The sequence below is a fragment of the Exiguobacterium sp. s101 genome (assembly GCF_018617835.1).
GTDB lineage: Bacteria > Bacillota > Bacilli > Exiguobacteriales > Exiguobacteriaceae > Exiguobacterium > Exiguobacterium marinum.
This window is the reverse complement of the sequence record NZ_JACSKX010000012.1, coordinates 1-100,791: the sequence shown is the minus strand read 5'-3', so window position 1 is coordinate 100,791 and position 100,791 is coordinate 1. Positions and strand designations below refer to the sequence as shown.

Sequence of the window (100,791 nt, the reverse complement as noted above, 5' to 3'; positions counted from 1 at the left end):
GTTCCCATGCCGAACACGGAAGTTAAGCGTCTCAGCGCCGAAAGTAGTTGGGGGATCTCCCCCTGTGAGGATAGGACGTTGCCAGGCAACAACGCAGAGGACGACCGAGCATACGCTCGGTCGTTTTTTTGTTTCTTTGAAACTTTGTCCCTTCTTTTTCGTACTAAGTAAGAGAAAGAGGGGATGTTTATAAATCATGAATCTCCTCAGATTGACTCATTCGATAAACAAAATGAGAGGGGAAACATCATGCAGAATCTTCAGGAGACTCAATTAGATTTACAACAGCGTATCGCCGAGCGAGATCGACTTGTTCGTAAGCAAGAGATACTAAACAAACAGCTGAAAGAGCATGAGACGGTGCGGAAAACACTACTCAATACATTCACGAAAGAACAACGGGATGTGTATGACCTTGAAAGCTTCTCGCTCGTCAACACATGGCGAAAGTTACGAGGAACGTTTGATGAACAACGGACGATTGAAATGGAAGAGGCTGCTCGCGCTGAACTGAAATTACGGGAACACGAGGCGATGATTGACGAATTGACGCTCGAACATCGAGATTTACAAGAACAGCTCGAGAGATACGAAGGAATCGACGCTGAGTGGGAGACCTTCTTAGAAACAAAAGAATCTCATCTGGTGAAAGACCCAGCTGTTCGCCGGGACTTACACCATCTCACGAATCAACAAGCCGAAACGAATGAACTTCTCATCGAGTATCGGGAAGCCGTCGTTGCCGGTAAAGCGGCACGGTCGACGATTACAAAAACACTCAAACATCTAGATAGTGCGAAGGGGTGGTCGACGTATGACACGTTCTTCGGGGGTGGCTTGATTGCCACAGCAATGAAACATGAGGCGCTAGATGCTTCCGAACAGACGATGCATGAATTACAATCTGCGTTGGAGCGCTTCTCCCGTGAATTAGCGGACGTGCAAGGGATTGTTCAGGAGTTGCATGTCGATCGAGGTTCACTCATTCAGTTCGCTGATTACTTTTTGGATGATATTTTTTCGGAATGGACGATGCATGGTCGAATCAATGATTCCTTAAATCAAGTGAACGGATTGGATCAGGAAATCAGTCAACTGATTGCTCGTATGACGAGACAAGTGGAACGGTTAGAACAGAAGCTTGACGAGACTGAAGAAAAAAGAAGACAGCTCATCTTGACACGATGAGCTGTTTGTTCATTACAATAGTTTCAGCCGTTTGACCTAAATGAGAACTTTACTCGTGACGAAGAATGGCGTGCAGATGAGCCTGTGAGATGAGAAGATGGATAAGTGGACATGAGATGGTTACATTTCCTTTGTACATCAAGTGTACCGAAGTTGGAGAATCATGGAACAACTGATTGAGGATATTGTACAAAGTGTGAAATCGAATCAACGGACACTGATTGCCATCTCCGGACATGGGGCGGCCGGAAAATCGACGTTGGCAGAAAAATTACGGAAACGACTCGGTGATATCAACCTGCTTCACACAGACCCGTATATTACAGATTCACAGTTGCGGAAACAAACGATTCTCACGTATCAACACGATGGAATGACCCATCAGTATAAGATGACGGCGTGTCATCCGGCCGCGCATCATCTGCTGTCACTCGAGCGAGATGTCCGTATGATTCGGGAAGGGATTGGGTTTTATACGATTGATGTCCCCTATCTAGAGCGGACATGGATTGATCCGGAGAAGCCAATCACGATTATTGAAGGAATGAGTGTCGCATTCCTGGATCTTTCGTCTTTTGACCAATCGATATATCTTTATACGGATGGGGAGACGGAGTTCAAGCGACGTTCGCATCGTGATATTCAGGAACGAGGGATGGAGCTGGACTATTTACACGCTTCACATGTAGAGCGACGTCTGCAATATGAATTGTTCATGCATCCGTATCGCCATCACTTCCAAACCATCGTCAATACGAGTAAGGATGAAATTCAAATTGAAAAAACCGCTCACGAGGAGCGGTGACTGCTTAACGTTTCTTGAATTCCGAGACCGAGCTGTTCTTGTTCGCGCTCGAGTTGCTCCCAAGTGAGGGAGCGATGACGCAATTCGACGTCGGTCGCCATCGATTCGAGCGTCCGTTGGGTCTCGATATTGTCGAGCCAGTAGTAAAGGTCAATCCCGTCTTCATGTAGGCGCCAAAACGATTTGACGACCTCGAACTCATCGGCCCATTCTCCGACCGGCTTGAATCCATACTTTTCAACGAACGGATAAGGGCGTTCTTCCCCGAGCGGGTCGATCACATTTCGGACGAACATCGGCTCAAGACCAGCATGAGCGGTCGCTTCGAGTAAGCGTGTTAACTCAGGCATCGGTTCGATTTCGATGTGTTCCATCACGTCAAACCAGACACGTTTCATATCTTTATCCCATAACGTTGCTTCCACACTATAGGGAGCCCCGGCAGACGAGGGAGCATACATCGTCAACTCGAACGAAAAAGGAATATCCTCTTTATCTCCGGGTCCCAACACGACAGACAGTGGGATTGGTATCTCTTGAATGTCAGATTCTCGATTGAACTCGTTTCCTTCTATAGTGATGTCTTTGAACGTCGTCAAAAAGTTTAGGGTCAATTCTTGCAGTCGGACGACATTGGTCGTCGGGTTAGATACGTGCAAGGTTCCGGTCACTACCTGCTTCGGAATGAGTGCCGCAGGGTCAAACGTGATATCAGCTTCAATCTCCGAAAAGAACCATTTTTTGAATCGGTTTCCCCATTTGGACATGGCGGTCGCGCCCCTTTTCTCTAAATTATATGCTGTTATATCTGTTCCCGATTCCTTTTTTCAAAAAACATGGAGAAAAAGGTTGCTTTTTATAACTGTCTCACTTATTATAGAGGATGTCGAAACAATTCAAACCATCGCGGGGTGGAGCAGTCTGGTAGCTCGTCGGGCTCATAACCCGAAGGTCGTCGGTTCAAATCCGGCCCCCGCAACCAATTTTTATTTAATTTCATATGTCGTCGCGGGGTGGAGCAGTCTGGTAGCTCGTCGGGCTCATAACCCGAAGGTCGTTGGTTCAAATCCAGCCCCCGCAACCAATTTTTAAATGAGATAGCGAAACGATAGCGTTTCGTGTTTTTTTTTGCTTAAAATGAAGTGTACAATGAGTACATAATGAGAAGTGATAAAAGGAGAACCATTCATGTATACATTGATTACGCATTCTGCGGCGGAGACGCAGGCAGTGGCAGAACGTTTGGCCACACTCGTCGAAGCAGGAACGGTCATCACGTTAAACGGTGACCTCGGTGCCGGCAAAACGACGTTCACACAAGGGTTCGCAAAAGGACTCGGAGTCACGCGGAACGTCAACAGTCCCACCTTCACGATTATGAAACAATACAAAGGGCGATTGCCGCTCTATCATATGGATGTCTATCGTCTCGAGAATACGGGGGATGACATCGGGCTTGAGGAATATATCAACGGTGACGGTGTCGCCATCGTGGAGTGGTCGAACTTAATCGAGTCCTCGCTTCCGGAAGAACACTTGGCCATCGCGATTGAACGGGTCAGCGACGAAGAACGGAAACTGACACTCGCTCCGATGGGTGAGCGTTACGTTCAAATCGCCAAGGAGGTGCTCGCATGAAGCAATTGATGATTGATACCGCGACGACACGTTTATCTGTCGCGTTAAGTGAGGCTGGAGAGATTCAAGCCGAAGCGACGGTCATGGTCTCAAAAAATCATGCGGTCACCCTCATGCCGATGATCGAACAGCTTATGGCAGCAGTCAAATGGACACCGAACATGCTTGAGCGCATCGTTGTCACGACAGGACCTGGGTCGTACACGGGAATTCGGATTGGAGTGACGACGGCGAAAACACTCGCTTATACGCTCAATCTTCCGCTCATCGGGGTATCTGCCCTAAAGCTTATGGCAGCGGCCCCAAATACGGACTTGCCGGTCGTCTCGTTGATTGACGCACGCCGTGGCAACGCGTATATCGGATACTATCAGCACAACAAGGCACTGACAGACGATCAGCACGCCTCGGTCGCGGACTGGTTACGATTGAATAGCCAAGGGCGTTTCCTTATCGTCGGAGACGTGGAGCCGTTCCGTGACGTGTTAAGCGAATACGACTATATCGAAGCACCGGCTGCCCATCGATACGGGCGCGCGAGTGATTTGGTCGTATTCAGCGATGAGACGAGCGACGTCCATGCGTTTGAACCAGAGTATTTGCGTCTCGCCGAAGCAGAAGCGAAATGGTTAGAGGGTCAAAACAATGGCTGACGTGAAAATTCGTCGGATGACGTGGCTCGATGTCGAAGAAGTGACAAAAGTCGAGAAAGCGTCGTTCTCTATTCCATGGACAAAAGAAGCGTTCATGAATGAAATGCTCCGAAATGAACAAGCGATTTATTTTGTCGCGGTCCATGACAAACGGGTCGTCGGTTTTGTCGGGGTATGGCAAATCGTCGATGAAGGACATATCACGAACATTGCCGTCTTACCTGAATTTCGGGGGCAAGGGATTGGCAATCAACTGTTAGCGGAACTCGTCACATTCGCCAAGTCGAAAGGACTTGTCGGATTGACGTTAGAAGTCCGTGTGTCAAACGTCGGCGCGCAAAAACTGTATGAACAGTTCGGTTTTATGCAAGCTGGACGGAGAAGGCGCTACTATCAGGATAATAATGAAGACGCCTATATTTATTGGGCGAAGTTAGGAAGTGAATCAGAATGAACACATCACTGATCCTCTCAATCGAGTCGAGCTGTGACGAGACGTCCGTTGCGCTCGTCAAAGACGGAAAGACGTTATTGTCAAACGTCGTCTCTTCTCAAATCGAGAGTCATAAACGATTTGGTGGCGTCGTCCCTGAAGTGGCGTCCCGTCATCATGTCGAGCGTATCACGTATGTCATTGACGACGCGTTAAGCGAAGCAGGCGTGAAGATGGAAGATGTGGACGCGGTCGCAGTCACACAAGGACCGGGTCTCGTCGGTGCCCTTCTCGTCGGCATCAGTGCAGCCAAAGCATTGGCGTTCGCCCATCAAAAACCGCTCATCGGCGTCCATCATATCGCGGGACATATTTACGCGAATGAACTCGTCGAAGAGATGCAATTCCCGCTCGTCTGTCTCGTCGTCTCAGGAGGCCACACGGAACTCGTCTATATGCCAGAACATGGTGTCTTCGAAGTCATCGGTGAGACACGTGATGACGCGGCGGGTGAGGCATACGATAAGGTCGCGCGCACGCTCAGTCTCCCCTATCCGGGTGGACCTGCGATTGACCGCTTGGCTGCGCTCGGGGAAGACACGTATAACTTCCCACGCGTTCGTCTCGAACCAGGTAGCTTTGACTTCAGTTTCAGTGGCTTGAAGTCATCGGTCATCAACGCCGTACACAATGCGGAGCAACGTGGAGAGACGGTCATCCCAGAAAATTTGGCGGCGAGCTTCCAAGCGAGTGTCGTCGAAGTACTCGTCGAGAAAGCGATTCGTGCCGTGAAGGAAAAAGGGGCGAAGCAATTGCTCGTCGCAGGTGGTGTCGCGGCGAACCGTGGCCTCCGCGCAGCACTTCAAGACACAACTGCTGCCGAAGGGATTCAACTCGTCATTCCACCACTTGACCTATGTGGGGACAACGCCGGCATGATTGGGGTTGCGGCACATCACGCGTATGTGCGCGGTAAGCGCGATACACTAGCGATGAATGCGGTTCCTGGGTTATCCTTAGAAGAGAGCATGACAGTCTAGGGGGAAATAGAGACATGACGAAACGCATCATCATCGGAGGACTCATCGTACTACTCGTCGTTGCGACGTTCTTACAAGTACGTGAGATCATCCGCGCTTACAATATCGCCTATCAAGAAGAAATTGTTCCAGAAGAGACACGAGTGAAGTCATTGACTGGAGAAGACACATTGGAGGGCATCGGTCGCGTGACCGGAGAGAATACGCTCATCGAGTCACTATATGGCTACACAAGTGTCGTCGACCAAGAGCCAGAGCGTGTGATCGTCGTCGATCGCAATCTCGGGGTACAGCCAAAAGCGAGCGATGCTTATTATGAAATCGAGCGGGGTCGCGAGGCAACGGAAGAAGAAGCGGCGAAGTTTGATGATTTGATCGAGGAGCTCGACGAACAGCAGCTGTTCGCGCAAGTCATCTCGACACACGAGGCACGCTATGTGACGAATGGCGAAAAGCTGATGACGTTCTATAAGGTGTTCACACGTGACGTCGATACGAACGAGGCTGTCTTCTTTATCGCTGAGGACGGGACGAAGCTCGACTTCCATACGGTAGGATTCCAGCCGTTACGATATTTCTAATATAAAGAGAGGCCGGCGTATGACAACGCTGACCTCTCTTTTTACTGTTTACGCTTTTGGTTGTCGATAATTCTCTCGATGCCATGTGTTGATACGACTCATGATGAACACGAGAAGGGCGAGAATCCACATGAAGAGTGTCTCTTCGTAGAAGTGGGCCCATACCGAGCCTGGCGCATAGAACGTATGAACGGTCACGTCGACCGGCCAGACGACGATGCGAATGAAGAGCGTGCTCATGAGCAATCCACTGAAGAGACTGAGCAAGATCCCTGGCCACGTCTGAATGATGAAGCCGATGACGACAGGCAAAAAGTAAAAGAGAATAGACGGGACGATCGTCGGCTCACCGCGGATGAGTTCAGATACGAACTCGGTCCCGGTCGGCACGATGTAGGCGAGTCCCGTGAGGAACGCTTGAATGAACTCGATTCGCATGGCACGGGTACGCATCATGTATGGAGTTCCTCCCATTCCGCATAAAGTGCGGTGATCGATTCTTTCGCTGCGTCCGATTCGGTCGATAGTTCTTGGGCACGGGCGAAGTCGTTGAAGACGTCCGGCTCACACAGCAACTGTTCGATCTCGTCGAGACGCTTCTCATGTTGCTCGATCGCCAGCTCGATCTCTTCGATGCGCTGTTTGATCCGGCGCTCTTCCCGTTGCTGTTCCTTGTCGGCGCGTTGTTTTTTCACGACGATCTGCTTCGTCTCCTCACGGGCGAGTCGTGCGAGTTCTTCGAGCTCTTCTTTCTTCTCGACGTAGTACGAATAGTCTCCGAGATACTCATCGATGCCGTTCGGCGTGATCTCTAATACACGTGTCGCGAGACGGTCGATGAAGTAGCGGTCATGCGAGACGAAAAGGATCGTGCCCGGATAGTCGAGGAGGGCATTCTCTAAAATCATCTTCGAGTCGAGATCCAAGTGGTTCGTCGGCTCGTCTAAGATGAGGAGGTTCGGTTGCTCGAGCTTCAGCTTGGCCAACGTAAGACGTGCCCGTTCACCACCCGATAGTTCGAGGACACGTTTCGTGACGTCATCGCCGCTGAAGAGGAACTGACCGAGAAGACTCCGCACTTCTTGCTCACGCATGAGCGGCCAGTCGTTCCAAATCTCATCGATGACACGGTTTGTGTCAGACAAGTTTTGTTGCTCCTGATCGTAGTAGCCGATCTCGACGCCGGTCCCGTAACGGATCTCACCCGTGAGGACGGCTTGTTGTTTCGTCAACACTTTGAGTAATGTCGACTTCCCGACCCCGTTCGGACCGACGAGCGCGACGGATTCACCGCGCTGCAGCTGGAAGCGGAGATTTTTGGCGATTGCTTCCTCATACCCGATGGCGAGGTCACTCGCGCTCAATACATCGTTCCCACTCTGGCGTTTGATAGAGAACGAGAGGACAGCACTGCGTTCGTCACCGTCCGGAGCATCGAGACGGTCGACTTTCTCGAGACGCTTCCGTACGCTTTGCGCCCGTTTCGTCGTCGTCGCCCGGGCGATGTTTCGCTGGATGAAGTCCTGCATCTTGGCAATCTCTTCTTGCTGCGACTCGAACTGCTTCTTCTCTTGTTCGTAAAGGGCAGCCTTCTGCTCGAGATACTTCGTATAGTTCCCGACGAAGCGACGGCTCCGATGACGTGACAGCTCATAGACGACCGAAACGACACGGTCGAGGAAGTACCGGTCGTGGGAGACGATGAGGACAGCTCCTTTATAGCCGCCCAAGTACTTCTCGAGCCAGGCGAGCGTCTCGATGTCCAAATGGTTCGTCGGCTCATCCAAGATGAGCAGGTCAGGACTTTGAAGGAGCATCTTCGCCAAGGCGAGACGTGTCCGTTGTCCCCCGGATAGCGTGTCGATGCGACGTTCGAAGTCATCCGGATAGAAGCGCATCCCATGGAGGACCGAGCGGATGGTCGCTTCATACTGGTAACCGCCACGCTCTTTGAACGTATGCTGCTCTTCATCGTAAGAAGAGAGGAGACGTTCGTACGCAGCGGCGTCATTTAGGATTCGTTCGGATCCCATGTCGGCTTCCATGCGACGGAGCGTCTTCTCCTGCTCGATCAAGTCCGTGAAGACGGTGAGCATCTCGTTCCAGATCGTCTCGTCGGATTCGAGCCCTGAGTCTTGGGCGAGATAGCCGATGGTGACGTCTTTTGGCTTCATGATGTCCCCGGAATCATAGTTGTATTCACCAGCGATGACTTTCAAAAGTGTGGACTTACCGGCACCGTTCCGACCGACGAGGGCGACACGTTCACCTTCCTGGATTTCGAGTTTTACGTTTTCTAAAATCGGCTCGACGCCGAAGGATTTGGATAAGTTGTTGACTTGCAGTAGGATCAAGTGAAAAAACCCCTTTCTCTCTATTTAGTATACTGTATTTTTCAGCGATTTTAGGTATATTCGTTGAGTGGTCATGTGAATTCGTTTACAATCAAGGTGTATGAAATTCAGATTCGTTTGTAACGTGTCGTAAAAAGGAGGCTCTTTCCGTTGAGTCAAAACGAACCAAAGATTCCACAAGCGACAGCCAAACGGTTGCCACTATACTATCGATTTATTCAAAGCCTGCATGCGTCAGGGAAACAACGTGTCTCTTCAGCAGAACTGAGTGAGGCGGTCAAGGTCGATTCGGCTACGATTCGCCGTGATTTCTCGTACTTCGGTGCGCTCGGTAAAAAGGGATATGGCTATAACGTGCAGTATCTGTTAGACTTTTTCCGAAAGACACTGAATCAAGACGAGATTACGAATGTCGCCTTGGTCGGGGTCGGTCACCTTGGGACGGCATTCGTCAACTATAACTTCCTTAAAAACAATAACACACATATCGTCGTCGGGTTCGACGCAGACGAGACAAAAGTCGGCACGACGATGTCAGGCGTCCCAATTCATCACGTCGATGAGATGGAACAGATTATGAAGCAAAACAAGATCGACGTCGCCATTTTGACGGTACCTTCTGCCTATGCGCAGCCCGTCGCAGACGACTTGGTGCGATTCGGCATCAAGGGTATCTTGAACTTCACACCGGCACGACTCACTGTACCGGACACCGTTCGCGTCCATCACATCGATTTGTCGATTGAGCTGCAGTCACTCATTTACTTTATGCAACACTATCCAACCGCTGAGGGGGTCCATCAATAATGGAATTACTAGCATCATCACTCGTCGTCGGGATGCCAGGTGGGGTGAGTCTATTTGTCATCGCCATCATCGCACTCATTCTCTTCGGACCGAAGAAATTACCGGAGTTTGGTCGCGCGGCCGGGCAGACGCTTCGTGAGTTCAAAAATGCAACGAACGGCATGATGAACGAGCACGACGAGAACGACAAGAACGACAAGAAAGCTATCGAAAAGAAAGAGCAGTAAGCCATGAATCATCAACCTGATCAAGAGCGGGAACTCACCGATCACTTGACAGAGCTGCGGAGACGACTGATGCTATCTGCATTTGTCGTCTTTGCCTTCTTTTTGATGGCTTTGCCGAGTGTCAAATATGTACTCGCATACTTGCAAGAAGATCTCATCGAACGTGGGCTCGAACTGAACGCCTTTGGGGTCGCGGACCCACTCATGATTTACTTGAACTTGGCGCTCGTCATCGGCCTGATTGCGGCGAGCCCATTCCTACTGTATCAAGTGTGGGCGTTTGTCGCACCCGGTCTGCATCCGAATGAGCGGAAAGGCACGCTTGCCTATATCCCGATCATCTTCGGATTGTTCTTGATTGGTCTTGCGTTCGCCTACTATTGGTTGTTCCCGCTCGTCCTCGATATCTCGACGGACCTCGGGCAAGACCTCGGACTCGAACAACTCATCGGGGCCAATAATTACTTCACGTTCTTGTTGCAGCTGACAATTCCGTTCGGTCTATTATTCCAATTACCGGTCGTGACGATGTTCCTCACCCGGATCGGTGTCGTGACCCCGTACTTCTTATCGAAGATTCGAAAGTACGCGTACTTTGCGCTATTCGTGGTCGCGGCGTTCATCACACCACCGGACTTGACGTCGCACCTCATGGTGTCACTACCGCTCTTCTTCCTATACGAGATCAGCTTATCGATTTCACGTATCACCTATAAAGGGGTGCTGCGCCGGGAGAAAGAAGCGATGGTGCAAGAACAGATGGATTTAATGAAACAGATGAATGAGAAATGAGCATCGTTCCGTAAATGGGATGGTGCTTTTTTGTGTATTACACTCTAGCTCAACAGGACTTTCATGCTGTTCAAACTTTAGACACTTTTAAGTGAAATAGTGAGCATAGTCGTTGAACCTTATATTGTGAAATAGTACACTAAGATCAAGGATTAAGTGTGATGTTTATCACAATGTAAAACGAAACGTATTGTCTAACATAAAAGGAGAGACGACTCATATGAAAATCGCAGTCATCGGATGTACACACGCAGGAACAGCAGCTGTCAAAGGATTACTCGCCAAGCATGACAATCTCGACATCACCGTTTACGAGCGGAACGATAATGTCAGCTTCCTTTCGTGTGGGATCGCGCTCCACGTCGGTGGGGTCGTCCAACGTGCGGAAGAGTTGTTCTACTCCTCTCCACGTGAACTTAAAGAACTCGGTGCGACGATGCGCATGAAACATGACGTCTTGTCGATCGACTCCGAAGCGAAGACGGTCCACGCCAAAAATCTTGAGACCGGGGAAGACGTGCATGACACGTATGACCGCTTGATTGTCACGACAGGTTCATGGCCAATCGTCCCAACGCTTCCGGGGATCGAGATGAACGGAATCGAGCTCTGTAAAAACTACGCGCATGCCCAACGCATCATCGAACGCGCGACAGATGCGACGAAGATTGCCGTCATCGGGGCGGGCTATATCGGAGTCGAACTCGTCGAAGCGTTCGAAGCATACGGAAAACATGTCACATTTATCGATAGTGCCGACCGCATCTTGAATAAATATCTCGACAAGTCGTTCACGGATCAATTAGAAGCGGACATGACAAATCGCGGAATCGATCTTGAACTCGGCCAGACGGTCGATGCGTTCCGTGGAACAGATGGGAACGTCACACATGTCGTGACAGACAAAGGTGAATTCGAAGCGGATCTCGTCATCTTGTGCGTCGGATTCCGTCCGAATACAGGACTCCTAGAAGGACAGGTCGACATGCTCGGGAACGGCGCCATCATCGTCGATGACTACATGCGCACGAGCAACCCGGACATCTTTGCGGCGGGGGACAGCTGTGCCGTCTACTACAACCCGGCACGCACACACGCTTATATCCCACTTGCGACGAACGCTGTCCGCATGGGAACACTCGTCGCGGAGAACTTGATGCAACCACGAGTCCGCTACCAAGGAACACAAGGAACGTCAGGACTTCGACTCTATGACTGGAATATCGCGTCGTCTGGATTAACGGAAGAAGCGGCAGCACTCTTTGGGCTCGAAGTCGAAAGTGTCGTCATCGAAGACGCGTATCGTCCGGAGTTTATGCCGACCGCAGAGAAAGTCGAATTCAAACTCGTCTATGAAAAAGGAACACACCGTATTGTCGGTGGACAAGTGTTATCGAAAGCGGATTTGACGCAAGCGGTCAACACACTCTCGCTAGCCATCCAAAACGAGATGACAATCGAAGAGCTCGCCTATGTCGACTTCTTCTTCCAACCGCACTACAACAAACCATGGCACTTCCTGAACAGCGGAGCGCTTGAAGCGATGAAAGACAAAGTGAATGCCTAACGAAAAACGCGGAAGCTAAAAGCTTTCGCGTTTTCTTATAGATAGCGTGGCGCATCTTTCATCAAGTTGGCAAGAAGGATGTAGATGAGAAAGTTAGCCGGCAAAAAAACGAATAGTAGCCGAATACCGAGTGAAGAGATGTTCACGTATTCAGCGATCCCACCGCATACACCGGCAATCGAGCGGTCGGTCGCCGACTTACGAAGTGTACGTTGCATAGCAAAACTCCTTATGAGTTGATATGTAAATTTTACCATAATAAGTGCATAAAACATCCTCGTCGATTGATTTGTTAATGTAGATTATTTACAAGTTACTCGGGGAGCGATTCGAACAGACCGGTTATGAGGTGGTGTATGGAGCACACACAGAGCGGGAAGGGGTGTTGACGTTACAGGAGGTCGCCTCGACGAGTGATGTTTTATTGCTATGTACACCGTTTGCGGAAGCGGTCGACCTGTTACCAACACTCGCTGGATTGGATGGGGAAAGTATTGATTGATGTGACGAATCCGATTACGATTGAGTTTTTCGAAGTGGAGCGGCCGGACGGAGTGTCAGGTGCGGAGTATTTGCAACGACTCATTCCGGATAAGAAAGTTGTGAAGACGTTCAATCAGACGGGGGTCGAGAATTTAGGCAATCCGGACGGGTCCGTCATGTTCGTCGCGGGTGAAGATGAGGAAGCGGTGCGGCTTGTCGTCGAGCTATCAAACAAAATCGACTTCGCTATTTACATACAGCAACTCTTCTGTTGTCAGATTTGAAGTGGAATAACTCATCATGATTTCCTACTTTCTTAAATTGAAATTGTTATAATGAATGCAGGTTTCATTGTGATAAATAAAGTGATTCCTACGAATTACTAAAAGATATTTATAACAAAGAGGAGAATTTAGATGGTATTAGCGATTTTGACGTTCATCGTCGCATTTGTTCATGTCGTCGGTGGGGCGGTCGCGCTTCATCAATATCCACAATATAAGCGTATGGCCATCGGGGCGATTGTACTCGGGTTTGTCTACGGTGTGTTGACCGTGGCGGTGATTGGATTATGAAGTGGGGGTCGAGCGAATCACTTCGTTCGCGACTTCAAATGAAGAGCGGTTATCAATTAGGGACATACTTATTTTTAGGGCTCATCATCTTTGATTTACTCTTAGGCGACGTTCCGAGAATCTCGTTTGTGATGTATGCGTTGTTCTTTTACTTTTGGCAGCGGGAACGTGTAGAAAAAGAAGAAAAGGGATTAGCGGAGAAGATGAAGCGGAAGTCGGATGAGTGGACGATCACATTCGTCGTTTTTCTTTGTTTGGTAGGCTATGTGCTCTCCCTTGGCCTACGATATCCATCTGTTTCGTTGCTCGAACTGAGCATTTATGGCTTCTCGACAATCTTCTGCATTCGGGCGTTGACCTTGATCTATGCGATGCACCAACAACAGCTCGACTAAAAACCATCCCTTCGCTGAGAAAGGATGGGTTTGATTTAGGACGCCGCTCGTCGTAGGACGAGCTTTTCTTTTACGCTCTATAACGAGGAGCGGACCATTCCGTTCCCGGTCGAGCTGAAGGACGTCTGTGTCGACTTGTTCGGCTATTTTGATTTTGCAAAACTATGGATTCCGTCGTAAGGAGGGGTATGATGAGGAAAAAACTATTGTTGGCATTTCTTTTATTCAATCCAATCGTATTTTTGATTGGATGGTGGAATGGGGAATGGGTGATGATTACAGTGGCGGGATTCGGTGTTATCTTCCATGCACTTTATCAGGAGCAACTCGAACAGTTCGACGAAGAGAAGGTGAAGTCATTGATGCAAAATATCGATTCGAAACTCATCTCATCGATTGGTTTTCTTTCAATTTTTAGCCTTTTTGTCGTCGTCTGGTTTTTTAACGAGATGACAGTTCCGTTGCTTGATACGATGTACGTCGTGTTTGGGGTTATCATGACGCGTCGTGGTCTGTTGATTCGTAGTGCAGTACTCCATGAAAAGATTGATTTGACGAACGTCATCCATATAAAGAAAACCCCGAGCTCGTAAGACTCGGGGTTTCGTTATGCGGATTTGTCCGTGCCTTCTTTTTTGACTTTTCGAGCGAGTGCCAAGATTTGATACACTTTGAAAAAGTCGTAAGCGGCGACGGCGATGATGAAGTACGTCCAGAAGCTGAAGCCGTACTCTTGTACCGAGAAGTACGCGAGGACGGTGAACAACACACCGAACGAGAGACTGAAGAGCATCATCACTTTTAGTTGTCGCGGCATAACTGCCACCTCATTTCTACATTAAAAATAGTACGAGCATCACGAGCGCGTTGTTGAACGCGTGGATGGCGATTGGAACGATCAATCGTCTTGTCTTCGCATACGCATATGAGAACGCGAAACTCATCGCGATATAGACGAGGAACCGATTGTCTTGGTGGATGAGCGCGAATAGGATCGAACTGACCCCAAAGGCGATCCAGAACCCGAAGCGTGCATTCAAGTTCCCGAACAAGATGTGACGGAAGAGAATCTCTTCGATGATTGGTCCGAGCAAAATAACCGGCAAAATCAGGAGTGGAATGACTTCCACCATCTCGGCAATGTTTTGCGTGTTCATCGATTCGACGAGGTCACCAGAGATGGCCGTCTCAATCAAATTCGCCACGATGACGAGCCCGTATTGCATCAAAATCCCGAGCCCGATCCATTTGACCGTGTCGTTCAAGTTCGATTGGATGCCTTGCGCTTTGTATTGCTTCAAATCCGGCCAGATGAGAAGGATTGACAGAACAATCGTCACACCGAATCCGATGGCGAGCCAGAGCCCGACGAACGTTTCCGTTAACCATTCCGGTCGTACTTCAGTGAGGACGAGCGGGAATAGTTGAACGAACGCATAGAGTAAAATCGGGGTGAGGTGCCGGAGACGAATGTTAGGCGCCATCGAAAAACGGGTATTTATCGATTGGTTTGAGTTTAGTGTAGCCAATTCAACACGTCCTTAATCATAAAAATGAACTTACCTTTTTCTCATTGTAACAAATAAGTTCTCTTGACCGCGAGTAAGAGCATTTTTTAATGTATCCTACTTGATTTTTTAATCGTCGCATACTACACTTATCAATGTTAGCACTCCTTTTAACTGAGTGCTAAAACCTTACGATACACATTACATCATTCATATTCGGAGGAGGGTTTTTCCATGTTAAAACCACTAGGCGATCGTGTCATCATCGAAGTCGTGGAGAAAGAAGAAAAGACGATCGGGGGCATCGTGCTTCCTGATACGGCGAAAGAAAAGCCGCAACAAGGGAAAGTCGTCGCAGTCGGTACAGGCCGCGTGACGGACGAAGGCAAGCGCATCGATCTCGACGTGAAAGAAAATGATTTGGTCATCTACTCGAAGTACGCAGGTACCGAAGTGAAGCATGATGGAAAAGAGTACTTAATCGTTCGCGAGAGCGACATTCTCGCAATCGTAGGCTAAGCACCATTATTCAAATACTTTTTTAGGGGGAAATGAACGATGGCAAAAGATATCAAATTCTCAGAAGATGCACGTCACGCGATGCTTCGCGGCGTCGACGCACTTGCTGACGCAGTCAAAGTAACGATCGGACCGAAAGGACGTAACGTCGTCCTCGAGAAGAAATTCGGTTCACCACTCATCACGAACGATGGCGTGACAATCGCGAAAGAAATCGAACTCGAAGACCGCTTCGAAAACATGGGCGCAAAACTCGTTGCTGAAGTCGCGTCGAAGACGAACGAAGTCGCAGGGGACGGTACGACAACAGCGACAGTCCTTGCACAAGCGATGATCCGTGAAGGGCTCAAGAACGTCACAGCGGGCGCGAACCCGATGATCCTTCGTAAAGGGATCGACAAAGCGGTTCGTCGCGCACTCGAGGAATTGAAATTGATTTCAAAACCAATCGAGTCAAAAGAAGCAATCGCACAAGTTGCGGCCATCTCGGCAGCGGACGAAGAAGTCGGCGAATTGATCGCAGAAGCGATGGAACGCGTCGGTAACGACGGTGTCATCACAATCGAAGAATCACGCGGCTTCACGACAGAACTCGACGTCGTCGAAGGGATGCAGTTCGACCGTGGATACCTGTCACCTTACATGATCTCAGACTCTGACAAGATGGAAGCGTCACTCGACAACCCGTACATCTTGATCACAGACAAGAAAATCTCAAACATTCAAGAGATCATCCCAGTGCTCGAGCAAGTCGTGCAACAAGGGAAGCCGATCTTGATCGTCGCAGAAGACATCGAAGGAGATGCACTCGCGACACTCGTCTTGAACAAACTCCGTGGTACGTTCAATGCGGTAGCCGTCAAAGCACCAGGATTCGGTGATCGTCGTAAAGCGATGCTCGAAGACCTCGCGACACTCACAGGTGGTCAAGTCATCACAGAAGACCTCGGTCTCGACCTCAAATCGGCAACACTCGACATGCTTGGTCGCGCATCGAAAGTCGTCGTCACAAAAGACACAACGACTATCGTTGAAGGTGCAGGGAACGAAGAAACAATCAAAGCACGCGTTCAAACGATCCGTAACCAAATCGAAGAGACAACGTCTGACTTCGACCGTGAAAAACTCCAAGAGCGTCTTGCGAAACTCGCAGGCGGCGTAGCCGTCGTCAAAGTCGGTGCAGCTACGGAGACTGAGCTCAAAGAGCGTAAACTCCGCATCGAAGACGCACTCAACGCGACACGTGCGGCCGTTGAAGAAGGAATCGTCGCAGGTGGTGGTACGGCGTTCATCAACGTTATCCCGGCCGTTCGTGCGTTGCTTGCAGAAGTGACAGCGGATGAAGCGACTGGTGTGAAACTTGTCCTTCGTGCGCTTGAGTCACCGGTCCGTCAAATCGCGGAAAACGCGGGTGAAGAAGGTTCGGTCATCGTCGAGAAACTCAAGAACGAATCAGTCGGTGTCGGATACAATGCGGCAACTGGCGAATACGTCGACATGATCGCACACGGGATCGTCGACCCGGCGAAAGTGACGCGTTCAGCGCTCCAAAACGCAGCATCTGTCTCAGCGATGTTCCTCACAACTGAGGCCGTCATCGCAGACAAGCCTGAAAAAGACGCTCCTGCAATGCCTGATATGGGCGGCATGGGTGGAATGGGCGGCATGATGTAAGTCATACGCCTTTACAGGAACCATTCATCAGCGAAAGCTGGTGGGTGGTTTTTTTATGTTTAACACTAATTTTTAAAGCGTAACACCATTTATATGAAAGTCTAAAAAAATCCTTAGTTTATTATCACCCATCAAGCTCCACTAAGCTGAACAAAGAAGCCACCAAGTACCCATCAAGCTCCACTAAGCTGAACAAAGGAGCCACCAAGTACCCATCAAGCTCCGCTAAGCTGAACAAAGGAGCCACCAAGTACCCATCAAGCTCCGCTAAGCTGAACAAAGGAGCCATCAAGTACCCATCAAGCTCCACTAAGCTGAGCCAAGCTATCATTTACTTACTGACCTAATTGAGTTAAATAACAATCGTTTTATGTTAGAGGAAACAAGAAGATTTTAAACTTTTGCGAACCCAATGGTAAAATAATTGAAGGTATAATAGTCTTGCATCGATTGTTACGATTTGTGAAAAATAACAAAGAAACCGGTAAGGGGAGCGGAAGATGAGGAAAGAGCTAATAGAAGAAATTAGTATGGGCAATGAAAGTATTACAATCGAATTCAAAGAGGCGCATAATAAACTCCCAAAAAGTCTATACGACACAGTTTGCTCTTTTTCTAATCGACAAGGGGGAAATATTTATTTAGGAGTGTCTGATGAAGGTAATATCACTGGCGTTGATCCCAGAGCAGTTGCACAAATGAAAAAAGACTTTGTAACAACCACTCAGTCAGCTCAAAAAATTGAACCGCCTCTCTACCTTGATATACAGGAGTATCAAATCGAGGATAAAACGATTTTACATATCTTTGTACCGAGTAGTTCTCAAGTTCATCGATTGAACCGTACAAAAATTTACGATCGAAATGAAGACGCTGATATCGACATTACACATAATACGATTCAAGTACAACAAATGTATAATCGAAAACAAGCTGACTATACCGAGAGAAAAATCTTCTCTCATGTGAGCATGGATGACTTAAGAATCGATTTGATTGAGCAACTGAGAAAAACGGCATTAGCACAAGAAGATTATAGAGCTTGGACGACGTTTGATCGCCTTGAAATCCTTAAATCTTTAGGTATGTATAGTAAAGATTATACAACTGGTGAAGAAGGTTTTACCTTGGCAGCTGTCATCACATTCGGTAAAGACGAAGTTATCTCTGCTGTACTTCCATATTTTAGAATTGATGCTCTAGTGAAAAAGAAAGACGTAGAACGATATGACGATCGTGAAAACATAAGAACAAATTTGATTGAGAGTTATAGTCGATTGATGAGTTTTATTAAGAAGCATACGTCTGACAAATTCCATCTAGAGGGTGACCAGCGAATTAATATCCGGGACATTTTGTTCAGAGAACTGATAGTAAATATGCTTGTTCATCGGGAATATTCGAATGCTTTTGTATCGAAAATCACTGTGTACGAAGATCATTTAACCTTTGAGAATGCGAACAAACCGATTCACCCAGGCATCATCACTGAAGGAATGATTGCGCCATATCCAAAAAATCCGACTATCGCCAGAGTTTTTAACATTTTAGGGTTGATTGATGAGTTAGGATCGGGTGTTAACAAAATTTTTAAATACACGAAAATCATGTATGGATCATCTCCTATCATCTCGAATCAAGACATCTTTAAAGTGCAAATTGATGGTCAAGGAGATTTAGACGCGATGTTGAATCTGCTTCACTTAAGTGATTCTCAGAGAGCATTAGTGCACTATTTAGAAAACGGCGAAGCGTATACTTCAAAATATCTCATGCAAGTCGTTGGATTAAAAGATCCTGTAACTTTTAGAAAAAGTGTTTTAAATCCTTTAATTGAGCTACGACTCGTCAATCGAACGATTCCGGGAAAGCCGACGAGTCCTAACCAAAAATATAAAATCAATAAAGAATACTTTTGATAAAACAGAATTAATTTTGGGATAACCTAAAAATTCAGTTCAATGCTGAATTTTTAGGTTTTTTTAGTTGTCATTCATAGACCTAGCACAAAAATGTTTATCACCTTCCAAAAATAGGGATTTTCTATTTCCGCTCTCACGGATCTGTATTATGCTTAATGATAGATACTACTCGAGAGGAGCCACCTCATGCAACGAGACTTGCAGAAAAAAATCAAAGAAGCGACTTATTTGACGGCAGAAAAGGCATGGAGCTATCGTCCGATATTACGGTATTTCTACATACAGCATGAACGGATGCGCGAGTTTCTATATCCAGAAGAGATTTATGAACATCTTCAACAATTCGTAGAGTTTCAGGAATATACAATGGATATGCTTCACCAAGACTTAGATTCACTTACGAAGTGGGGCAACATCATTGCGACGCAAGAACACAGAAAAGCTCGAACGATTGAAGAGTATAAGAAAAAGAATTTCCGTTATCAATGCACCCCTTACACGGTCGAATTCGAACGGATGATGATTCAACTAGAGCAACTTGGGGACAGTTTCGGTGGTTCGCTTGAGAAGACTCGGTTTGAACGTCTTTATCAAGTACTTGAGAAAATTGAACAGGCGAGTGGGCAATCCAATGAAGAATGCGCGCAACTTTGGAATGATGTCATGGTATATTTCCGAGAAATTACACAGAATACTTCGGATTATATGGCCTATATCCATAGTGAAAAAGTGATTGAAAAGATGAAAACAGAGGCGTTTCTTGTCTATAAAGACCGTTTCACAACCTACTTACGGGATTTCATCATCGCCTTGCAACGAACAGCGATGCAAATTCAGGATGTATTAACCGAATTAACCACAAAACGGATGGCACCATTTCTTCAACAGGTGATGAATCATCAACATCAAGCAGGTCGTCTGGAAGAAGATCAGAAAGATGTAAGCACAGAGTTGATGGAAAAGTGGCAAAACTTAAGAGGATGGTTCCTCGGGACGACACATGGCGAAAGTGAGTTTGAACGTCTGCAGGAACGAACGAATGAAGCCATCCGTAGAATCACAAGAATGGTGCAACGAATGAGCGAACGGCAACAACAATTCCGAAGTAGGCGTCGCGATTATGAGCATTTGGCAACTTGGTTCGACGGAATCGAGACGATTGAGGAAGCCCATCGGCTGTCATCGGTCATATTCGGCGTCTTTCATACACGTCATCTTTACGGAGAACAGGTCCCGACTGATGATATGTATGTAGATATATGGGATGAGGCACCCATGCAACATGTGACACAACCTCGAACGAAACAATATAAAGAGTCAACCAAAGCGGGGGCCATCATCGATCGATCCGTTCAGATTGCAGAGATGCGACAACTCCATCTAAGGCAACTCGAAAAGGAAAGAGAATCTATTGAACGCTACATCAAGGAAGGTGTCATTTCAATCAAAACTCTTCCGGTCATTGAGCCGCATGTACGAAAACTATTGTTGTCTTGGCTCGGTAAAGCAATGGTGCGAGAAGACCGGATTGTCAAAACAGAGTACGGTGGACGCGTGCGAGTAATGGTTGAGGAAGAACGTGTCGTCTTGCGAGCGACAGACGGTTCGCTTGAGATGCCGAACGTAGAGTATCAGTTTATTGATGAAGAGGTGATGTCATGAGCGAGGAAGGAAAAGTAGATGAACGGATGCAGGATGCACTCGGAATTCTATTCGAACAATTTTGGGTATTACGAACCGAGCAACCTGTTGTTTATCAAAAGATTCGTGAACGTGAACATCAGCTGAAGCGATACGTGACAGAAAAGTTCGGTTTTGATTTGATTGTTCATCAACACTTCATCAAACTCGAGAAACTACCGGTCGACCCGAAACCATGGATGGGCATTCAGGCGTTCACTGAACCGATGGACTACGCTATTTTTTGTTGTGCGCTCGCATTTACCGAAAGTAAATCAGTTGACGAACAGTTTTTATTGTCACATATCACAGAAGATATTCAGGAGATGTATCCAGGTGACTTACCACTCGATTGGACGAATTATCGACACCGACGATCACTCGTACGTGTTCTAAAGCAATTGGATGAATTGAAATTGATTCGAGCGGTCGATGGGGATGTCGATCTGTTTGCGACAAATGAGACGGAAGAAGTGTTATACGAAGTGAGTGTCCACGCACGCTATTTTATGCGTTCCTATCCAGAAGACTTGTTTAACTATGAAACGATGGAAGACATCTTAACGAGTGAATGGAGTCGTCAAAAAGAAGACGAACGTCGCAAACGTGTATATCGTAAACTCATGTTCTCGCCTATCGTGTATCGAGAGTCAAAAGACGATCCGGATTTTGCCTATATACGAAACTTACGAAACCGATTAACAGATGAATTTGAAAAATATACACCCTTCAGATTAGAAGTGTTCAAAAATGCGGCGATGCTGGTCTTGCCTGAACAAAAACAGCGGTATACGCTATTCCCGAATCAAAAAGGAGTGACGAGTGTCGCTTTGCATGTAGCGGATCACATTCGGAAACGTAATTTGCCCGTTAACGAGATGGGGGAGATTCGAATCACGATGCTCGAATTCGAACGGATTGTCGAGGCGGTTCAGCTTGAGTGGGGATTGGGTTGGGCGAAACAATATCGGGAAGATTCCCCTAAAAAAATTGCGAACGAACTTGTCTCTCTTTTGCTTGAATGGGAGTTCGGATATGTGGAGACGGATTCAGGGATACTCGTCATTCAATCCGGATTCGGTCGAACGACAGGTTATTATCCAGAAAAATTCGTAAAGGAGATTATGAATCAATGAGAGCAAAAAATCGTTGGCAAATGAACCGAGCGGGCTTACTCAATTTTTGGTATTACACAGAAGAAACGTTTGATTTCTCAGATGGGAAGTTGTTGCTCCGGGGGAGTAACGGGTCAGGGAAATCGGTGACAATGCAGAGCTTTCTACCGGTACTACTCGATGGGAAGAAGTCACCGGACCGGCTCGATCCGTTCGGGTCAAGGGCCCGTAGAATGGAAGATTACTTACTCGGTGAGAAGGAAGTCGTCGACCGTGAAGAACGAACGGGCTATCTATTTACCGAATACAAGAAGGCCGAGACGAATCAATATGTGACGACAGGGATCGGACTCCAAGCAAAACGTGGGAAGCTACTTAAATTTTGGGGATTTGTGATCACGGATAATCGACGAATCAATATTGATATGGAGTTATATAAGCGAGACCGTCAAGGGGCGCAGACTAGTAAAATTCCATACTCGCGGGTCGAACTGGAGCGGGTCATCGGAGACGGCGGGAAGGTTGTAACTACACAAGGCGACTATATGCAACTCGTCAATAAGCATGTGTTCGGATTCGAATCAATCGATGCGTATGAAGAGTTGATTAAGTTGCTCATTCAATTGCGTAGTCCAAAGCTGTCCAAAGACTTCCGACCGACCGTCATTTACGAGATTCTCGAGGCGGCGCTTCCGCCGTTGTCAGATGAAGATTTACGTCATTTGTCCGATACGATTGAGCAGATGGATCAAACGAAGCAACAACTTGAACAGCTCGAACGTGAGCTGAAGGCGTTAAAAAAGTTGAGTCATACATACGACGTCTATAACGAGCGTCATATGGCAGACATCGCTGCTGAGTACCGGATGGCGACCGAACGAGAGACGATAGAGGCGCAAGAACTTGAGGAATTACGTGAACTCCAAGCCTCAATGACGCATGAGATTGAGACGTTAAAGCGGTCTATTCAAGAGCTTGAACAAGACAAAGCGACGGCTGAACGTCAACGTCAACGCTTGGCATCACATAAAGTTTGGAATTTAGAAAACGAGTTGAAGGATGAAAAGGAAGCGTTACAAAAGATCGAGGGCAATCATCAGCGTCAAGAAGACCGTCGATTGAAGACGGCCAATAGAATTTTCGATGCGAAACAGCAGCAAGATCAAGAACAGTCAAACTATCGTACGACGCTTCAAACGATTGATGATCTTATTGAAGATATGGCATATGATGCGGAACAGGCGGCGTTTGACCGTCATGAATTGAACGTCTCCGATTATCGGCGTCTCAAGCAACGTTTTGATTTTGCCACGTGGAAACAGGAAGTAAACGAACATACGGAACAGCTCGGTAAAATAGTCGAACAGATGCGAGCATTTGAAGAAACAAAACAGAGACTTCAAGTGGAAAATAAACAACTCGCCGACGAACAACAAGCGCGAGATCAGAAAAAACACGAACTGAATGATTGGAAGCGAACGTTCGAGCAAGATCTCGACCGTCATCTCGCAAATATTTATCAATGGATTGAAGCGCATCCTGAGTTTGATATCGAAGGGGAGACGATTGGTCGAGTCGAGCGCGCCCTGCGTAATGACTATGAACCGTCAACGTATGAGGAGGTATCCCGACTCGTTCAACCGTCCGTGGTCCATTATCAAAATCGGTTGCGTGAAAAAGCCGCAGCCAAAAAAGCATCTGAAGAGACGATTCAGAAGGACATTCAAAACGTTGAGACGATGTTATCTGAATGGAAAGAAAAAACGGATCCTGAACCCGATACTCATCCGGCGACAAAGGAATCTCGGGAACGAATGCGGGATGATGGTGTCATCTTCGCACCACTCTATGCGCTCGTTGAATTTAGAGACGGGGTAGAAGAAGACGTTCAAAAACGAATTGAGGCAGCATTGATTGACAGTGGGATGTTAGATGCCCTCATTACCAAGGTAGACGTCACGCATGATCGAGTCTTATTACCGGCACCTCAAATGATGGTGCACACGTTAGCGGATTATTTAAAACCTAGCCCAGGAGAAACAGGAATCACTTCAGACCGGATTGACGACGTACTCGGAAGCATCCTCATGGATGATGGGGAGACAGCGATTGGAGAAGACGGAACGTATCGACTCGGACAATTAAAAGGACATGCGGTACCTGTCGAGCGCGTTCGATTCCTTGGACAAGCTGCCCGACAACGTTATCGCAAAGAAAAGATCGAACAGTTGCAGTCTGAGATTGAACAACTTCAAATCGAGCGCATGACGTTGCGCGGAGAACAAGCGGAGTTGCGTCAGCACATTGAATTAGCGGGTGCGGCATGGGCGATGTTTCCGTCAGACCGCGATTTGCGGACAGGTTATCAACAGATTCAGAATGTCGAATTCGAGGTTAAGATTAAGGAGCGTCAATGCCGTCAAATCGAAGAACTGTTAAAGCAGACGAGTGAACGATTCAGCGTGTTGAAGCGTGAAGTGTATACGTTGGCCGAACCGTTCAATTTGGAAAAAAACCAAGTGGCGTTCGAACATGCGAAGCAGTCGATGATGCTTTATAAGGATGTATTGCGTGATGTGGAATTTCAACATGGAAAAGCGATGGTATCGCAAAAACAACTCGCTATGAGAGAAAAGAATATTGAAGAATTAGAAGAAGATCTCATCGAATTGATGGGTGAACTAAATGAACTCGAAGATAGGATGGAACGGATTCAAAAGAACATTGCGATAATCGAAGAACAGTTGGCGAGAGAAGGTGCTGACGATATCCGTCGCCAGATCCAGTCCGTTCAAGCAGATTTGGTGCGAATCGAAAAAGAGTTCCAAGAGTCGTTACAGCTCATCTCGACTCGAAAGGCGCAGTTCGATGCGGACGCAACTAAGTTAGATGAAAAGCAAAACCACCACATCTTGTCAGTACAGATGAGAGAAGCTTGGGAAACAGCACTAAAAGCAGAATGGAAACGAGGGATCGTTTCTTTAGAAGTGGAGAATGACGACCCGATCACGTTGGCTCGGAAGATTGAAGTGGCGTATGAGAAGCGACTCATAAGTAGTGCCTCGAAAGCGGACGAATTGTTATCGAAAGCGTTCATCGAGCAACAGAACGACTTGATGGAATATCGGATGCGAAACTTTACTGAAGAGCCAGTACTTGAAGAGTGGATGAATGACGTCGACGACCGATTCAAACGAGAGGTCGAAACGTGGCAACAAAAAACAACCCGACGTATCATTTCGCTCGACTTACGCGGTCAACAGGCGAGTCCTCAGGCAGTCAAAAGAACGGTTGAAGAAGAGTTCGAACGCCAAGAGAGCATTTTGAACGAAAGTGATCAACAGTTATACGAAGAAATCCTTTTCAAATCGGTCGGAACAAAACTCCGTTCTCGCATTCGTCGTGCGGAAGAATGGACTGGAGAAATGAATAAGTTGATGGAGAGTCGCAATACATCGTCAGGATTAACATTTTCAATCAAATGGAAACCACGCACGGCGCAGAGTGAGGAAGAGCTCGACACGAAAGACTTGGTCCATATTTTGAAACAAGATGCCAAGCTTCTGAAAGACGAAGACTTTGAGCGAATCACGCGTCACTTCCGTTCAAAATTGAATAAGGCGAAACAGATGATCAAAGAGAGTGGAGACGGACAAACACTCTTACAGGTGCTCCGAGAAGTGCTCGATTATCGGAAATGGTTCTCGTTCATCCTATACTTTGAACGAACGAATGAACCGAAGCGTGATTTATCGAACAACCACTTTTTTAAATTCAGCGGTGGAGAAAAAGCGATGGCGATGTATATCCCGCTCTTCGCTGCCTGTTATTCGCGGTATAAAGAAGCAGCGGATACGGCACCGTATATCATCTCGCTCGATGAGGCGTTTGCCGGGGTCGATGAGAATAACATCCGTGAGATGTTTGAGATTGTCGAGCAACTTGGCTTTGACTACATTATGAACTCGCAAATTTTGTGGGGGGACTATGATACGATTTCATCTCTTTCCGTTTGTGAGTTGTTGCGACCGAAGAATGCGGACTTCGTCACGGTCTTACACTACGTGTGGGATGGGGAAAAGCGGTATGCAAAAGAAGAGTCGATTCAATGAAGCGGCTAGTCGATGAAGCCGCACAGTACTTTAAAGCGTCAACAGGATTCTTTCGTTTATTCACACAATTTCGGAAGAAATACACCTCGCTCGGTAAAGTCGGCGGATCGGTCTCGATTCAAACCTTTAAAGAAGAAGAACTCGAGGCAATCGCTCGCTTTTTTGGAGAAGATGTTTCCGCCATCCGTTTAAAAAAGACGGTGACACTGCGTGCGTTTGAAAAGAAACTGCAGACGACCAAGTTTGAAGGGGTGACGTTGGTCGAGTTGCTTGAAGTCTACTTTGGAGAGTCACTCGTGACGAAACAAGAAGCACTTGCTCAAATGGAGAAAGAGCGAGCGGAACGGTTTCGAGAACTCGCATTGATATATCCGAGCCTCGCGTTTTGGTTCACTTACTTGCAACAACGTACGGCGGATACGCACTGGATCAATCGGATGCTTGAGACGGATGACTTTCATCTATTCTGTGCCCAACTGGTGAAAGCGTTAGAGGGGCTCCCGCTAGATTACGAACGCCTTCCGATGTTTGGACAACGTATCCTCGGCAATCCACATGCGTTCGATCGAACGACTGATTTAGGACGGATGTGGATTCACGTCCTCCACATCAAACGCGGACAAGGGGGACCGCCGCCGAGTGACACGGAGCGAGTGAACGAACTGTTGCTCGAGTTTAAACTGCTTCGTGATGACATTACGAATTTCGTGACGTGTGCAAATCTCGTGGCAGACCAGAATGATGCGAGGCATCCGATGTGGCGAGGGGCGATGGAGACTCACAGTGTATTGAACGTACCGATGCGGGAACTATTGCGCGTGAATCGAGTGAAACCAAGTCGAGGGCATACTGTATGGATTGTGGAGAATTCTGGGGTGTTCTCGAGTCTACTCGATGACGTCCCAGATGCACCGATCGTCTGTACGCACGGTCAATTTAAACTCGCTGCTTATCTCTTGTTGGACATGTTAGTCGCATCAGGTTGTCAATTGAAGTACGCAGGAGACTTTGACCCAGAAGGACTACAGATGGCGGCGCGGTTAAAAGAGCGTTACGGCGAGATGCTTGACTATTGGTGTATGGATTTAGAGAGCTATGTGGCGAGCAATCCGAGTGTCGACTCGTCTGTGGAACGACTCGTAAAGTTAGACCGAGTGGTGGACCCGGAACTGCAAAACGTGGTGGATGAGCTGCGGCAAGTGAAACTAGCCGGGTATCAGGAGGCTTTGGTGGAGAAGATGGTATTCAATTTGAAAGTAGAAAAGGGCGGAAACGATGATCATTTATAACGAACCGAAGTATATGTTTGTAGAGCACATCTTAGAAAAAGAAATTAGTTATATCCTTAGTAAAAACATCGAAGAAAAAATGAATCGACGCGTTAGTGCTTCCGAGATGACTTCATGGGAAAACTCACTTTCAGAAATGATGCGAGTCATTCGAGGAAATTCGATACCTGATGACGTAAATATTCTTCTTGAGTTTAATTTACCATCAACTCAAAAACGAATTGATTTTATTATTGCGGGGAAAGATACAAATGGTCAAAAAAATGCAATTATTATAGAACTAAAGCAATGGACAAAGGCTGATCTCGCTGAAGGAGATGGTATCGTCCAAACCGCATTTCACGGTAGAACCCAATCGACCGTCCACCCTTCTTATCAAGCTTTATCGTATCGCCGGTACTTAGAAAATTATCTCGAATCGGTAGATCCGATCGAGTCTGATATAACACTTGATTCATGCGCTTATTTACATAATTATATTCGGTCAAGGAAACATGAAAATGAACCTTTATTGAATGATAGATACAGCCATTATTACAAGGAAGCACCGATTTATTTCAAAATGGATGACCTTCATTTGGAAGATTATGTAACTAAACGAGTCGGTGCCGGTCAAGGGTCAGAAATCGCGTCAGAAATTGAGACAGGAAAACTGAGACCTTCCAAAAAATTAGTAGAAACATTAAACCTAATGTTTGAGGGGAACGAAGAGTTCATTTTGTTAGATGAACAGAAAGTTGCCTATGAACAGATTTTAACGATCTATACTGAGCATGTGTTACATACAGACGAGAAGCATGTTGTATTAATTAAGGGAGGACCGGGAACTGGCAAATCTGTAATCGGTTTAAATGCTCTAAAGGCACTCATGAATGAACAGGCATTAGTCGAGTATATTACGCCGAATGCAGCTTTCCGAGAAGTCTTACGAAAAAAACTGGTAAGACAAAAGAGCATGATTGAAATTCGAGATATGTTTAAAGGTTCTGGTTCTTACGTAGATACTCAAATGAATAAAATTGACGTACTAGTTTGTGATGAGGCGCACCGATTAAAGAATCATGGACATATGCAACGAAAAATTGAAGGAGAGAATCAAGCAACTCAAATTATTCGAAGTGCGAAAATGAGTGTTTTCTTCATTGACGATGAGCAAATGATTTCGAAGAAAGATATTGGGTCCTATTCGTTGATTAAAGAGGAGGCCAAAAAACAAAATGCAATTATTCACGAATTAACATTGGATTCTCAATTCCGGTGTGGTGGTTCAGGTAACTATATTGAATGGGTGAATGGAATCTTTAACAATGAAGAGATAATAGAATTAGACGGGTCATATGACATTCAAGTGCTAGACTCACCACAGGAATTAATTGATGAGGTCGTGTCGAAACGTGATGGTCGCGTTACGGCAGGCTATGCATGGAGTTGGACGAAAGAACGAATAGATGGACAGCTTGTTGCAGATGTACAGATTCCCGAGCATGATTTCGCAATGCCTTGGAATGATTCGAAACGTCTAGACTGGGCAATCCATCCAGATGGAAGAGAACAGATTGGATGTATCCATACAGTACAGGGCTTAGAAATGACATATGCAGGTGTAATCATAGGTCCTGATTTAGGTTATGATCCACAATCAAGACAATTGATTGTACGGCGGGAAGAATTCAAAGATAGTGGCGCTAGACCGGCAAAACCGAAAAAGAATGAAATGGACGCTCTTAATCGGCTCGTGAAAAATACGTATCGCACATTAATGACTCGTGGGATGAAGGGGTGTTACGTGTATTGTTGTGATCCTGAATTACAAAAATATATGAAGCAGCGTATATCTTTATAGTCCTTAAGAATAGCAAGTTGACTGGAAGTATGTTTACTTGGTTGTCATTTCTTTTAGATACGTTGTTCTGTACAGGATAGATGAGAAAGAGAAATTACAAAATCATCGTATGTAGAATTAGATAATGTGAAACTTCCCTCCCTTTTGTTCGTAATGAGTAAGAAAGGGGGGTACTTCGATGGCGCCATGTTGTACGAATTGTCGGTATAGATGGAAAGCGAGAGAGGTATGGTCACTCGGGTTTTCAAAAGACGGAAAGGCGTGTTCGAACTGTGGACACACACAATATATTTCTGGTGAAACGCAGCGTCTGTTTACATTAGGCTATTTGAGTCTTCTGTTTGTTCCATTTTTCTTCTAGTTCGAATCCGACTAAGCGATGAGAATAATCCTTTTCCATAAATCGTTTGAATATGAGACCTGCGTCACGACATCGATCGTGACGCGTTTTTTGTCTGATTTAAATCAATATATTCTAATTTGCACAAATGTTCATTTAGGTGTACATTTGTGCAAAGGGGGGGTGACTGAATGTCAGAAGAACTGAAGAGGCTTTATGAAGTAGCACACTTGTATTATGAACAGAATCAAACACAACATCAGATTGCAGAGACGCTCGATGTCAATCGGGCAACCATCAGCCGCATGTTGAAACGGATTCGGGAATTAGGAATCGTGAAGTTTCAAATCGATTATGATCGCTATCAATCGATTGACTTAGCAGCCCAACTGAAAGAGCGTTTCGGTCTAAAACATGTCATCCTTGTACCTGAAAAGTCAGGGCAACGCGAAGAGACATTACAACGTATTGGGGAAGCGTGTGCCAAATATGTCGAGACGATTGTGACCGACGATGATGTGATTGGTTTTTCATGGGGGACGGCATTAGCAGCCGTTGTTGAATCACTCGCACCGAAAGATGAATATTCAAGCATACAATGTGTCCCGCTCATCGGTGGTCCGGACGGAAAGCTCGAAAGTCGTTTCCATGCGAACACGTTAGCGTATGACGCCTCACGAAAATGGCGTGGGCGTTCTAAACTAATCGACGTTCCTGCTATTTTACCGAATGTCGCCATCAAACAAGCGCTAACCCAGTCGACGCATGCTCAAGAAGTCGTGGAGCTTTGGGGTCGGATGAACATCGCCCTCTTTGGGATCGGGTCATCCCAACTGAACCAAGAAACCAACTGGTTGGCCTTCTATGGCCAGACGTTCACCGAGGAAATGAACGACCTACAAATCGTCGGGGATATTTGTTCGAATTTTTATAATCAAAACGGGGAACTCATGACGACGTCCTTATCAGATAGAACGGTCCATATCGAGCACCAACAACTCGCAAAGGTCCCACTTAAAATCGGGGTAGCCTATGGAAGTGAGAAAGTAGATGCGATTCGAGTCGCCGCCGAGCATCGGTTGATTGATGTCATCGTGACAACTGATCGTACGGCCCAACAACTGTTACAGGGGGAATGAACAGATGGATGTAAAAGAAAAGTGTGCTGAAGCCGCGCTACCTTGGATTGAATCGGGGATGACAATCGGTCTTGGGGGTGGCAGTACGATTCAACACCTCATCAATATGATTCATGCGAATGAACTGGACGTGACAATCGTGACACCTTCATTTGTGACACGACGCGCTTGTTTGGAAAAAGGGCTTCGGGTTGTCGAGACGGGGGATGTCTCGCTGATCGACCTTGCCTTTGACGGGTGTGACCAAGTCGATACACGACATCACGCCTTGAAGAGCGGAGGCGGGATTCATACGGAAGAAAAACTCATTGCGACAATGGCGACGCGATATGTATTACTGGTGGATGACTCTAAATTTGTTGAACGATTGACGTTTGATCATCCGGTTGTCTTAGAAGTTCTTCCACAAGCATTCACCTATGTGAGCGAGAAAGTCCGAGAGCTCCCATGGGTGAAATCTCTACAAGTTCGTCAAAGTTTAAACAGTGACGGGGCCTTGGTGACCGTGAACGGGAACCGATTACTCGACGTGGTCGTCCACCCGTCTGAAGATCCGATTGAGGTGAACCACCAGTTATCTCAAGTACGTGGCGTGGTTGATACGTCCTTGTTCACAGATGTCGTCACGCACGTCATCGTTGCATCGCATCAGGATACGGTCGTCTATTCAACAGAAACGGGGGAAGTGAAATGAAGCGATGGGGAATCATTGGACCAGGTGCGATTGCGACAGAATTCGCTCAAGCACTCGCACAATCAGATGGTACTGCCTACGGAGTGTGGGGACGAGATGTAGAAAAAGCTGAGCAATTTGCGAAAAAATATGGTGTGAGACATGTATACCAAACGTTAGATGAGATGTTGTCTTCACCTGACATCGACATCGTCTACGTGGCGACACCTCATCACCTCCATTATTCGATGATGGAACAAGCCATCGCACATAGAAAGCATGTCCTTTGCGAAAAAGCCATCACACTAAACAGTGAAGAGCTCGAGAATATTCATCGTATGTCTGATGATCAAGGGGTAGTTGTGCTCGAAGCGATGACGATTTATCATATGCCACTCTTTGAAGAGTTGAGAAGGCGTGTGCAGGCAGGTGCAATCGGACGAGTCAATATGATTCATGTGACGTTTGGCAGTTATAAAGAAGATGATCCGTCCAACCGTTTCTTCAATCCGGAATTGGCTGGGGGTGCGATGCTCGATATTGGGACGTACGCCTTATCGTTCGCTCGAAATTTCTTGGACGAAGAAGTAGTGGAAGTGTTGACGACGATGAAGCCATACAAAACCGGGGTCGATGAACAATCGAGTATGATCCTTCGTACGGGTTCTGATCAAATGGTGAACATTACCCTTGCGATGCGTACGAAGTTACCGAAGCAAGGAGTAGTCGCCGGAGAAGAGGGGTACATTACCGTCAATTCGTTTCCTCGTGCGACGGAGGCGACCATCACGTACACGAAAGATGGCTCGGTTGAGACCGTTCAGCTCGGGGAGACGGAGCAGGCATTACGCTATGAAATCGACGCGATGCATCGTGTCATTTCTGGTGAATCTGACGAGACGCGACTTTATTCACGGGATGTCATGACGTGGATGGATCGGATCCGTCAACAATGGAAGGGGACTCATCATGAACAGAGGAATTGATCACATCGGAATGACGGTGCCTTCTATTGAGGAGGCAACCACTTTTTTGAAAGATGCGTTCGACGCTGAGATTTGCTATGACGTGCAACGTCCAGAAGATGAACCGATGGAAGGGAAAGAGGCGGAGCAGCAACTGGACTTACCAGACGGACAACAAATCATCCATATGCGACTGCTTCAAATCAAATCAGGACCGTCTATCGAATTGTTTCAAGTCGCGCGAGTAAATGAAACCGAACCGACAGGAATCTCATCGTACGGTTTACATCATTTCGCGATTTATGTGGATGATATGCAAGAGGCGGCTCAGCGCTTTGAACGTGCGGGTGGACAGTTGTTATCGAAACCACATCCGTTAGCCGGAGTCGAAGACAATGGAGATAACCGAGGTGTATACGGGAAGGCACCATGGGAATCACTCATCGAGCTGATTGCCTATCCGGACGGAATTGATTATCCTGCGTCGAGTGAACAGGAGCGTTGGACACCGGCGGAACATAAATGAGTGTAGATGAAAAGAATCGCCCTTTTCGCGGGCGATTCTTTTTTCAATCCGTCTGTTTCCGGTTATACATCACGACGCTACCGACGAATGCGGCAAGCGCCCACGCAGTGAGCAACCCAAGCTCTAGCCCGACAGCACCGAAGTTCGCACCGTCTTCCACTTGATGGGCGACGTCAATCAAGAGTACGTTCGGTAAATACTCTAGCAATCCGATGATGGCCAAACGATCTTGTAGTGGCAACAACATCGGTGAGAACGAGAAGAAAAAGAACGGTAACATGACAATCAATGAAGCTTCCATGACCGTCTTCGTCATCAAGCCGAACATCGTTCCGATTCCGATATAAAAGAACGTCGAGACGATGAGCGCGAGGGCGATCACAGCCAGATTTTGCGGGGCATAATCCATCAAAAAAGACGAGGCTACGATGAGGATCATCGTCGTCACGAATGTGAGAGCACTCTTTCCGAGCAAGATGTCGAGCGTGCTCGCCGGGGACAACATGAGCCCGCGAAGCGTGTTCTTCTCTTTCTCTTCGGCAATCAATGCACACTGCACAAAGATCGCGACGAGGCTGAACGTGATGTTGATGACGAAGTACGTGATATCGATGCCGCCGTCACCGATTCGCGAATAGAAGACAGCGAAGAAGAGCGGCATGATCAAGGTCGACGAGACGAACAAGTTTCGAGACAAATCTTTATAGTCTTTTTGGAAAATGGCGAGTGCGCGTTTCATTGAAAAAGTCATGATAATTTCCTCCCTGTCACTTCGATAAAGATGTCGCCGAGTGTCGGCTCATTGGAGTGGATCGACGCGATATTTTTAGCACGCATTTGTTTATGGAGCCAGTCCGCGCTTTCGTCGGTTTGTGTCACTTCATGCGTCTGACCGTTGTTCAATTCGACTCGCATCGATCCTGTCGCATATTTCCTGCGCAATACGTTCGGTGCATCGAGCAGTTGAATCGACCCTTGATGTAAGAAAGCGACACGGTCACACAGCTCTTCGGCTTCTTGCATATCGTGGGTCGTTAAAAAGATGGTCGTTCCGTTTGCCTTCAACCGTTCAATCCCTTTATAGATATGTCGAGAGTTGACGGGATCGAGAGCCGATGTCGGTTCATCTAGAAACAGGAGCTCTGGCTCATGAAGAAGGGCGCGTGCGAGCGTCACTCGTTGCAACATCCCTCTAGAGAGTTTGTCGATGCGCTTTTTCCGTTCCCCGCTAAGGCTGACCATGTTCAATACCTCATCGATCCGAGTCTTTGGTTCATCATAGAGGTCACAATATAAGCTCAAGTTCTCTTCTATAGAAAGTCGTGTATAGAGACCACTATTGTCCGTCAACACGCCGATGCGTTTACGGTACTGTTCTTGTTTCAAGTCAGCGACCGGCACGCCGAAGACGGTAGCATCCCCGGCTGTCTGTGCGAGTTGTGACGTCAAGATTTTTATCGTCGTCGTCTTTCCAGAACCACTCGGTCCCAAGAAGCCGAACACTTCTCCTTTTCCAACTGTAAACGTCACATCATGTAATGCTTCCTCGTTCCCAAACAATTTCTTCAACCCGTTCACTTGAATGATTGGTTCCATTCCCGTTCCTCCTTGTCGATGTCGTCTTGCTTGCCTCTATCGTATAAGGAATAAAAAGGGACCGCATTCAAATGGCGACAAACGGCGCTTATCAGGAGTTGAATGAAGCGAATAGAACTGTGAATGGAGACTATTTGAGCCCCATCATCGTCTTCAATTCTGTCATTTTTGTCTTGGATAACGGAATCGTCGTCTTCTCTGAATCATCCAAGACGAGACTGAAGCTATTTTTCGTATAGGTGATGACTTCACGGACACGTTGTAAGTTCACGAGATATGACCGATGGCAGCGGAAGAAACCGTACGGAGTCAAACGCGTCTCGAGCTCATTCATCGTGAAGATGCTCGGGAACTGATCCGATTGACTATGTAAAATCGACTGTCCGTCCTGACTCTCGATGAAGTCGATTTCAGGAGGATCGAGTAAAATGATTTTTTCATTCACTTTCGTCGGGATTTTCTCGAAACGGACATGGATGACCTCAGATGAGATGTCTGTTTCATCCCCTTCTTCCGGTTCCACATCTAACAGGCGCAAGTGACGATGATCGATCCGATAAACGGTCGATGTCATGAAAAGCGCACTCTCTATGTTGCTCGTTAACACGAGGACGGCTTTTTGTCTCGACGTCAATGTTTGTAACGTATCGCGTAAAAGGTGGCGTGTCTCTTGGTCCACGTCTTGGTCAGGTTCTTCAAACACATACAGGTCACGGTCTTGGAGAAGTAGCGCGGCGTACTGTGTTCGTCTGACAAGGGAACGATTGAGACGGTGGAGGCGTTGCTTGCGGTAAGTTGTGAGTTGGAGTTGCTGCATCACCGATTCGACTGATTCGGATGAATCATAAAGACGCTTGGTGAAGCGTAAATACTCCTCGATGGTGAGTCGATCATATAAACCGTCCCGGATGGAGAAGAGGGACAGCGTTGAAGCATGGTTGATGTTCCCGGTAAATGTCATGATTTCCTGACTGATGAGACCGAAGATGATTTCTCGGGAAATGACGCCACAGTGGATAGCTGCCAACTCACCTGGTTGGATCGTAAATGAAATGTTTTCGAGAATGAGTGTGTCTTGTTGGCGCACCGAGACGTTTTGGAAAGTAAGCACCGAATCCCTCCCTTTTTAGTTGGAGTATAACATTTTACAGAGAAGGGCTTAAGAGGAAGATGATTACACATGAAAGTTACATCTTTTGGTAAAATAAGATACATGACGAATTAGTGAAGGGAAGTGACTCATTTAATGGATAAGCAATTCGAAGAGATGCAGACACGTATGTTCGAGTTAGAATCTCAAGTTGAAATGCTTCAATCCCTTCTACTTCGAGTGATTGAGCAAGATTCAATACTACATAATCAGTTAAAAACTGAATTAGAATACGTCCTATTAAAGCATGATTTACCAGTCGGAAAGAGACATGATGTTTCATTTTTTCTGATTCGACTCGAGAAGGCGTATAAGTTTGAAAACAAAATACCGACGTTGATTTCATTTCATGAAGAATTGAAACAAGTACTTGAATTAGAAGACTTATCGGAAGAGGTTTCCATTCAATTGATTCAAGAGTATGTAAGACGTGGAGTTTTTACTGTGGGTAACATGATTGAATATAAAAAGTGAGGACGTGTATATATGAATGAGGTACAACGATTAATGGACGAGGTTATTAAATTCCGAGATGAGCGCGATTGGGCGTTCCATCATAATCCGAAAGACTTGGCGTTATCGTTATCGCTCGAGGCGAGCGAGCTCCTTGAGATATTCCAATGGGTGTCGAGTGAAGAAGCGCTTGAGACGAAAAAGACGGAGATGGAAGAGGAACTTGCTGACGTGTTGATTTACGCGTTAACGTTCGCACATGCTGCTGATATCGATGTGTCGAAAGCGATTGAAGACAAGCTCGTGAAAAACGCAGTGAAGTATCCGAGTCCTCAGTCGAACGCATAAAGTAAAGAAGTACAATCCATCAGGACTGTACTTCTTTTTGTAACACATCTTTCATGACCTCATTTGTCGTTTGAATCGATGCAAATTCTTCATTCAAACTAGCGAGCGACACATCATGGATGACCGCTGCGGGGATCCATGCCCCAGTGATGGATTGACGGTCGAATGTTGCCGTCGCATCGGAGACGACGATTGGATTGAATCCTAAGTTTCCCGCCATCCGTGCGGTCGTCTCGACACAATGGTTCGTGATCAATCCGGTGATGACGATTTGTGTTGCACCAAGTGATTCGAGTCGTTCCTGTAAGTCCGTTCCGATGAAGGCGCTATTCACCTGTTTCGTCAGGATGACATCTTGTTCACGAGGTTGGATGAAGTCTTGGAACAAATGACCGTCTTTTTTGAAATAGAAGAGTGAGGTTGGAACGTTCGTGACATGTTGGACGTAGATGATTGGTTGATTTTGAGCTTCCCACGCTTCAATCAACCGCGCGATATTCTCTTCACATTGTGGATTATTGCGGTTTCCCCAGCTTGGATCATGAAAGGCTTTTTGGACATCGATGATGAGTAATGGAACGACTGTTGTTTGCATGTTGATTCCCCCTTGAATTGGTTACTTCAAGTGTATGCAACGGAGGAATACAGATACATAGAGGTTTGACGGAAGTTTCAGCGAATGAATTAAGAAAAAACGGATTATGTACCGTTTCACTTTATTTTTGAAAGGTGAATGACAAATGGATGAAATAGACCGCCATATTCTTGAATTGATGCAACAACAAGCCCGGATTTCGATGACCGAATTAGGACGACAGATTGGATTGTCCACGCCTGCTGCGACCGAACGGGTGAAGCGACTTGAAGAACGCGGAGTCATCACAGGTTACCGGGCCATCGTCAATCCCGAAAAGATGGACAAACACGTGACTGCCTTTATTCTTTATGACACACATCGGTGCGAGGCGTTCCGTGAATTTTGTCGTCAACAGCCGTCTGTCATCGAGTGTCATCGCTTAGCCGGTCAGTATAGTTACCTTGTCAAAGTCGTGACGGAAAACGTGCGCACGTTGGAGACGTTCATCGACGAATCGATGGAGTATGGTCGTCCCTCGTCCCTGATTAATCTATCTTCACCTGTCTCATTTAGACCCATCATATAATATGACCTGGTTATTTTTTTGCCGTAGTGTTTCTGCGTAAATTTTATAAACTAGCAGAAGAAGAATGGTGAAAGGGTTGAAAAGTTATGGGTATCTACTATACACATCAACGAGAAGGGGCTTGGCAACAAGCTTTGAAGAAAGGGTATCTTGAAGCAAACGGCGAACACGCACTATTCATGGAAGAAGGGGTTGAAGATTTTAAAGCACCCTATGATTGGATGGTCGAACAGTATGAGAAACGAATTGGAATCTCATTGAACGGAAACTATCCGATTTGGTGTTGGGACGAGTTCCCCGACTTGGGACGAGATGGACATATTGGCAAAGGGAATCAAGGTGTGGTGTTGACCGTTGAACTACCAGACGAAGAGGTGTTGGCTTCCGAGTTTACGTATTGGCACCATGTGCTAAGTAACTTTCCATTATATGAGACGTTAGAAGAGTATGATCGAGAAGACGAACCGGATGAACTGTTCGTGCGACAATCGTGGGAACGTATATTTGACAAAGTATGGTGCGAAGCGTCCGTCGCGGACCAACCAAATGTTGAATTGGTGTATCAACACGTCGTTCACCGAATTGATTTGACCCAAGTTCGTGCTGTCATGCCATTCGTCGGTCGGGGAGACAGTTTATTGGACCGAGTAAGAGGGATGGGGTGGCGTATCGGATATAAGCTAGGCCTCATTCGTTCAAAGTCGTTTGAATGGAAAGTGTGATTAGACGAAACGCAGCTAACTTAAGTCAGCTGCGTTTTGCGTTCGAATCTAATTGTTGTTCGATGTGGTCGAGACGTTCGATCAATACTTGCATCTGCTTCGAGCGTTCACGTTCCATAAAGAGTTGCTCGTCAGCCCGTTTCTCAGAGCGTATGACGACATTACGAATCCACAACATACCGATGATCAGTACGGCGATTGGCAAAATCGTGAAGATGAGTCCGAATAATGAGACCATGATGACGTTCATATAGATATGCCTCCCTTTCTACGTCTTCATTATACTTCCAAATCCATCCAAAGCGAAAGAGTGGCACTGGCATTGTATCCTATATTCTCGGTACACTGAATAGAGAGAGTTGAAAGGAGTCGATGGAATGGCAATCTATTATACAAATCAGCACGCAGATGCATGGGAAGCCGCTAAGCGAAATGGCTTTTTATTTGGCGACCCGAACTACGGCATGTTTAAAGATGAGGATGATGCCAGTCATCGACCTGCCTATGATTGGCTGGCTGACCAATACGAGCAACGCACGAAACGATTACTGAATGGGAATGATCCCGTTTGGCTTAGTGATACCCCACCAAACGTCGCGCGTGGTGGTTTTCTAGAGGTTGGGGAACCGGGTGTCGTCTTGACCGTCGAGCTACCCGATGAGGCCGTTTTAGAACTGGAAGCAGGGTATTGGGTATTCGCCTTAAATCGATGGTTCCTTTCTTTTGAAAATCGTGAGGCAGAGAGCGAAGAAGAACTGCGTACATCGTGGGAGAAGATGTTCGACCGTGAATGGTGCGAAGCAATCGTTGAGGAATATCCCGAAACGAATACGAAATATTACTATATTGTCGACCAGATTCATCTTCACCAGGTGCTCGGTGTCCAATCGTTCGTCGAACAAGGTGTGTCATGAACAAGCCGACTCGACTTGGAACGGACGATGCTGGTTACGTCATCAACCAGACGTCCATCCGTCATATACAGCCTGAGTTTGAAACCGTCCTCTATAAAGCAATCGAATTGGTGAAAGAAGCATTCGGTGAACAGCTACATAGCATATACCTTTACGGAAGTATCGGGCGCGGGACGGCCGTTGCTGGGCAATCCGATCTCGATTTGACTGTGCTCGTGCATGAGGACATCGATGCCACAGAATTGGTGGAGCAGACGGAGCAATTACTAACGGAACATCCGGAAGTCATCAAAATCGACTACGATATCGGTCGTCTGAATGTGGCACTGGATTCAGCGAACCGTTTTGAATGGGGCTTTTGGCTAAGACATCTCTGTACGTGTGTTTACGCGGAAGATGTCTCGACTCAATTCCCGCGCATGAAGCCGGATGCTCGTGTGAGTGAGGCGTTGAACCAGGACTTGGTTTCCTCGATTGAAGCAGCCAAGTCGAAATTGCTTCGTGGACAGATGTCTCATCTAGAGAAGCGCTCCATCGTGAAGCGCGTCATCCGAGGTTGGTATTTGATAATCAACGTAAAAGACGAGAGTTTTGCGACGACTGTAGAAGCGTGCTTGGCGATTCTAAAACTCTATTTCCCGGAAGATCAGCGAGTAGAGGAAGGGGAAACACTGTTGAGACAAGATGACATCACGAATCAACAGCTTCTAGATTATCTGAATGAAATAGATTGGACTTAACGATGCCGTTCTGCAATTGGGATGTACCCGTTCGGTCGTCTTCGCTTCACATCTGTGTCAAAGAAAAAATGAGGGACATATAGAGCGCTTGATACGTACATAATGATGACAAATTCGACTGCGGTCGGTCATTGAATGAGGTCGAATAAAAATAGAGACCATACGGGATATGAAACGAGACACATCGCCACAGTCATCCGACCCTTAGTTTGAATAAAACGGTACAAAATGCGCATCAATACGATATAAGGGAAGAATAGATAATAGAACATATTTTTCAATTGATGTCGTCCTTTCTTGCATATGTAAAGCCATCTAACTCAGTATAATCGAGGAGAGACGTACGACAAAGGAGAAGTTACAATGAAATCAATTGCCATCATCGGAGCTGGTGTCAGTGGGCTTTATGCCGCGAGCGAGCTTCATCAAAAAAGATATGACGTCACGGTCTTCGAGGCACGTGACCGAGTTGGTGGACGCATCTTGACGAAGGAAGGCTTTGACCTCGGTCCGACATGGTATTGGCCGGATACGGAGAAGACGATCTCTGAACTCGTGGATACACTCGGACTCAAGTCATTCGTTCAACACACGACAGGACAAATGGTACTCGAACGTCAAACGACGACCGCACCGGAACGACATGTGCTACCAGAGGAAAGCATCGTCCAATCGAAACGTGTAGTCGGCGGGATGACGAGTTTAGTAGAAGCACTTTCTGCAAAGTTGCCCGCTGACATCATACATCTTGGACATCGTCTCACGTCCATTGATCGACAGTCAGACCGAGTCCAATTGACGTTCCAAAATGGGGCGGTGTATCACGCGGATGACGTGATTCTCGCGATTCCACCTCGTCTCGTTGCGGATGTAGCGATTGAACCGGGTCTGTCAGCACAAACGCGAAAAGCGATCAAAACGACACCGACTTGGATGGCATCCCAGGCGAAGGCACTCATTGTATACGAGACACCGTTCTGGCGAGAAGAGGGCTTGTCTGGCTTTGGGATGAGTTGGGTCGGTCCGCTTCAAGAGATTCATGACGCTTCACCGGTTGACGGTCAAGGTGCGCTGTTCGGATTCTTCCGTCTGTCACCGGGAGAACGAGAAGCGCTGGGGGGAGGACAAGTGAAGACGCGTGTCATCGAGCAACTGGAGAAGTTATATGGTCCGAAAGCGAATGATTTTCTGGCTTTTCATTATATGGATTGGTCGACAGAATCAGAGACAGCGACATCTGATGACCTCATGCCGCTCACGGCATTCCCGGCTTACCGTCCAATCGAGCTCGGGGACCGTCTCCATTTGATCGGTTCGGAGACGGATGCGCAGTTTGGGGGACATATTGAAGGGGCGTTGCGGTCGGTGAAGCGAGTTGTTCAAAACCTGTTGTAATAAAAAGACAAATCGTCTACGAATGACGATTTGTCTTTTTATCTGAATTTCTGAATCATCAACGCGAGCGAGCGGTTGATCATCTTCATCTCGTCATCTTCGAGGACGGAGAACATCTCTTCGGCGAGGCGTTCTTCAATCGCATCGATTTGTTTTGAATACGCCAGACCGTTCTGCCCGAGTTGGATAAAGCTTTCCCGAAGGTTCTCAGGATTCTTTTTCCGAACGACGAAGTCGCGTTGCTCGAGCACTTTGAGCACCTGACTGACGGCACTTTTGGAGATGGACATTCTCGTCGCGATCTCTGTCGTCGTCCATGTTTCTTGGCGCTTGAAGAGAAGTAGCATCTGTTCTTGTTGATAACTCAACTCGAATTCGTTCAGTTCCGTGAAATATTTCGTGAACAGCAAGTCGAGCTCATCGATTTGGCGATACATCGTGAGGACTTGTTGCTTTCGTGTTTCATTCAACGTGTTATTCATCCTTTCTTTACGGCGTCAGTCGGAACGTCTCGCTCCGAACATATAAGAGGACACCACACACTAAGCCGATTATACCAAACGCCAGTAAGAGCGTCTGAATCGGAACGGACAGGGCGACGAGCGCAGATAAGATGGCGAACGCAATCGGTTCAAGGCCCGAGGCGGCGAGCGACATGATACTCATGACGCGACCGATTTTGTCAGGGTCGCTCTGCTCCTGCATGATGGTGACCGTCGGCAAATAGACGAGCATAATCATGAATCCGCTCATCGAGGCCGTGACCGCGAGGAGCGGAATCGATTGAACTTGCGTGTACAGAAAGAATGCACCGAGTGTCAGGAACAGTGCTCGGAAGACGAAGCGCCCACGATGGACCGACTTCAAAAATAAAATTAGGAAGCTCGCGACAAATGTCCCGACGGCGAGTCCCCCTTCGATAATACTCAAATCGAATGCCGTGCCGTCCACCGAACCAACGAGAATCGGGATGCTCATGATGAGCGGTCCCATGACGAACAGGTTGAGTATGGCGATGGAGAACGTACCGCTTCGTAACACGGGTGTGCGCATGACGTAACGAATGCCCTCTTTCAAATCGACGAGCACGTCTTTCGTTGAAAGCGCGGCGACGTTTGGAATACGGTCTTGAATCAATCGCGGCATGATCAACAGAGCAGAGATGAAAATAAGTGTAGCCGCCATCCCGAAGCTCAGTCCGAAGCTTCCCCAAGTCAACAGAAGTCCCGCGAGGAATGGTCCGATGACGAACATCAACTCGAGTGACCCTTGGAAAAGGGAGTTCGCACGTTGCAACTGTTGAGCGGGTACGATCGATGGCATGAGTGACGAAAGTGCAGGGTAAGACATGCCATCTAAAATTCCGAATAAGATGGAGATGGCTACAATCACCGTGGCGGAATAGGCGTCTGCGAAATGAAGACCGACAACAAGGGTCATTAACACGCCTTGTCCAAGATTCGTTAAGAATAATAGTCGACTCTTTTGAAATCGATCAGCAAACACACCGCCAAAAACCATCATGATGACACGCGGTAACGAAACGGCGGTCAAAATAATCCCAAGTAGGGCGGGTTGTTCCAATACATCAATCGTCAACCAAGAGACGCTCAAAAAGAAAATCGAAAATCCGAGCGTGAGTGTCATCCCAGATAACCAAGTAAATAAAAAACGAGAATTGTTCAATAACTCCATACGAGAACCTCATACTTTCCTTATTCGCTATATAGTTAAGTTAACTAAACTATATATTAGGAAGATAGAATCGTCAAGAAACATGACTTTGGTATGAAAATGTAAAAAAACGGAACTTTTCTATGTTTATCCCGTATAGTGAATGGAGAGGTGAAATAGATGAACAAACAAGAACGAATCAATACGATTTATCGTTATCAACAGCGTTGGCTCTTTTTGAGAATGGGACTGGCAGGTCTGACTGGGATGTTTGTCTTTCTTGCACTTCAGTCTGAAGGTGCTTCAAAATATACGATTCCATTAGTGGTCACGTTGATGGGCATGTTGTTCGCGATTGGAAAAGAGCGTCGCTTCGTCAAGAAATTGACGACCGTGGAACAAGCCAAGCGCATCATCGACTGGCAATATGTATCGGAAATGGGACTATTCGTCTTATTAGCGATTCTCTTCCCGCTACTCGTCCTGAATAACTGGCCGGTCTGGTCGCTCGTCATCGTTTTCTTAAGCGGGGTCATCTGTCTGCATCTCGTGCAGAAGACGCTCGACCGACAAATTCCACAGTATGACGCGGAGCAGCCGATGCGTCGTGAAATCAAAATTCATTTCGTGAAAGATTGAAGTCATATCGTGAATAGAACAGAACGCCTTAAACGGATTGAACAGTTTGAGAAACGATTCACCCGTCTCCACATCATCGTGAGCGTAATCATGCTAGGCGTATCCATCTATTTTCTTTCGACATGGAGCCCGTATAGCATTCTCCTACCAGGTGTCGCACTTCTTTATACGACATGGCTTGAATGGAAGAAGATGATATTGCAGCAATCCTTCAACGAAGCGACACGCTATCATCGCCTGTTGCGAATCGATTTTGCTGTCATGTTGAGCAGTTTGATCTGGTTCATGATTTTGATTGGGTTCCATTTCAACGGGATCGATATCTTACCGTGGATGAGTTGGACGCTCCTGATCGGCGGACCGTGTCTCATATTGATTCCGCGTTGGATCGACCGAAAACAGTCCGCGCTTGATGAACACCACGTCACATCAAGCGAGTGGGCCCGGGAAAACCGGAAACGTTTGAAACTTACGTTAGATGATATTTCAAGGAAAGGTCGTAAAGAGTCATGACGAAACAAGAACGAATTCAATATATCGGGGCATATCGCCAAATGCATCAAAAAACGAGCGTCTGGCTTACTGCCACCTTCATTTTCTGCAACAGTTTCGTGCTCGGTTTTGACACATGGTGGATATGGGGGATCGGGTCGACGCTTGCAGCGATTGGACTCATGTATTTAACACGTCAAGAAAGTAAACAGTTGCAAACCATGACGTCAGGAAAAGCCGAGTCGCTCACAAAACGCTTGTATCGCCTCTATTCTTACTGGATTGGAGCGGTCACAGGGGTGGTTCTCTTCAGTCGTCTGCAAACGCCACTGATCGCATGGGCCATCATCGGTCTAGGCATCGTCATGTTAGCATGGATCCACTATCAGACCGTCCGGCAACTACGACAAGCCGACCCGGACCAACCGACCCGAGATGAGGTGACAAAGCACTACCGTTCGTATGAAAGGAGTACATATGCTGACGAAAGAGAAGCGAATTGAACAGTTGCTAAAACAAGACGATAGTCATTGGCGTTGGCGGTGGGGCGTCGCCATTGCGACCGTCGTGATGACATTTTTCATCGCTGCGCAGTACAGACTGTACGCCCCGCTCATCGTCTTCATCAGTTTTTTTCCGTATCTCTGTTTCGAGTGGCGGAAGACAAAACTGCTCCTCACCTTTAACGAAGAGGCGCGCTATCAACGTTTGGTGTATACAGACTTCGGGATCCAGTGGCTCTGTTTCGTGTTGACCATCTGCTTATTGGCTGCCTATTATGCCGACTCGTTGTCGCCCGTCATCGCGATTGCCGGGTTATTCGGGATTGGTGTGCTATCGATTCTGGCACCTTATGTCATCAATCGAATCTTGCATACGCTCGATGCGCATCATGTACGAGGTAAAGAATTACGTGAAGCACGTGATCAACGTCTCCGTGAGTCCAATATTTGAGTTATATTAGAGTGAAGATGGAAGGGGAGAGTAGTATGTTACAAGTGATGGATATGGGATGGGCAATCTTGAATCTAGGATTGTTGACAATGGTTGGAATCTTTTTATTCCGACTCATTCGCCGGCACTCGAATTAATCAGCGTCTGACAACTGTCAGATGCTTTTTCCTTTTTAATGGAAAAACCTCGAAAATTCGATTATAGATTGTTAAGATAAACATATTGAGTGAATTGGATGAAATTTACTTTTGGAGGTGTGCTAAATGTTGCGTGAAGAACGAATCGAATACTTATACGACAAATCGTGGACTAGAAAAGGTCCCATCCTTGTAATCATGATTGGTGTGGTGACGGCGCTTTGGTTATTGTTCAATGATTCAAGGATGAGCTTGTCCCTGTTCATCTTTTGTGCGGCGATGCTCATGCCGCTTCTGGTGGCAACATGGCATAAAATCCAGTTGTTTTTACAGTTCAATGACTCATCCACGTACCAGCGCTTCATCTATTTAAAAGGCATGATTCAGTTTATCCTCTTGATTGGTGTCATATCGACGATGGCGCTCTATGCACTGAAGTACATATCGCTTGATACGTTAAGCCTCGGCTGTGCGACGCTGATTGCGAGTTGCCTCATTCTTGAGTCGTGGATCGACTGGAAGATTTTAAGAATTGATGACGAGCACGTGGTCGAAAGTTTGTTGGGACTGATGAATCGAAATCAAAAAGGGGTGTAGCGTTGAATGATTGTCTGGACGAATGATATCGACCATACGAACAAGCTGCCAAATTTGACAGAAGAGATCTTGAGACATGTCGAGTCACAACTCGGCGTGAAATTACCGGAAAGTTATATCGACTTACTTCGAACTCAAAATGGGGGATTCATCGAGCAACGTGAATTACCCGTGACACTAAACGGGTTAGACGATACGATTGTGATTGATTCCATCATGGGCGTGAGCTTATATGAAGGGTTAGTTGAATCAAAGATTCTTCTAAAAGAGTGGGGCGTTGAGGATGAGCGCTTGATCGCGTTCGCGGGCGATGGTCACTATTTTCTCATGTTCGATTATCGAGATGAAGCAGTTCCTAAAATTGCATTGCTCGATACGACGGCAGAAAAAATTGATGTACGATTCGATTCATTCAAGCAATTCACTGAAGCGCTCCGCGTCATCGAGACCGATGCATTCGTAGGAGTGATTGAAGGGGAGACACTGTTAGATTATGCACAGAATTTACTTTACAGTGAGGCAACGAGTGAAAAGACATTTGGTGCGAACATATGGCTCAATTCATTAGACGTCCTCGATGTAAATGAATTGGTCATGACACTCCTTACGTGGATGGATGACGATACATTGCGGGAGACCGCAATCTCTACGATTCAAAGCACCATCATTTCACGCCGTTTGCGCCAAGAAGAGTTGATTGAGGCATTCTTCCGTTCATTACTTGAACGTGAGGATGCATATAGCAAGCAGTGTTATGAAGAGACGATCAATATTTTAGAGAATGGGATCGAACCGGATTGAGTTGTCATCACGGTGGATACGTAAATAAAACTAAACGAGGGGGATTCGATGGTAGACCATGCAGTCAGATTAGAACGTATGTTGCAAGAGGATGAAAAACGAAAGAGGGAATTGATTCTCCCGTTAATCGGGATTATCACCTTGCTCTTTTTCTATATATGGACGACGAACGTCTTTTGGTTATATACCATGATTTTTTTCGGACAATTTCCTACCCTATATAAATCATGGCACCGCAAAAAGTTGTTGCTTTCATTTAACGGTGGCACACGGTACCAACAACTCGTGAGGTCCGAATTTTTATTGAGCCTCTCGCAGCCGCTCCTGCTTCTCATACTGATTGCCAGTGTAGAGCTTGAGTGGATTACATTGTTCACGTTCGTTATCGTTGCATTAATCGGAATCATGGTTCTGTTGATTTTCAGTTTTCCAATCGACCGCAAGCTAAAAGAAATCGATCCGCTACACGTGACGGGTGTCGAACTCGGTCATGTTCAATTTGAGCGGAAGAAACAAAAAAGGAGGAAGGTGGATGGATAAACAAGAACGTCTCCCGCAAATGGTCGAACATGATCTCGACGCCCGAGGAATCAGCACGATATATGGCATCATGGGTCTGTTTCTCTTTTTGGTCATCTCGTTCATAAAAGGTGTCACGGTGACGACGGTCGCCTTCTCTTTCCTCGTGACCCAACTGCCGATGCTCTATCAAGCGTGGCGACGGATGAAGCTGTTACGTACATTCAACAAAGACGAGGAATACCAGCGCCTCGTTCGTCGAGAATTTCGAATCATCGTCGCCATGTTTGGGTCACTCGGTGTATTCACCTTCCTCACGTGGTTCGTGTTGGATTCGATGCAGGAACTACTCGGTGTCGTATTGGTTGGGGTGATCCCGCTTCTCATCTGGTACATGATGATGGACCGTAAATTACGTGAAGTGGACCCAGAGCATGTGACGAATCGAGAGTTACGACATGCACGTCGCGAACAGAAACTCAGCCCGTGACAGGTGTCAGAGGCTGAGTTTTTTTAAGTTCATCGCGATGAGTTGGCCGCAGACGACTATCCGAACCGGTGTCGTTCCCAAAACGAGTCATTCATCGTGTCACCGCCACATCGTCAAGCGGCGTGTCGACCATCCGAACGAACGCTTCGTCCGGGTCGGTCGTTCCGGATTCTTTGAGCCAATCCTGGAAGTCCCCTTCATATAAAACACGTCCACCATGTAGGAAGATGACATGGGCATCAAGTTGGACCAAGTCGTGTAACTGGTGTGTTGAAATGAGACACGTTTTGCCCTCATCGACGAGGCGTTGCAGCCGGCGCATAATTTGAATGCGTGACGCCGGGTCGACCCCGCTCGTCGGTTCATCGAATAAGTAAAGAGAACGTTTGATCGAAGACAAGAGTGTCACAAAGAGCCATTTTTTCTCTCCGACCGACATCTTCCCGAGTTTCATCGTCCATAGATGTTCGAACAGTTCTTGTTCTCGTGCAGTCGAAAGGTTGTTCACATAAGACTCGAGTTTCTTGAAGTCGGGGCGCTGCGACAAACGTCCGATGAAATAGGCGAAGTCTTTCCCCGTCAATTCATGATGGTTGTACATGAGTTGTGTCAAATAGAGCATGTCCGTCGTCGGGACGAGTTCGAGTGATGTCTTGTCGATTGAAAGTGCCCCGGTCATACAATCAAACAGTGTCGTCTTGCCGGCCCCGTTTTGTCCAATCAAGACGTTTAGTTTATTCGGTTGAAGTGTGAACGAGACGTCATCGAGCACAGGACGCGTCGCTTTCGGGTATCGATAAGTGAGCTGATGTACGTGCATAAGAACCTCCTAGCGTGTCATGAGTGAGACGAGACTGAAGCGTTTCAACGCAATTGCACCGATGATGAAGTAAGCGAGTACGGAAAGGAATGTCGCCCATACTCCGAATGAAAGGTCGACTTGAGTCGTCAGGTGCAGCAACCCGAGCGCGAATTCATGAAGCGAGTAAAACGGGTTGAGGAAGCTGAACCATTGGTCAGGTGACTTGATTGCCAACAAAAAGAGTGGAAACATCAAAATGTTCGCGAACGTCCCGAGACTCGATACTTTCACTGGAAGTGTCGTGACGGCGACACTGGCGACCGCGAATGGGATACTCCCGATCAATACGAGTAGAGCTGACAAGAGCAACGTGAACGAGAAGAACCCGTGAACGAGCGTGACGACTGTGGTGAATAACAGCAGGCTGATCGAGGCGAATAACAGTTGCGCCAAGATGACAGCGATGACATACGTCAGTTTGTTGCCTGAGATCATCACGTACGTTTTCATCAGCCCGTATTCACGCATGCGAGCGAGTTCGATGCCGACACCGTTCACATATGTAGCAAGAATGATATATACCCAAAAGTAAGAGAGCTGCCCGTAGTATTCCGCTGGCGTCGCCTGTTGAACACCTGACAATGGCGTCGTCAAAGCGATGACGAGTGGAATCCCGAGTGTCCAGAAGAATGGCACTTTATCCGTAACGACAACTTTGGCATACATAAAGAAATAACTTGTGATTTGATGCATCCTGTTCCTCCACTTGTATGTTTGATTGTTTGTATCGTATCACAATATACGGAAGTTTATTGGAAAAAGTTTCAAAAAACAATCCCTCATATTGAATGAGGGATTGAATAAAATCATTTCACTTTGTCGCGTTTCGCGATCTTGTCGCTCACTTGCTGACCGCTGAGCGTCACCATCGGCATGCCACCGCCCGGATTGACGGTCCCGCCGACGAAGTAGAGGTTGTGATAGAGTTCGCTCTGTTTCTTGTGCTTGAAGCCACCGTTTCGATTTTTGTCGGCAACCGTCCCGTAAATGGCACCTCGGTCCGACCCATACGTCCGCTCGATATCGTGAGGGGTCCATACGTCACGTGTCACGGTATGTTCACGCAAGCCGTCGAGCCCCATCCGTTCCAACTTGTCGAGTACTTTCTCCTCAAAGGCAGCGTACTCTTCTTCGGTGAACGGCTCATCCTGGATATACGGGATATGGGGCAAGATTTTGATGTTCTCATGTTCCGGCGGCGCTTGGGTCGCGTCAGTCTTGTTGACGTTGACGAGGTAAATCGTTGGGTCATCCGGCAATTCATGCTTCTCGAACACCTTATCCATCTGTTCACGTAAGTTTTCAGAGAAGAAGAAGTTATGATGGGCCAGCTGGGGATAGGCTTTCTTCACCCCGAGATGGAGGACGAATCCGGAGCTCGCCGGTTCGTATTTAGAAACGAGTTTGTCGACGTACTGTTCATCCGCGTCGACCATCTTCTGATAGAACGGGATGACTTCCATATTCGAGACGAAATAATCAGCGGAGCGAAGTCGTCCGTCTTCAAGTTCGATGGCGGTCATTTTCTGATTCACCGTATGGGCACGGACGACGCCCTGACCGGTATGTAGTTTCACACCGATCTCTTCGGCGAGCTTCATCAAGCCTTCCGCAAGCTTGTGGGTCCCGCCTTCGACATACCAACAGCCTTGGGCGTACTGCATGTAAATCATCATATTCAAGACGGCTGGTGCGTTATACGGAGACGACCCGACATATTTGACGTAATACGACAGCATATCACGGAGATGTGGATTGCTGATGCGCTTCTTGATGGCGCTATACATCGTTGACGTCAAATCGAATCCGAAGAGCGTCGGGAAAATACCTGTCTTCATGACCGCTTCTAAAGGTGACTCAAACCCTTCCGCCAAGTATCCCTTCTCCGTCGTCTTATAGATGCGCGCGGCATAATTCAACAGTTCACGATATTCTTGCATGTCTTTTTGAGAGAGGGAAGGGTTTGCCCGCTGCATCTGTTCGAGGTCATGGTAAAGGTCGAGGACGGTATCGTCCGGGAAGAAAGAGCGCCATTCGAGCTCAAGTCGTTTGATGGACACATAGTCTTCCATCCGTTTCCCGCTTCCGCGGAACAATTTGTCGAAGATGTGAGGCATCGTTAAAATTGAGGGTCCGAGGTCGAAACCGAATCCGTCCTGTTCGAGCCGATTCACTTTCCCGCCGATATGGTCGTTCTTTTCGTAAAGTGAGACGTCGTAACCTTTTTGAGCGAGTGAGATGGCCGCTGACAAGCCGCCGAGCCCTCCGCCTATGACGATGACCGACTTATCCACTGATGGCATATATTCGCCGCCTTTCCGAAGTGTTATTTTCAAAAAATAGAATGAGTGCTACCTCTTCTATTCCCGTTTCTAAATGAAACGAACATGCTTTTACGGATTTGCCACATCCACAAAGATGTCATCCCTGAACCGGGGAAAGTTTTGTATAGTTAGGGAACAGAGACTGAACGAAAGTAGGAATCTAAGATGATCGTAAAAACAATCACACTTCACTTTGCGAACGGGGATGAAATCACCATCCCGTTTGATGATATCGAATCGTGTCGGATGCATGATATTCAAGACGGGATGCGTGTTGCGGCGGATGGACAAGTGATCAAAGAAAAAGTGATGCACGGGCTCGACCTCGTGTTAAAAGACTCAGCGAATCAAATCGAGTGGGAAGGTGAGGATAGACCGTTTGACCGTATCTTAGGTATGTCGGATTTACAACATCTCGCCTTCGAGTTTGAAGGGATGCGAGGCAAGTCATACCGCATCGCCTGGCATGATCTAGAGGCAGTGCAAAATGCTTACCAGACGACAACTGAAGAAAATGGGAACTTGCACGTGCACGTTCGCGTCTCATAAACAAAGCCTCTCGCAAAAGTAGCGAGAGGCTTCATTCGTGTGACTTCACACCGCCGGCGACGAGCGGTCCTTCAAACGTAATCGTATAGATGATGCGGGCGATATCTTCCGCTGTTTCTTCTGCGGACGGATTGTTCAACCACTCGTAGATGACGCCCATATGTGCCGAAGAGAGGTAGGCGACGAGATATGGAGGCGGGACCATCATCTTGTCCGGATCAAATAAGGTTACCGGGGAGCGCTGAAAAAGGGCCGCCTGCATAAATTTTCGAAGCTTCGCCTGAAACGTCGGGTCTCCATTTGGTCCAAGCAGCGGCTTCATGATGACTTGATTGTCTTCGATGAAGCGGATGAACGGGACAAGGTAATGGTACGAGTTGTCGGTCCGTTCGTCTCCAAAGATGTGGGGGAGATGATGAATCAACTTCTGTTCGGCCTCTTCAAAGATTTCATTCACACATTTCTCCATCAACTCGAACTTGTCCACATAGTGACTGTAAAACGTACCCCGATTGATGCCGGCTCGTTCAGTCAATTGCTTGACGGTGACGGCTTCAAATCCCTGTTCTTCAATGAGACGAAAGAAGGCATCTTTGATCAATTTTTTCGTCCGGATGACGCGTAAGTCGGTTTGTTCCATATCTTTTTTTCCTTTTCTTCAACACATTCAGACCATCTGTTGGAAAACCGACACGATGACCGATATTGACGATTGTTGCTACTATGGACGAGGTCTATACTGAACATATAAACCAACACGGTGTCGATTATCTTGAGTATACACGATGAGGCGCCGAAAAGGAGTGACAGAAATGAACATTCAACTGCAACACGTCGACAAGTCGTTCGGCGACCAACTCGCCATCGACAATATCGACTTCACCATCCCATCTGGAGAGATTTGCTGCTTGCTCGGACCATCTGGATCGGGGAAGACGACCCTCATCCGACTCATGATCGGTGCCCTCGCACCGGACAAAGGAAGTGTCCATATCGGTGAAACGAAAATGCCGAATATGGACATGCTTCGACAAATCGGATTTATGCCACAAAACGATGGATTGTACGAAGATTTGTCGGCAGAGGCGAACCTCGCTTTCTTCGGATCAATTTATAAGCTCGGAAAAAAAGAACTCCAGACACGCATCACAGAAGTGCTCGACCTTGTCGACCTGTCGAACGATCGACAGAAGCTCGTCCGCAATTTTTCAGGTGGGATGAAAAAGCGTTTGTCACTCGCCATCGCTATCCTGCATAAGCCGGACGTGTTGTTTCTCGATGAACCGACGGTCGGAATCGATCCGATCTTACGTCGTCAAATCTGGGATCAGTTCCAAGTGATTCGGAAGGAAGGCACGACGCTTATCGTTTCGACACATGTCATGGATGAAGTGCTCGAGTGTGACCGGGCTGCGCTCGTCTACAATGGACGGTTGATCGCATATGACCATGTGCAAGATTTGCTTGACCAGACCGAGAACGGTCGCGTCGAAGAACTGTTCTTGATTGCCGGGAAAGAGGAGGTGGGTGACCATGCGTAACTTAGCGAAGCGTGTCATCTTTCAGACGTTAAATGATAAACGAAGTGTCGCCTTGATTTTGATTGCCCCACTTCTCATTTTGACACTCGTCTACTTCTTACTCGGTGACTCCGATTACGTGCCGACGGTCGTCCTTGATGACAACGCACCCGAACAGCTCGTCAATGCGTTTGAAGAGGAGACGCTCGTGGTGGAACTGGCGACGTTCGAGGACCCGAAAATATATATTGAAGACAATGAAGAAGTGGATGCCGTCTTTGAAATGAATCAAGATGGAACGACCATCACGTTACGCGAGCCGTCGACGAAGTCGTCGAAGGCCGTCCGTGAGATTCAAGATGCGTTGACGACGCTCAACCCCGCAGCCGAGATGGACACGTCATTCGTCTTTGGGGAAGAGGACCAATCTACGTTCGATTCGTTCGGATTCGTCTTTCTATCACTCTTCTCATTCTTCTTCGTATTCATCCTATCTGCGATGGCACTCGTCAAAGAACGGAGTGGAGGTACACTCGAACGACTCTTGATGACCCCAATCAAACGAGGACAGGTCATTTTAGGATATACGCTCGGCTACGGCGTGTTTGCAGTCGTCCAGTCGATTTTCATCGTACTCTATTCGATTTATGTGCTTGGACTGTCTTCGCTTGGAAATATGGCGTGGGTAATGTTGACGATGCTACTCATGGCGGGTACGGCGGTACTCTTCGGGGCGACCATCTCGGTATTTGCCCGATCGGAACTGCAGGTCGTACAGATGATCCCGTTCACGATCATCCCGCAAGTATTTTTCTCGGGCCTCATCCCACTCGATTTGATTCCGTACGGTCTCGGGAACTTGAGTTACGTGATGCCAATCTTCTACGGGGCGACAGCGATCAAGGAAGTCATGATTTACGGGAGTGGTTTCTCAGGGATTTGGATGTATTTACTCGGGCTGATTTTATATGCAGGTGTCTTGTATCTCTTAAACATGCGAGCGCTCGGGAAGTATCGGGGGCATTGAGTTAAATAAACGTTAGCGAAAGCTGTGGTACTTATAGAGTGCCATGGCTTTTTGTTTATCCACAAAAAAAGCACTCGGACGATTGTCCGAAATGCTCATTAGCGCTTGAGTAACAACATCACGCCGGTCACGAATAGTGCGATTCCGCTAGCGAGTCTGACTTGTTTGCACGTCACGTTCTTTCACCCCTACATTTCTTCATCGTTTTGCTTTAGCAACACGTTTTGGTGTTTTCGACATTTCTTGATAAATCGAAAGAATCTCGGTCCCGTAATTTCCTTTCGGCTGCATGGCCCACTTTCGATGCAGTGACGGCCAAGTCGTCGCAGAGCCCCGTTTGACGAGATAGAAGCGAGGATCGACTTGTTTCGTGTTCAATGCATCGTTTGAAGCGTATGCTTTTAGATGCTGAATTTGAGCGGATACGCCTTGGTGTGGTGAACGGAAAAAGTGTCCTTTCACGCCGTTCCCAGTCGTCCCAATCCCTGAGTAGTTATGCTGCTTTGGAAGGACATCACCGCCATAACGGAAATAACCGGTCTCTTTTAGTGCCTGCGCGAACGCAACATCGCCACGGACGCCTTCTTTTGCGCCGATGATGACGAAGAGTTTCGCCAAGTCTTCGACAGACGTTTTCGAGAGCCGGACATTACGAGGATTCTTCTTTTTTACGTAATCCGCCATTTGTTGCGGAGTCAAAGCCGATATTCCCATAATAGCGCGATTCTGCTTCTTCGGGGCCGCCTCAACGATTGATCCAGTCGAGAAGAAAGATGAAGTGATTAGAAGGAAAGCGACGATGAAACCAAACACTTTTTTCATAATATGTACCCTCCTAAACGAGATGTATCTATTGAGAAATAATACCATATTAGTATTAAATTTTAATTTTTGATTTATTTATAAAGGGAACGAGAAATTAAAAAAAGCCGCTCTGAATCCATCATTCAGAACGGCTTTTCCCAGTATTAATTTGCTTGTTTTAATTCTTCAACAGTCTCCACTTGGTCATCAAACTTACGAACGTCCACGCGCTTCACGAAAAATGCCAGTAGAAGTGCCAAGAGGTTCATACCGAGTGCAACGTAAAATGAATATTGAATCCCAGATAAGAGGGCTTGCTGAGTGATGGCACCCATCGAGCTCTCAGTGAGTGTCGCAGGATCGACTCCTGTCATCAATGATTCGGCTTCTGTGCGTGTCACCGAGTTCATGATAGTGATGAGTACTGCCGTACCGATCGCACCGGATACTTGTTGTGCTGTGTTGTTGATGGCCGTTCCGTGCGGATTGAGGCGAGTCGGCAATTGGTTCAATCCATTAGTCATGATTGGCATCATGACCATCGACATCCCAAACATACGCAACGTATATGTTAAGACGATGTATGTGTAGGTCGAGTCAAGTTGGACGTTTGCAAGCATGTACGTCGATACGGCGGTGATTGTCAATCCGGTAAGTGCCAAAAATTTTGGCCCGAATCGGTCAAACAGTTTACCTGTGATCGGCGACATGATTCCCATGATGATCGCACCAGGAAGAAGCATGAGCCCTGAATCGAGTGGGGAGATACCACGTACGCTTTGGACGTAAGCCGGCGTCAAAATCATACCGGAGAACATGGCGACCGCGTTGACCATCGCAATGACTGACGCGAGAGCAAACATCGGATGTTTGTAAGCACGCAAGTCGAGCAATGGTTTTTCCATATGGAGCTGACGGTAGATGAAGGCGATCAATGAGATGGCACCGACAATCATCGTCGTTAAGACGATTGGGTTATCCCAACCGTCCGAGCTTGCCGAACTGACACCGTACAAAATCCCACCAAATCCGAGTGTTGATAAGACGAGCGACAAGTAGTCGAGTGACTGGTCTTTGTTTTGGACCATGACGTTTTCCGCTTTCCAAAAAGCGAGCGCAAGACCGATGATGGCGAGCGGTAAAATCATTTCGAATAAGACGCGCCAATCATAGTACTCGACGATATAGCCCGAGAGTGTCGGTCCAATCGCAGGTGCTGAGATCATGACGAGTCCGAAGATTCCCATCGCCATCCCACGTTTTTCACGTGGGAAGCTGACGAGCATAACGTTCATGAGGAGCGGTCCCATTGTCGAGGCTCCGACGGCTTGAATCATCCGACCGCTCAACAACCAGCCAAAGTTTGGCGAGAAGGCCGCGATAGCCGTACCGATGGCGAAGATGCTCATCGAGGTGATGAACAAGCTGCGGTTTGAAAAGCGAGTGATCAAATAGGCGGATGCCGGGACGAGCACACCCGTCACGAGCATAAAGCCTGTCGCGAGCCATTGAACGGTCGAGTAGTCTGCAATTTCGAGATCGACCATGATTGATGGGAGCGCGACGTTCAGTAATGAGTTGTTTAAAAATGCGATGAACGCACCCGCAAAGAGGACCGCCAACATGACGAAAGGCGGTTTCTTTTGGAATTCTGGTTTCATATGGATGGCTCCTTTATTTTCTAAATAGTTATGTCTTGGTAAATGTCGATGAAATGATTTTATACCCGTTGTATAAATAAAGCAACCATTTTGTACTATTAGTCTAAAATGGTTTTCGGTGCTATAGTAAAGGTACAAATCAGACAGATCGGAGTTATGAAAGCATGAAAGAGAAAAAGCGAAAAGTCGCAGATATTGCCATGTCTCTCTTCATCGAAAACGGAGTACAGCATACATCGGTACAAGAGATCATTGACCGTGCCAACATCTCCAAAGGGACGTTTTATAACTACTTCTCATCGAAGACGGATTGTGTCGCCAGTATCCTCGAGAACTTACGATATGATGCAGGGCAGCGCCGGATTGAGATGCAGATGGGGCGGGATAAACGAGATCGTGACGTCTTTATCGAGCAAATCTCGATATTGATTCAATTGAACGAAGAACGGAACTTGCATGCGTTATTTGAATCGATCATGTCGTCAAACGAGAATGAATTGAAGAAACTCGTACTCCAACATCGCATTTATGAAATTGAGTGGATTGCGATGCGTTTGACGGAAATTATCGGAGAGGCTGTCAGACCGTATTCGATGGAATTGACGGTTCTCTTCAACGGAATGTTGCAACATATCTTGTTCACGAACCGAATCACGAATGCCGCTTACTCTCCTCAAAAAGTCGTGAGCAGTTTATATACGTATGTCGAACTGATTGCTGCACGAATGATAGAGACAGGGGAGCACGTCTTGAACCCGGTCACGGTCGAGCAAATGCGTGGGACGACAGATAAACATCTCATTACAATCGAAGAATTGAACGAGATGGCTGCTCGCATCGAAGAGCATGTCGAGATGACGGAAGAACAACGAGATTTGTTTGATGCAATCTCACATGAACTGAAACAGGAACGCCTTCGGAAAATTATCTTAGAGCAGTTGTTGAAGCCGTTCCAGCGTCTATTTAAAGGCGTGACAGGCGAGACAGAAGTACAAAAGTTTACGAATCTCGTGTGGTTGTATACGCGGACACATTAAGGACAAAAATTTCTCGATACAGTAATATAGAAGAAACAAGGAATGGAAAAAAGAATTAAAAAGTTTCCTCGAAAAAGAATTGATTCCTACAAATCCATACGCTACAATCAAATTACCGAAAGCGCTTTCGGGAAGAGGAGAATGACATGGGTACGATTTATGATTTAGCCAAAAAAACAGGATTCTCAATCACGACAGTGTCCAAAGCGTTGAACAATTACAAAGACGTGAGTGACAAGACGAGAGCAAAAATTCTTCAAGCCGCTGCTGAGATGGACTACTTGCCGAACGCACATGCCCAGTCGTTATCGACGAAAAAATCTTGGGCGATCGGGGTCATGTTCTCAGAGGCGAACGAAGTCGGGATGAAACACCCGTTCTTCAACGGAATCATCGAAAGTTTTCGTCACGCGACAGAGGAGCAAGGCTACGATTTGATTTTCGCCTCGCGGAATCTGCGCAATCGTGACATGAGTTATCTCGAACACTTCAAACACCGTGCGGTCGACGGCATCGTCGTCATCTGCTCGGACCGAATGGATGAGCAAGTTCAGGAGCTCATGCGAAGCGACATCCCGATCGTCGTCGTCGATATGGACAGCGCCAATTGTAGCGTCGTCTATTCCGATAACATCGAAGGGGCACGCCTCGCCGTGAATTACCTCCATGAACTCGGTCACCAAAAAATTGCCCACATCGCTGGGGATGAAACAATTGACGCCGGAGCGGCGCGAATCAAAGGATATGAACTTGCGATGCAAGAACTGAACCTCCCGATTCGACCAGGCTACCTCGTCAACGCTGGTTTCTTCTCCGTCGAGGAAGGGAAGCAAGCGATGGAACGATTGCTTGAACTAGACGATCGACCGACTGCAGTCTTTGTGGCCGGGGATCAAATGGCGATCGGTGTCATCGATGCGATTCACGAACATGGTCTTCACGTTCCGAATGACATCTCGGTCATCGGATACGACGATATTGAAATGATCCAATATATCACGCCGAAACTGACCACGATTCGCCAAGATACGGACGAAATCGGGGAAGCGGCAGCAGAACTCTTACTTGAACAGATGACCGTGAAAGAGCGACTTACAGAACGTCGCATCATTCCGGTACGCTTAGTCGAACGGGCGTCTTGTGCGCCAGTTAAACAGTAACCTATAGTGAATGATATTTCGAAGTCGCTCTCTTTTCTTCAGCGGATGGAGAGAGGAGCGCGATTTCGAAAGTCATTTTGAAAGAAATCGAAACCGCTTTCGATATTTTATTTTTTGGCTAAAACCGAAAGCGCTTTCGATAATTTTAAAACTCTTCTTGCAAGCGCTTTCTAACATTACTTATAAAAAAGGATGGGAACAACACATGCGTAAATTAGTCAGCTTACTTACACTCGGAGCACTTTCAGTTGGCGTCTTGAGCGGCTGCTCAGACAGTGAAGGCGGAGCTTCAGAATCAAAAGATGACGTTTTAAAAGTTTGGTCATTTACGGACGAGTTAAAAGAACCAATTAAAACATATGAAGAGAAAAACGGTGTCAAAGTTGAATTGACAATCGTTCCAATCGCAGACTATCCAACGAAGTTGAAGCCAGCTCTTGAAAGCGGCGTCGGCGCACCAGACGTCTTCACAGGGGAAATCGCCTTCCTCAAACAATGGGTCGACGCTGGATATTGGGAAAACCTTTCAGACGAGCCGTACAGTGTCGATGAGATCGCAGACAACTATGTCCCTTACGTCTTTGACCTCGGGAAAGACAAAGACGGAAACGTTCGCGCTCTCTCATGGCAAACGACACCAGGTGGCGTTTACTACAAACGTAGCCTAGCAAAAGAAGTGCTCGGTACAGATGACCCGACTGAAATCGGTGACATGATGAGCTCGATGGACGGCGTCTTCGAAGTTGCTGAGAAAATGAAACAAAAAGGATACAAGATGTTCCCGGATGAAGGTTCAATTCGTTGGTTCTCACAAGGGGCAAACCCAGAAGCGTGGGTTAACGACAAGAACGAACTCGTCTTGACGGAAGATAAGATCAACTACATGGACTATGCGAAAGAACTTCGTGAGAAGCAATACACGGCTCTCGCACCAGAATGGTCTCCATCTTGGTTCGAAGGAATGGATAAGCCGATCAAAGTGAAAGAGAACGGAAAAGAGACAGAAACACAAGTCTTCTCGTATGTCCTACCAACTTGGGGTCTCCACTCTGTATTAAAAGAGAACGCGAAGGATACTGCAGGTGACTGGGCTGTAACTAGCGGACCAAGCCCATACTTCTGGGGCGGCACGTGGCTTGGCGTTTACAAAGATTCTAAAAACAAAGAAGCAGCTTACGACTTCGTCAAACTCATGACGCAAGATGAAGAGTTCTTGACAGAGTGGGCACAAGAAACAGGCGACGTACTTGCCTTCAACCCGGTTACAGACAAAATCAAAGACGATTTCAGTGAAGAGTTCCTCGGCGGACAGAACAACTATGAGTTCTTCCTCGACGAAGCAGATGAGATTACTCCAGGAATCGTCACGAAATACGACCAACAGCTCGACACGCTATATGGCGCATCGGTCCTTCAATATGTAGAAGGTAAGAAGTCGAAAGAAGAAGCGATTGAGGAGTTCAAGAAACAAGCGAAAAACGCTTACCCAGACATCGTTGTAGACTGACGATGACCAACACGAGGGGGGGATCCCCCCTCGGTTCTTATGGAAGGAGAAATACACGTGAAAAAACTAGATCGTTACGGCTATCTGTTCATCGCCCCGTTCTGGGTCGTCTTCTTGACGTTCAGCATCTATCCGGTCCTCTTAACGCTTTACTATAGCTTTACGAACTATACGGGAAGCCCGGGTGAAGAGGTCGTCGGGTTTGCGAACTATGCACGGTTGTTGACGGATACGTACTTTATCGAGGCGTTTTTCAACACCATCAAGATTTGGGGAATCAACTTCGTCTTGCAGATCGGGGTAGCACTTCTATTAGCACTCATCTTCTCAGATCTCCGTTTGAAGTTAAAAGGACTCTCGTTCTTCCGTTCGTTCTTCTATCTTCCTAACTTGATCACGATCAGTTCGGTCGCGCTCTTGTTCGGTATTTTGCTCGACTGGCAGCACGGTTCACTCAACATGGTGTTGATGAAAATCGGCTTGATTTCAGATCCAATCAACTGGTTGGCAGAACCGGTGACGGCACAGTTATCCGTTTCACTCATCTTGACATGGATGTGGTTCGGTCACTCCTTCATCATCGTCATGGCTGGAGTATCGGGCATTTCGACAGATTACTTTGAAGCCGCTCACATCGACGGTGCGAACCGCTGGCAGATGTTCACGAAAGTGACGTTGCCACTCTTAAAGCCGATTCTTCTCTACATCATGATTACGTCACTCATCGGTGGACTTCAGTTGTTCGACCTTCCGATGTTGATTACCGATGGAATTGGTTCACCAGACGGTTCATTGAACACGATGGTACTTTATTTGTACAACCAAGCCTTCAAGTACAACAACTACGGCTACGCATCTGCGGTCGCTTACGGCCTATTCTTGATTACGCTCATCTTCTCGGCGATCGTCTTCAAAGGTATGTTCCGCAATGAACGCACAGCACAGAAGAAGGGGGCGTAAGCGATGGAACAAAATGCAGAAACACGGCGTATGCTTCCTGATAGCGAAGCGCAGCCGAAACGTAAAGAAGACCGTCCACTCAAAATGGCGCCACCTTCGAAGAAAAAAACAAACAAACGCTTTGCGCGAGGGTTGATCTATACAGCACTGATCCTCCTCGCCATCGTCTGCTTCATCCCGTTCCTCATGATGATCGTCAACGCGACACGGACGAACGGAGAAATCATGGCTGGTTTCTCACTTCTCCCGGGGACGGCGCTCGCAGAGAACTATGCGACGCTCAGCGAATACATTAACATCTGGAACGGCTTCAAGAACAGTTTGATCATCTCGGTATCGGTGACGGTGCTGTCTGGTTACTTCTCAGCCCTCACGGCGTACGGCTTCTCGTTCTACAATTTCAAAGGGAAGAATGCGATGTTCATCTTCATGCTCGTCATGATGATGGTGCCGGCACAACTTGGACTCATCGGATTTTACGAGATCTCGAAGACGCTCGGCATTTTGGATACGTTCATCCCATTGATCGTCCCGGCGATTGCGACACCATTCACCGTCTTCTTCATCCGTCAGTACACGCAAGCGACGCTTCACATCAGCTTGATTGAAGCGGCACGGATTGACGGTGCGAGCGAGCTGCGTATTTTCCACACCATCGCACTTCCGATGATGATGCCGGCGATTGCGACGATGTCGATCTTTACGTTCATCGGCTCGTGGAACAACTACTTGATGCCACTTGTCCTCTTGTTCTCTCCTGAGAAATACACGTTGCCTGTCTTGATGGGCTTCTTGAAAGGATCACAAGTCGCAGAGAACCTTGGCTCGCTTTACCTAGGCATCGCGATCTCGGTCGTCCCGATCATGATTGCCTTCTTGTTCCTCTCGAAGTACATCGTCAGCAGTATTTCGGCAGGTGCTGTCAAAGAATAAATATAGAGAAAAGAGGAAAACACTATGCATTTTAAGAAAGACTTCGTATTCGGAACAGCCACGTCCTCGTACCAAATTGAAGGCGCACACAATGAAGGAGGCCGTACTCCTTCCATCTGGGATATGTTTTGTGACATCGACGGGCGCGTGTTTGAAAAGCATAACGGCGATGTCGCATGTGACCACTACCATCGTTATGAAGAAGACATTCAGCACATCAAAAAACTAGGTGTCGATACGTATCGATTCTCCATCGCGTGGCCACGCATCTTCCCTGCCAAGGGAGAGTATAACCCAGAAGGTATGGCGTTCTACAAAAACTTGGCGCTGCGTCTCCGTGAAGAAGGAATCAAACCAGCCGTCACCATTTATCATTGGGACCTTCCGATGTGGGCTCACGAAGAAGGTGGTTGGGTCAACCGTGAATCGGTCGACTGGTTCCTCGATTATGCGAAAGTCTGTTTTGAAGAGCTCGATGACATCGTCGACTCTTGGATCACTCATAATGAGCCTTGGTGTGCCGGCTTCCTTGGCTACCACGTCGGTGTTCACGCACCGGGTCATCGTGACATGAACGAAGCGGTACGCGCCGTGCACCACATGTTGTTGTCGCACGGAAAAGCGGTCGAATTGTTGAAGCGAGAGATGAAGTCCACGACCCCGATCGGTATCACGCTCAACTTGTCACCGATGTACGCGAAGACGGATTCGGCGAATGACCGCCTTGCGATGAACAATGCCGACGGGTATTCGAATCGCTGGTTCCTCGATCCGGTCTTCAAAGGTGAGTATCCGGTCGACATGATGAACTTGTTCTCCAAATATGTGCATAACTTCGATTTCATCCAATCGGGTGATATGGAGACCATCTCGACAGCTTGTGATTTCTTCGGCATCAACTTCTATAGCCGTGGCATTGTCGAGTTCAACGCAGCAAATGATTTTTTGAAGGCAGACGCTTACTCGGACTACGAGAAGACGGGCATGGGCTGGGATATCGCCCCGAACGAATTCAAAGACCTGATCCGTCGTTTACGCGCCGAGTATACTGACCTTCCCATCTACATTACAGAGAACGGCGCCGCATTTGACGACGTGCTAGAAAATGGCGAAGTCCATGACGATAACCGGATCGACTACGTCCGCCAGCACCTCGAAGCCGTCTCTGACTTGAACGATGAAGGCATGAACATTCAAGGCTACTACCTCTGGTCGCTCATGGATAATTTCGAATGGAGCTTCGGATACGAGAAGCGCTTCGGCATCCTCTATATCGACTTTGAGACGCAAGAGCGCATCTGGAAAGACAGCGCGAAGTGGTATGCCGGTGTCATCGCCGACCATAAGGCCAAACACGCGGATAGCGTCGAGGCGTAACATGCATCCATCCCTGCCGCTACGGGGATGGATTTTTTTGTGTGCAATTTATCTGTTGCGGGAACTGTAAGAGGGGGAGGGATATTCATGAAACGTGAATTTTCGATGTATGAAGTTACAGGCTATGACGACCAAGGAAAGATCAAGTTCGTTCATTTGAGAGAAGGAGAATTCGTGTTGCCGGTTGAGATTAAAGGAGATGACTTACGAAAAATCAAGAAGATAATGGAGCTTAACCCGGGTGTGACCGTGATTGTCCATGCGGCGATTGACCAGAGACGCATGCGTTTGCTCGAAGTAGATGGGTACTCGCTTCGAAAAGAAGACACATAAAACGCCAGCACCGAAAAACGGGCTGGCGTTTGTTTATGTAATTTGTATCATGTTCCCCTAGTTAGACTTTGGAATACATAGCACACGGCTCACGATTCGCTCGTGATCATGCACAAAAGTCACCGATCATGAAACGGTTCGGTGACTTTAGTAGATTGACTGATTTTTTTAACACGTTTCAATACGTCCTGTTTCGGTAAATCCGGGTAATCATGCTGGATGCGTTCGACGCAGGACACGATCGTTTCCGTGCGTAACAAGTGGAGAATCTGCTGATCGATTGAGTCGAGTTGAAGAGGTACGTCTTCTTTCGAACTCTCCCGATTCAGCCAAAATGATGCACCAAATAAGTGTACGAATACAATCGCCATGACGGTGAACGTCGATAAATCGATAGACGGAAAGAATGTCAGTACGACGTATAGACTGATTCCGCTCACTGTTCCGTGAAGAATGGTGTCGATTAGACGCGATACGTTCGCATGACCAAACGAGCGTAACGCTCCCGTTAACCCATCAACAAACAAACTTAGCACCGTCGACAACAGATAGAAACAACCGAGCATCGCGAGCGTCGATAAGATTCGGAACGATGTGTCTTCAAGTAAATAGATGAGAATCAAATCGACGGCAAATAGTGGGGCGAGGGCGAGCGCTAGAATCGACGCGCCCCAACCGAGTCCAGTCACAGCCTTCATGAGACGTGTGCACGATATCGTCCGAGTGCGATGATTGCACAGAAGAGACAGACCGTATGGATCACGACTCCGATGAGCATGGCATACGGGACGATCGATTGGAAGCCAAGACCGAAAGCGAGGGCGGCGCTCGATAAGATCATAAAGCTCGCTGTATAATTTCGTACGGTTCTTTTCTGCTTCTTTGCATGTACCACAGAGTATCCCGCAATGAGTAAAAAGACAGGAAACAACATAATCGGGTAGACCGATTGAAGCGCAAGTCCGAGTAATCCGGTCAGCCCCGCAAGGACAGCGAATATAGAAGGGTAGTATGATTTCAAATTTCCAACTCCTTAACTCTTTTCCCTAAATATAACAGCCCTCCTCATTGCTGAGAAGGGCTGTCGTTTTTGTTTCAGGCTGATGCTTTGTGTGCTTCTTCTTGTGCTTTCAATTCTTCACCGTAAGAGACGCGGTCTTGAATGCGAACGAACGGGAGGTAAACGGCAACGGCCATAGCGATTGTTGCAATCTGTAAGAGCGCGGCACGCCATCCGCCGATCAAGAATCCAGAGATGACTGGAGGTGTCGTCCAAGGTACTTGAAGCGCGTTGAACGGCTCGACCCAACCCCAAAGGATGGCAAAGTAGACCATGAATGAAGCGATGGCTGGCACGACGACGAATGGGACGAACATGATCGGGTTGAATACGATTGGCATCCCGAAGATGACCGGCTCATTGATGTTGAAGATACTTGGTGCAAGTGACAACTTCCCGAGCTGCTTCAAGTGTGCCGAGCGTGCAACGATTAAGACGGCAATGATGAAGCCGATTGTGATTCCTGAACCACCGAGTTTCGTGAACACATCGAGGAACTGGATTGTAACGATTTTTGCGTTCTCGCCAGCGACGAGCGTACCGCCTGCATCGATAATAGCTTGGTTTTGAAGTGCGTTCGCTGTGAGAAGTGGTCCCATGATTCCCATGAGGATTGCGGCGCCGTGAATCCCACACCACCACATGACCGACATGAGCACCATGATGATGACGGCTCCAGCGAGTGTGTCTGTCAAGTTTTGAAGTGGTGCTTGAAGCACATCATAGATGACTTCTGTGAACGTACGCTCTGCAACCGCTTGGAAAATCGCGAACGTCGCAACGGCGAGCGAGATGATCGCCAAACCAGGAACAAGGGCAGAGAATGAGTTCGATACGCCTGGTGGGACACCGTCTGGCATTTTAATGCTGATTCCGCGTTTGATGAACTGCGAGTAAATAAATCCGACTGCTAGTCCGACGATGATAGCAGCGAGGACACCTTGTCCACCTGTCCATACTTTTGGAATGACGCCACCGACGAATTCACCAGACTCAGACAAGACAGAAGCTTGCGTGATGATGAGGAATGAGATAATCCCGAGAATACCGGCAGGCACTCCTTCAATCTTTTCGTTCTTGACGTATGAGTAAGCGATTCCAAAAACACCAATCAAAGCAAGAATGTCAAACGTCGCGCCGACGACTTGCGTGAGCGGGAGTGACCAGTCTGCTCCGAATAGACCTGACATGAAGTCGGCCCAACCGGGAATCGGTAACGCCAGGATGAGAAGGAACAGCGATCCGATGATGGTCATCGGCATCGTGAGGATGAACCCGTCCTTAATCGCAAGGACGGGCTTGGCATTCGCGAAGCGAACAAAAGCAGGGGTGAACTTTTCAAATACTCTTTCTAAGCGGCTCATAGGGGAACCTCCTTATAGGTCTTCAGCGCGCGTGGCGATGATCTCTTTATACCAGTGGAACGACTGTTTCTTCTTCCGTGCGAGACCGTTGTTGTGGTCGACGTAGATGAAGCCGTATTGTTTCTTATAACCGTTCAACCAACTGAGCAGGTCGATTGCAGACCAAGCATAGTAACCGGCAACGTTAATGCCTTGTTGAACAGCGTGTTTGACTGCACGAAGGTGTCCTTCGATAAATTCGATTCGTGGCGTGTCCATGATCTCACCATCGACGATCGGGTCGACATCACCGAGACCGTTCTCTGTGATGTAGATCTTGACGTCGCCGTAACGATCTTTCAACATGTGCATTCCAGCGAGGAACGCTTCCGGTGAGATTTCCCAATCCCATTTCGTGTACACTTTGTCGTCCATCTTGACCGTCTTGTAGACGCCATCGAATGACGGATTACCCGGGCGACCTGTCGAGTTCTCACGTCCACCAGCCATGACGAGCGCCGAGTCATTTTTCATGACGCGCTGCGGGCTGTAGTAGTTGAGACCGATAAAGTCGTTCATCGGAGCGGTCCGTTTCAAGACGTCGAGTTCTTCCTCCGTCATGTCAGGGAGAAGACCTTGTTCGCTTAAACCGTTCACGACGTACTCTGGGTATTCACCTTTTAAGATTGGGTCATAGAACCAATGTGTCGCGTAAGCATTCGCATGCATTTCGGCAAATTTGTTCTCTTCTGCGTCATCGATACTGAACGCCGGGTTGAACACGTGTGTGATCCCGATTTCGCCAGTGTGACCGCTTTGTTTGAAGAGCTCGACGGCACGGGCGTGGGCGACGAAGACGTTATGCGTCGTTTGGAAATATCCTTTGACATCGCCTTCGATACCTGGTGGGTGTGCGCCTGTTAAGTATCCAAGTGAGCAGAAGATGACCGCTTCGTTGAACGTGATCCAGTGATTGACACGGTCACCGAACGATTGGAAGCAAGTATCGGCGAAACGGGCGAATGCGTCAACCGTCTCTTTGTTCTTCCAGCCGCCTTTTTCCTCAAGTGCTTGTGGAAGGTCCCAATGGTAGAGCGTCACGAATGGGACGATGTCATGTTTCAAACATTCATCGATCAAGTTGTTGTAGAACTCGAGTCCTTTTTCGTTCACTTCACCCGTACCGTTCGGGAAGACACGTGGCCATGAGATCGAGAAGCGATACGATTCGAGTCCCATCTCCGCCATGAGCACGATGTCTTCTTTATAACGATGGTAATGGTCGACTGCGACGTCGCCGTTTGTGTTTTCAAATGTCTTACCAGGAATTTTCGAGAAGACGTCCCAGTTCGAGAGGCCTTTCCCGTCCTCGTTCCATGCGCCTTCGACCTGATAAGAGGCCGAAGCAGCACCGAACAAGAAATCTTTAGGCATTTTCAAAGTCATCACCTCGGTTTATTTATTTACAAGTTTTAATGAGTGGTCTAATACTTTTGCGCCGTTCATCATGCCGTAGTCGACTGTGTTGATGACGTCGATTGGAACACCTTTTGGTTCACAGATTTGCTTCCCTTTTGAAAGAAGGTATTTCACTTGTGGTCCGAGAAGTGCGACGTCGATGTTGTCGACGTAAGTTTCCATCTCTGATTCTGGGTAAGCAGCGATTTCAGCTTCGATGCCACGTTCAGAGGCAACCGCTTTCATTTTTTCTACTAACATACTTGTTGACATACCTGCCGCACAGAAGAGTCCGATTTTAATCATTGTTGATCCATTCCTTTCAATTCGTTGATTTCGTTTTGCATGTTCATCATATATCCAAGCATTTCTTTGACGAGAATCGTGTTCATCAAGTGATCTTGCGCGTGCACCATGAGGACACCGACTGTTGCCGATTTACCTTGTGCTTCGAGCGTGACGAATTTCGTTTGAATCGCATGTGCTTCTTTTAATGTCGCGTCACCAGCAACGACTGCTGCCTCGGCTTCTGCTTTTTTTCCTTCTTGCATGAGGAGCATCGCTTGATGATAGCTCGCTTTGGCGTCACCCGAGAGGGCGATGAGACCGAAAATATCTTCCGGTGAGATGTCAATTGTTTCCGAAACCATAATATCTCTCCTTTTGTATGGATAACTTAAATTCATAGGTACAAATATTTTCTACAAGATGATAGTAGCACGAAAGCGTTTTCGTGTAAACCCTTTCTTTTCGGAAAAATGCATAAAAAAACACGCGCGAGAAAAAGCATCTCTCGGGCGCGTTTAGGACTTGATGTTCGAGACTTTTAGCATTTTGACATGTTTAAAATGGTGGATGGAACGAGAAACGTCGAAGATTTGTCCGTTCGTCAAATAGACGGTATTATCGACGATCAAGGCCGGATCGTTCTCGTTCAGGTCAAGCAGGTCGGCAGATTCTGAATCTAAAAAATCTGCATAAATGACACGGTCGGCAAATCCGATGGCGAGTTTTTGATCGCTTCGTAAATACGTATAAATCGACTTTTGGACGATATTCTCATCCAAGTAGATGACGAGCTCTTTTCGGAAGTATGAATCCTCTACCGAGAACGGGTGGTCATCAACGAGACGTAGGCGCTTCACGAAGTAGACGGGTGTGCCGATTGGGCACTTCATACGTTCGGCGACTTCATCGTTCGCCACTGTCTGTTCGAAGTGTAAGACGCGTGTCTCGACTTTTCGACCGCTGAAGTCACTTGTGAGACCTTGGAGCTTTTCTAAATTGATGTAATCGCTATTGTAATGGTCACGGACGAAGACGCCGCTCCCTTGAACTTGATAGACGTATCCTTTGTTGACGAGAATCTCGATCGCTTTTCGGACCGTGTTGCGGCTGACGCCATATTTATTGGCGTACTCATCCTCGGTCAATAATTTATTCGTATGTTGATAGACATGGTTGACGATGTCCGCTTCAATCTGACTTGCAACTTGCTTGTACTTCGGAGACATACAGTTCTACACCTTTCAAAAAAATTTGTGGGAATGAATTTGGTAACAGTATAGCAGATAACCTTTGTAAGCGGATACGTTTCGTTCGTCAATTGTTGAAAAAAGTCGAACGATTCAATGCTAGAATATTCGGAAAATGTGAAACAATAGTAAGAAATTATACGTATAAGGGAGATAGATGCTTTATAGAAAGGGTGTTTGTTAAGTGAACAATCAAAATCGCTTCGTACAAGAGGATACATGGTGGAAGTCACCACTTCGAATAAAATATACCTCGTTTGCGTTCATACTCATGGCGCTTGCTGTGTCGTACTTCGAAGGTAATGTAGGGCTGACAGTTCCACTCATTGTTGGTGGAATCGCAATGATTGGGCTAGACGTTAGCAAGTATCAGAAACAACGTACGCATGTAAGCGAAAAAATCAAAGTGAAATCTCTTAAATGGGAGCTCATATATGATTTAGTGGATTCTGCAATTCTTATTGTAATAACCGTGACGCTCCTTTTTATGAAACTTGACACTTTGACAATTTTTGTTGTTCTCACCTTGTGGATGGTGTTCGGTCAAACTTTCCAAAGACAATTTGGAGAGCGCATGCCTTCGGTGGATCAATCCGCGAAACAACGGTTAAAGAGATGAATGAACGCATAACGAAAGAAAAAGCATGGAAACGTTTATTCGACCAATGGATATTCGGCTTGTTTGGCACATTTGTAGTACTGATGTTACCAATCAGTTTATTGACCGATGAGCTCACATGGGGCGCGCTGTATATCGCCTGTACACTCATTCCGCTGAACATCTTATATGTGAAGCGTTATCGAATGCGCCTGAGGTTTCAACTAGAATTGAAAGGATTGTATCGTCGTCAACTCGTTCGGGACGGGATCAACAGTGTTGCCTGTTTTCTCGCATTGAATCATCAATTATTGTTCACCTCAAACATGGCATATGTGGGCGTCACGGTTTTCATCGGCGGCGCGATGCTATTGACATGGAACGTGAAGATACAAACGGAACGAGAAGATACGGAGTATATGCATGTGGACAAGGAGGCGATATAGGTGGCGCAAGACGTAAAGTGGATGCAACGGATGCGACATTATGCCGTACCTGTCTTAATTCTGTATGTCACGGCCGTCATTGTCGCTCTCTTATTAGAGAAAATGTTGCTCATCCCCATCATGGCGTCGGTCTCCGTGATTATCGTCGTGATGGGCTATAAAGAAATGCGAATCATGTGGCGAATGACAAAACATCCGAAGGCGCATCGAATCCTCATTTTTCAATACGTGTTCGAATGGGTGGATGCCGTTTTGTTGACGGCACTCATGGTGACGCTGCTGACAGCGGAAGATTTTGGTCTCATGATTGGCCTCTTTTTTGGGATATGGGGAGTATTAAGTCCGATTCGGCAGAAGTGGTTCACAAAGCAACTTAAACAAATCGATCCGGAATTACCGACGTATGAGGAAGTGATTGAAGGGAGGGTCTCGCATGAATCGTCAAGTTGAACTTACAGTAGCGCATGCCAAACAATTTGATCGGTTCTTTGGCTGGCCGGTACTCGTCATATTCCTAATCTCGTTCATCGTGATGTTACGGACACAGGCGACATGGGTCATCCCCGTCATGTTGATCGTATCCATGGGGCTTGCTTATAAAGGATTCATGGAATATCGAGTCATTCGCCATTTTGCCGAACATCAAAACGTCGTACGGGTGTTACGATATCGACTCGTTGATTGTTGGATTAGTGCCGTCTCTTTATTTGTGCTGTTCATCCCGATGTATGTAAACGAAGATGCCTTCATCCTGACCGGTGGGATCGTCGCCCTTTGGGGGTTGACTAAATCGTATCGAGAGAATAAGTGGGAAGAGCGAATCCATGCGCATCAGTCAGGATTACCAACGTATGAAGCGATACTAGAAAGCGAGGGGGCCATATGGAACCATCACCAAAAGTAAAAGCGCAAATCGACACGATTCTAAAAGTAGACCGTTTGACTAAATGGGGTGTCGGCATCATCGGGATCGGACTCGTCGTCAGTTTTTTGATTTATGCCTCGTATTGGACACTCTCAGATGGCATCGTTACAGGGACATTATATGCGGTGCTCGCTGCAATCTTATCGGGTATTTTTATTCAATATCGGATGTGGCTACGTTTCGTGACGAATCAAACAGCGCGTAACCTCTTATCATTCAAAATGATGGCACACACGCTCGCTTTGACGGGTGTTGGGATTTACGGACTCTTTTACTTCACGAGCGAAACGACAGGCTCACAATCGTTCCGTGTGTTTCTCCTTTCTCAGCTTACGTTTTTCGGGATTGAATATTTGGCGAAGCGCTTTGACCGCGTCATTCAGTCTTATGATGAGAACTATTTGACGGATCAAGACTTAAGAGAGATTCGTGACGTCCGCGAATACGAGAAGGAGCAACGTCGTGAACAAACGTGATCAGATGAGAGAGTTGACGGCATTTGATGAATCGGGGAAATGGACTGTGAGTATGATGAGCGGTGCTCTCGCACTCATGCTTTTCTTCGCTGTGGAGAAGGGCTGGATTTCGTTAGCGGGTGTATTGTTGATTTCGGAAATCGCAGCGTTACCTGCATGGAAAAGCGCGTGGGACCGAGAATCGATTAAGAAGCGTTATTTGAAGTCGAGAGAGGCGAAACGACTCGCGCATTGGAACTCAGTCACCGGTTTGATTGGGTATCCGTTTGTCATTGTCCTTTTATATTTCACAGTTTCAGGGCAGATTTCGACGCTTGCTTTCTTTGTAACGATTGCAGTGCTCATCCCGAGTTCTATGATGTTGCATCGATTGTATGAATGTCATATGGTTCGGCTTGATGAGAACTATGTCACGGAACGAGAGTTAAAGGAAGAACAGAAATGGGGGAGCGCGTGAGCGTCTCTCCCATTTTATTTGAATAGACGAGCAATGAACGTTGCACATGCAACAAAGGGAAGGACGAGAAGGAGCCCGAGCCATTGATCTCGCCACACGACAAACCAGAAAGCGGCTTGCAGACATAGGATGCCGACTGCGGCAAACATCACGAATAAAAGTGCTTTCTTGCGGGTGGAGCGGTCATCCCACCATTCCTTGAAATAAGGGAAACTGCAGAGAAAAGCCATAGCCATAAAGAAAATCGCAGGAAACAACATGACATCCCCTAACGTGCTATTCCCTTCAAATTCGAGCCATCTGGATAAGACGGATAACAGTATGCCGATCAATAGGAAGATTCCACCCATGTGTTTCCCCTCATTTCTGTTCTCGTTACTTGTATCATGCCCGTTCTCTCCCTACTCGAAAACCTGATACATTGATGGCTTTTTAGTGAAAGTGGTGACTTTTACATGAACGGTAAAAAAGTATTTAGCGACTACTTTAACAATTTCTCTATCCAAGACGCCGTGTACTCGATAGCATGAAAGCGTATCTGGAGAAACGGCTAGATATGAAGTGAAAGCGCCAGAACTCTGCGGAGTTGACGAGGACGAAGGTGATCGAGATTTCGGCGGATGCCTTCCAGTCGCGTGTCACGACTGAGAGAGTCTTGATAAAACGTTCGGGTGACTGGTCGGACAAAACGAGACTTGATGACATCACTCAAAAAAGCCCGTTTCCTTTTTCGAGAAATCGAAGAATAGAGGAGATTTGTTTATGTGTGGAATCGTAGGGATGATCGGACAAGTTGGAACGAAAGAGATTTTATTGAAAGGGCTTGAAAAGCTCGAGTATCGCGGCTACGACTCGGCAGGGATTGCCTTAGTCGGCGAGGACGTTCGTACGTTCAAAGAAGTGGGGCGAATCCAAGCACTCCGTGACATCGTACCGGCTGACGCTGAAGGGACGATTGGAATCGGTCATACGCGTTGGGCGACACACGGGGTACCGAGCGTGCCGAACGCCCACCCGCATCAGAGCACGACAGGACGTTTCACGCTCGTGCATAACGGCGTGATCGAGAACGACGAGCAATTGAAAGCCACGCTTGACGCTCCGTTCCTTTCAGAGACGGATACGGAAGTCATCGTTCAGCTCATGGAGAAGCACTTCGTCGAGCTCGGTGACGTCGAGGCGGCGTTCCGCAAGACGCTTTCGGACCTCCACGGCTCATACGCAATCGCGATGATCGACTCAGAGGACCAGAATCGCCTCTATATCGGGAAGAACAAGTCACCACTCCTCGTCGGACTCGGTGACGGCACATTCAACGTCGTCGCATCGGACGCGATGGCGATGCTCCAGGTGACAGACCAGTACCTCGAGCTCCACGACGGTGAGATCGTCATCCTCACACGTGAGTCGGCGACGATCAAGACGCTCGACGGCGAAGTGCTCGAACGTGCGCCATACACGGCCGAGATCGATGCGTCAGACATCGAGAAGGGCACGTACGCGCACTACATGTTGAAGGAGATGGACGAGCAACCGGCCGTCATCCGCAACATCATCCAGCATTACCAGAACGAGAACGGCGAGATCGAACTCACGGAAGGCGTGCGTGAACTCGTGTCAGAAGCGGACCGGATCTATATCGTCGCATGTGGGACGAGCTATAACGCGGGACTCGTCGGAAAAGACATTTTAGAACGCATCGCCGGCATTCCGACAGAAGTGCACGTTTCTTCTGAATTCGGCTACAACATGCCGCTCTTAAGTGAACGTCCGTTGTTCGTCTTCTTATCACAATCCGGTGAGACGGCGGACAGCCGTGCCGTCCTCGTCGAAGTGAAGAAACGCGGATACAAAGCGCTCACTATGACGAATGTACCGGGATCGACGCTCTCACGCGAAGCGAACGAGACGATGCTCCTCCATGCAGGACCAGAGATTGCGGTCGCATCGACGAAAGCATACACGGCGCAGATCGCCGTCCTCGCGATTCTTGCATACGACATCGCCCGTGCGACAGGGAAAGAACTACCGTTCGACCTCATGCCGGAACTCGCCCGTGTCGCGACCATTATGGACTCGATCATGGCGCAAAAAGAGTTGTTCGAGGACCTTGCGGAGCGTTACTTGAAAACGACACCGAACACGTTCTTCATCGGTCGTGGGCTTGACGCGTCCGTCTGTCTCGAAGGGGCGCTCAAAGTAAAAGAGATTTCGTATATCCAAGCGGAAGGGTACCCAGGTGGGGAACTGAAGCACGGATCGATCGCCTTGATTGAAGACGGGACACCGGTCATCGCGCTCATCTCACAACCGAAGACGAACTTGAACATTCGCGGGAATGTCAAAGAAGTCGTCGCCCGTGGCGCGAATACCTGTATCATTTCGATGCAAGGCGTCGAACATGAGAATGATGACTTCATCTTGCCGCACGTCGAGCCACTCTTGGCACCGCTCATCAACGTCTTACCGGTTCAGTTGATGGCATATTATGCGGCGCTCGCCCGTGGTTGTGACGTCGATAAGCCACGTAACTTGGCGAAGTCGGTGACGGTGGAATAAACTGGTTATAGCGTAAGGCACCTTTCCTTGTGAGAGGTGCTTTTTACTCCTTGCCGATATCTTTGCCAACAAGCAAAATAGTAGGAGAAGTAAGCGGTTCCAACTTATGATTAGATAAAGATATGCGACGAAAGAAGGGCTGACATGAACGTATACATTGCTTGCCATAGTGGGTTTGTAACGAGTGCGATGGCAGCGAAGTTATTCGCACAGGCGAGCGAGGGACGCTTGTCTTGTACGATTACGCACGGAACGATTCAAAACATCCCGAATGAGGTGGATTTGATTCTCTATCAGGAAGGGGCGACCTCGGTCACCCATCCGACCGCACGTGTCCGGTCGGTCCAACAACTCCTGTCGCTCGAGGAATACCGACTACTTGTCGAAGAATGGATGGATGAGCATGAGACATGAGTGGACCGCGAGAGAACGGTCGATTTTACTACACTTATTGGCAACTGAGACATCGACACCGCTCGCCGAAATCGCGCAGGCGGTGAATTTGTCTGAGCGCACGGTTCAACGAGAACGACAATTACTTGAAGGCATCTTAAAAGAGTTCGAACTCGAACTCGCTTGGCAACGTGGTCATGGACTGAGCCTGGTCGGCAAGCCAGCTGCGAAACAACAGTTACGAGAAGACCTGATCTTATCTGCAGAAGCGATTCCGACGAGCGAGGACCGCTTATTTGAACTGGCTTGGCGTCTCTTGTTTGAGAACGATACACTCAAATTACAGGCAGTCGCCAAGCAGATGCACGTCTCGCCGAGTACGTTGACGCAAGACTTGGAGAAATTGGATCGATGGTTCGAAGAGTACCATTTAGAAGTTGAACGGAAAAAAGGAGTCGGGGCTAGAGTGCTCGGCTATGAGTCAGAGAAGCGTAAGCTACTCATCAACGCTCTGCTTGCCCATTGGGACACGCTCGCATTTTACCGCTTCGTCCGCGGAGAAGACGACTACATTCCTGCTTTTTTGAAGACCGTTCCATGTGAGGAGATTCTTGAAGGTCTTCGGGACGGCTATGATTATTTAAAGTCTCGCGCGTTTGAGCGAATGGATGACCGTACCATCATGCGGGTCACGTTCGCTTACGGCGTGCAACAGGAACGGTTAGCTTCTGGATTCTTTTTAGAGATGTATACGAAAGGACGGTCCGAGGACTATCTGAAAGTCGCCACCGATATGGAAGAGGCACTCGGGATCACCTACTCGATGGCGGAACGCGTCTGGTTCGCGGAAGAGGCGAACCGTCTGCGCTCAATTAAAGATCAAATGAAAGAAGACGAAGAAGAGCGGTGGATCATGCAGATTCGGGTGCATAAACTGATTCACCACGTCTCACTCATTTACGGGTTCACGTTTACGGATGACGTGGCTCTCGAACGAGGACTGCTCGCGCATATCTTGTCGAGTATGAATACGCAAGCGCTACCGGAGACGGGGACGGTCAAGCCTCATATCGACCGCGACTATCCGGGACTCCGTTCGGCCATTCAACAGGGTGCCGACATCGTCTTTGGGACAAATACGTTCTCCGAGGAAGAGACGGTATTTTGGGCGATGCACTTCGCGGCAGCACTCGTCAAACCGGTGCGGCGTCGTGAGTATCGGGCACTCGTCGTCTGCTCGGCCGGACTCGGTTCGTCGAAGATGCTCGTCAACCGCGTGCGTCAAGAGTTTCCAGAGATGCAAGACGTCGTCAACTCGTCTCTTTTCGGATTAGAGCAGCACCGACTTGAGGAATATGATGTCATCTTGTCGACGGTGCCATTACCACCACTCTCGGTACCTACATTAATCGTCAATCCGTTGTTGACGAGTGAAGAAGTACAGCGCGTCCGTCATCTCTTGTTGTCGTTACCGCAATCATTCCAAACGGTTACTTCAAAGCCGAGATCGACGATGCTCGATTTTGCCGAACTTGGCGAACTTTTAGAGACGTTCGAGCGGATGGATGATCAGTTTGATTTGGTCACACTCAACAATACGGACCGTTTAGAGGACATCTTGGTCGATATCGGAACACATCTTGAGGAACGGGATCTTGTCCAAAGCGGAATTCAGCTCTCTGCCCAACTGCTTCGTCGTCATGAGGTCGCGGGCCTTGGGGTGCCGGGTACGAAACTGGCGTTATTCCACGGACGACATGCCTCGATTGAGAAGGCGAGTGTGTTTGCGTTTGATTTAACGACCTCGATTCCGCTCCTTATGATGGATCAGTCGACCGAACCGGTGACACGTCTTCTTGTCTTGCTTGCACCGGAAGAAGCACGTGACGTCGAGCTTCACTTCCTAAGTGCGATCAGCGGGTCGCTCATTGAGAGTGAGGAGCATATGCGGCTATACAGCACGGGGACAAAAGAGGACCTCCGTTTGCTCCTGCACGAATGCATGAAGAAAATGATTCATGAGACATTGTACGAAAAATGACCGAACCATGGTCATTTTTTTGTTTGGCACAAAATGTTGCCAAAGTGTGAACTGGATTGAATTGAGAAAGCGCTTACTCCAGGCATACAATACAGGTGTAGAGCACAAACCGGTTAGCTACACTACACATTCAACCTTTCACATTTAAACGACTGGAGGTTTTATACATGGCGAATACGCAAGCAAGCTCGGGCGGGGTCCGAGTCAAAGTACAACGGTTCGGTAGTTTCCTCAGTGGGATGGTCATGCCGAACATTGGCGCCTTCATTGCCTGGGGGATTATCACAGCACTCTTCATTCCAACAGGATGGTGGCCAAACGAAAACTTAGCAGAACTCGTTGGTCCAACGATCACGTATCTCTTACCATTACTCATCGGTTTCACAGGTGGTAAATTACTTCACGATGTCCGAGGTGGTGTCGTCGGGGCACTCGCCACGATGGGGGTCATCGTCGGTACCGACATTCCGATGTTCCTCGGTGCGATGATCATGGGTCCACTCGGTGGTTATGTCATCCGCCAAGTCGACCGTGCCCTTGAAGGCAAAGTTAAAGCAGGATTTGAAATGCTCGTCAACAACTTCTCAGTTGGAATCATCGGTGGACTCCTCATGCTTGGAGGATTTGAAATCTTCGGTCCGATTATGAGCGCCCTTGATAAAGTGATGGCGGCAGGTGTTGACTGGATCGTCGGCGCGAAATTGCTTCCGGTTGCGAGTCTGTTCATCGAACCAGCAAAAGTGCTCTTCTTGAACAACGCCATCAACCACGGAATCTTGAGCCCGCTCGGTGTCGATCAAGTCGCAGACGCTGGAAAATCAGTTCTCTTCTTACTTGAAGCTAACCCAGGACCGGGTCTTGGATTACTTCTCGCCTATATGTTCTTCGCCAAAGGTGCAGCGAAACGTACGGCACCGGGGGCAGCCATCATTCACTTCCTTGGTGGGATTCACGAGATTTACTTCCCATACGTATTGATGAAGCCGGTTTTGATCCTTGCGATGATCGCAGGGGGCGCAACAGGAATCTTCACGTTCGTACTCTTTGATGTCGGTCTCGTCGCACCGGCTTCACCAGGTAGTATCTTCGCGATTCTTGCGATGGCGTCACGCGGTTCGTACGTCGGACTCGTGGCAGGGATTCTCTTATCGGCAGCGGTCACATTCGCTGTGGCGAGCGTCATCTTGAAATCGAGCGCAGCAGAGGAAGTATCACTCGAAGAAGCGACACAAAACGTGAGTGCGATGAAAGGCAAGCAATCTTACGCATCTGCTCTCGTGACAGATCGTCTTGATAAAGTCGACCATATCATCTTCGCTTGTGACGCTGGGATGGGATCAAGTGCGATGGGGGCCTCGGTTCTCCGGAACAAGGTGAACAAAGCGAACTTGCCGATCAAAGTGACGAACACATCGATCAGCAACTTGCCGAAAGATGCCCAGTTCGTCATCACATACGAAGATTTGACGGAGCGTGCGGAAGCGCAAGCACCGAATGCGATTCATCGTTCGGTCACGAACTTCTTGAACGCCGATTACTACGACCAATTGGTAGAAGAAATTAAAGCGGAACGCAGCAAAATTTCTTGAACTCAGAACAGATAGAGATACGGTTTAGCCATTAGGAGGAAATCAAAATGCCATTCATTCAAACAGAGATGATTCGACTTAACCAAACATTCGCAACGACAGAGGAAGCGGTCACAGCAGCCGGAGCCATCCTACAAGACGCCGGCTGTGTGACGCCGGAGTATGTAGAAGCGATGCATGAACGTCAAGCGATCGCGAGCGTCTATATCGGAAATCACGTCGCCATTCCACACGGTACAGAAGCAGCGAAATCAGCGGTTCAGAAGACGGGAATTTCGTTCCTGCAAGTACCGGACGGTGTCGACTTTGGAGGTCAAACGGCCAAACTCGTCATCGGAATTGCAGGTGTGAATGATGAACATTTAGAGCTCCTTTCGCAAATCGCGATTCTCTGCTCGGACGAAAGAAATGTGGAGCGTCTTGTTCAGGCGAAAACGAAAGAAGAAATCTTGGCGCTCTTTATGGAAGAGGTGGCGTAAATGAAAGCTGTTCATTTTGGGGCAGGGAACATCGGACGAGGATTTATCGGATTATTGCTCAATCAAAGTGGTTATGACGTAACGTTTGTCGACATCAATGATACGGTCATCGAAGCGCTTGAAGCAAAACGTCAATATGAGGTCGGATTCGCAGAAGATGGCGTCGAGCGTATCGTCGTCGACCGGGTTCGCGGTGTCAACAGTTTGAAAGAACCGGCTCGTGTCGCGGCTTTGATCGCAGAAGCGGATCTCGTGACGACGGCTGTCGGACCGTCACTCCTCTCAAAAGTGGCACCATTGATCAGTGAAGGACTTCGTGCTCGTGAAGTCGAGGATGCACCGGTCTATGTCATCGCATGTGAGAACATGATTGGCGGTAGTGCCATTCTCCGTCAAGAAGTAGAGGCATGTGGCGGTGTCGGGGAAGCGAATGTCTTCTTCCCGAACGCGGCTGTCGACCGCATCGTTCCCCTTCAACAGCATGAGGATCCGCTTTACGTGGAAGTGGAGACGTTCCATGAATGGGTCATCGAGACACAAGGGCTCAACGAACAACCACCGATTCAAGGTGTGACATGGGTCGAGGAAATCGGACCGTATATCGAACGGAAATTATTCACGGTCAATACGGGACACGCTATCGCCTCTTACATCGGCTCGTTGTTCGGGAAGGCAACGATTGACGAGGCGCTACAAGATCGTCGCGTCCGTCAAGTCGTTCAAGGTGCTTTGTATGAGACAGGCTGGTTATTGCTTGAGAAATACGGGTTCGAGGCGAAAGAGCATAGCCAATATATTCAAAAGATTATCAAGCGTTTTGAAAACCCGAAATTGAAGGATGAAGTGTCACGGGTGGCCCGTTCGCCGATTCGTAAACTTGGACCGAGCGATCGTCTTGTCAAGCCGGCACGTGAATTAATGGATAACGGCATCGAGCCGAACGAACTCGCTTACGGGATTGCAGCAGCCCTTCATTACTACAACCCGGAGGATTCGGAATCGTCGGAGCTGAACTTGTCGATCGAAGAACACGGCATCTCGTCAACGATTGAAAAATACCTTCATCTTCATGAAGGGGACACGTTGACCCAGTTGATTCTCGATCAATATCATTTGATTCGGGAAGAAGAAAAAGAACGCGTGTCTTAATCAAAAATCGCTTCTGTCAATTTGACAGAAGCGGTTTTTAGTGTTTGCCGAACTCGAGATAGGTGGTCGTCTCTTTTACATGAAACGGAACGTCTGTCTCAGACAACGGACGACTGAAGTAGTAGCCTTGTACATAGTCACAGGATTCCTTGAGTAACCATTCGAGTTGAGCGGATGTTTCCACACCTTCCATGAGAACTTTCATGCCAAGGTTGTGACCGAGTTGAATCATCGAGCGGACGATGGCCTCTTGATTGCGGTCGGTGAACAGGTTCACGATGAACGACCGATCGATTTTCAGCACTTGCACGGGAAGTTCCCGAAGTTGACTGAACGAAGAATAACCGGTCCCGAAATCATCGAGAGAAATGAGGATCCCGAGCTGATGCAACTGCGTCAGTTTTTCACGGGTCGAGGCCTCATATGACAGCATCGAGGACTCGGTCACTTCCAATTCGAGGTACATCGGGTCCATCCCTGTTTCTAATAGAATGGATTGTAGCGTATCAACAAAGTCTTCGCGCGCAAATTGGAGCGGGGAGACGTTAAGGGATAACGTAAAGGGACGTATTCCAGTTCGCTGCCAACGCACCCAAGTGCGACAGCTTTCTCGAATCACCCAATGGCCAATTGAATGAATTAACCCCGTGTTTTCTGCAATCGGAATGAAGTCAGATGGCGAAATCGTCCCGATTTGTGGATGTTGCCATCGGAGTAACGCTTCCACACCTTCCAATCGATTCCGCTTCAAATCAATTTTCGGTTGATACACGAGTGTTAGTTCGTCTTTAGTTAGTGCGGTGACAAGCGCTTTTTCCATCTCGATATTGCGTAAGATTTGAGGGCGCGATGATTCTTCGAATAATTTGATGTTATTCTCTCCATCTTGTCTGGATTCATCAGCGGCAAGACGAGCAAATTGAATGAGTTCTTCGGAAGAAGCACTATGCTTAGGGAAATGACTGATTCCCGCACTCATCGTCAATTCAAGTGTCGTGCCATCTACGTCAAAAGTAGATGAGATCGCCTTTATACACTTTTCTGCTTTTTGATGAGCGAGTGAGCTTCGTTGCGCGAATAGCAATATGATAAATTCGGATGGCCCGATTCGCGTCAGTACATCATCCGGGTGAATCGTATGTTTCAGACGATTGGCGACTTGAAGGATTAATTCTTCAGCTCCATGATGACCGAGAATGTCACTCAAAAAACGCCAGCGGTTGACGTCGATGTATAAGCAGGAGACCGAACGCTCTTGTAAGATACTCTCCTGAAGGAGCGAGTCGAGTTTGTAGCGATTCGGTAAATCGGTCAACGAATCATGGAACGCCATATGTTCAATCATGCGCTGTGAAGCGACCGTTTTGGTCACATCGCGTATAAACCAAAGTACTTGATTGTTCGTACCATCTTGAAGTGGGTAAGACGTCACTTCTAACGTGCGGTGATTCGTCTCAATTTGTACCGGCTGATAAAAATGTTGTTGAGCCGATAATAGAGGATGGTAATCCTGAAAAAAGGGTTCAGGGGCGCATCCTTCGAATAAGTGAGCGAACGCTTGATTTTGATAGCGGATTTCACCGTCACTCGTCGTCGTTACTACGGCATCCGTCGTCGACTCTAAAATCGTTTTTTGAAAAAGGTCACGCTTTTGAATTTGTCGGTCTAACGTATAAGCAATAAAATATGTCCCGAATAAGAGAAACACGATGCTTGTGACGAGCCACGCTAGCAAAGTGGGGTCAATCGGGATCCGACTCACAGGTGAAGCATCGGGGGTAATGATTGTTGCCCTCATCCCGGCGATATGCATACTGAAAATGGCTGTTCCCATCATGAGTGAGAACATTAGCTTCACAGAAAAGGGCGTGCGCTTTGTGGAGTATGAAGAAAAGAAACCTACCCACAGGGAGAGGTAGGAAGCGCTCCATGCAATTCCGATGGATAATAAAACCCATGAGGGATCGAGATCCAATTGAACGCCTTGTATGGCAGCCATTCCGATGTAATGCATGCTGACAATCCCGAATCCCATCAGACCGGATGACTGCAGTAGTGTCATCCATGTCTTGTTGCGGGAAACCAAGCCGAACGACAGAATGCACCCGGCAATCGCCGGAACCATCGACCCGATAATGACCCAGGTGGAATACGTGCTATCGTGTAGAGAAGCATGCCCAAGCATGGCCACAAAATGTATGGACCAGATCCCGAGACCTAAGGTAGTGCCGCCAAATAAAAGCCAAACGCGATGGGACGAGGTAGATTCTCCTGTGACTCGTTTCGCCAATTCGAGTGCCATAAAGGCAGAAACACTGGCAATAATGAAGGCGAGAAACATCAAAAAACCATTATGACTCATTGTCTGAGTGCTGATTTGTTCCATAATATCGATACCTCGTAGGATTATTTATTGTATGTTCACTTCATTATATGCGGAACAACACAGATTACATATAAAATTATTTAAATTAAATAACGGGTATTAAGTTGCTGAAGGGGGGCCGACTATGTATAAAAATAAATATATCAACTTTTTCTTGTTCATCGCATTCGGCTATTCATGGGTTATATGGACGACACTGTATTGGTGGACGGATTTACCGATTACGTTCATCGTCATCTTAGGAGCATTCGGGCCGAGTATTTCAGGCTTTCTCACGATGTATCGACTTCGTGGTGGGGCGGGGGTGAAGCATCTCCTTCGAAATAGTATCCAGTTCAAGATGAGTTGGAAAACGTATATGATTCCACTTTTATTAGTGCCGTTTTTATTTCTCGTTGCCTATTGGTGGACGGACCGAAGCGGTGCGTTAATCGTTCGCGAACCGTGGTGGATTGTCCCTTATTTTCTATATATGTTGTTTCTAGGTGGGACACTGCAGGAAGAGTATGGATGGCGCGGCTATTTGCTTGACGCGTTGCAGTCAAGGCTGTCTCCGCTTTTGGCCAGTCTGACACTAGGAGTCATTTGGACGCTTTGGCACACCCCTCTTTTCTTCATGGCTGGAACTGGGCAGATGAACTTGTCATTTTGGGCATATGGATTAGCCGTGATCGCCTACACGATTCTCATCACGTGGGTATACAATGGTTCGTCACGCAATCTGTGGTCTGCCTTTCTTATGCATACGATGTTTAACGTTATGCTCATCATGGTCGGGTTCGATGTGGAAGATGGCTATCCAATTGGATTTATTCATTTGACAATTACATTATGGACCGTTGTGATTTTAGTCATTTGGAAAACGTACGGAAAATTGAATTATGAACCGCTCGAAGAAATGATTCCAACTTACCCGAGTGTTACGCATCGGATTCGCGAGGGTAAAGAGTAGAACAAAAATAGAAAAGGAAGTGGACGTCTTGAAACTCCGCGCACTCGAACAATCAGACGTAAAGCCCTTGCAACGCTTATTGATGGATAGTTTGAGTGATTTGATGCGACGAGAGCGTTTTGAAGATGCCGATTTGCTTGATGAAGAAGTGGCGCGTCTGAATACGACCATTCAAGATCACTTTGATGACGATTTCGTGCAACTGTATGTTGTCGATCAAGATGGTGTGATTGTGGGCGTAGGAGCATTATTGCCACCCAACGATATCATTTCGGGACATCTCGAGGTCGAGCGCGATGCCATTGAACTAGGTAGTGTCTATATATCACCGCATATGCAGCGACTTGGCGTCGGGCAATTTTTGCTAGAAACGATGAAACGAGAGATCCTCGCTAGAAAGCAACACGTCTTTTATTTAGATGCGGGTTTTCCGAGCGCGCAAGCGTATTGGCAAAAACGATTAGGCGCACCCTCTCTCATTCTCGAACATTATTGGGGACCGGACGCATCACACATGATTTGGCGAGTGGACATCAAAAAGAGAACTTAGCGCTCGGGCTAAGTTCTCTTTTTAGTAGTACGAACGCATAAATTGATGAATGCCGGATGCGGTCGCTTCGGCCATCCGTTGACGATACGTCGTATTCGTCAAATAAGAACGGTCGCTTGAGTTACTGATAAATCCGTATTCCACAAGGGTAGAAGGCGAAACATTTCGTCCGACCACGTAAACGTTCTGATACTTGACTCCGCGGTTTTGGATTGTGGAGATACGCGATGCAATCTCTTTGTTGATAGAGGACCCTAGGCTACGACTCGCTGAGATGTAAGGATTGGTCGTATAACTGTCTGACGTCGGTACGAGTACTTCGTGCCCGTGGGCCGTGTTGTAAACAGAAGAATTCGCATGAAGACTGACAAAGATGTCCCCTTTATAGGACTTATTTAGTGACACACGTTGCTCCAGTGAGAGATACGTATCAGTTGAACGTGTGAATTTGACGTTGTAGTCATATGTGCTCGACAAGACGCCCGCAAGGCGTTTTGCGATATCAAGTGCAATCACTTTTTCATAAACGGATCCGTAAACGGCTCCGGGGTCATTTCCACCATGTCCTGCATCGATGACAACGGTTTTTCCGGTTCCATCTGTATCGGTTGGTGTCGTGACAGTCGTCGGTTTTAGATACTCGGATGCCACATAGCCCGTTTTACCGTTATACGTCACTTTATACCACGAGTCGTATCGACTCACGTATTTGACGACCGATCCGGCAGGAATTACGGTCAAGACATCGCTCCAAGAAGCTGCGCTAAGTCGCATATTCAAATTCACTGTTGTTTCGTAATATGAAGAGGGTGTCACCGGAGTTGTTGTCGTCGTTAAATAGTCAGAGGCAACGTATCCGGTTTTGCCATTGAACGTCACTTTATACCAAGAACCATAGCGGCTGACGTATTTGACGGTTGCGCCAGATGGGATCGTGGTAACGACGTCACTCCAAGAAGCAGCGGTGAGGCGCATGTTCAAATTAGCTGTCGTTTTATAATAGTCCGACGGCGGAATAGGAGCACTTGTAGGTGTTAAGTAAGCAGAGGCGACGTAACCGATTTTGCCATTAAACGTTACTTTATACCACGAACCGTAGCGACTGACATATTTAACGGTTGCGTCAGCCGGGATCACGGTGACGACATCGCTCCAAGAGGCAGCGGTGAGGCGCATGTTTAATCGATCTGTCGTCTTATAATAAGAAGCAGTATTGGATACCGTAACGTATTGAGAAGAAACATAACCTGTTTTGCCTCCATAACTGACTTTATACCACGAACCGTATGTACTGATGTAAGTGACACTCGAACCGGACGGAATTGTTAAAAGAACAGGGCTCCACGTTGCAGCACTTAAACGAAGATTTAAGTTGGCAGTTGTGGTGTAAGTCGAGGCGGCCTCGGCGACAGTCGATTTGATTCCAGAAGAATCGAGTTGGAATGGGGCGATGACTGCCCCGGTTAGTGCAAGTGAAGAACTTAATAATAGCTTTAAGCTCCATGATGATTTTAATCCATTCAATGTTCAAACTCCTCTATTCAATAAACTAGCGACAATGACGGCATATGAGAGTACATCTGAGTTGTCTTTGTTTATTATATAAGTAAAAAGTAAAAAATGGAGAGGAATATATAATTAATTTACCTTTTTCTTAAAATAAAAAAGACGCACGAGGCGTCTTTGAAAAATATGATTATACGATGCGTGGCATGCTCTCATTATTGATTTTTTCTGGAATTTCAACTTGAACAATGCGTGGTCTTTCCTCAGCATTAATAATAATCGGTTCTTCGATTTTAACAATGCGTGGTCTTTCTTCTGCAAATGGTTTAAAAGAACTTCCGAGTAAAATAACTGCAGTTGCGATAAAGAAAAATCCAGCTAACTTTTTCATGTTTAATTCCTCCGTTGTATAATGATTTATATAGAAAATTCTTAATACCAACGAAAATAAAATGAGTTACAAGTCATCTGAGGATTTCAAAAGCTTATAGATATCCTCAGACTGTTCTTTAACTGAATTGAATAAGTCTCCTGAATAGGTTTCAGGTAAACTTGGCTCATAGATGGTGACTTTATTAGAGTCATTCTTCGCTAAAGTAGCCAAGATCGGTACTTTCATAGTTTGACTTAATAAAGTACTACAAAGTGGAGTACAAACTTTCTGCAGTTGCTCTAATGAATTAGGTTGCCAGCACACGGATGCCTCAGGAAGAATGTACAAAATGTGACCTTCGCTCAATAGCGTTTCACATTTTTTAGATAATGAAGTTGAGTCCTGTTCAATGTTGATAAACTCGTAATCTTGAAGTTGTGCTTCATAAGCAGTCTTAGTGCTTCTTTTCAAAATTGATAAGGATAATTCCGGACCCAAAATATAAAGTTTTTTGAAAGAGCGATTTACTTTCAACGTCTTTGAAATTAATTTGGGGAGACGCTGGTAGTAGTCGATTTGAAATGCACTTACAATGAAACCCTTATTAGAAGATAATAACTCTGTCAAATTCTCTAATCCTTCGAAATGATTTAAATCTTCTTTTGAATATGAATGGTCTACGATTGTAGACGGTGTAGAAAATTTCGATTTAAAGTAGATTTTTGGTTTAATATAATCTTCAGCAAGTAAAAAGCTAAGCTTCCCCATTTGCACCATCTACCTCCTACGAAATGTTCATTGTTTTCTAAATAATAGAACTAAAGCCCAAATCATTGCTTGTTGACTAGTTAAATCTTATCATGTTTTTTTATGGTAATGGACATGTTTAAGTTGGGAAAGTTTCTTGTAAAAAGATGAATTAAAATAAGAATTATAGGCTAAATTTCCTGAAAGTATATAATTATGAAGAAATATTAAAAGAAATTCAGAAAATAGGGCAAAGGGGCTACTACTAATAATGGAATACAATTATGGGAATTTAATTAGAGTAGAGCGCTTGCGGCAAAATATGAAACAATCAGTCTTAGCCAGGGGGATTTGTTCGATTTCGTACTTAAGTAAAATTGAAAACAATCAAACATCTGCTAGTGAGGAAGTTCTTGAACTGTTGTTTGAGCGACTTGAAATTGAAGTACCCCTGTATCATGACTTTAGGTATCAAGCAGAGAAAGTAATTAAAGAAATTAGAGATATTTTGAAAGAAGCGATTTTGACGCGGAAAAATGGTGATGAGCAGGAGAAAGTTAGAAAATATATGAACCATCCAGCGGTCAAACAGTCAAAATCAGTTTACACTACGCTTATGATCACATTGGCTCGTCTTGGCGTGATGCCAGGAGGCGACCCAAAGTACCTCACAGAAGTAGGCTGGATTGAAGATCAACTATCCACTGACGATCGCATTCGGTATAACATGTTGAAAGCGCTTCAGTACTTTCAGGAGAATGAAAAAGAACTTTCATATAAATTAATAGAAGAAGTGACTGAAAAGTTACCCCATTCAGGAATTCCTGATTGGGAGACAGCGGATATTCGTTATGTAACGGGTGCTTTATATTACCGTTTCACAGACAATATACAAGCGCTTGAAAATCTTCAGTCTTCGTTAAGGTATTTTCAAGAGAATTTTTGTTTAGAAAGAATGATTGAGTGTCACATGATAATTGGATTGACTTATAAACGTCGAAAACGATATGCAGATGCACTTTCCTACAATCAAAAGGCACTAAAGGTTGCGAATGCGACTGATCTAAGAAATTATTACGGCATGCTTTATAACAACATAGGAGAAATCTATTCGTTGTTAGGTGAACAAGATAAGGCACTTACGTACTTTATGGAAAGCTTTGAATATAAAGTGGATATTAGAAGCAAATTATTCAGTGTTTTATCATTGGTAGAGGTAAATGCAAAACAGAAAAATGAAAAGGGTGTCCTTGATTGGTTAGAGACTGGACACGAATTGATGCAACAACACGAGTCGATTGAAGAGTTTAATCAGCACTTTGATATCTACTGGAACCATTTCAAAGAAAAGAATCGTCAAAGCGTGATGAAGAGTCTAAAAAGCGCAGTTATTTATTTTGAAGAGCATGATGAGTATATGTATGCTAAAAAATATGCTTTATGGTTAGCTCAAGAATTAAAAGCTTCAGGAAAATACAAACTAGCAACAGACTACTATGAAAAAGTGATTTCAATCATGTCACAAGCAGAATGACGCCCTTTTGGAGCGTCATTTTTTATGACCTTTAAGCTTCTTTAGTCAGACGTCTTATGGTGTCGTAAAATAGTGCACAGTCCAGACCTGCTCCTGAGCGAGGCGTTCGTCTTCGATATGACCGTTAAGGACTTGCTGTAATAAATGAATCAAGTGCTTCTGGAGATTTCCGTCATGTGAGCCACTATGCAAAATTTGCTCTTCGCTCGCAATGATATAAAATCCACCAATCCGCAAAGGAATATGCTTTCGAACCAAAGCCGTAGCGATTTGATACTTCGCTTGTTCGCCTGTATGAGGCACTTCGACTTCAAAACGTCCCCATTGTTTCAAATCTCCAATTTCTGAAAAAGGTGGGTCACGATGATTCAATGGCAGGACCTCCGATCCTAGCAATTTCTTTATAATCAGTATATCTTGTTTTCAGCTTAAAACGTGTAAAAATAAATGGATAGGGTATTCCACATCCACGTAAATGAATCGGTTTCTTTCCTTTCTATATTTTGTAAAAAGAATCCTTCCGAATTAGGAAAAAATGAGTCAAAAATAACACGGTTAAGAAGACCGTGTTATTGCATGATATGTTCTTTCGATGCGGGAAGTTCACAGATGAAAGTACTTCCTTCCCCATAAACTGATTCGACATGGAGTTGTCCGTCATGAGCTTTAGCAATCTCTTTACAGATAGCGAGCCCGAGCCCGGTCCCCCCGATTTTGCGTCGATCCGAGTTGTCAACGCGATAAAATTTTCCGAAGAGATGAGGAAGAGAGGCAGTCGGTATGCCCATTCCATGGTCTTTTACTTTGATCACAACCTCTTCATCTATGCGCTCGAGTGATACAAGAATATTCCCGCCGTCCGGTGAATATTTGATGGCGTTACTTAACAGGTTGCCGAACAGCTGTCGCATACTTTCTAAGTCGGCATCGATGACGAAATTTTGTTCGATATCAACGTCGATGAATAGCTCATGAAGGTCCGTTGTTTCTTGATAAAATGCGACGCTATTTGACACGAGTTCATATAGGTCGACCGGCTCCCATTCAAACGTCTGTTTTCCGGATTCCATCTTCTGCAAGTCTAAGAAATCGCTGACGAGATATGAGAGTCTCTTCGCCTCATCATGGATCGTATGCAAATACAGTTCTCGACGGCTTTCATTCAAGTCGCGCGACAACATGAGTTCGGTAAACCCATAAATCGATGAAAGGGGCGTTCTTAATTCGTGCGACACAGTCGTTACGAGTTCAGATTTCATCCGGTCAACCTCAGTCTCGGCGGTAACGTCACGTAGGACGAGCATTGTCCCACGGAGTCGACGATCACGATAAATACTTTCGGCATAGAGTTGGATAAAGCAATCACCTTGATCAATCGAAATCGTGAGCCCGTCTTCAGGTGGGTCTTGGGAGAAGACTCGCTCGAAGTACCGAACGAATTGCTCATGTTGGTCGACGCGTTTTGCTAATTGCTCGATATCGATGTTGATGGCGGACAACTCTTCGTACCCTTTATAGTCAAAGTGAAGATCATCAAACATGCGGATGAAGGCACGATTTCCGACGACAGTGTCATCTTCATAGTTTACATATAGAATAGCTTCACGCACCGAATTAATCAGTTGGGCTGTTTCTTTCCGATCCTGTTGCATCTGAAGATAGAGTTGCATCCGAAGAAGTGAGATGGCGAGCTGGCTTGCGAACGCGTTTAGTTCGGACTTTTCACTTGCATCATACTGTTCATCATACCGTGCCAAATAGAGGCAACCAATCAGACTATTCTCGGACGGGTCTATGATCGGGATAACTGATTCATAAATATAATACGGATACGTGTGTAACGCATCAACGACCTGTTTCGACGTTGCGGCGGGTAACTTTGAAATCATGACGCGTTTGAGTAAAAGTGAATCTTTTTTGAGACTTTCTTGTTGTTCTTCGGTCATTTCTTTTGGTACGACAGACGTAATTTCTCCGTCTTTGGCGAGTAGGAGCGCACCAAACTCGGATTTTGTGAGTAACACGATTTTTTCGATGACAGATGAATAATCAAATAGCGATTCTTTTGAGGCCAATACTCCGATTAATTCATTACGATATTGAAGGTTCATTTGATTTATCTTGAATTCGTTTAGTACACTCTCGAGCTTTGCTTTCTTGGTCTTCAATCTATGGTTTTGTTCAGTCATCCGTTTGATGAGCGGACGCCCGATGAGTAAGATGGCACTAATGAACATAACTAACCCGATTATCCAAATCCATCGAAGGGCTGTGAGTTCGAGAGTAGAGACATCCCCATCTCGCACAAACCAAGCGCCAATCGCGGTCAAAATGATACTAAATCCACATACGCTATATAAAATACTGAGTATTTGACGACTGTTGAGTTGTTCAATCCACTTGCTGATCATTCGTTTTACTTCCTTCCTTGAACATAAAAACGGGGGTCATCCTTTCCTTGCCCTGCATTCTACGAAACGGGAAAAGGAAAATGAAACTAATTTGCTTATGCGATGTGTCTATTGTCTATGTTGCTTTCACATACACGCATTTACCCAAAATGATTAAAAGATACACATGTCTACTTTCTCACCATTGACATCATTCACATAAACTATTATCTTGAATTTAAGATAAAAAAGAATGAGGAGTGTGAGTGAATGTTATCGATTGAACCGTCTGCTTTGACTGAAATCGACACGTATAAGTTTTTGATTGGCAGCATTGTGCCGAGACCGATTGCCTTTGTCACAACACGACATGAGGATGTGATCAACGCGGCTCCATTTAGTTATTTCAACGTGGTTTCTTCCGTTCCTCCGCTCGTGTCGGTCTCTGTCCAACGAAAGGATGGAGTGATGAAGGATACAGCACGAAACGCGCTGCGCACGAATGAATTGGTGATTCATATCGTAGATGAAACGAATGTCGCCCATGTGAATGAGACGGCTGCAAACCTTGCAGCCGATGAGAGTGAACTGTCTCGCACGAACTTCACGATTCAACAAAGCGAAGTTGTTTCGACACCTGGGATCAAGGAAGCAAAAATCCGATTTGAGTGCGTATTACATCACCACCTCCCGATTGAATATGACGGACAGACGACTGCGGATTTGTTGATTGCACGAATTGTCCGTTTTCATATCGACCGTGATTTATATAAACATGGACGTATCGATGCAAAACAACTGGCTCCGGTCAGTCGAATGGCGGGGAATGGTTATGCGACACTCGGTGAAATTTTCGATTTGAAACGTCCGGAATAATTGATAAACGTGTCCGTTTTTTCTAAAGAACGGACACGTTTTTTGGGTAAAGAAGTAGGAAGCGTATTTGCGTACGGTATTTCTTTCATTCCGAACCTTGCTTATGTCACAATAAAGTCAGAACATTCTAACTTTAAGTCATCCTAGATTAGAGAAAAAAGGGGAGTCCGTCATGTACCGTCCAACTGTCCAATCGATTATTACTGCCATTGAAACCGTGATTGTCGGAAAAGAAGAAGTCATCGCTAAAAGCTTAACTGCGTTGCTAGCAGGGGGACATGTCCTTTTAGAAGATGTACCAGGTGTCGGAAAGACGATGCTCGTTCGTACGTTTAGCCGAGCGATCGACTTAGAGTTTAAACGCATTCAATTCACACCTGACATGTTGCCATCCGATTTGACCGGTATTTCGATGTATAACCAAAAAACGAGAGAATTCGAATATCGTCCTGGTCCGCTCATGGGGAATATTATTTTGGCGGATGAAATCAACCGGACTTCTCCGAAGACGCAGTCGGCTCTTCTTGAGGCGATGGCGGAGCGAAGTGTGACAGTGGATGGGGAATTAAAAGTACTACCTTCACCATTTTTCGTCATGGCGACACAAAATCCGATTGAACATGAGGGGACGTACCCATTACCTGAAGCGCAATTGGATCGTTTCTTGCTCAAAATTGAAATGGGCTACCCGACATTCAATGAAGAAATTGCACTGTTATCACGTTTTGAAAAAGACGAGCCGCTCGAAACCCTTCATAGCGTAATTACGAAGCAAGAAGTCGAACGTATGCAGCGTGAAGTGAGAGATGTCCACGTATCGAGTGCGGTTAAACAATACATCGTGCGATTGGTACATGAGTCTCGGAAAGATCCGCATACGTATTTAGGCGGAAGTCCGCGGTCCACCATTGCCTTGATGAAAGCATCACAAGCGTGGGCATATATTCATAATCGTGATTTCGTGTTGCCAGATGATGTCAAAGCACTGGCGACGAGTGTTCTCGGACATCGTGTCTTGTTGACGGCGGAAGCGCGTTATAAAGGAAAAACGTCGAATCAGTTGATTCAAGACTGGCTCGATACGTTACCTGTCCCGATGGATCGTGAGGTCAACGAGGTATGAAAAACTGGATGAAGCTGTTCGTTGTATGGGCGGCGGCATTCGGATTGTATTCATTTGCCCGCATCGAAGGTAGTATTGTCGCTTCGACGTTATGGTGGTCGTTCGCGGTATTGACCGTCTATTGGACGCTTTTCATGATCTATCCAGTCACTGCGGCGAACGTCTCGCGACGTGTGACGACGAAACGTCTCGTCTCCGGTCAAGTGATGGATGTCGAACTGAAAATCGAACGGAAGTATCCTTTCTTGATTGGGATGGTGACGTTAGAAGAGCGAATGCCACAACGCTTAATTGATGAGGATAAGACTATTATCGTGCCGGTAGACCGTTTCTTCCGGCGTGCTGAAGTTGTCGAGTATAAAATCGATGCAATCAAACGAGGAATTCATGTCTTTGATCGAACGATTCTCCATGTTCGTGACGTGTTTGGGTTATTCGACCGTAGACGGACGATACGAATCGAGACAGTCGTTGAAGTATCTCCTGCTGAGCTGCCGTTTGATTTGCCACGAGATGAGCACGTCGGAGGACGTGGTGAGCAATATCGCCAAACGCGTACGTATACAGAAGTGGCCAATACGACAAGCGGAGTGCGTGAATATGCGGCAGGAGACCGAATCGGACGGATTGATTGGAAGGCATCTGCACGTCGAGGCAACTTGATGACTAAAACGTTTGACCAGGAACAAGAAAAGAAGCTCTCGCTCGTGTTTGTCCCTTCGGTCTCTGCTGGTTACGAGGAGGCGTTTGAACGCTCTTTGTCGCTACTCGTTGGTGCGATTCGCCAGTTAGAACGTAAAAATTTGCCGTTTGAACTATATGTGATTGAAGACCAGGTGAGGTTGTTTCATCTTCCGGACCAAAGCGCTGAGGTCGGTCATTACTTGCTGACTGCGACTCCGGAAGCGGAGGGGCGTCTCGTCGAGAGGGTGAAGCAGAATCTGCCCCAACAAACGGGGGATCTGATTTTAATCAGCCCGTTCGAGACCGCGTCAATCCGGGAACTCATGCATGAAACACAAGGAAGCTATCATCTATACACTGCGGTAAGTGAGGTGATGACATGAGAACTTGGGTGACCCGCATTGTTTATACGATACTTGCCGCCTATTTGTTGTCGTTCTGGATTGAACCGATTGTTGGAAGTACAACGTTTGATGTGAATTGGCCGTTTTATTTCCTTCTCATCGTGCCGATGTTCGCAAGTCTTCTCCCGTGGACTGCTTTTCTTAGTATTTCATTTCTCAATTTTCTAGTCGTCCTATACGTCTATCACGGAAGTATTTTCGACTGGTTCGGGATTTGGATGGAAGACTTCACAGGTGTCATAAGCGGAGAGTTACCAAACGAGGCCATCTTTTTCTCTGCGATGGCGCTCATCGGGCTTCTGTTCGCCGTTCTTGTCGGACGAACGTATCCAAGTTACGGATTTGTGCTTGGGATGACTGTATCCACACTTGGTGTCATGGCTTACTTCGACACGTGGACATTATATGACGGTGAAGGTGACATCCTTTATGCTATCATCACATCGCTGCTCCTGTTATTCGTCACGGATTTGGCGAAACGACCGAGTCAATCACTCGTTCGGTTTGTCAGTATCGGTTTGTTGCTCAGTGTCGTTGTGGCCCTTGCGAGTGCGTCGCCGACGCTCGAGGGGGATTGGTCCGATCGAATCACCACGAGTTTCCGAAATGCGACAACAGAAGGCGATGGGAACGGGCCGGGGCGTGTCGGATATGGTGTTAACGATGAGGCGTTAGGTGGCCCGTTCGAACAAGATGACGGGATCGTCTTTATTGCACGTGGTGCACCGGCTCGCTATTGGCGTATTGAATCAAAAGCGATTTATACAGGGAAAGGTTGGATTGCGGCACCGGTACTCGATTCCAACTACAATCGTGGACAGTTAGTGGACGCGGAAGTGGATACGACACCGGAACAGGCGATTCTGCGTTTTGATCGTCGACAATCGTTCGTTCCATACGGTGGTGAATATCCACAAGCGGCGGAAACGGAATCTGGTACAGAGTTTTTGGTCGGTGATATAGAGCGGGATTTCCCGAACGAGACAATCAACATTCAACCTTCCGGGAAAATTGTATTTGAGAACGAGGGACAAGCGACGCCACGAACGATTCAACTCCGTTACAGTGTCCCCGCTTTCTCTGAAGAACAGCTCGATTTAAACGAAGACGTAACTTCGCTTACTGAAGAAGAAACGCAGGTTTATTTACAACTTCCAACCTCGTTACCGGATCGAGTGAGAGATTTAGCTGCTGAAATCACGGCAGAGAGTGAAACTCCGAACGAAAAAGCAGAGGCGGTTGAAGCTTACTTCCGGAATGGAGAATTTCAATATGATACGGAAAACGTGGCCCAACCGCAAGGCGACACGGACTACGTCGACCAGTTCTTATTTGATACACAAATCGGCTATTGTGATAACTTCTCGACATCAGCAGCCGTCTTGTTGCGAGCAAATGGCATTCCGACACGTTGGGTAAAAGGATTTACGATGGGAGATACGCGGGGGGTCATTCAAGGGGAAGAAGAACATACGATTCGTAATCGTCATGCTCATTCATGGGTTGAGTATTTCATTGAAGGTGCGGGCTGGGTTCCGCTAGAGGCGACAATCAGTTTCTCGGACGCTAACTTACTACAAATGGAGCAAGAGACGGATACGAATGATTCGATCCCGGTTACGAACGATCCACAAGCGTCTCATGACAACAATCCGCAAAATCGTCCACAAGAAGATTTATTAATCGATGATGTGACGACAGGTGACGTTCAAGAAGAGGGGCGCAGTATTCCGGTATGGGGATGGGGGGTCATTCTCTTCGTCGTGGCCGTCCTCATTTGGAACCGGAAGATCATCGAGCGGCAAATTATGTACGTCTGGTGGATGAGTCGTCCGCTCACAGACGGAAGTCTTGTTTCGATGCATCGTTATTTGATGAAGCGGCTTCGAGCAAACGGATTTAAAGTCGAAGGTCGTACGCCTTCAGAGCTCGCGAGAGAAGTCGACGCCTACTACGAAACGAACGACATGAGCCGTTTGACGGCCTTGTTTGAACAAGCGGTCTATGCCGAACAAGAACCGAATTCAAAATATAAAGAATATTGGAAAATCATGATTCGTCGAATTATGAGTTGAAGTGATGGGATGCATCAAGTAAGATAGACGCATTAGTTAGATAATTGAACATGGCATTCCTTCGTATATACTCGTGAATTGGCGCGAGAGTCTCTACCGGACCACCGTAAATGGACCGACTATGAAGGAGCACGTTTCGTATACAAAGAAAAGGACGTGCTTCTTCTTCGGTTTGGTTAATCTGGGGGAGAGGCGCGTCTTTTTTTGAGGAGAAGGCAGAAAGGTGGAGATTTCGTGAAAGTAGAACAAGAAATGATTTTGGTGCTCGACTTTGGTGGGCAGTATAACCAGTTGATCACGCGTCGTGTCCGTGACCTTGGCGTATACAGTGAGTTGCATTCGCATAAGATGACGGCAACCGAGATTCGCGAATTGAACCCAGTCGGTATCATCTTCTCAGGTGGACCGAACAGCGTATACGCGGAAGGCGCATATAGTTGCGACCCGGAAATCTTCGAACTCGGCATTCCGATCTTCGGAATCTGTTACGGCATGCAACTCATGACGCATCATTTTGGTGGTCGTGTCGAACGGGCTGCACACCGTGAATACGGGAAAGCGACATTATTCTCAACGCCGGAAGCATCAGCGATTTACAACGGCCTTCCAGTCGAACATACGGTATGGATGAGCCACGGTGATCTCGTCATGGAAGCACCGGAAGGATTTATCGTCGATGGAACGAACCCGTCTTGCCCGGTCGCTTCAATCAAAAACGATGAGTTGAAAATGTATGGTGTCCAATACCATCCAGAAGTTCGTCATTCTGAGTATGGGAATGACATCTTGAAAAACTTTATCTATGAAGTGTGCGCCGCGAAAGGCGAATGGTCGATGGAAAACTTTATCGATCTCGAAGTGGAGAAAATCCGTGAAATCGTTGGCGATAAGCAAGTCCTTTGTGCGCTTTCGGGTGGTGTCGACTCGTCTGTCGTGGCCGCACTCGTTCATCGCGCAATCGGTGATCAGTTGACATGTATGTTTGTGGACCATGGTCTTCTTCGTAAAGGGGAAGCGGATAGCGTCATGAAGACGTTCGCGGACGGATTCAACATGAAGGTCATTAAAATCGATGCGCAAGAACGTTTCTTGACGAAATTGGCTGGTGTCTCGGACCCTGAGCAAAAACGTAAGATCATCGGAAACGAGTTCATCTATGTGTTTGATGAAGAAGCTTCGAAACTTGTCGATATGGACTTCCTCGCACAAGGGACGCTCTATACAGACATCATCGAGAGCGGAACAGATACAGCGCAAACGATCAAATCACACCATAACGTCGGTGGGTTGCCGGAAGACATGAATTTCACGTTGATCGAACCACTCAACACGCTCTTTAAAGACGAAGTCCGTGCGCTCGGTACTGAGCTCGGTCTTCCTGACTATATCGTTTGGCGTCAACCGTTCCCGGGTCCGGGCCTCGGAATCCGTGTCCTCGGTGAGATCACGGAAGAGAAGTTAGAAATCGTCCGTGAATCGGATGCTATTTTGCGTGACGAAGTGAAGAAAGCAGGTCTTGAACGAGACATCTGGCAATACTTCACGGTGCTCACACCAATCCGCTCGGTCGGAGTCATGGGTGACGAGCGTACGTACGACTATGCTGTCGGTGTTCGTGCGGTCACTTCAATCGATGGCATGACGTCAGATTGGGCACGTATTCCATGGGATGTACTTGAGAAAATCTCTGTCCGGATTGTCAACGAAGTCAGCCACGTCAACCGTGTGCTGTATGACATTACGTCTAAGCCACCTGCAACAATCGAATGGGAATAAGCGGAACAGAGGGGAATCCCTCTGTTTTGTCTTAAAACCGAACATTAATGTTCTTTTTAGATATAAAATCCGTGAATTTAGTTGACATTCTATTTTCACGCTGATACGATAAGAACGTTCTTATTATAACCGAACAATTATAAAATAATTTGCCGTATAATATCGGGGATATGGCCCGAGAGTCTCTACGAAATCACCTTAAATGATTTCACTACGGCGAGACATAGATGAGGGTGTATGCCCTCGTATGTTTCGCGTGGGGTCCTCGGTCATTTGCCGGGGACCTTTTCTCGTTTTACGGCGAGTACAAGGAGGAAAACAAATGAGCACACAGCTCAAGCAAGACCAACAACAAACGACAACGAGTCGGATCGATCGCTATTTCCAACTCACAGCACTCGGGACGAGCGTTCGCACGGAACTTGTCGCAGGCTTCACAACTTTCCTTGCGATGGCGTACATCCTCTTCGTTAACCCGAACGTTCTTGGAGCAGCAGGGATGGATACAGGAGCGGTCTTCGTGGCGACAGGTCTTGTTGCAGTAGTCGGTTCATTGACGATGGGACTTCTCGCGAACTACCCGATTGCGATTGCGCCGGGCATGGGCCTCAACGCGTTCTTCGCATATAGCGTCGTCATTGGAATGGGTGTACCGTGGCAAACGGCTTTGTCAGGTGTACTCGTATCAGGTCTCTTCTTTATCGTATTGACGCTCTCAGGAATTCGCGAAACGATTGTCAACGCGATTCCGGCTCCGCTCAAAATGGCGGTTGCTGCAGGGATTGGTTTCTTCATCGCGTTCATCGGTTTGAAAAATGCAGGCATCGTTGTTGCGAATGAAGCGACACTCGTCAGTCTTGGTTCGCTCGGAACGGGCACAACGCTTCTCGCGGTATTCGGTCTCGTGGTCAGTGCCTTGCTCATGGCGCGCGATGTAAAAGGTGGTATTTTCATCGGGATGTTGTTGACGGCGATTGTCGGGATGATCTTCGGTCTCGTGCCAACTCCGACAGCCATTTCAGATGTCGTGTCGATGCCGCCGAGTATGTCATCGACATTCGGTCAAGCCTTCATCAACTTCGGTGATGTCTTCACGCTTCAAATGCTCGTTGTCATCTTGACGTTCTTCTTCATCGATTTCTTTGATACAGCAGGAACGCTCGTCGCGGTAGCGCGTCAAGCGGGCATCATGAAAGAAAACAAAGTGCCGCGTGCAAGTAAGGCGTTGATGGCGGACTCGACTGCAACGGTAGCGGGTGCGATTTTTGGAACATCTACAGCGACTTCATATGTTGAGTCGTCAGCAGGTGTCGCGGCAGGCGGACGTACAGGATTAACTGCAGTCTTTGCAGGATTGTTCTTCGGTTTGGCGTTGTTCTTCTCGCCTCTCTTGGCAGTTGTTACGGCACCAGTCACGGCTCCAGCGCTCATCATTGTCGGTGTACTCATGGCTTCGGCTCTTCTTGATATTGATTGGAAGAAAATCGAAATCGCCGTACCAGCTTTCTTGACGATCATTATGATGCCTTTGACATTTTCAATCGCAACAGGAATTGGGCTTGGGTTCATCCTTTACCCACTCATGATGATTGCGAAAGGAAAGACAAAAGAAATTCATCCAATCATGTATGGGATGTTAGTCATCTTCTTGGCATACTTCATGTTCTTGCCACACGCATAAGTTCATTTGAAAAGCCGGCTCTTTTATTAAGAGTCGGCTTTTTTGTATGCAGCATTCTCGGGAAGGAATGGGTCGTACATGGTGATGGTGTGATTTTCTGTGATGAATTCGTTTCGGAGGTGTGTGCCATTCATTGAAGTGACTTTTTTAAATATTTGGTTATGTCGTATCGTCCCGCCCCACCATTCACAGGTGAAATGATGATTTTCTTCATATATATGATACTGTTCTTTATTCGGGATGTTCGAACGCCATTCCCCGACGAGATAATCTCCTTCTATATATAGAAGAAGTTGATACGTTTGTGCGGTTTGATTGGTGATTTGCAGATCCAGATAGTTATAAGAACAGGTGGCGCCACTACCGAAAGGCTGATCTCGTCGGTAGTCAGGGAACACATCATAACTGTGGCGATAGCGTTCGGTTACCGTCAACGGACTATGTAAGGTAATCCAATAGATGAGGTTGGACAGTTGACAGAGACCACCGCCGATTCCTGAGGTCACTTTTCCATAGTGGAGAATCATTCCCTCTACATAACCTTTGCGTTTCGTCGGCTTGCCGATCATCTTCCAATAAGAGAGAACCTCGTTTGGAGTCAGGATGGAGCCGTTCAGTTTGGCGATTTCAATCTTTAGATTGGTTACTTTGTTATGTTGAACTTCTATGTCGATGTCACGGAGTTGACGATATAAAGGAGTGCGGTGTGTATGAATCAGATATGGCATCGGATCAAGGTTTCGTTTTGAAACATATTTTCGTTTATCCGTAATCCATTCGAGTTTTCTCTTTAAAATATAGACTAGGGTACCGGACCAGATTCTGAGCGGTGAAAGTTTCTTAGGTCGCTGTAAATCGGATTGCATCATGTGTGGACTCCTTATAGGTTTATAGTCGCTATTAGATATAAGTGTATTCTTTAAAGTGATTTCTTCTTCCTTTAAGGAGTTGAGATTAGAACTCTGAATGATACGAAAAAATATTTAAAAGTTTTTTTAGAATAATGCTTGCAAGATTAAAATGCAGGTGATATAGTTATCTCTGTTGCCAACGACAAACGTTGAACAAACGAAAAAGTTGTTGACATTGAAATGAATTAAATGTTATTATCATTTAGTCGCCAAGAGCGATAGACGAACTTTGAAAACTGAACGATGAGGCAAAAATAAGTTTTACAATTTTTGAATGAAGCGCAAGCTTCGTCAATTTAAGAGCTATATCAAATTCTTTGGAGAGTTTGATCCTGGCTCAGGACGAACGCTGGCGGCGTGCCTAATACATGCAAGTCGAGCGCAGGAAGCCGTTCCGAACCCTTCGGGGGGACGACGGTGGAATGAGCGGCGGACGGGTGAGTAACACGTAAAGAACCTGCCCATAGGTCTGGGATAACCACGAGAAATCGGGGCTAATACCGGATGTGTCATCGGACCGCATGGTCCGATGATGAAAGGCGCTCCGGCGTCGCCCATGGATGGCTTTGCGGTGCATTAGCTAGTTGGTGGGGTAATGGCCCACCAAGGCGACGATGCATAGCCGACCTGAGAG

The 100,791-nt window shown here is 47.0% G+C and carries 108 protein-coding genes, 2 tRNA genes, 2 rRNA genes and 2 riboswitches; of the genes, 78 read left to right on the top strand and 34 right to left on the bottom strand.

Annotated elements, in window-relative coordinates:
• The 3 genes from rrf to KNO76_RS11170 all read left to right on the top strand — a co-directional run.
• Positions 1–87 (top strand): 5S ribosomal RNA (gene rrf, locus KNO76_RS11180); the annotation flags it as partial.
• Positions 88–249: 162 nt separating this feature from the next.
• Positions 250–1,188, top strand: a complete 939-nt coding sequence (locus KNO76_RS11175) for a coiled-coil domain-containing protein (RefSeq protein ID WP_214885459.1) — start codon at positions 250–252, stop codon at positions 1,186–1,188.
• 163 nt (positions 1,189–1,351) lie between these two features.
• Positions 1,352–1,993, top strand: a complete 642-nt coding sequence (locus tag KNO76_RS11170; RefSeq protein WP_214885453.1) for a uridine kinase family protein — start codon at positions 1,352–1,354, stop codon at positions 1,991–1,993.
• On the opposite strand, the gene KNO76_RS11165 is transcribed toward KNO76_RS11170, so the two are convergent.
• Positions 1,978–2,760: a sporulation protein gene (locus KNO76_RS11165; protein WP_214885451.1), complete on the bottom strand. Its 783-nt coding sequence runs from the start codon at positions 2,758–2,760 to the stop codon at positions 1,978–1,980. The two genes, KNO76_RS11170 and KNO76_RS11165, sit on opposite strands and share 16 nt — an antisense overlap.
• Before the next feature lie 138 nt (positions 2,761–2,898).
• On the opposite strand from KNO76_RS11165, the gene KNO76_RS11160 reads away from it, so the two are divergent.
• The 7 genes from KNO76_RS11160 to KNO76_RS11130 all read left to right on the top strand — a co-directional run bounded on the left by KNO76_RS11160 (position 2,899) and on the right by KNO76_RS11130 (position 6,338).
• Positions 2,899–2,975, top strand: a tRNA-Met gene (locus tag KNO76_RS11160).
• A gap of 25 nt (positions 2,976–3,000) precedes the next feature.
• A tRNA-Met gene (locus tag KNO76_RS11155) sits at positions 3,001–3,077 on the top strand.
• A gap of 104 nt (positions 3,078–3,181) precedes the next feature.
• Positions 3,182–3,631 carry a tRNA (adenosine(37)-N6)-threonylcarbamoyltransferase complex ATPase subunit type 1 TsaE gene (gene tsaE, locus KNO76_RS11150; protein WP_214885444.1) on the top strand — a complete coding sequence of 150 codons (450 nt, stop codon included), beginning with the start codon at positions 3,182–3,184 and terminating at the stop codon, positions 3,629–3,631.
• Entirely contained in the window at positions 3,628–4,284 is a 657-nt protein-coding gene (tsaB, locus tag KNO76_RS11145) for a tRNA (adenosine(37)-N6)-threonylcarbamoyltransferase complex dimerization subunit type 1 TsaB (RefSeq protein ID WP_214704155.1), read from the top strand. Before tsaE ends, tsaB begins: the two co-directional genes overlap by 4 nt.
• Positions 4,277–4,738 (top strand): ribosomal protein S18-alanine N-acetyltransferase, encoded by a 462-nt coding sequence (gene rimI, locus KNO76_RS11140; RefSeq protein ID WP_214701202.1) that lies wholly within the window; start codon positions 4,277–4,279, stop codon positions 4,736–4,738. The genes tsaB and rimI overlap by 8 nt, the downstream gene beginning before the upstream one ends.
• Positions 4,735–5,757, top strand: a complete 1,023-nt coding sequence (gene tsaD / locus KNO76_RS11135) for a tRNA (adenosine(37)-N6)-threonylcarbamoyltransferase complex transferase subunit TsaD (protein WP_026824459.1) — start codon at positions 4,735–4,737, stop codon at positions 5,755–5,757. The genes rimI and tsaD overlap by 4 nt, the downstream gene beginning before the upstream one ends.
• Positions 5,758–5,771: 14 nt before the next feature.
• Positions 5,772–6,338: a hypothetical protein gene (locus KNO76_RS11130; RefSeq protein ID WP_214885440.1), complete on the top strand. Its 567-nt coding sequence runs from the start codon at positions 5,772–5,774 to the stop codon at positions 6,336–6,338.
• 48 nt (positions 6,339–6,386) lie between these two features.
• On the opposite strand, the gene KNO76_RS11125 is transcribed toward KNO76_RS11130, so the two are convergent.
• Together KNO76_RS11125 and KNO76_RS11120 are read right to left on the bottom strand one after the other, a co-directional pair.
• Positions 6,387–6,794 (bottom strand): hypothetical protein, encoded by a 408-nt coding sequence (locus KNO76_RS11125; RefSeq protein WP_214885438.1) that lies wholly within the window; start codon positions 6,792–6,794, stop codon positions 6,387–6,389.
• Positions 6,791–8,692 carry an ABC-F family ATP-binding cassette domain-containing protein gene (locus KNO76_RS11120; protein WP_214885436.1) on the bottom strand — a complete coding sequence of 634 codons (1,902 nt, stop codon included), beginning with the start codon at positions 8,690–8,692 and terminating at the stop codon, positions 6,791–6,793. The genes KNO76_RS11125 and KNO76_RS11120 overlap by 4 nt, the downstream gene beginning before the upstream one ends.
• A 150-nt stretch (positions 8,693–8,842) precedes the next feature.
• On the opposite strand from KNO76_RS11120, the gene KNO76_RS11115 reads away from it, so the two are divergent.
• The 4 genes from KNO76_RS11115 (at position 8,843) to KNO76_RS11100 (ending at position 12,085) form a co-directional block, all read left to right on the top strand.
• A complete protein-coding gene (locus tag KNO76_RS11115) occupies positions 8,843–9,499 on the top strand; it encodes a redox-sensing transcriptional repressor Rex (RefSeq protein WP_026824455.1) in 657 nt (218 codons plus the stop codon).
• Positions 9,500–9,531: 32 nt separating this feature from the next.
• Positions 9,532–9,726, top strand: coding sequence for a twin-arginine translocase TatA/TatE family subunit (locus tag KNO76_RS11110; RefSeq protein ID WP_214701348.1), 195 nt, complete (start codon positions 9,532–9,534; stop codon positions 9,724–9,726).
• Positions 9,727–9,729: 3 nt separating this feature from the next.
• Positions 9,730–10,518 carry a twin-arginine translocase subunit TatC gene (gene tatC, locus KNO76_RS11105; RefSeq protein ID WP_026824453.1) on the top strand — a complete coding sequence of 263 codons (789 nt, stop codon included), beginning with the start codon at positions 9,730–9,732 and terminating at the stop codon, positions 10,516–10,518.
• Between the two features lie 220 nt (positions 10,519–10,738).
• Positions 10,739–12,085, top strand: a complete 1,347-nt coding sequence (locus tag KNO76_RS11100) for an FAD-dependent oxidoreductase (protein WP_214885435.1) — start codon at positions 10,739–10,741, stop codon at positions 12,083–12,085.
• A gap of 35 nt (positions 12,086–12,120) precedes the next feature.
• On the opposite strand, the gene KNO76_RS11095 is transcribed toward KNO76_RS11100, so the two are convergent.
• Entirely contained in the window at positions 12,121–12,303 is a 183-nt protein-coding gene (locus tag KNO76_RS11095) for a PspC domain-containing protein (RefSeq protein ID WP_214885434.1), read from the bottom strand.
• A 134-nt stretch (positions 12,304–12,437) separates the two neighbouring features.
• Between KNO76_RS11095 and KNO76_RS11090 the strand changes: the two genes are divergently transcribed.
• From KNO76_RS11090 to KNO76_RS11070, 5 genes are all read left to right on the top strand, one after another.
• Positions 12,438–12,587 (top strand): hypothetical protein, encoded by a 150-nt coding sequence (locus KNO76_RS11090; RefSeq protein WP_214885433.1) that lies wholly within the window; start codon positions 12,438–12,440, stop codon positions 12,585–12,587.
• Complete coding sequence (locus KNO76_RS11085; RefSeq protein ID WP_214885432.1) at positions 12,580–12,852, top strand: NAD(P)-binding domain-containing protein; 273 nt, start codon at positions 12,580–12,582, stop codon at positions 12,850–12,852. The genes KNO76_RS11090 and KNO76_RS11085 overlap by 8 nt, the downstream gene beginning before the upstream one ends.
• 132 nt (positions 12,853–12,984) lie before the next feature.
• Positions 12,985–13,143, top strand: coding sequence for a hypothetical protein (locus KNO76_RS11080; RefSeq protein ID WP_214885431.1), 159 nt, complete (start codon positions 12,985–12,987; stop codon positions 13,141–13,143).
• Positions 13,140–13,538 (top strand): hypothetical protein, encoded by a 399-nt coding sequence (locus tag KNO76_RS11075; RefSeq protein WP_214885430.1) that lies wholly within the window; start codon positions 13,140–13,142, stop codon positions 13,536–13,538. Before KNO76_RS11080 ends, KNO76_RS11075 begins: the two co-directional genes overlap by 4 nt.
• Positions 13,539–13,729: 191 nt before the next feature.
• Positions 13,730–14,131, top strand: a complete 402-nt coding sequence (locus KNO76_RS11070) for a hypothetical protein (RefSeq protein WP_214885428.1) — start codon at positions 13,730–13,732, stop codon at positions 14,129–14,131.
• 14 nt (positions 14,132–14,145) lie between these two features.
• Here KNO76_RS11070 and KNO76_RS11065 read toward each other — a convergent pair whose 3' ends face one another.
• Positions 14,146–14,355, bottom strand: coding sequence for a YdiK family protein (locus KNO76_RS11065; RefSeq protein ID WP_015880600.1), 210 nt, complete (start codon positions 14,353–14,355; stop codon positions 14,146–14,148).
• A 16-nt stretch (positions 14,356–14,371) separates the two neighbouring features.
• Positions 14,372–15,067: a CPBP family intramembrane glutamic endopeptidase gene (locus KNO76_RS11060; protein ID WP_026824438.1), complete on the bottom strand. Its 696-nt coding sequence runs from the start codon at positions 15,065–15,067 to the stop codon at positions 14,372–14,374.
• Positions 15,068–15,280: 213 nt separating this feature from the next.
• Here KNO76_RS11060 and groES point away from each other — a divergent pair, with 213 nt between their 5' ends.
• The 12 genes from groES (at position 15,281) to KNO76_RS11000 (ending at position 32,843) form a co-directional block, all read left to right on the top strand.
• On the top strand, positions 15,281–15,565 hold the full coding sequence (gene groES / locus KNO76_RS11055; RefSeq protein WP_015880602.1) for a co-chaperone GroES: 285 nt from the start codon (positions 15,281–15,283) through the stop codon (positions 15,563–15,565).
• A gap of 39 nt (positions 15,566–15,604) precedes the next feature.
• Complete coding sequence (groL, locus tag KNO76_RS11050; RefSeq protein WP_214885426.1) at positions 15,605–17,239, top strand: chaperonin GroEL; 1,635 nt, start codon at positions 15,605–15,607, stop codon at positions 17,237–17,239.
• A 500-nt stretch (positions 17,240–17,739) separates the two neighbouring features.
• Complete coding sequence (locus KNO76_RS11045) at positions 17,740–19,158, top strand: RNA-binding domain-containing protein (protein WP_214885424.1); 1,419 nt, start codon at positions 17,740–17,742, stop codon at positions 19,156–19,158.
• A gap of 189 nt (positions 19,159–19,347) precedes the next feature.
• Positions 19,348–20,823, top strand: coding sequence for a TIGR02677 family protein (locus KNO76_RS11040; protein ID WP_214885422.1), 1,476 nt, complete (start codon positions 19,348–19,350; stop codon positions 20,821–20,823).
• Positions 20,820–21,977 carry a TIGR02678 family protein gene (locus KNO76_RS11035; protein ID WP_214885420.1) on the top strand — a complete coding sequence of 386 codons (1,158 nt, stop codon included), beginning with the start codon at positions 20,820–20,822 and terminating at the stop codon, positions 21,975–21,977. The genes KNO76_RS11040 and KNO76_RS11035 overlap by 4 nt, the downstream gene beginning before the upstream one ends.
• Positions 21,974–26,068, top strand: a complete 4,095-nt coding sequence (locus KNO76_RS11030; protein WP_214885415.1) for a TIGR02680 family protein — start codon at positions 21,974–21,976, stop codon at positions 26,066–26,068. The genes KNO76_RS11035 and KNO76_RS11030 overlap by 4 nt, the downstream gene beginning before the upstream one ends.
• On the top strand, positions 26,065–27,357 hold the full coding sequence (locus tag KNO76_RS11025; protein ID WP_214885413.1) for a TIGR02679 family protein: 1,293 nt from the start codon (positions 26,065–26,067) through the stop codon (positions 27,355–27,357). The genes KNO76_RS11030 and KNO76_RS11025 overlap by 4 nt, the downstream gene beginning before the upstream one ends.
• Entirely contained in the window at positions 27,344–29,200 is a 1,857-nt protein-coding gene (locus tag KNO76_RS11020; protein ID WP_214885412.1) for a DUF2075 domain-containing protein, read from the top strand. Before KNO76_RS11025 ends, KNO76_RS11020 begins: the two co-directional genes overlap by 14 nt.
• A 531-nt stretch (positions 29,201–29,731) precedes the next feature.
• Complete coding sequence (locus KNO76_RS11015; protein ID WP_214885409.1) at positions 29,732–30,679, top strand: sugar-binding transcriptional regulator; 948 nt, start codon at positions 29,732–29,734, stop codon at positions 30,677–30,679.
• A 4-nt stretch (positions 30,680–30,683) separates the two neighbouring features.
• Positions 30,684–31,373: a ribose 5-phosphate isomerase A gene (rpiA, locus tag KNO76_RS11010; RefSeq protein ID WP_214885407.1), complete on the top strand. Its 690-nt coding sequence runs from the start codon at positions 30,684–30,686 to the stop codon at positions 31,371–31,373.
• Complete coding sequence (locus KNO76_RS11005; RefSeq protein ID WP_214885406.1) at positions 31,370–32,338, top strand: Gfo/Idh/MocA family protein; 969 nt, start codon at positions 31,370–31,372, stop codon at positions 32,336–32,338. The genes rpiA and KNO76_RS11005 overlap by 4 nt, the downstream gene beginning before the upstream one ends.
• The gene (locus KNO76_RS11000) at positions 32,322–32,843 is read left to right on the top strand and encodes a VOC family protein (protein WP_214885404.1); all 522 of its coding nucleotides are present in this window, start codon (positions 32,322–32,324) and stop codon (positions 32,841–32,843) included. Before KNO76_RS11005 ends, KNO76_RS11000 begins: the two co-directional genes overlap by 17 nt.
• Positions 32,844–32,886: 43 nt before the next feature.
• Here the strand turns inward: KNO76_RS11000 and KNO76_RS10995 are convergent, their stop codons facing one another.
• The 3 genes from KNO76_RS10995 to KNO76_RS14260 all read right to left on the bottom strand — a co-directional run bounded on the left by KNO76_RS10995 (position 32,887) and on the right by KNO76_RS14260 (position 35,550).
• The gene (locus KNO76_RS10995) at positions 32,887–33,594 is read right to left on the bottom strand and encodes an ABC transporter permease (protein WP_214885402.1); all 708 of its coding nucleotides are present in this window, start codon (positions 33,592–33,594) and stop codon (positions 32,887–32,889) included.
• Positions 33,591–34,439, bottom strand: a complete 849-nt coding sequence (locus KNO76_RS10990; protein WP_214885401.1) for an ABC transporter ATP-binding protein — start codon at positions 34,437–34,439, stop codon at positions 33,591–33,593. Before KNO76_RS10990 ends, KNO76_RS10995 begins: the two co-directional genes overlap by 4 nt.
• A gap of 130 nt (positions 34,440–34,569) precedes the next feature.
• Complete coding sequence (locus tag KNO76_RS14260) at positions 34,570–35,550, bottom strand: LytTR family transcriptional regulator DNA-binding domain-containing protein (RefSeq protein WP_214885400.1); 981 nt, start codon at positions 35,548–35,550, stop codon at positions 34,570–34,572.
• 135 nt (positions 35,551–35,685) lie between these two features.
• Between KNO76_RS14260 and KNO76_RS10980 the strand changes: the two genes are divergently transcribed.
• Complete coding sequence (locus tag KNO76_RS10980) at positions 35,686–36,063, top strand: hypothetical protein (protein WP_214798680.1); 378 nt, start codon at positions 35,686–35,688, stop codon at positions 36,061–36,063.
• A 12-nt stretch (positions 36,064–36,075) separates the two neighbouring features.
• The gene (locus KNO76_RS10975) at positions 36,076–36,390 is read left to right on the top strand and encodes a nucleotide pyrophosphohydrolase (RefSeq protein ID WP_214885398.1); all 315 of its coding nucleotides are present in this window, start codon (positions 36,076–36,078) and stop codon (positions 36,388–36,390) included.
• A gap of 19 nt (positions 36,391–36,409) precedes the next feature.
• Here the strand turns inward: KNO76_RS10975 and KNO76_RS10970 are convergent, their stop codons facing one another.
• On the bottom strand, positions 36,410–36,985 hold the full coding sequence (locus tag KNO76_RS10970; protein WP_214885396.1) for a cysteine hydrolase family protein: 576 nt from the start codon (positions 36,983–36,985) through the stop codon (positions 36,410–36,412).
• A gap of 145 nt (positions 36,986–37,130) precedes the next feature.
• Here KNO76_RS10970 and KNO76_RS10965 point away from each other — a divergent pair, with 145 nt between their 5' ends.
• Entirely contained in the window at positions 37,131–37,553 is a 423-nt protein-coding gene (locus KNO76_RS10965; RefSeq protein ID WP_214885395.1) for an Lrp/AsnC family transcriptional regulator, read from the top strand.
• A gap of 86 nt (positions 37,554–37,639) precedes the next feature.
• A complete protein-coding gene (locus KNO76_RS10960) occupies positions 37,640–38,275 on the top strand; it encodes a DUF3841 domain-containing protein (protein ID WP_051545914.1) in 636 nt (211 codons plus the stop codon).
• Between the two features lie 25 nt (positions 38,276–38,300).
• Here the strand turns inward: KNO76_RS10960 and KNO76_RS10955 are convergent, their stop codons facing one another.
• The gene (locus KNO76_RS10955; protein WP_214704111.1) at positions 38,301–38,525 is read right to left on the bottom strand and encodes a hypothetical protein; all 225 of its coding nucleotides are present in this window, start codon (positions 38,523–38,525) and stop codon (positions 38,301–38,303) included.
• Positions 38,526–38,652: 127 nt separating this feature from the next.
• Here KNO76_RS10955 and KNO76_RS10950 point away from each other — a divergent pair, with 127 nt between their 5' ends.
• From KNO76_RS10950 to KNO76_RS10940, 3 genes are all read left to right on the top strand, one after another.
• A complete protein-coding gene (locus KNO76_RS10950) occupies positions 38,653–39,189 on the top strand; it encodes a DUF3841 domain-containing protein (RefSeq protein WP_214885394.1) in 537 nt (178 codons plus the stop codon).
• A complete protein-coding gene (locus tag KNO76_RS10945) occupies positions 39,186–39,929 on the top strand; it encodes a nucleotidyltransferase domain-containing protein (RefSeq protein WP_214704109.1) in 744 nt (247 codons plus the stop codon). Before KNO76_RS10950 ends, KNO76_RS10945 begins: the two co-directional genes overlap by 4 nt.
• 363 nt (positions 39,930–40,292) lie before the next feature.
• Positions 40,293–41,324: a flavin monoamine oxidase family protein gene (locus KNO76_RS10940; protein ID WP_214885393.1), complete on the top strand. Its 1,032-nt coding sequence runs from the start codon at positions 40,293–40,295 to the stop codon at positions 41,322–41,324.
• Between the two features lie 38 nt (positions 41,325–41,362).
• Here the strand turns inward: KNO76_RS10940 and KNO76_RS10935 are convergent, their stop codons facing one another.
• Complete coding sequence (locus tag KNO76_RS10935) at positions 41,363–41,794, bottom strand: MarR family winged helix-turn-helix transcriptional regulator (protein WP_214885392.1); 432 nt, start codon at positions 41,792–41,794, stop codon at positions 41,363–41,365.
• 19 nt (positions 41,795–41,813) lie between these two features.
• Entirely contained in the window at positions 41,814–43,019 is a 1,206-nt protein-coding gene (locus KNO76_RS10930; RefSeq protein WP_214885391.1) for an MFS transporter, read from the bottom strand.
• Between the two features lie 159 nt (positions 43,020–43,178).
• On the opposite strand from KNO76_RS10930, the gene KNO76_RS10925 reads away from it, so the two are divergent.
• From KNO76_RS10925 to KNO76_RS10890, 8 genes are all read left to right on the top strand, one after another.
• Entirely contained in the window at positions 43,179–43,637 is a 459-nt protein-coding gene (locus KNO76_RS10925) for a hypothetical protein (protein ID WP_214885390.1), read from the top strand.
• A 9-nt stretch (positions 43,638–43,646) separates the two neighbouring features.
• Complete coding sequence (locus KNO76_RS10920; RefSeq protein ID WP_214885388.1) at positions 43,647–44,150, top strand: hypothetical protein; 504 nt, start codon at positions 43,647–43,649, stop codon at positions 44,148–44,150.
• Positions 44,147–44,632, top strand: coding sequence for a hypothetical protein (locus KNO76_RS10915; protein WP_214885387.1), 486 nt, complete (start codon positions 44,147–44,149; stop codon positions 44,630–44,632). The genes KNO76_RS10920 and KNO76_RS10915 overlap by 4 nt, the downstream gene beginning before the upstream one ends.
• Positions 44,607–45,083, top strand: coding sequence for a hypothetical protein (locus KNO76_RS10910; protein WP_214885385.1), 477 nt, complete (start codon positions 44,607–44,609; stop codon positions 45,081–45,083). Before KNO76_RS10915 ends, KNO76_RS10910 begins: the two co-directional genes overlap by 26 nt.
• Before the next feature lie 263 nt (positions 45,084–45,346).
• Complete coding sequence (locus KNO76_RS10905) at positions 45,347–45,817, top strand: hypothetical protein (RefSeq protein ID WP_214885383.1); 471 nt, start codon at positions 45,347–45,349, stop codon at positions 45,815–45,817.
• Between the two features lie 6 nt (positions 45,818–45,823).
• Positions 45,824–46,618: an SMI1/KNR4 family protein gene (locus KNO76_RS10900; RefSeq protein WP_214885381.1), complete on the top strand. Its 795-nt coding sequence runs from the start codon at positions 45,824–45,826 to the stop codon at positions 46,616–46,618.
• A 48-nt stretch (positions 46,619–46,666) separates the two neighbouring features.
• On the top strand, positions 46,667–47,158 hold the full coding sequence (locus KNO76_RS10895) for a hypothetical protein (RefSeq protein ID WP_214885379.1): 492 nt from the start codon (positions 46,667–46,669) through the stop codon (positions 47,156–47,158).
• Complete coding sequence (locus tag KNO76_RS10890) at positions 47,151–47,627, top strand: APC family permease (RefSeq protein ID WP_214885377.1); 477 nt, start codon at positions 47,151–47,153, stop codon at positions 47,625–47,627. Before KNO76_RS10895 ends, KNO76_RS10890 begins: the two co-directional genes overlap by 8 nt.
• A gap of 91 nt (positions 47,628–47,718) precedes the next feature.
• Here KNO76_RS10890 and KNO76_RS10885 read toward each other — a convergent pair whose 3' ends face one another.
• From KNO76_RS10885 to KNO76_RS10875, 3 genes are all read right to left on the bottom strand, one after another.
• Positions 47,719–48,447: an ATP-binding cassette domain-containing protein gene (locus KNO76_RS10885; RefSeq protein WP_214885370.1), complete on the bottom strand. Its 729-nt coding sequence runs from the start codon at positions 48,445–48,447 to the stop codon at positions 47,719–47,721.
• A 9-nt stretch (positions 48,448–48,456) separates the two neighbouring features.
• The gene (locus tag KNO76_RS10880; RefSeq protein WP_214885368.1) at positions 48,457–49,182 is read right to left on the bottom strand and encodes a hypothetical protein; all 726 of its coding nucleotides are present in this window, start codon (positions 49,180–49,182) and stop codon (positions 48,457–48,459) included.
• Between the two features lie 113 nt (positions 49,183–49,295).
• Positions 49,296–50,792 carry a phytoene desaturase family protein gene (locus KNO76_RS10875; protein WP_214885366.1) on the bottom strand — a complete coding sequence of 499 codons (1,497 nt, stop codon included), beginning with the start codon at positions 50,790–50,792 and terminating at the stop codon, positions 49,296–49,298.
• A 186-nt stretch (positions 50,793–50,978) separates the two neighbouring features.
• On the opposite strand from KNO76_RS10875, the gene KNO76_RS10870 reads away from it, so the two are divergent.
• The gene (locus KNO76_RS10870) at positions 50,979–51,362 is read left to right on the top strand and encodes a hypothetical protein (RefSeq protein WP_214885364.1); all 384 of its coding nucleotides are present in this window, start codon (positions 50,979–50,981) and stop codon (positions 51,360–51,362) included.
• Between the two features lie 31 nt (positions 51,363–51,393).
• Here KNO76_RS10870 and KNO76_RS10865 read toward each other — a convergent pair whose 3' ends face one another.
• A complete protein-coding gene (locus tag KNO76_RS10865) occupies positions 51,394–52,002 on the bottom strand; it encodes a TetR/AcrR family transcriptional regulator (protein WP_214885362.1) in 609 nt (202 codons plus the stop codon).
• 172 nt (positions 52,003–52,174) lie between these two features.
• Between KNO76_RS10865 and KNO76_RS10860 the strand changes: the two genes are divergently transcribed.
• Complete coding sequence (locus KNO76_RS10860) at positions 52,175–52,903, top strand: ABC transporter ATP-binding protein (RefSeq protein WP_214885360.1); 729 nt, start codon at positions 52,175–52,177, stop codon at positions 52,901–52,903.
• Complete coding sequence (locus tag KNO76_RS10855; protein WP_214701293.1) at positions 52,896–53,909, top strand: ABC transporter permease; 1,014 nt, start codon at positions 52,896–52,898, stop codon at positions 53,907–53,909. The genes KNO76_RS10860 and KNO76_RS10855 overlap by 8 nt, the downstream gene beginning before the upstream one ends.
• Before the next feature lie 198 nt (positions 53,910–54,107).
• Here the strand turns inward: KNO76_RS10855 and KNO76_RS10850 are convergent, their stop codons facing one another.
• Positions 54,108–54,731, bottom strand: a complete 624-nt coding sequence (locus KNO76_RS10850) for a glucosaminidase domain-containing protein (protein WP_214885359.1) — start codon at positions 54,729–54,731, stop codon at positions 54,108–54,110.
• Between the two features lie 146 nt (positions 54,732–54,877).
• Positions 54,878–56,374 carry a DHA2 family efflux MFS transporter permease subunit gene (locus KNO76_RS10845; RefSeq protein WP_214885358.1) on the bottom strand — a complete coding sequence of 499 codons (1,497 nt, stop codon included), beginning with the start codon at positions 56,372–56,374 and terminating at the stop codon, positions 54,878–54,880.
• A gap of 164 nt (positions 56,375–56,538) precedes the next feature.
• Between KNO76_RS10845 and KNO76_RS10840 the strand changes: the two genes are divergently transcribed.
• From KNO76_RS10840 to KNO76_RS10810, 7 genes are all read left to right on the top strand, one after another.
• Positions 56,539–57,411 (top strand): TetR/AcrR family transcriptional regulator, encoded by an 873-nt coding sequence (locus KNO76_RS10840; protein WP_214704053.1) that lies wholly within the window; start codon positions 56,539–56,541, stop codon positions 57,409–57,411.
• A 146-nt stretch (positions 57,412–57,557) separates the two neighbouring features.
• Positions 57,558–58,571 (top strand): LacI family DNA-binding transcriptional regulator, encoded by a 1,014-nt coding sequence (locus KNO76_RS10835; RefSeq protein ID WP_026824386.1) that lies wholly within the window; start codon positions 57,558–57,560, stop codon positions 58,569–58,571.
• 205 nt (positions 58,572–58,776) lie between these two features.
• Entirely contained in the window at positions 58,777–60,078 is a 1,302-nt protein-coding gene (locus tag KNO76_RS10830) for an ABC transporter substrate-binding protein (RefSeq protein ID WP_026824385.1), read from the top strand.
• Between the two features lie 57 nt (positions 60,079–60,135).
• Positions 60,136–61,038 carry a carbohydrate ABC transporter permease gene (locus tag KNO76_RS10825; RefSeq protein ID WP_026824384.1) on the top strand — a complete coding sequence of 301 codons (903 nt, stop codon included), beginning with the start codon at positions 60,136–60,138 and terminating at the stop codon, positions 61,036–61,038.
• A gap of 3 nt (positions 61,039–61,041) precedes the next feature.
• Positions 61,042–61,971 carry a carbohydrate ABC transporter permease gene (locus KNO76_RS10820; RefSeq protein WP_200868269.1) on the top strand — a complete coding sequence of 310 codons (930 nt, stop codon included), beginning with the start codon at positions 61,042–61,044 and terminating at the stop codon, positions 61,969–61,971.
• 24 nt (positions 61,972–61,995) lie between these two features.
• A complete protein-coding gene (locus tag KNO76_RS10815; protein ID WP_026824382.1) occupies positions 61,996–63,348 on the top strand; it encodes a GH1 family beta-glucosidase in 1,353 nt (450 codons plus the stop codon).
• An 87-nt stretch (positions 63,349–63,435) separates the two neighbouring features.
• Positions 63,436–63,681 (top strand): hypothetical protein, encoded by a 246-nt coding sequence (locus tag KNO76_RS10810; protein ID WP_214704051.1) that lies wholly within the window; start codon positions 63,436–63,438, stop codon positions 63,679–63,681.
• A gap of 119 nt (positions 63,682–63,800) precedes the next feature.
• Here KNO76_RS10810 and KNO76_RS10805 read toward each other — a convergent pair whose 3' ends face one another.
• From KNO76_RS10805 to KNO76_RS10775, 7 genes are all read right to left on the bottom strand, one after another.
• Positions 63,801–64,379: a hypothetical protein gene (locus tag KNO76_RS10805; RefSeq protein WP_214885354.1), complete on the bottom strand. Its 579-nt coding sequence runs from the start codon at positions 64,377–64,379 to the stop codon at positions 63,801–63,803.
• Positions 64,376–64,702 carry a hypothetical protein gene (locus KNO76_RS10800; RefSeq protein WP_214885353.1) on the bottom strand — a complete coding sequence of 109 codons (327 nt, stop codon included), beginning with the start codon at positions 64,700–64,702 and terminating at the stop codon, positions 64,376–64,378. The genes KNO76_RS10805 and KNO76_RS10800 overlap by 4 nt, the downstream gene beginning before the upstream one ends.
• Before the next feature lie 74 nt (positions 64,703–64,776).
• Positions 64,777–66,105 carry a PTS sugar transporter subunit IIC gene (locus KNO76_RS10795; RefSeq protein ID WP_214704047.1) on the bottom strand — a complete coding sequence of 443 codons (1,329 nt, stop codon included), beginning with the start codon at positions 66,103–66,105 and terminating at the stop codon, positions 64,777–64,779.
• 12 nt (positions 66,106–66,117) lie between these two features.
• The gene (locus KNO76_RS10790; protein ID WP_214885350.1) at positions 66,118–67,524 is read right to left on the bottom strand and encodes a GH1 family beta-glucosidase; all 1,407 of its coding nucleotides are present in this window, start codon (positions 67,522–67,524) and stop codon (positions 66,118–66,120) included.
• 15 nt (positions 67,525–67,539) lie between these two features.
• Positions 67,540–67,848: a PTS sugar transporter subunit IIB gene (locus tag KNO76_RS10785; protein ID WP_015880671.1), complete on the bottom strand. Its 309-nt coding sequence runs from the start codon at positions 67,846–67,848 to the stop codon at positions 67,540–67,542.
• Positions 67,845–68,192 (bottom strand): PTS lactose/cellobiose transporter subunit IIA, encoded by a 348-nt coding sequence (locus tag KNO76_RS10780; RefSeq protein WP_214885348.1) that lies wholly within the window; start codon positions 68,190–68,192, stop codon positions 67,845–67,847. The genes KNO76_RS10785 and KNO76_RS10780 overlap by 4 nt, the downstream gene beginning before the upstream one ends.
• A gap of 153 nt (positions 68,193–68,345) precedes the next feature.
• Positions 68,346–69,056: a GntR family transcriptional regulator gene (locus KNO76_RS10775; protein WP_015880673.1), complete on the bottom strand. Its 711-nt coding sequence runs from the start codon at positions 69,054–69,056 to the stop codon at positions 68,346–68,348.
• Positions 69,057–69,261: 205 nt separating this feature from the next.
• Here KNO76_RS10775 and KNO76_RS10770 point away from each other — a divergent pair, with 205 nt between their 5' ends.
• The 6 genes from KNO76_RS10770 to KNO76_RS10745 are packed head-to-tail and all read left to right on the top strand — an operon-like array spanning position 69,262 to position 71,979.
• Positions 69,262–69,696, top strand: coding sequence for a hypothetical protein (locus tag KNO76_RS10770; protein ID WP_214704043.1), 435 nt, complete (start codon positions 69,262–69,264; stop codon positions 69,694–69,696).
• Positions 69,693–70,121, top strand: a complete 429-nt coding sequence (locus KNO76_RS10765; protein ID WP_214885347.1) for a hypothetical protein — start codon at positions 69,693–69,695, stop codon at positions 70,119–70,121. Before KNO76_RS10770 ends, KNO76_RS10765 begins: the two co-directional genes overlap by 4 nt.
• Positions 70,122–70,571 (top strand): hypothetical protein, encoded by a 450-nt coding sequence (locus KNO76_RS10760; RefSeq protein WP_214704036.1) that lies wholly within the window; start codon positions 70,122–70,124, stop codon positions 70,569–70,571.
• Positions 70,555–71,025, top strand: a complete 471-nt coding sequence (locus KNO76_RS10755; protein ID WP_214885345.1) for a hypothetical protein — start codon at positions 70,555–70,557, stop codon at positions 71,023–71,025. The genes KNO76_RS10760 and KNO76_RS10755 overlap by 17 nt, the downstream gene beginning before the upstream one ends.
• Positions 71,004–71,522, top strand: coding sequence for a hypothetical protein (locus KNO76_RS10750; RefSeq protein WP_026824371.1), 519 nt, complete (start codon positions 71,004–71,006; stop codon positions 71,520–71,522). The genes KNO76_RS10755 and KNO76_RS10750 overlap by 22 nt, the downstream gene beginning before the upstream one ends.
• Complete coding sequence (locus KNO76_RS10745) at positions 71,509–71,979, top strand: hypothetical protein (protein WP_214885343.1); 471 nt, start codon at positions 71,509–71,511, stop codon at positions 71,977–71,979. The genes KNO76_RS10750 and KNO76_RS10745 overlap by 14 nt, the downstream gene beginning before the upstream one ends.
• A 14-nt stretch (positions 71,980–71,993) precedes the next feature.
• On the opposite strand, the gene KNO76_RS10740 is transcribed toward KNO76_RS10745, so the two are convergent.
• A complete protein-coding gene (locus tag KNO76_RS10740; RefSeq protein ID WP_214704033.1) occupies positions 71,994–72,329 on the bottom strand; it encodes a hypothetical protein in 336 nt (111 codons plus the stop codon).
• A gap of 412 nt (positions 72,330–72,741) precedes the next feature.
• Between KNO76_RS10740 and glmS the strand changes: the two genes are divergently transcribed.
• From glmS to KNO76_RS10710, 6 genes are all read left to right on the top strand, one after another.
• A complete protein-coding gene (gene glmS / locus KNO76_RS10735; RefSeq protein ID WP_214885341.1) occupies positions 72,742–74,538 on the top strand; it encodes a glutamine--fructose-6-phosphate transaminase (isomerizing) in 1,797 nt (598 codons plus the stop codon).
• Positions 74,539–74,682: 144 nt separating this feature from the next.
• On the top strand, positions 74,683–74,952 hold the full coding sequence (locus KNO76_RS10730; protein ID WP_214885339.1) for a PTS sugar transporter subunit IIB: 270 nt from the start codon (positions 74,683–74,685) through the stop codon (positions 74,950–74,952).
• The gene (locus KNO76_RS10725; protein ID WP_214885337.1) at positions 74,942–76,972 is read left to right on the top strand and encodes a BglG family transcription antiterminator; all 2,031 of its coding nucleotides are present in this window, start codon (positions 74,942–74,944) and stop codon (positions 76,970–76,972) included. Before KNO76_RS10730 ends, KNO76_RS10725 begins: the two co-directional genes overlap by 11 nt.
• A gap of 167 nt (positions 76,973–77,139) precedes the next feature.
• Complete coding sequence (locus tag KNO76_RS10720) at positions 77,140–78,561, top strand: PTS mannitol transporter subunit IIBC (RefSeq protein WP_214885335.1); 1,422 nt, start codon at positions 77,140–77,142, stop codon at positions 78,559–78,561.
• A gap of 47 nt (positions 78,562–78,608) precedes the next feature.
• Positions 78,609–79,040 carry a PTS mannitol transporter subunit IIA gene (locus KNO76_RS10715; RefSeq protein ID WP_214704017.1) on the top strand — a complete coding sequence of 144 codons (432 nt, stop codon included), beginning with the start codon at positions 78,609–78,611 and terminating at the stop codon, positions 79,038–79,040.
• Entirely contained in the window at positions 79,041–80,189 is a 1,149-nt protein-coding gene (locus KNO76_RS10710) for a mannitol-1-phosphate 5-dehydrogenase (protein WP_214704015.1), read from the top strand. It begins immediately after the preceding gene.
• Positions 80,190–80,226: 37 nt separating this feature from the next.
• Here KNO76_RS10710 and KNO76_RS10705 read toward each other — a convergent pair whose 3' ends face one another.
• Entirely contained in the window at positions 80,227–82,575 is a 2,349-nt protein-coding gene (locus KNO76_RS10705; protein WP_214885333.1) for a bifunctional diguanylate cyclase/phosphodiesterase, read from the bottom strand.
• Between the two features lie 124 nt (positions 82,576–82,699).
• Between KNO76_RS10705 and KNO76_RS10700 the strand changes: the two genes are divergently transcribed.
• Positions 82,700–83,527, top strand: coding sequence for a type II CAAX endopeptidase family protein (locus KNO76_RS10700; RefSeq protein WP_214704013.1), 828 nt, complete (start codon positions 82,700–82,702; stop codon positions 83,525–83,527).
• A gap of 28 nt (positions 83,528–83,555) precedes the next feature.
• Positions 83,556–84,077, top strand: coding sequence for a GNAT family N-acetyltransferase (locus KNO76_RS10695; RefSeq protein ID WP_214704012.1), 522 nt, complete (start codon positions 83,556–83,558; stop codon positions 84,075–84,077).
• 21 nt (positions 84,078–84,098) lie between these two features.
• On the opposite strand, the gene KNO76_RS10690 is transcribed toward KNO76_RS10695, so the two are convergent.
• The 3 genes from KNO76_RS10690 to KNO76_RS10680 form a co-directional block, all read right to left on the bottom strand.
• On the bottom strand, positions 84,099–85,601 hold the full coding sequence (locus tag KNO76_RS10690; RefSeq protein WP_214885331.1) for an N-acetylmuramoyl-L-alanine amidase family protein: 1,503 nt from the start codon (positions 85,599–85,601) through the stop codon (positions 84,099–84,101).
• A 172-nt stretch (positions 85,602–85,773) separates the two neighbouring features.
• Positions 85,774–85,974: a hypothetical protein gene (locus KNO76_RS10685; RefSeq protein WP_026824359.1), complete on the bottom strand. Its 201-nt coding sequence runs from the start codon at positions 85,972–85,974 to the stop codon at positions 85,774–85,776.
• A gap of 66 nt (positions 85,975–86,040) precedes the next feature.
• On the bottom strand, positions 86,041–86,724 hold the full coding sequence (locus KNO76_RS10680; protein WP_214885463.1) for a hypothetical protein: 684 nt from the start codon (positions 86,722–86,724) through the stop codon (positions 86,041–86,043).
• Positions 86,725–86,974: 250 nt separating this feature from the next.
• On the opposite strand from KNO76_RS10680, the gene KNO76_RS10675 reads away from it, so the two are divergent.
• Positions 86,975–88,237, top strand: a complete 1,263-nt coding sequence (locus KNO76_RS10675; protein WP_214885328.1) for a tetratricopeptide repeat protein — start codon at positions 86,975–86,977, stop codon at positions 88,235–88,237.
• Positions 88,238–88,291: 54 nt separating this feature from the next.
• On the opposite strand, the gene KNO76_RS10670 is transcribed toward KNO76_RS10675, so the two are convergent.
• Both KNO76_RS10670 and KNO76_RS10665 read right to left on the bottom strand, forming a co-directional pair.
• Complete coding sequence (locus tag KNO76_RS10670) at positions 88,292–88,609, bottom strand: hypothetical protein (RefSeq protein WP_214701334.1); 318 nt, start codon at positions 88,607–88,609, stop codon at positions 88,292–88,294.
• Between the two features lie 197 nt (positions 88,610–88,806).
• Positions 88,807–90,648 (bottom strand): ATP-binding protein, encoded by a 1,842-nt coding sequence (locus tag KNO76_RS10665; protein WP_214885327.1) that lies wholly within the window; start codon positions 90,646–90,648, stop codon positions 88,807–88,809.
• 249 nt (positions 90,649–90,897) lie between these two features.
• On the opposite strand from KNO76_RS10665, the gene KNO76_RS10660 reads away from it, so the two are divergent.
• From KNO76_RS10660 to KNO76_RS10635, 6 genes are all read left to right on the top strand, one after another.
• Positions 90,898–91,503, top strand: coding sequence for a flavin reductase family protein (locus KNO76_RS10660; protein WP_214704001.1), 606 nt, complete (start codon positions 90,898–90,900; stop codon positions 91,501–91,503).
• Between the two features lie 172 nt (positions 91,504–91,675).
• Complete coding sequence (locus KNO76_RS10655; RefSeq protein WP_214885326.1) at positions 91,676–92,626, top strand: AAA family ATPase; 951 nt, start codon at positions 91,676–91,678, stop codon at positions 92,624–92,626.
• The gene (locus KNO76_RS10650; protein WP_026824352.1) at positions 92,623–93,693 is read left to right on the top strand and encodes a DUF58 domain-containing protein; all 1,071 of its coding nucleotides are present in this window, start codon (positions 92,623–92,625) and stop codon (positions 93,691–93,693) included. Before KNO76_RS10655 ends, KNO76_RS10650 begins: the two co-directional genes overlap by 4 nt.
• A complete protein-coding gene (locus KNO76_RS10645) occupies positions 93,690–95,789 on the top strand; it encodes a DUF4129 domain-containing transglutaminase family protein (protein WP_214885324.1) in 2,100 nt (699 codons plus the stop codon). The genes KNO76_RS10650 and KNO76_RS10645 overlap by 4 nt, the downstream gene beginning before the upstream one ends.
• Before the next feature lie 41 nt (positions 95,790–95,830).
• Positions 95,831–95,931: riboswitch (purine riboswitch) on the top strand.
• Between the two features lie 110 nt (positions 95,932–96,041).
• Positions 96,042–97,565, top strand: a complete 1,524-nt coding sequence (gene guaA / locus KNO76_RS10640) for a glutamine-hydrolyzing GMP synthase (protein WP_251127986.1) — start codon at positions 96,042–96,044, stop codon at positions 97,563–97,565.
• A gap of 132 nt (positions 97,566–97,697) precedes the next feature.
• Positions 97,698–97,799: riboswitch (purine riboswitch) on the top strand.
• An 88-nt stretch (positions 97,800–97,887) separates the two neighbouring features.
• The gene (locus tag KNO76_RS10635) at positions 97,888–99,246 is read left to right on the top strand and encodes an NCS2 family permease (RefSeq protein ID WP_251127985.1); all 1,359 of its coding nucleotides are present in this window, start codon (positions 97,888–97,890) and stop codon (positions 99,244–99,246) included.
• Between the two features lie 26 nt (positions 99,247–99,272).
• On the opposite strand, the gene KNO76_RS10630 is transcribed toward KNO76_RS10635, so the two are convergent.
• Positions 99,273–100,115, bottom strand: a complete 843-nt coding sequence (locus tag KNO76_RS10630; protein ID WP_214885320.1) for a VanW family protein — start codon at positions 100,113–100,115, stop codon at positions 99,273–99,275.
• Positions 100,116–100,471: 356 nt separating this feature from the next.
• On the opposite strand from KNO76_RS10630, the gene KNO76_RS10625 reads away from it, so the two are divergent.
• Positions 100,472–100,791: ribosomal RNA gene (locus KNO76_RS10625) — 16S ribosomal RNA — on the top strand; the annotation flags it as partial.

Excerpts from the sequence above, each read along its gene's own strand:
- KNO76_RS11175 (WP_214885459.1), top strand. The coding sequence starts at position 250 with ATGCAGAATCTTCAGGAGACTCAATTAGATTTACAACAGCGTATCGCC.
- KNO76_RS11170 (WP_214885453.1), top strand. The coding sequence starts at position 1,352 with ATGGAACAACTGATTGAGGATATTGTACAAAGTGTGAAATCGAATCAA.
- KNO76_RS11165 (WP_214885451.1), bottom strand. The coding sequence starts at position 2,760 with ATGTCCAAATGGGGAAACCGATTCAAAAAATGGTTCTTTTCGGAGATT.
- tsaE (WP_214885444.1), top strand. The coding sequence starts at position 3,182 with ATGTATACATTGATTACGCATTCTGCGGCGGAGACGCAGGCAGTGGCA.
- tsaB (WP_214704155.1), top strand. The coding sequence starts at position 3,628 with ATGAAGCAATTGATGATTGATACCGCGACGACACGTTTATCTGTCGCG.
- rimI (WP_214701202.1), top strand. The coding sequence starts at position 4,277 with ATGGCTGACGTGAAAATTCGTCGGATGACGTGGCTCGATGTCGAAGAA.
- tsaD (WP_026824459.1), top strand. The coding sequence starts at position 4,735 with ATGAACACATCACTGATCCTCTCAATCGAGTCGAGCTGTGACGAGACG.
- KNO76_RS11130 (WP_214885440.1), top strand. The coding sequence starts at position 5,772 with ATGACGAAACGCATCATCATCGGAGGACTCATCGTACTACTCGTCGTT.
- KNO76_RS11125 (WP_214885438.1), bottom strand. The coding sequence starts at position 6,794 with ATGATGCGTACCCGTGCCATGCGAATCGAGTTCATTCAAGCGTTCCTC.
- KNO76_RS11110 (WP_214701348.1), top strand. The coding sequence starts at position 9,532 with ATGCCAGGTGGGGTGAGTCTATTTGTCATCGCCATCATCGCACTCATT.
- tatC (WP_026824453.1), top strand. The coding sequence starts at position 9,730 with ATGAATCATCAACCTGATCAAGAGCGGGAACTCACCGATCACTTGACA.
- KNO76_RS11100 (WP_214885435.1), top strand. The coding sequence starts at position 10,739 with ATGAAAATCGCAGTCATCGGATGTACACACGCAGGAACAGCAGCTGTC.
- KNO76_RS11095 (WP_214885434.1), bottom strand. The coding sequence starts at position 12,303 with ATGCAACGTACACTTCGTAAGTCGGCGACCGACCGCTCGATTGCCGGT.
- KNO76_RS11080 (WP_214885431.1), top strand. The coding sequence starts at position 12,985 with ATGGTATTAGCGATTTTGACGTTCATCGTCGCATTTGTTCATGTCGTC.
- KNO76_RS11075 (WP_214885430.1), top strand. The coding sequence starts at position 13,140 with ATGAAGTGGGGGTCGAGCGAATCACTTCGTTCGCGACTTCAAATGAAG.
- KNO76_RS11070 (WP_214885428.1), top strand. The coding sequence starts at position 13,730 with ATGAGGAAAAAACTATTGTTGGCATTTCTTTTATTCAATCCAATCGTA.
- KNO76_RS11065 (WP_015880600.1), bottom strand. The coding sequence starts at position 14,355 with ATGCCGCGACAACTAAAAGTGATGATGCTCTTCAGTCTCTCGTTCGGT.
- groES (WP_015880602.1), top strand. The coding sequence starts at position 15,281 with ATGTTAAAACCACTAGGCGATCGTGTCATCATCGAAGTCGTGGAGAAA.
- groL (WP_214885426.1), top strand. The coding sequence starts at position 15,605 with ATGGCAAAAGATATCAAATTCTCAGAAGATGCACGTCACGCGATGCTT.
- KNO76_RS11045 (WP_214885424.1), top strand. The coding sequence starts at position 17,740 with ATGAGGAAAGAGCTAATAGAAGAAATTAGTATGGGCAATGAAAGTATT.
- KNO76_RS11040 (WP_214885422.1), top strand. The coding sequence starts at position 19,348 with ATGCAACGAGACTTGCAGAAAAAAATCAAAGAAGCGACTTATTTGACG.
- KNO76_RS11035 (WP_214885420.1), top strand. The coding sequence starts at position 20,820 with ATGAGCGAGGAAGGAAAAGTAGATGAACGGATGCAGGATGCACTCGGA.
- KNO76_RS11030 (WP_214885415.1), top strand. The coding sequence starts at position 21,974 with ATGAGAGCAAAAAATCGTTGGCAAATGAACCGAGCGGGCTTACTCAAT.
- KNO76_RS11025 (WP_214885413.1), top strand. The coding sequence starts at position 26,065 with ATGAAGCGGCTAGTCGATGAAGCCGCACAGTACTTTAAAGCGTCAACA.
- KNO76_RS11020 (WP_214885412.1), top strand. The coding sequence starts at position 27,344 with ATGATCATTTATAACGAACCGAAGTATATGTTTGTAGAGCACATCTTA.
- KNO76_RS11015 (WP_214885409.1), top strand. The coding sequence starts at position 29,732 with ATGTCAGAAGAACTGAAGAGGCTTTATGAAGTAGCACACTTGTATTAT.
- rpiA (WP_214885407.1), top strand. The coding sequence starts at position 30,684 with ATGGATGTAAAAGAAAAGTGTGCTGAAGCCGCGCTACCTTGGATTGAA.
- KNO76_RS11005 (WP_214885406.1), top strand. The coding sequence starts at position 31,370 with ATGAAGCGATGGGGAATCATTGGACCAGGTGCGATTGCGACAGAATTC.
- KNO76_RS11000 (WP_214885404.1), top strand. The coding sequence starts at position 32,322 with ATGAACAGAGGAATTGATCACATCGGAATGACGGTGCCTTCTATTGAG.
- KNO76_RS10995 (WP_214885402.1), bottom strand. The coding sequence starts at position 33,594 with ATGACTTTTTCAATGAAACGCGCACTCGCCATTTTCCAAAAAGACTAT.
- KNO76_RS10990 (WP_214885401.1), bottom strand. The coding sequence starts at position 34,439 with ATGGAACCAATCATTCAAGTGAACGGGTTGAAGAAATTGTTTGGGAAC.
- KNO76_RS10980 (WP_214798680.1), top strand. The coding sequence starts at position 35,686 with ATGGATAAGCAATTCGAAGAGATGCAGACACGTATGTTCGAGTTAGAA.
- KNO76_RS10975 (WP_214885398.1), top strand. The coding sequence starts at position 36,076 with ATGAATGAGGTACAACGATTAATGGACGAGGTTATTAAATTCCGAGAT.
- KNO76_RS10970 (WP_214885396.1), bottom strand. The coding sequence starts at position 36,985 with ATGCAAACAACAGTCGTTCCATTACTCATCATCGATGTCCAAAAAGCC.
- KNO76_RS10965 (WP_214885395.1), top strand. The coding sequence starts at position 37,131 with ATGGATGAAATAGACCGCCATATTCTTGAATTGATGCAACAACAAGCC.
- KNO76_RS10960 (WP_051545914.1), top strand. The coding sequence starts at position 37,640 with ATGGGTATCTACTATACACATCAACGAGAAGGGGCTTGGCAACAAGCT.
- KNO76_RS10955 (WP_214704111.1), bottom strand. The coding sequence starts at position 38,525 with ATGAACGTCATCATGGTCTCATTATTCGGACTCATCTTCACGATTTTG.
- KNO76_RS10950 (WP_214885394.1), top strand. The coding sequence starts at position 38,653 with ATGGCAATCTATTATACAAATCAGCACGCAGATGCATGGGAAGCCGCT.
- KNO76_RS10945 (WP_214704109.1), top strand. The coding sequence starts at position 39,186 with ATGAACAAGCCGACTCGACTTGGAACGGACGATGCTGGTTACGTCATC.
- KNO76_RS10940 (WP_214885393.1), top strand. The coding sequence starts at position 40,293 with ATGAAATCAATTGCCATCATCGGAGCTGGTGTCAGTGGGCTTTATGCC.
- KNO76_RS10930 (WP_214885391.1), bottom strand. The coding sequence starts at position 43,019 with ATGGAGTTATTGAACAATTCTCGTTTTTTATTTACTTGGTTATCTGGG.
- KNO76_RS10925 (WP_214885390.1), top strand. The coding sequence starts at position 43,179 with ATGAACAAACAAGAACGAATCAATACGATTTATCGTTATCAACAGCGT.
- KNO76_RS10915 (WP_214885387.1), top strand. The coding sequence starts at position 44,147 with ATGACGAAACAAGAACGAATTCAATATATCGGGGCATATCGCCAAATG.
- KNO76_RS10910 (WP_214885385.1), top strand. The coding sequence starts at position 44,607 with ATGCTGACGAAAGAGAAGCGAATTGAACAGTTGCTAAAACAAGACGAT.
- KNO76_RS10905 (WP_214885383.1), top strand. The coding sequence starts at position 45,347 with ATGTTGCGTGAAGAACGAATCGAATACTTATACGACAAATCGTGGACT.
- KNO76_RS10900 (WP_214885381.1), top strand. The coding sequence starts at position 45,824 with ATGATTGTCTGGACGAATGATATCGACCATACGAACAAGCTGCCAAAT.
- KNO76_RS10895 (WP_214885379.1), top strand. The coding sequence starts at position 46,667 with ATGGTAGACCATGCAGTCAGATTAGAACGTATGTTGCAAGAGGATGAA.
- KNO76_RS10890 (WP_214885377.1), top strand. The coding sequence starts at position 47,151 with ATGGATAAACAAGAACGTCTCCCGCAAATGGTCGAACATGATCTCGAC.
- KNO76_RS10885 (WP_214885370.1), bottom strand. The coding sequence starts at position 48,447 with ATGCACGTACATCAGCTCACTTATCGATACCCGAAAGCGACGCGTCCT.
- KNO76_RS10880 (WP_214885368.1), bottom strand. The coding sequence starts at position 49,182 with ATGCATCAAATCACAAGTTATTTCTTTATGTATGCCAAAGTTGTCGTT.
- KNO76_RS10875 (WP_214885366.1), bottom strand. The coding sequence starts at position 50,792 with ATGCCATCAGTGGATAAGTCGGTCATCGTCATAGGCGGAGGGCTCGGC.
- KNO76_RS10870 (WP_214885364.1), top strand. The coding sequence starts at position 50,979 with ATGATCGTAAAAACAATCACACTTCACTTTGCGAACGGGGATGAAATC.
- KNO76_RS10865 (WP_214885362.1), bottom strand. The coding sequence starts at position 52,002 with ATGGAACAAACCGACTTACGCGTCATCCGGACGAAAAAATTGATCAAA.
- KNO76_RS10860 (WP_214885360.1), top strand. The coding sequence starts at position 52,175 with ATGAACATTCAACTGCAACACGTCGACAAGTCGTTCGGCGACCAACTC.
- KNO76_RS10855 (WP_214701293.1), top strand. The coding sequence starts at position 52,896 with ATGCGTAACTTAGCGAAGCGTGTCATCTTTCAGACGTTAAATGATAAA.
- KNO76_RS10850 (WP_214885359.1), bottom strand. The coding sequence starts at position 54,731 with ATGAAAAAAGTGTTTGGTTTCATCGTCGCTTTCCTTCTAATCACTTCA.
- KNO76_RS10845 (WP_214885358.1), bottom strand. The coding sequence starts at position 56,374 with ATGAAACCAGAATTCCAAAAGAAACCGCCTTTCGTCATGTTGGCGGTC.
- KNO76_RS10840 (WP_214704053.1), top strand. The coding sequence starts at position 56,539 with ATGAAAGAGAAAAAGCGAAAAGTCGCAGATATTGCCATGTCTCTCTTC.
- KNO76_RS10835 (WP_026824386.1), top strand. The coding sequence starts at position 57,558 with ATGGGTACGATTTATGATTTAGCCAAAAAAACAGGATTCTCAATCACG.
- KNO76_RS10830 (WP_026824385.1), top strand. The coding sequence starts at position 58,777 with ATGCGTAAATTAGTCAGCTTACTTACACTCGGAGCACTTTCAGTTGGC.
- KNO76_RS10820 (WP_200868269.1), top strand. The coding sequence starts at position 61,042 with ATGGAACAAAATGCAGAAACACGGCGTATGCTTCCTGATAGCGAAGCG.
- KNO76_RS10815 (WP_026824382.1), top strand. The coding sequence starts at position 61,996 with ATGCATTTTAAGAAAGACTTCGTATTCGGAACAGCCACGTCCTCGTAC.
- KNO76_RS10810 (WP_214704051.1), top strand. The coding sequence starts at position 63,436 with ATGAAACGTGAATTTTCGATGTATGAAGTTACAGGCTATGACGACCAA.
- KNO76_RS10805 (WP_214885354.1), bottom strand. The coding sequence starts at position 64,379 with ATGAAGGCTGTGACTGGACTCGGTTGGGGCGCGTCGATTCTAGCGCTC.
- KNO76_RS10795 (WP_214704047.1), bottom strand. The coding sequence starts at position 66,105 with ATGAGCCGCTTAGAAAGAGTATTTGAAAAGTTCACCCCTGCTTTTGTT.
- KNO76_RS10785 (WP_015880671.1), bottom strand. The coding sequence starts at position 67,848 with ATGATTAAAATCGGACTCTTCTGTGCGGCAGGTATGTCAACAAGTATG.
- KNO76_RS10780 (WP_214885348.1), bottom strand. The coding sequence starts at position 68,192 with ATGGTTTCGGAAACAATTGACATCTCACCGGAAGATATTTTCGGTCTC.
- KNO76_RS10775 (WP_015880673.1), bottom strand. The coding sequence starts at position 69,056 with ATGTCTCCGAAGTACAAGCAAGTTGCAAGTCAGATTGAAGCGGACATC.
- KNO76_RS10765 (WP_214885347.1), top strand. The coding sequence starts at position 69,693 with ATGAATGAACGCATAACGAAAGAAAAAGCATGGAAACGTTTATTCGAC.
- KNO76_RS10755 (WP_214885345.1), top strand. The coding sequence starts at position 70,555 with ATGAATCGTCAAGTTGAACTTACAGTAGCGCATGCCAAACAATTTGAT.
- KNO76_RS10750 (WP_026824371.1), top strand. The coding sequence starts at position 71,004 with ATGGAACCATCACCAAAAGTAAAAGCGCAAATCGACACGATTCTAAAA.
- KNO76_RS10740 (WP_214704033.1), bottom strand. The coding sequence starts at position 72,329 with ATGGGTGGAATCTTCCTATTGATCGGCATACTGTTATCCGTCTTATCC.
- glmS (WP_214885341.1), top strand. The coding sequence starts at position 72,742 with ATGTGTGGAATCGTAGGGATGATCGGACAAGTTGGAACGAAAGAGATT.
- KNO76_RS10730 (WP_214885339.1), top strand. The coding sequence starts at position 74,683 with ATGAACGTATACATTGCTTGCCATAGTGGGTTTGTAACGAGTGCGATG.
- KNO76_RS10725 (WP_214885337.1), top strand. The coding sequence starts at position 74,942 with ATGAGACATGAGTGGACCGCGAGAGAACGGTCGATTTTACTACACTTA.
- KNO76_RS10720 (WP_214885335.1), top strand. The coding sequence starts at position 77,140 with ATGGCGAATACGCAAGCAAGCTCGGGCGGGGTCCGAGTCAAAGTACAA.
- KNO76_RS10715 (WP_214704017.1), top strand. The coding sequence starts at position 78,609 with ATGCCATTCATTCAAACAGAGATGATTCGACTTAACCAAACATTCGCA.
- KNO76_RS10710 (WP_214704015.1), top strand. The coding sequence starts at position 79,041 with ATGAAAGCTGTTCATTTTGGGGCAGGGAACATCGGACGAGGATTTATC.
- KNO76_RS10705 (WP_214885333.1), bottom strand. The coding sequence starts at position 82,575 with ATGGAACAAATCAGCACTCAGACAATGAGTCATAATGGTTTTTTGATG.
- KNO76_RS10700 (WP_214704013.1), top strand. The coding sequence starts at position 82,700 with ATGTATAAAAATAAATATATCAACTTTTTCTTGTTCATCGCATTCGGC.
- KNO76_RS10685 (WP_026824359.1), bottom strand. The coding sequence starts at position 85,974 with ATGAAAAAGTTAGCTGGATTTTTCTTTATCGCAACTGCAGTTATTTTA.
- KNO76_RS10680 (WP_214885463.1), bottom strand. The coding sequence starts at position 86,724 with ATGGGGAAGCTTAGCTTTTTACTTGCTGAAGATTATATTAAACCAAAA.
- KNO76_RS10675 (WP_214885328.1), top strand. The coding sequence starts at position 86,975 with ATGGAATACAATTATGGGAATTTAATTAGAGTAGAGCGCTTGCGGCAA.
- KNO76_RS10665 (WP_214885327.1), bottom strand. The coding sequence starts at position 90,648 with ATGATCAGCAAGTGGATTGAACAACTCAACAGTCGTCAAATACTCAGT.
- KNO76_RS10660 (WP_214704001.1), top strand. The coding sequence starts at position 90,898 with ATGTTATCGATTGAACCGTCTGCTTTGACTGAAATCGACACGTATAAG.
- KNO76_RS10655 (WP_214885326.1), top strand. The coding sequence starts at position 91,676 with ATGTACCGTCCAACTGTCCAATCGATTATTACTGCCATTGAAACCGTG.
- KNO76_RS10650 (WP_026824352.1), top strand. The coding sequence starts at position 92,623 with ATGAAAAACTGGATGAAGCTGTTCGTTGTATGGGCGGCGGCATTCGGA.
- KNO76_RS10645 (WP_214885324.1), top strand. The coding sequence starts at position 93,690 with ATGAGAACTTGGGTGACCCGCATTGTTTATACGATACTTGCCGCCTAT.
- guaA (WP_251127986.1), top strand. The coding sequence starts at position 96,042 with ATGATTTTGGTGCTCGACTTTGGTGGGCAGTATAACCAGTTGATCACG.
- KNO76_RS10635 (WP_251127985.1), top strand. The coding sequence starts at position 97,888 with ATGAGCACACAGCTCAAGCAAGACCAACAACAAACGACAACGAGTCGG.
- KNO76_RS10630 (WP_214885320.1), bottom strand. The coding sequence starts at position 100,115 with ATGATGCAATCCGATTTACAGCGACCTAAGAAACTTTCACCGCTCAGA.